Annotated in this window: 79 protein-coding genes, 1 other RNA gene and 1 pseudogene (1 of these 81 only partly in view); 52 read left to right on the top strand and 29 right to left on the bottom strand. The window is 60.9% G+C overall.

Features of this window, described 5'->3' with window-relative positions:
* The 11 genes from MUN80_RS08945 to MUN80_RS08895 form a co-directional block, all read left to right on the top strand.
* Nucleotides 1-1,092: the 3' portion of a RagB/SusD family nutrient uptake outer membrane protein gene (locus MUN80_RS08945; protein WP_244722514.1), read on the top strand. 339 nt of this gene lie to the left of the window's left edge; only the last 1,092 of its 1,431 coding nucleotides appear in the window; its start codon lies beyond the left edge, outside the window; the stop codon is at nt 1,090-1,092.
* Nucleotides 1,093-1,095: 3 nt separating this feature from the next.
* Nucleotides 1,096-2,298, top strand: coding sequence for an alginate lyase family protein (locus MUN80_RS08940; protein ID WP_244722501.1), 1,203 nt, complete (start codon nt 1,096-1,098; stop codon nt 2,296-2,298).
* Nucleotides 2,299-2,340: 42 nt separating this feature from the next.
* Nucleotides 2,341-3,156 (top strand): SDR family oxidoreductase, encoded by an 816-nt coding sequence (locus tag MUN80_RS08935; RefSeq protein WP_244722498.1) that lies wholly within the window; start codon nt 2,341-2,343, stop codon nt 3,154-3,156.
* Nucleotides 3,157-3,168: 12 nt separating this feature from the next.
* Nucleotides 3,169-4,359 (top strand): mannonate dehydratase, encoded by a 1,191-nt coding sequence (gene uxuA, locus MUN80_RS08930; protein WP_244722495.1) that lies wholly within the window; start codon nt 3,169-3,171, stop codon nt 4,357-4,359.
* A 95-nt stretch (nt 4,360-4,454) separates the two neighbouring features.
* Nucleotides 4,455-6,914, top strand: coding sequence for a glycoside hydrolase family 2 TIM barrel-domain containing protein (locus MUN80_RS08925; protein ID WP_244722493.1), 2,460 nt, complete (start codon nt 4,455-4,457; stop codon nt 6,912-6,914).
* A 47-nt stretch (nt 6,915-6,961) separates the two neighbouring features.
* The gene (locus tag MUN80_RS08920; protein WP_244722490.1) at nt 6,962-9,658 is read left to right on the top strand and encodes a glycoside hydrolase family 2 TIM barrel-domain containing protein; all 2,697 of its coding nucleotides are present in this window, start codon (nt 6,962-6,964) and stop codon (nt 9,656-9,658) included.
* Nucleotides 9,659-9,824: 166 nt separating this feature from the next.
* On the top strand, nt 9,825-12,071 hold the full coding sequence (locus MUN80_RS08915; protein WP_244722487.1) for a glycoside hydrolase family 3 N-terminal domain-containing protein: 2,247 nt from the start codon (nt 9,825-9,827) through the stop codon (nt 12,069-12,071).
* Nucleotides 12,072-12,201: 130 nt separating this feature from the next.
* Nucleotides 12,202-13,398 (top strand): alginate lyase family protein, encoded by a 1,197-nt coding sequence (locus MUN80_RS08910; RefSeq protein ID WP_244722484.1) that lies wholly within the window; start codon nt 12,202-12,204, stop codon nt 13,396-13,398.
* 240 nt (nt 13,399-13,638) lie between these two features.
* The gene (locus tag MUN80_RS08905; protein WP_244722481.1) at nt 13,639-14,859 is read left to right on the top strand and encodes a glycoside hydrolase family 88 protein; all 1,221 of its coding nucleotides are present in this window, start codon (nt 13,639-13,641) and stop codon (nt 14,857-14,859) included.
* 175 nt (nt 14,860-15,034) lie between these two features.
* A complete protein-coding gene (locus MUN80_RS08900; protein ID WP_244722478.1) occupies nt 15,035-16,189 on the top strand; it encodes an alginate lyase family protein in 1,155 nt (384 codons plus the stop codon).
* Nucleotides 16,190-16,328: 139 nt separating this feature from the next.
* Nucleotides 16,329-17,948 carry an energy transducer TonB gene (locus tag MUN80_RS08895; protein WP_244722475.1) on the top strand — a complete coding sequence of 540 codons (1,620 nt, stop codon included), beginning with the start codon at nt 16,329-16,331 and terminating at the stop codon, nt 17,946-17,948.
* A gap of 159 nt (nt 17,949-18,107) precedes the next feature.
* Here the strand turns inward: MUN80_RS08895 and MUN80_RS08890 are convergent, their stop codons facing one another.
* From MUN80_RS08890 to MUN80_RS08875, 4 genes are all read right to left on the bottom strand, one after another.
* Nucleotides 18,108-20,540 carry an ABC transporter permease gene (locus MUN80_RS08890; protein ID WP_244722472.1) on the bottom strand — a complete coding sequence of 811 codons (2,433 nt, stop codon included), beginning with the start codon at nt 20,538-20,540 and terminating at the stop codon, nt 18,108-18,110.
* Between the two features lie 52 nt (nt 20,541-20,592).
* Nucleotides 20,593-22,950 (bottom strand): ABC transporter permease, encoded by a 2,358-nt coding sequence (locus tag MUN80_RS08885; RefSeq protein WP_244722469.1) that lies wholly within the window; start codon nt 22,948-22,950, stop codon nt 20,593-20,595.
* A gap of 57 nt (nt 22,951-23,007) precedes the next feature.
* Nucleotides 23,008-23,685 (bottom strand): ABC transporter ATP-binding protein, encoded by a 678-nt coding sequence (locus MUN80_RS08880; protein WP_244722466.1) that lies wholly within the window; start codon nt 23,683-23,685, stop codon nt 23,008-23,010.
* A 232-nt stretch (nt 23,686-23,917) separates the two neighbouring features.
* Nucleotides 23,918-25,177 carry an efflux RND transporter periplasmic adaptor subunit gene (locus MUN80_RS08875; RefSeq protein WP_244722463.1) on the bottom strand — a complete coding sequence of 420 codons (1,260 nt, stop codon included), beginning with the start codon at nt 25,175-25,177 and terminating at the stop codon, nt 23,918-23,920.
* Nucleotides 25,178-25,486: 309 nt separating this feature from the next.
* On the opposite strand from MUN80_RS08875, the gene MUN80_RS08870 reads away from it, so the two are divergent.
* The 3 genes from MUN80_RS08870 (at nt 25,487) to MUN80_RS08860 (ending at nt 28,618) form a co-directional block, all read left to right on the top strand.
* Nucleotides 25,487-26,863, top strand: a complete 1,377-nt coding sequence (locus MUN80_RS08870) for a sigma-54-dependent transcriptional regulator (RefSeq protein WP_244722460.1) — start codon at nt 25,487-25,489, stop codon at nt 26,861-26,863.
* Nucleotides 26,853-28,217, top strand: a complete 1,365-nt coding sequence (locus MUN80_RS08865; protein ID WP_244722457.1) for a sensor histidine kinase — start codon at nt 26,853-26,855, stop codon at nt 28,215-28,217. Before MUN80_RS08870 ends, MUN80_RS08865 begins: the two co-directional genes overlap by 11 nt.
* 236 nt (nt 28,218-28,453) lie before the next feature.
* Nucleotides 28,454-28,618: a hypothetical protein gene (locus MUN80_RS08860; protein WP_244722454.1), complete on the top strand. Its 165-nt coding sequence runs from the start codon at nt 28,454-28,456 to the stop codon at nt 28,616-28,618.
* A 181-nt stretch (nt 28,619-28,799) separates the two neighbouring features.
* On the opposite strand, the gene ssrA is transcribed toward MUN80_RS08860, so the two are convergent.
* Nucleotides 28,800-29,170: a transfer-messenger RNA gene (gene ssrA, locus MUN80_RS08855) on the bottom strand.
* A gap of 328 nt (nt 29,171-29,498) precedes the next feature.
* Between ssrA and MUN80_RS08850 the strand changes: the two genes are divergently transcribed.
* Nucleotides 29,499-30,374, top strand: coding sequence for a hypothetical protein (locus tag MUN80_RS08850; RefSeq protein ID WP_244722453.1), 876 nt, complete (start codon nt 29,499-29,501; stop codon nt 30,372-30,374).
* A 34-nt stretch (nt 30,375-30,408) separates the two neighbouring features.
* On the opposite strand, the gene MUN80_RS08845 is transcribed toward MUN80_RS08850, so the two are convergent.
* From MUN80_RS08845 to MUN80_RS08795, 11 genes are all read right to left on the bottom strand, one after another.
* Nucleotides 30,409-31,494: an OmpA family protein gene (locus tag MUN80_RS08845; protein ID WP_244722451.1), complete on the bottom strand. Its 1,086-nt coding sequence runs from the start codon at nt 31,492-31,494 to the stop codon at nt 30,409-30,411.
* 46 nt (nt 31,495-31,540) lie between these two features.
* The gene (locus tag MUN80_RS08840) at nt 31,541-33,727 is read right to left on the bottom strand and encodes a prolyl oligopeptidase family serine peptidase (RefSeq protein WP_244722449.1); all 2,187 of its coding nucleotides are present in this window, start codon (nt 33,725-33,727) and stop codon (nt 31,541-31,543) included.
* Nucleotides 33,728-33,778: 51 nt separating this feature from the next.
* On the bottom strand, nt 33,779-34,315 hold the full coding sequence (locus tag MUN80_RS08835) for a hypothetical protein (protein WP_244722447.1): 537 nt from the start codon (nt 34,313-34,315) through the stop codon (nt 33,779-33,781).
* Nucleotides 34,316-34,372: 57 nt separating this feature from the next.
* Nucleotides 34,373-34,906, bottom strand: coding sequence for a DUF6252 domain-containing protein (locus MUN80_RS08830; RefSeq protein WP_244722445.1), 534 nt, complete (start codon nt 34,904-34,906; stop codon nt 34,373-34,375).
* A gap of 519 nt (nt 34,907-35,425) precedes the next feature.
* Nucleotides 35,426-37,489 carry a fibronectin type III domain-containing protein gene (locus tag MUN80_RS08825; protein ID WP_244722443.1) on the bottom strand — a complete coding sequence of 688 codons (2,064 nt, stop codon included), beginning with the start codon at nt 37,487-37,489 and terminating at the stop codon, nt 35,426-35,428.
* 29 nt (nt 37,490-37,518) lie between these two features.
* Nucleotides 37,519-40,542: a carboxypeptidase-like regulatory domain-containing protein gene (locus tag MUN80_RS08820; RefSeq protein WP_244722441.1), complete on the bottom strand. Its 3,024-nt coding sequence runs from the start codon at nt 40,540-40,542 to the stop codon at nt 37,519-37,521.
* Nucleotides 40,543-40,574: 32 nt separating this feature from the next.
* Nucleotides 40,575-43,478, bottom strand: a complete 2,904-nt coding sequence (locus MUN80_RS08815) for a hypothetical protein (protein WP_244722438.1) — start codon at nt 43,476-43,478, stop codon at nt 40,575-40,577.
* Nucleotides 43,479-43,526: 48 nt separating this feature from the next.
* Nucleotides 43,527-45,209: a hypothetical protein gene (locus MUN80_RS08810; protein ID WP_244722435.1), complete on the bottom strand. Its 1,683-nt coding sequence runs from the start codon at nt 45,207-45,209 to the stop codon at nt 43,527-43,529.
* Nucleotides 45,210-45,294: 85 nt separating this feature from the next.
* The gene (locus tag MUN80_RS08805; protein ID WP_244722433.1) at nt 45,295-45,870 is read right to left on the bottom strand and encodes a Riean_0653 family protein; all 576 of its coding nucleotides are present in this window, start codon (nt 45,868-45,870) and stop codon (nt 45,295-45,297) included.
* Nucleotides 45,871-46,038: 168 nt separating this feature from the next.
* On the bottom strand, nt 46,039-46,674 hold the full coding sequence (locus MUN80_RS08800; protein WP_244722430.1) for a GNAT family N-acetyltransferase: 636 nt from the start codon (nt 46,672-46,674) through the stop codon (nt 46,039-46,041).
* A 321-nt stretch (nt 46,675-46,995) separates the two neighbouring features.
* Entirely contained in the window at nt 46,996-50,982 is a 3,987-nt protein-coding gene (locus tag MUN80_RS08795) for a two-component regulator propeller domain-containing protein (protein WP_244722427.1), read from the bottom strand.
* A gap of 281 nt (nt 50,983-51,263) precedes the next feature.
* On the opposite strand from MUN80_RS08795, the gene MUN80_RS08790 reads away from it, so the two are divergent.
* The 6 genes from MUN80_RS08790 (at nt 51,264) to MUN80_RS08765 (ending at nt 60,121) form a co-directional block, all read left to right on the top strand.
* On the top strand, nt 51,264-52,031 hold the full coding sequence (locus tag MUN80_RS08790) for a helix-turn-helix transcriptional regulator (RefSeq protein ID WP_244722424.1): 768 nt from the start codon (nt 51,264-51,266) through the stop codon (nt 52,029-52,031).
* A 59-nt stretch (nt 52,032-52,090) separates the two neighbouring features.
* Complete coding sequence (gene dnaX, locus MUN80_RS08785) at nt 52,091-54,229, top strand: DNA polymerase III subunit gamma/tau (protein WP_244722421.1); 2,139 nt, start codon at nt 52,091-52,093, stop codon at nt 54,227-54,229.
* A gap of 361 nt (nt 54,230-54,590) precedes the next feature.
* Nucleotides 54,591-57,626, top strand: coding sequence for a M16 family metallopeptidase (locus MUN80_RS08780; RefSeq protein ID WP_244722419.1), 3,036 nt, complete (start codon nt 54,591-54,593; stop codon nt 57,624-57,626).
* Between the two features lie 208 nt (nt 57,627-57,834).
* Entirely contained in the window at nt 57,835-59,100 is a 1,266-nt protein-coding gene (icd, locus tag MUN80_RS08775) for an NADP-dependent isocitrate dehydrogenase (protein ID WP_244722416.1), read from the top strand.
* 73 nt (nt 59,101-59,173) lie between these two features.
* Complete coding sequence (locus MUN80_RS08770) at nt 59,174-59,671, top strand: hypothetical protein (protein WP_244722413.1); 498 nt, start codon at nt 59,174-59,176, stop codon at nt 59,669-59,671.
* 48 nt (nt 59,672-59,719) lie between these two features.
* Nucleotides 59,720-60,121: a hypothetical protein gene (locus tag MUN80_RS08765; RefSeq protein WP_244722410.1), complete on the top strand. Its 402-nt coding sequence runs from the start codon at nt 59,720-59,722 to the stop codon at nt 60,119-60,121.
* A gap of 84 nt (nt 60,122-60,205) precedes the next feature.
* On the opposite strand, the gene MUN80_RS08760 is transcribed toward MUN80_RS08765, so the two are convergent.
* A complete protein-coding gene (locus MUN80_RS08760) occupies nt 60,206-60,916 on the bottom strand; it encodes a hypothetical protein (protein WP_244722408.1) in 711 nt (236 codons plus the stop codon).
* 664 nt (nt 60,917-61,580) lie between these two features.
* Between MUN80_RS08760 and MUN80_RS08755 the strand changes: the two genes are divergently transcribed.
* Together MUN80_RS08755 and MUN80_RS08750 are read left to right on the top strand one after the other, a co-directional pair.
* The gene (locus tag MUN80_RS08755) at nt 61,581-61,751 is read left to right on the top strand and encodes a hypothetical protein (protein WP_244722407.1); all 171 of its coding nucleotides are present in this window, start codon (nt 61,581-61,583) and stop codon (nt 61,749-61,751) included.
* A gap of 198 nt (nt 61,752-61,949) precedes the next feature.
* Complete coding sequence (locus MUN80_RS08750) at nt 61,950-62,783, top strand: M12 family metallopeptidase (protein ID WP_244722406.1); 834 nt, start codon at nt 61,950-61,952, stop codon at nt 62,781-62,783.
* A 93-nt stretch (nt 62,784-62,876) separates the two neighbouring features.
* Here the strand turns inward: MUN80_RS08750 and MUN80_RS08745 are convergent, their stop codons facing one another.
* Entirely contained in the window at nt 62,877-63,569 is a 693-nt protein-coding gene (locus MUN80_RS08745; protein WP_244722405.1) for a ferritin-like domain-containing protein, read from the bottom strand.
* A gap of 163 nt (nt 63,570-63,732) precedes the next feature.
* Between MUN80_RS08745 and MUN80_RS08740 the strand changes: the two genes are divergently transcribed.
* From MUN80_RS08740 to MUN80_RS08680, 13 genes are all read left to right on the top strand, one after another.
* A complete protein-coding gene (locus tag MUN80_RS08740; RefSeq protein WP_244722404.1) occupies nt 63,733-64,032 on the top strand; it encodes a DUF3817 domain-containing protein in 300 nt (99 codons plus the stop codon).
* A gap of 92 nt (nt 64,033-64,124) precedes the next feature.
* Nucleotides 64,125-64,856: an MOSC domain-containing protein gene (locus MUN80_RS08735; RefSeq protein WP_244722403.1), complete on the top strand. Its 732-nt coding sequence runs from the start codon at nt 64,125-64,127 to the stop codon at nt 64,854-64,856.
* 113 nt (nt 64,857-64,969) lie between these two features.
* Nucleotides 64,970-67,777: a substrate-binding domain-containing protein gene (locus tag MUN80_RS08730; RefSeq protein ID WP_244722402.1), complete on the top strand. Its 2,808-nt coding sequence runs from the start codon at nt 64,970-64,972 to the stop codon at nt 67,775-67,777.
* Nucleotides 67,778-68,139: 362 nt separating this feature from the next.
* Nucleotides 68,140-71,397, top strand: a complete 3,258-nt coding sequence (locus tag MUN80_RS08725; RefSeq protein ID WP_244722400.1) for a SusC/RagA family TonB-linked outer membrane protein — start codon at nt 68,140-68,142, stop codon at nt 71,395-71,397.
* Between the two features lie 25 nt (nt 71,398-71,422).
* Nucleotides 71,423-72,865, top strand: a complete 1,443-nt coding sequence (locus tag MUN80_RS08720; protein WP_244722397.1) for a RagB/SusD family nutrient uptake outer membrane protein — start codon at nt 71,423-71,425, stop codon at nt 72,863-72,865.
* A gap of 186 nt (nt 72,866-73,051) precedes the next feature.
* Complete coding sequence (locus MUN80_RS08715; protein WP_244722394.1) at nt 73,052-74,479, top strand: glycoside hydrolase family 30 protein; 1,428 nt, start codon at nt 73,052-73,054, stop codon at nt 74,477-74,479.
* A 49-nt stretch (nt 74,480-74,528) separates the two neighbouring features.
* Entirely contained in the window at nt 74,529-75,641 is a 1,113-nt protein-coding gene (locus tag MUN80_RS08710; protein WP_244722391.1) for a T9SS type A sorting domain-containing protein, read from the top strand.
* A 62-nt stretch (nt 75,642-75,703) separates the two neighbouring features.
* Nucleotides 75,704-77,206, top strand: a complete 1,503-nt coding sequence (locus MUN80_RS08705; RefSeq protein ID WP_244722388.1) for a glycoside hydrolase family 30 protein — start codon at nt 75,704-75,706, stop codon at nt 77,204-77,206.
* A 133-nt stretch (nt 77,207-77,339) separates the two neighbouring features.
* Nucleotides 77,340-79,472: an RICIN domain-containing protein gene (locus MUN80_RS08700; protein ID WP_244722385.1), complete on the top strand. Its 2,133-nt coding sequence runs from the start codon at nt 77,340-77,342 to the stop codon at nt 79,470-79,472.
* An 84-nt stretch (nt 79,473-79,556) separates the two neighbouring features.
* Entirely contained in the window at nt 79,557-81,032 is a 1,476-nt protein-coding gene (locus tag MUN80_RS08695) for a glycoside hydrolase family 30 protein (RefSeq protein ID WP_244722382.1), read from the top strand.
* A gap of 205 nt (nt 81,033-81,237) precedes the next feature.
* Nucleotides 81,238-81,954 (top strand): GDSL-type esterase/lipase family protein, encoded by a 717-nt coding sequence (locus MUN80_RS08690; RefSeq protein ID WP_244722379.1) that lies wholly within the window; start codon nt 81,238-81,240, stop codon nt 81,952-81,954.
* 53 nt (nt 81,955-82,007) lie between these two features.
* Nucleotides 82,008-83,276, top strand: a complete 1,269-nt coding sequence (locus MUN80_RS08685; RefSeq protein ID WP_244722376.1) for a sugar MFS transporter — start codon at nt 82,008-82,010, stop codon at nt 83,274-83,276.
* Between the two features lie 42 nt (nt 83,277-83,318).
* Nucleotides 83,319-83,771, top strand: coding sequence for a helix-turn-helix domain-containing protein (locus MUN80_RS08680; RefSeq protein ID WP_244722373.1), 453 nt, complete (start codon nt 83,319-83,321; stop codon nt 83,769-83,771).
* Nucleotides 83,772-84,092: 321 nt separating this feature from the next.
* On the opposite strand, the gene MUN80_RS08675 is transcribed toward MUN80_RS08680, so the two are convergent.
* Nucleotides 84,093-84,626, bottom strand: a complete 534-nt coding sequence (locus MUN80_RS08675; protein ID WP_244722370.1) for a DinB family protein — start codon at nt 84,624-84,626, stop codon at nt 84,093-84,095.
* 122 nt (nt 84,627-84,748) lie between these two features.
* On the opposite strand from MUN80_RS08675, the gene MUN80_RS08670 reads away from it, so the two are divergent.
* From MUN80_RS08670 to MUN80_RS08645, 6 genes are all read left to right on the top strand, one after another.
* Complete coding sequence (locus tag MUN80_RS08670; RefSeq protein ID WP_244722368.1) at nt 84,749-85,978, top strand: pyridoxal phosphate-dependent aminotransferase; 1,230 nt, start codon at nt 84,749-84,751, stop codon at nt 85,976-85,978.
* A gap of 121 nt (nt 85,979-86,099) precedes the next feature.
* Nucleotides 86,100-87,653: a serine hydrolase gene (locus MUN80_RS08665; protein ID WP_244722365.1), complete on the top strand. Its 1,554-nt coding sequence runs from the start codon at nt 86,100-86,102 to the stop codon at nt 87,651-87,653.
* A 63-nt stretch (nt 87,654-87,716) separates the two neighbouring features.
* Nucleotides 87,717-88,238 (top strand): hypothetical protein, encoded by a 522-nt coding sequence (locus MUN80_RS08660; RefSeq protein WP_244722362.1) that lies wholly within the window; start codon nt 87,717-87,719, stop codon nt 88,236-88,238.
* 531 nt (nt 88,239-88,769) lie between these two features.
* A complete protein-coding gene (locus MUN80_RS08655; RefSeq protein WP_244722359.1) occupies nt 88,770-90,257 on the top strand; it encodes a CotH kinase family protein in 1,488 nt (495 codons plus the stop codon).
* Between the two features lie 354 nt (nt 90,258-90,611).
* A complete protein-coding gene (locus MUN80_RS08650) occupies nt 90,612-91,775 on the top strand; it encodes a PIG-L family deacetylase (RefSeq protein WP_244722357.1) in 1,164 nt (387 codons plus the stop codon).
* A 94-nt stretch (nt 91,776-91,869) separates the two neighbouring features.
* The gene (locus MUN80_RS08645; protein ID WP_244722354.1) at nt 91,870-93,435 is read left to right on the top strand and encodes a glycosyltransferase family 39 protein; all 1,566 of its coding nucleotides are present in this window, start codon (nt 91,870-91,872) and stop codon (nt 93,433-93,435) included.
* Here MUN80_RS08645 and MUN80_RS08640 read toward each other — a convergent pair.
* Together MUN80_RS08640 and MUN80_RS08635 are read right to left on the bottom strand one after the other, a co-directional pair.
* Nucleotides 93,374-94,090, bottom strand: a complete 717-nt coding sequence (locus MUN80_RS08640; RefSeq protein ID WP_244722351.1) for a DUF1990 domain-containing protein — start codon at nt 94,088-94,090, stop codon at nt 93,374-93,376. The genes MUN80_RS08645 and MUN80_RS08640 overlap by 62 nt on opposite strands.
* Entirely contained in the window at nt 94,080-94,646 is a 567-nt protein-coding gene (locus MUN80_RS08635) for a DUF1990 family protein (protein WP_244722348.1), read from the bottom strand. The genes MUN80_RS08640 and MUN80_RS08635 overlap by 11 nt, the downstream gene beginning before the upstream one ends.
* Before the next feature lie 148 nt (nt 94,647-94,794).
* Between MUN80_RS08635 and MUN80_RS08630 the strand changes: the two genes are divergently transcribed.
* A complete protein-coding gene (locus tag MUN80_RS08630) occupies nt 94,795-95,985 on the top strand; it encodes a glycosyltransferase family 87 protein (RefSeq protein WP_244722346.1) in 1,191 nt (396 codons plus the stop codon).
* Nucleotides 95,986-96,144: 159 nt separating this feature from the next.
* Entirely contained in the window at nt 96,145-96,825 is a 681-nt protein-coding gene (gene nfi, locus MUN80_RS08625; RefSeq protein ID WP_244722338.1) for a deoxyribonuclease V, read from the top strand.
* Nucleotides 96,826-97,073: 248 nt separating this feature from the next.
* On the opposite strand, the gene MUN80_RS08620 is transcribed toward nfi, so the two are convergent.
* The 6 genes and pseudogenes from MUN80_RS08620 to MUN80_RS08595 form a co-directional block, all read right to left on the bottom strand.
* Nucleotides 97,074-98,120 (bottom strand): hemin-degrading factor, encoded by a 1,047-nt coding sequence (locus tag MUN80_RS08620; RefSeq protein ID WP_244722337.1) that lies wholly within the window; start codon nt 98,118-98,120, stop codon nt 97,074-97,076.
* Nucleotides 98,121-98,140: 20 nt separating this feature from the next.
* The gene (locus MUN80_RS08615; RefSeq protein WP_445991640.1) at nt 98,141-99,043 is read right to left on the bottom strand and encodes a heme ABC transporter ATP-binding protein; all 903 of its coding nucleotides are present in this window, start codon (nt 99,041-99,043) and stop codon (nt 98,141-98,143) included.
* Between the two features lie 21 nt (nt 99,044-99,064).
* Nucleotides 99,065-100,029: pseudogene (locus MUN80_RS08610) on the bottom strand (FecCD family ABC transporter permease).
* A 183-nt stretch (nt 100,030-100,212) separates the two neighbouring features.
* Nucleotides 100,213-101,055 (bottom strand): heme/hemin ABC transporter substrate-binding protein, encoded by an 843-nt coding sequence (locus MUN80_RS08605; RefSeq protein WP_244722334.1) that lies wholly within the window; start codon nt 101,053-101,055, stop codon nt 100,213-100,215.
* A gap of 94 nt (nt 101,056-101,149) precedes the next feature.
* A complete protein-coding gene (locus tag MUN80_RS08600) occupies nt 101,150-101,791 on the bottom strand; it encodes an HmuY family protein (protein WP_244722332.1) in 642 nt (213 codons plus the stop codon).
* Between the two features lie 36 nt (nt 101,792-101,827).
* Nucleotides 101,828-103,963: a TonB-dependent receptor plug domain-containing protein gene (locus MUN80_RS08595; RefSeq protein WP_244722330.1), complete on the bottom strand. Its 2,136-nt coding sequence runs from the start codon at nt 103,961-103,963 to the stop codon at nt 101,828-101,830.
* A gap of 272 nt (nt 103,964-104,235) precedes the next feature.
* Here MUN80_RS08595 and MUN80_RS08590 point away from each other — a divergent pair, with 272 nt between their 5' ends.
* Entirely contained in the window at nt 104,236-104,769 is a 534-nt protein-coding gene (locus MUN80_RS08590) for a hypothetical protein (protein WP_244722328.1), read from the top strand.
* A gap of 29 nt (nt 104,770-104,798) precedes the next feature.
* Here the strand turns inward: MUN80_RS08590 and MUN80_RS08585 are convergent, their stop codons facing one another.
* Nucleotides 104,799-105,707, bottom strand: coding sequence for a glutamate--tRNA ligase family protein (locus tag MUN80_RS08585; protein ID WP_244722326.1), 909 nt, complete (start codon nt 105,705-105,707; stop codon nt 104,799-104,801).
* Between the two features lie 144 nt (nt 105,708-105,851).
* Between MUN80_RS08585 and MUN80_RS08580 the strand changes: the two genes are divergently transcribed.
* A complete protein-coding gene (locus MUN80_RS08580) occupies nt 105,852-107,177 on the top strand; it encodes a serine hydrolase (protein ID WP_244722310.1) in 1,326 nt (441 codons plus the stop codon).
* A 6-nt stretch (nt 107,178-107,183) separates the two neighbouring features.
* Here the strand turns inward: MUN80_RS08580 and MUN80_RS08575 are convergent, their stop codons facing one another.
* A complete protein-coding gene (locus MUN80_RS08575; RefSeq protein ID WP_244722308.1) occupies nt 107,184-107,570 on the bottom strand; it encodes a winged helix-turn-helix transcriptional regulator in 387 nt (128 codons plus the stop codon).
* 167 nt (nt 107,571-107,737) lie between these two features.
* Here MUN80_RS08575 and MUN80_RS08570 point away from each other — a divergent pair, with 167 nt between their 5' ends.
* The 6 genes from MUN80_RS08570 (at nt 107,738) to MUN80_RS08535 (ending at nt 115,306) form a co-directional block, all read left to right on the top strand.
* The gene (locus MUN80_RS08570; protein ID WP_244722307.1) at nt 107,738-108,451 is read left to right on the top strand and encodes a pirin family protein; all 714 of its coding nucleotides are present in this window, start codon (nt 107,738-107,740) and stop codon (nt 108,449-108,451) included.
* Between the two features lie 169 nt (nt 108,452-108,620).
* Nucleotides 108,621-109,199, top strand: a complete 579-nt coding sequence (locus tag MUN80_RS08565) for a nitroreductase family protein (protein ID WP_244722304.1) — start codon at nt 108,621-108,623, stop codon at nt 109,197-109,199.
* Nucleotides 109,200-109,292: 93 nt separating this feature from the next.
* Nucleotides 109,293-110,003, top strand: a complete 711-nt coding sequence (locus tag MUN80_RS08560; protein ID WP_244722303.1) for a pirin family protein — start codon at nt 109,293-109,295, stop codon at nt 110,001-110,003.
* Between the two features lie 2 nt (nt 110,004-110,005).
* Nucleotides 110,006-110,401 carry an OsmC family protein gene (locus tag MUN80_RS08555; RefSeq protein WP_244722301.1) on the top strand — a complete coding sequence of 132 codons (396 nt, stop codon included), beginning with the start codon at nt 110,006-110,008 and terminating at the stop codon, nt 110,399-110,401.
* A gap of 560 nt (nt 110,402-110,961) precedes the next feature.
* Complete coding sequence (locus tag MUN80_RS26090; protein WP_311136278.1) at nt 110,962-112,557, top strand: OmpA family protein; 1,596 nt, start codon at nt 110,962-110,964, stop codon at nt 112,555-112,557.
* A gap of 280 nt (nt 112,558-112,837) precedes the next feature.
* A complete protein-coding gene (locus MUN80_RS08535; RefSeq protein WP_244722299.1) occupies nt 112,838-115,306 on the top strand; it encodes an alpha/beta hydrolase family protein in 2,469 nt (822 codons plus the stop codon).
* The last annotated feature ends 37 nt before the right edge of the window (nt 115,307-115,343 follow it).

Here is a 115,343-nt window from a genome sequence, read left to right as displayed (position 1 = left end):
GCCAACGACGTCATTGAGAAGGTGCCCGGCATCAGCATGGACGTGGCCCGCCGCAACAACATCGTGGGCAATGCCCGCTTCCTGCGCGCCATGGGCTACTTCGACCTGGTGCGCTGCTTCGGCGACGTGCCCCTGGTACTGGCTACGGTGAAGGGCCCCAACGACGATTTGCGCCCCACCCGCACGCCCCTGGCTCAGGTGTACGAGCAGATCATTGAAGACCTAAAGTTTGCCGAGGCCAACTGCTACACCGAAGACAAAATCGCGGCCACCGAGAAAGGCCGGGTGTCGAGCGGGGCCGCCACGGCTCTGCTGGCCAAGGTCTACATCACCCGCGCCACGACCAAGGCCGCCCAGGGCGACGACAACAAAAACGGCCTTGACGCCTGCAACCGGGTTATCGGCTCTAAGCTCTACAGCCTGCTGCCGGTGTACGGCGACGTATTCAACCCCGACAAGGAAAACGGCCCTGAGCACATCTTCTCCATTCAGTTCGACTTGCCCCCGAACACGGGCAGCATCATTGTACGGCAGTTTTTGCCCTCCCAGCTTTCGGGCTTAGGCACCTTCACGGTGGAAGACAGCCTGGTGCGCTCCTACGCCGCCAACGACGTGCGCCGGGCCTGGAACATCAGCAACCAGGCGGGCACTACCACGCTGCCGCGCTACTATTTCAACAAGTTTCGCGACGAGAAGCGCATCGGCAACGATGCCCGCACCAACTACCTCATTACTCGCTACGCCGATATCCTGCTGTTGCAGTCGGAAGCTCTGAACGCGCTGAACGCCGGCGACGCCACCAAGTACCAGGGCATCAACGCCGTACGGGTTCGGGCCGGCCTGGCCCCGATTCCCGCCGCCAAGGTTACGACCAAAGACGCCTTTGTCGATTTGCTGGTGCGCGAGCGGGCCTGGGAATTGGTGCAGGAAGGCCACCGCTGGTTTGATTTGGTGCGCCTCAACCGCCTCAAGCAGCGCGAAAAAGCCGTGTTCAACCGCGACATCGACGACCGGTACTTTCTCTTCCCGATTCCGCAGCCCGAGATGATCCTGAATCCGAACCTGACGCAGAACAACGGTTATTCACTCTAACGAATGCGCACAACTCACAAGCCATGGCTTGGGGTGCTGGTGGGGGCGATACTCGTAGCACTAGCCGGAGCCGCGCAGGCGGCTCCGGTGACTCCATTTCTGCTCCTCGACCCCAGTGCCCTGGCCACGTATAAAACCGCTTATCAAAAAGGCAGCGCTACCGAAGCCCAGCAGATGAAAAGCCTGCTTAGCAAAGCTGACCAAGCCCTGCAGCGCGGCCCCTACACCGTGACCAGCAAGCAGCGCGTGCCGCCCAGCGGCGACAAGCACGACTACATCTCGCAAGCGCCCTACTGGTGGCCCGACCCCAGCAAGCCCGACGGCAAGCCCTACCTGCAGAAAGACGGCCTGGTAAACCCGGAAACCAAGGCCCTGAAGGACGACGAAAACCTGGCCGCCCTGTGCCACGACGTGCAGGACTTGGCCTTAGGGTATTACTTCTCGCAGGATGAGAGGTACGCCACTCAGGCGGCCAAGCTGCTGCGCGTCTGGTTTCTGGACCCGGCTACCCGCATGAATCCCAACCTGAACTTTGGGCAGGGCATTCCGGGCACCAACGACGGGCGCAGCTTCGGCATCATCGAGAGCCGCCACCTGGTCTACATCCCCGACGCCCTGGCCTTGCTCAGCGGCAGTAAAAGCGTGACGCCGGCCTTGGTGAAGGATCTGAAAACCTGGTATACGCAATACACCCAGTGGCTCACCACGAGCAAAATCGGGCAGGAAGAGGGCCAGAACAAAAACAACCACGGCACCTTCCACGACGTGCAGGTAGTGGACTTTGCCCTCTTCATTGGCAACAAGGAGTTGGCCCGCCGTACGCTCGAAACCCACACCCTACCCCGCCTGCCAGTGCAGTTTGCCGCCGACGGCTCCCAGCCCCTGGAGCTGGCCCGCACCCGGCCCTGGAACTACGTGAGCATGAACCTGCAAGGCTGGCTGCAGCTGGCCGTGCTGGCTCCCAAAGCTGGCGTGGACTTGTGGCACTACACCAGCCCCGAGGGCCGCAGCTTAAGCCAGGCCGTGGCCTGGTTTCGGCCCTACCTGCTCAAGGAAAAACAAATGGAGCGCAAAGACGCCGTACCATCCGGCAACAACGCTATTCTGACGATTTACAACCGCGCCAGCCCTGAGTTTCCCCAGCTACAGGCCGACCAGATTTTTGCCCAATACCCGGACTTCGTTCGTACACCCTGGGCTATTTGAATCTAACCTCTTTGCGGCGCGGCAGCGTCTTTTCTAAACATCATGAGTGAGAGTTTTTCCCTGCAGGATAAAGTAATTGTCGTGACTGGTGGCACCGGGATTCTGGGCCAGTCGTTTCTGGACGGCATCGTAGAGGCCGGCGGCACCGTGGGCATTCTGGGCCGCAACGCCGAGGTAGCCCACGAGCGGGCCATGGCCATCAACGCCAACGGCGGCCGGGCCCTGGCCCTGGTAGCCGACGTGCTGGACGAAGACCAGCTACGCGCCGCCTGCCAGCTGATGATGCAAACCTTCGGCCGCATCGACGGGCTGGTCAATGCGGCCGGCGGCAACGGAGCCGACGGCGTGCTGGCGCCCGAGGAAGACGTGTTCAAGATGAACCTGGCCGGCATGAAGCGGGTGATGGAGCTCAACGTATGGGGTGCCATTCTGCCCACCCAGGTGTTCGGCGAGGCCATTGCCGAATCCGAGCGGGGCAGTATCGTCAATATCTCGTCGATGAACTCGAAGCGGGCCATTACCAAGGTGCTGGGCTACAACATGGGCAAGGCCGCTCTGGACTGCTACAACCAGTGGTTTGCGGTGGAAATGGCCAACCGCTACGGCGACAAGCTGCGCATGAATGCCCTGGCTCCCGGCTTTTTTCTGACCGAGCAAAACCGCAGTCTGCTCACAACTCCCGACGGCGGCTTCACGGCCCGCGGCGAACTGGTTATCAAGCAGACACCCTTCAAGCGCTTCGGTCACCCCGACGAGCTTAAGGGTGCCCTGGTATGGCTGCTCAGCGACGCTTCGCGCTTCGTAACAGGCTCCATGATTTGCGTGGACGGCGGTTTTTCCATCTTTGGCGGCGTGTAACTCAACAAAGCAATGGAACAGAACAAGCAGTATTCCCTGGAGCAAACCATGCGCTGGTTTGGCCCCCAGGACCCGGTCAGTCTGGCCGATATCCGCCAGGCCGGCTGTACCGGCGTCGTCACGGCCCTGCACCACATTCCCAACGGCCAGGTATGGCCCATCGAAGAAATTCAGCAACGCAAGGAGCTCATTGAGCAAGCCGGCCTGCGCTGGAGCGTGGTAGAAAGCGTGCCGGTGCACGAGGCCATCAAAACCCAGAGTACGGGCTTCGAAACCTACATCCGAAACTACCAGGAGAGCCTGCGCAACCTGGGGAGCTGCGGCATTGGCACGGTGACCTACAACTTTATGCCCGTGCTCGACTGGACCCGTACCGACCTGAGCTATGAAGTGGAAGATGGCTCCCGGGCCCTGCGCTTCGAGCGGGCCGCCTTCGTGGCTTTCGACGTGCTGCAGCTGCAGCGCCGCGGCGCCGAGCAGGAATATTCGGATGACGAGCTGGCCAAGGCCCGCCGCCGCTTCGAGGGCATGAGCGAAGCTGAAAAGCAGCTTTTGCAGCGCAACATCATTGCCGGCCTGCCGGGCTCGGAGGAAAGCTTTACGCTACAGCAGTTTCAGCAGGCCCTGGACGCTTACCAGAACGTGGACGCCGCCCGGCTGCGGGCTAATCTGATTCACTTTCTGCAGGAAGTCGTGCCCGTGGCCGAAGCCAGCGGCGTCAACCTGGTTATTCACCCCGACGACCCGCCCTACCCCATTTTGGGTTTGCCCCGGGTGGTAAGCACCGCCGCCGACGTGCAGGCTTTGTTTGACGCGGTGCCCTCGCCCAGCAACGGCCTCTGCTTCTGCACCGGCTCCTTCGGCGTGCGCCCCGACAACGACCTGCCCGCCATGGTGCGCCAGTTTGCCGACCGGATCAACTTTATCCATTTGCGCAGCACCCGCCGCAATGCCGAGGGCGACTTTTTCGAGGACAACCACTTGGAAGGTGACGTGGATATGTACAGCGTGGTGCGCGAGTTGGTACGCATCATGCAGCAGCGCCAAACGGGCCTGCCCATGCGCCCCGACCACGGCCACCAGATGCTTGACGACTTGCATAAGAAAACGAACCCCGGCTACTCCGCCATCGGCCGCCTACGTGGCTTAGCCGAGCTCCGGGGCCTGGAGCTGGGCATCAGCAGAAGTATAAGTGTGGGCTAAGATTCGAGCTATAAGCTAGGCTAGTTCCCCACCTCAGCGGAGGTGGGGTACTAGCTTTCTACCGCACACCACCAAGCTTGAGACTAAACCAACGAGTGAGAAGTAAACCGTTAATCGTCGTTTTCCTGCTGCTGTTTAGCCTGCACCCTGCTTTTGGGCAGCGCAGCCAGCGGCTGATTGCGAATTGGGAATTCGTCCGCCAGGATCTGGGGGGCGTGTGGGAAGCAGTGCGGCCCGTGGGTGCCGGAAACCCCGAAAGCGTCCCGTTGTGGGAGAGGGTGACGCTGCCGCACTGCTTTAACGCCCAGGATGCGGTGGCTCCCGACGTGAATTACTACCAGGGCCCCGGCTGGTACCGCACTCAGCTCACGGTGCAAAACCCCTACGCAGGCGGCCGTACCCTGCTACACTTCGAAGGCGCGGGCCAGAAAACTGAGGTTTATATCCATACCACCAAAGTAGGCAGCCACGTGGGCGGCTACGACGAGTGGACCGTGGACCTGACCCAAGCCATTGTTGATTTTCAGAAGACCGAAGCCTACCAAAAGCAGTTCAAGGGTCAGGTGCCGCTCAGCATCCGCTGCGACAATTCCCGGGACCTGGAAATGATACCCTCCGACTTGTCGGACTTCAACCTTTATGGTGGCCTCTACCGCTACGTAAACCTGCTCTACCAGCCCGCCGTGGCCCTAAGCCGAATCAGTGCCAAAGCCGAGGTGGATAAGGCCGGCAAGGCGGGCACACTCACGGTAAAAGCCGATTTCCCCGAAACCGTAACCAGCGGCTCGGCCCCCTACTCCGTGCGCCTGCTCGACCCGCGTGGCAAGCAGGTGGCCCAGTTCCAAGGGAACTTGACGCTCAAGCCCGGCGAGTTGGACCTGCACCGGTTTGCGGTGAAAAGCCCCCGGCTCTGGTCACCCGACGCCCCCCAGCTCTACACCGTGCAGGTTACGGTGGGCAGCGGCCCAGAGGCGTACCAGCAGAGCGAGAAAGTCGGTTTCCGCCACATTGAATTCGTGGAGAAAGGGCCGTTTATGCTCAACGGCAAGCGCCTGCTGTTGCGCGGCACCCACCGCCACGAAGACCACGCCGGCGTAGCCGCGGCCATGACCGAGCCGATGATTCGGCAGGAAATGGTGATGATGAAGCGCATGGGCGTGAATTTTATCCGTCTGGGTCACTACCAACAGTCGCGCATCGTGCTGAATCTGTGCGACTCGCTGGGCATCACTGTGTGGGAGGAAATTCCCTGGTGCCGGGGCGGCCTCGGCGGGCCCGTGTACCAGGCGCAGGCCAAGGGCATGCTACGCAACATGATAACCCAGCACTTCAACCACCCCAGCATCATCATCTGGGGGTTGGGCAACGAAAACGACTGGCCCGGCGACTTTCCCGAGTTCGACAAGCAGAAAATCCGGGCCTTCATGACCGAGCTCAACGCCCTTTCCCACCAGCTCGACGCCTCCCGCTACACCGCCATCCGCCGCTGCGACTTCTGCAAGGACATCGTCGACGTATACTCGCCCTCCATCTGGGCCGGCTGGTACCGCGGCATTTACACCGAATACAAGGAAACCAGCCGCAAGGAGTTTGAGGGCGTGAAGCGCTTCCTGCACGTGGAATGGGGCGGCGACTCGCACGCGGGCCGCCACTCCGAAAACCCCGATAACGCCCTGGCCAAAATAACCAGCGGCAAAGGCGCCGACGAGCGGGCCGGCGACGCCTCGCTGTTCGGCGGCAGCGCCCGGGTATCCAAGGACGGCGACTGGAGCGAAACCTACCTCTGCAACCTCGTCGACTGGCACCTGAAAGAGCAGGAAACCATGCCCTGGCTGAGCGGCGCGGCCTACTGGCCCTTCAAGGATTTCAGCACCCCGGTGCGCCCCGACAACCCCGTGCCCTACATGAACCAAAAAGGTGTGGTGGAGCGGGACTTTACTCCGAAAGAAGCTTTCTATGTGTTTCAGTCGTACTGGACAACCCAGCCCATGGCCCACATCTACGGCCACAGTTGGCCCGTGCGCTGGGGCGACGAAGGCGAGCTGAAAATGGTGAAAGTATACTCCAACTGCGAGCAGGCCGAACTATTCGTGAATGGCAAAAGCTACGGGGTAAAAAAGCGCAACAGCCAGGATTTCCCCGCTGCCGGCCTGCACTGGAATGTGCCCTTCGTAGCTGGTCAGAACCAGGTAAAGGTCGTGGCTAAACAGGGCAAGCAGACGGTGCAGGACGAAATCAGCTTCCGCTACCAAACCCAGAAATGGGGCAAACCCGCCAAGCTCACTTTGGAAAAAGTAGCCGACGCCCAGGGCCTGACTACCGTCGAAGCCAAGCTTTACGATGCTCAGGGCGTGCAGTGCCTCGACGCGGCCAGCTGGCTGGAATTCTCCCTGGCCGGCGCCGGCAAGCTCCTCGACAACCTGGGCACTAGCAGCGGCTCACGCAAGGTGCAAGCCTACAACGGCCGGGCCATTATCCGCTTGCAAGCCACCCCCGGCCAAACCAGCGTCGCCGTTCAGTCGCCGGGCCTGCCGGCGGTGGTGCTGGCCTTATAATACCACGATGTAGAGACGCAACTACGCGTCTCCCTACTCCGATACCAATGCCTAAACAACTGCTTAGCTGTCTGCTCCTGACTTTGCTGCTGGCCTCGCCGGCCGCCGCGCAGCGCATCACGCAGTCCATTAATTCCAACTGGCTGTTTCGCAAAGACGAGTCGCAAAGCACCGTGGCGTCGGTTGCGGCCGCTACCGGCTGGGAGAAAGTGAATTTGCCCCATACCTGGAACGCCGCCGACGTGCTCGACGATGAGTCGGGCTACTACCGGGGCACGGGCTGGTACCGCAAGACCTTAGCGGTGCCGGCAGCCTGGCAGCCGAAGCCGGTGTATCTGTACTTTGAAGGGGCCAATCAGGAAGCCGAAGTGTACGTGAACGGGCAGCTGGCCGGCCGGCACGCCGGCGGCTACACGGCCTTCAGCTTTCCGATAAGTCAGTTTTTGAAATTCAACGGCACCAATCCGGCTTCAGCCGAGGTACTGGTCAAGCTCTCCAACCGCCACAACCCCGACATTCCGCCCCTGTCGGCCGACTTTACCTTTTTCGGCGGCATCTACCGCGACGTTTACTTGGTGGCCGCCAGCCCGGTACACTTCGACCTTGACAACTATGCCTCCAACGGCACCTTCGTCACTACTCCGCAGGTATCGAACGACGCGGCGGAAGTAGTGCTAAGCGGAGCGCTGCGCAATGAGTCGGCAGCTTCGCGCAAGCTCACTTTGCTGACGCAAGTGCTGGATGCGGCGGGCAAAACCGTGGCCCGGCAGCAAACTTCGGTTACGCTCAAAGCCGGAGAAAACCGCCGCTTCCGCCAGCAGCTGCCCCGCCTGAAGCAACCCCACTTATGGTCGCCGAATGACCCGTACCTGTACCGCGTGGTGTCGACTATTTCCGAGGGCAAAACCCAACTGGATGAAGTCACCAATCCGCTGGGGCTGCGCTGGTTTCGGTTTGACGCCGCCCAGGGCTTTTTCCTGAACGGACAGCCGCTTAAGCTCATCGGCACCAACCGCCACCAGGACGTTTCGGGTTTGGGCAACGCCCTGCCCGACGCTTGGCACGAAAAAGACGTGCGGCTGCTCAAGCAGCTCGGCGGCAACTTTCTGCGCATTTCCCACTACCCCCAGGACCCCACCGTGCTCCAGGCCTGCGACCGGCTGGGCATCCTGACCTCGGTAGAAATCCCGGTGGTGAATGCCATTACCGACTCGGAAGGCTTTTTCCAGAACTGCCGCACCATGCAAACCGAGATGATCCGCCAGGGTTTCAACCACCCGTCGGTCATCATCTGGGCTTATATGAACGAGGTGCTGCTGCGGTTGCCCGAGGGTATCAAGCGCGACAACGAGCCGGGCCGGGCCTATTTGAAAAAGGTCAACCAACTGGCTCAGCAGCTCGACGATTTGACCCGGCGCGAAGACCCCAGCCGCTACACGATGTGCGTCAACCACGGCGCCTTTGAGTTATACCAGGAAGCGGGGCTGACTAAGATTCCGCAGCTCGTGGGCTGGAACCTCTACCAGGGCTGGTACTCAGGCGAGTTACAGGGCTTTGCCGACTACCTCGACCGGCACCACCGCGAATTGCCCGACAAGCCCCTGCTCGTCACCGAGTACGGAGCCGACTCCGATGAGCGCCTCCACTCCTTCCAGCCCCGACGCTTCGACAAAACGACCGAGTACGCCAACTCCTACCACCAGTTTTACCTGAAAGCCATTCTCGACCGGCCCTTCGTGGCGGGCAGCACCGTGTGGAACCTGGCCGAGTTCAGCTCCGAAACGCGGCAGGAAGCCAATCCGCACCTGAATACCAAGAGCCTGCTCACGGCTGACCGCCAGCCCAAGGATGCTTATTATTTCTACCAGGCCCACCTGCTCAAAACGTCCTTCCTGCGCATCGGCAGCCGTGGCTGGAACCTACGCAGCGGCCCCACTACTGGCCCCGACTCGCTGTTTTGCCGCCAGCCCGTGGAAATCTACACCAACCAGCCTGCCGTTCGCCTGCTGCTCAACGGCCAGGATTTGGGTACCAAACCTGCCGAGTTTGGCGTGGTCCGCTTCAACGTACCCTTTGGCAACGGCATGAACCGGCTCCAGGCCCAGGCTACCGGCCAGGCGGTGGAGGACCAGGCCGACATCGAGTTTCAGCTACTGCCTACGCAACTAACTTCGCCCAAGCTCCCCTTCACCGAGCTCAACATCAGCCTCGGCGACGCCCGCACTTTCACCGACAATAAGCTACACCAGGTCTGGGTGCCTGAGCAGGAATACGCCCCCGGCGGCTGGGGCTACGTGGGCGGCACGGTCTACAAGCTGCCCGGCGACCGGCTGCCCTACGGCTCCGACCGCGACATTCTGGGCACGAGCTACGATGCTCTCTACGAAACCCAGCGCGTGGGCCTCACGCAGTTCCGCCTCGACGTGCCCGACGGCGAGTACGAAGTAACCCTGCACTTTGCCGAGCTCGAAGCCGCTCCCGCCGCCGAACAGCTGGTGTATAACTTGGCCGGTAGCAACGCCGCCGCCGGCCCCGCCCCGAAAGCCAGCCGCTCCTTCTCGGTGCTGGTCAATGGCGTGGCGGCCCTGCCGAACCTGAGCACCGGCACCACGCTTCCCGCCCTACAAGCCGTTAGCTATAAAATCCCCGTTTCGGCCCGCGGCGGCAAAGGCATCCTCCTCGACTTCCAACCCCAAACCGGCGAAACCATCCTCAACGGCCTACAGGTGAAGCGCCTCTATTAGCCGCCTGTCCTCCCATGAAGAACGTCATGTCGACCAGCGGGAAACATCTCGCCTGCAATGCAAATCAACTGCCGTTGCACTAGTACTCCCTATTAGTCATGCTTCGCAAAGCCCAGGATGACAGCTGATACTCTACCGCACTACCGCTCCTTTCCAACTTCTTGCAATGCCTTTTCCTTTCTCCAAAACGCTTCTACTTCTCACTGCTTTGCTAGCTGCCGGCTCTCCTACGCGGGCTCAGAAAAAAGCGTTGACGACGGCCGCCATTGAGCAGCGCATTACCGAGCTGCTGGCCCAGATGACGTTGGAGGAAAAAGCCGGGCAGCTCACGCAGTACTCGGGCCGGGAGCTGACTGGCCCCGCCAGCACCCGCAAAACCGACTTGCTCAACAGCATCCGCCAGGGCCACGTGGGCTCCATGCTGAACGTGAAAGGCGTACAGGACACCCGCGCCATTCAGGCGGAGGCCCTCAAGTCGCGCCTGCACATTCCGCTGCTCTTTGGCCTCGATGTGATTCACGGCTACCAGACCGTATTTCCCGTGCCCTTGGCCGAGGCTGCTTCCTGGGATATGGCCGCCATTCGGGAGTCGGCGCACGTGGCAGCCCGGGAAGCCGCCGCTTCCGGCATTCACTGGACGTTTGCGCCCATGGTCGACGTCGGCCGGGACCCGCGCTGGGGCCGGGTGATGGAAGGTGCCGGCGAAGACCAGTACCTAGGCTCCCAGATTGCCCGGGCCCGGGTCCTGGGCTTTCAGGGCGAAAAGCTCGGCGGCACCGATGCCGTCATGGCCTGCGCCAAGCACTTCGCCGCCTATGGAGCCGCTATTGCCGGGCGCGACTACAACGCCGTGGACCTCAGCCCTCAGCAGCTCTGGGAAGTGTATTTGCCCCCGTTCAAGGCCGCCGTGGATGCCGGGGCCGCCACGTTTATGAACTCCTTTAACACGCTCAACGGCGTGCCGGCCACCGCCAGCCGCTATTTGCAGCGTGACATTCTCAAAGGCCAGTGGAACTACCCCGGCTTTGTGGTGTCGGATTGGGGCTCCATCCGGGAGATGGTGAGCTGGGGCTACGCCCAAAACATCGGCGAGGCAGCGCAGAAGGCTATGGCGGCCGGCAACGACATGGACATGGAAAACGACGCCTACTTCGACACGTTGCCCAAGCTGGTGCAAGAGGGCAAAGTCGATGTGGCCCTGGTCGATGATGCCGTGCGCCGCATTCTGCGCAAGAAGTTCGAGCTGGGCCTCTTCGACGACCCCTACAAGTTCTCCGACGCCAAGCGCGAAAAGAAAGTGTTTAGCGACCCGCAGCACCGCGTGGCAGCCCGCGACGTGGCTCGCAAGTCGATGGTGCTGCTCAAAAATGAGCGCAGCGTATTGCCCCTGGCTGCTCAACGCAAAATTGCCCTGATTGGCCCCCTGGCCAAGTCCAAGCGCGACCTGGCCGGGGGCTGGACCGTCATTGCCGACACTACCCAGATTGTCTCGGCCTTCGAGGGCATCAGTCAGCGGGCCGGTAAACAGACTCAGCTTCTCTACGCTAAAGGCTGCGCGGCTACCGGCGACTCCCGCGCGGGCTTCGCCCAGGCCGTGGAAACGGCCCGGCAGGCCGACGTCATTGTGTTGTGCGTGGGCGAAACCTGGGACATGAGCGGGGAAGCCAAGTCCCGGGCCGACATCAGTTTGCCCGGTGTGCAGGAAGAGCTGTTTCAGGCCCTCAAAGCCACCGGCAAGCCCATCGTGGCCGTGCTTTTTGCTGGCCGGCCCCTGATTTTCAACACCCTGGCCGACCAGGCCGACGCCATTCTCTACGCCTGGTTTCCGGGCTCAGAAGGCGGCCGGGCCCTGGCCGACGTGCTCTTCGGCGACTACAACCCCGCCGGCAAGCTGCCTAGCACGTTTCCGCGCCTGATGGGCCAGGTTCCGATTTCCTACCAGCAGTACAGCACCGGCCGCCCCGTCGTTGACCCCCAGAACATCCGCTACCGCTCGGCCTACATCGACGCGCCCAACACCCCGCGCTACGCCTTCGGCCACGGCCTGAGCTACACTACTTTCAAGTATAGCAACCTGCAAATCAGCCAGCCGCGGATGACGGCCGCCGAAACCGTGCAGGTGAGCTGCACCCTGACTAATACCGGCAGCCGGGCCGGTGAGGAAGTGGTGCAGCTCTACCTGCGCGACAAAGTAGCCTCCGTCGTGCGTCCCCTCAAAGAGCTCAAGGACTTCCGCAAAATCAGCCTCAAGCCCGGCGAAAGCCAAACAGTAAGCTTCACTATCAGCCGCGACAAACTCGCCTTCTATAACAACGACCTGCAGTGGACCACCGAGCCCGGCGACTTCCGCCTCCTGCTCGGCTCCGCCTCCGACGATATCCGTCTGGAAACTGATTTAACGCTAATCAATTAACTAATTGCTCAAACCCTCCCGAACGTCAGGTCGAGCGAGACACTTCGCTCGGCTGACGTTGTCAGAGTAACTGTCATGCTGGGCGGAGCCGAAGCATGACGTTCTTTTCTAGCAAACCCGCCCGATATCAATGAACCGCAAGACACTTTTCCTTTTCCTGCTGGTCCTCCTGCTCAGCGCCATGGTGGAGCAGTCGTCGGGAGCCGCGGCGGGCAAGCCCGATAAGAAGCTGCGCCGCCAAGCCACCGAAGCGCTGCGCCAGCAGGTGCTTACCCAGGCAGCCTGGGCCTTGCAGCAACAGCCCGTTACGGTCACGGCCAGCACCTCGCCCCGCAGCGCCGGCACCGCCCACGACTTCTTCTCCGAAGGCGACTACTGGTGGCCCGACCCGCAGAACCCCGCCGGCCCCTACATTCAGCGCGACGGGCTGACGAATCCCGACAACTTCGTGGCCCACCGCCAGGCCATGATTCGCTTCAGCCGCATCATCGGGGCCCTGGCCTCGGCCTACGAGCTGACCCACGACGAGCAGTACGCCCGCCACGCCCTGCTGCACCTGCGGGCCTGGTTTCTGGACCCGGCCACGCTGATGAACCCGTCATTGAACTACGCACAGGCCATCAAAGGCCGCTTCACCGGCCGCGGCATCGGCGTCATCGACACGATTCAGCTCATGGAAGTGGCCCAGGGTGTGCTGATTTTTCAAGACTCCAAAACCTTCGGCAAAGAAGATGTGGCCGGCATCAAAAGCTGGTTTGCTCAGTACCTGACCTGGCTGACCACCCACCGATATGGCCAGGACGAAATGAAAGCGCAGAACAACCACGGCACCTGCTGGGTGATGCAAGTGGCCGCTTTTGCCCGCCTCACCGGCAACCAGGAGCTGCTCTCATTCTGCCGCACCCGCTACAAAACCGTGCTGCTGCCCACCCAGATGGCTCCCGACGGCAGCTTCCCTTTGGAAACCAAGCGCACCAAGCCCTACGGCTACTCCCTCTTCAACCTGGACGCCATGACCATGATCTGCCAGATCCTGAGCACTCCGGCCGACAACCTCTACACGTTTCAAACGCCCGACGGCCGCGGCATCCGGCGCGGCATCGAGTACCTCTACCCCTTCGTGGCCGACAAATCCAGGTGGCCTTTCCCCAAAGACGTCATGTACTGGGACAACTGGCCCGTAGCCCAGCCCTTCCTAGTGTTCGGCGCCGTGCAGTTCAAGCAAACTGATTGGCTGAAAACCTGGCAGCGCCTGGAGCACCAGCCCGAAGTTGAGGAAGTTATCCGCAACCTGCCCGTGCGCAACCCCATCATCTGGCTGCAATAAGGCTCGGCATATTCTCAAAGGAACGTCATGCTGAGCGAAGTCGAAGCATCTCTACTGCTTCGTTGCTGAGAATAGAACGGCCTGTCGAGCCTTCTGCGCATGAAACAGACTGCGAGATACCTCGCGTGTCATGGTAATTCTGATTAGCACTGCGGTAGAGATGCTTCGACAAGCTCAGCATGACGGCCTTATTTGAACACTGAGGCTACCTCCACAATCCTTCCCAACCCTTCCCACCCCATGCTCTTCCGTACGCTCACCCTCGGCCTGACCTTTCTCTCCACCGCCGCCTTCGCCCAGGACGCTCTAACTAAAAAGACCGTGCAGCTGGCCGAAACCCAGGCCACGACCATGCTCCAGGAGTTGCCCAAGGCCATAGCCCAGACACCAGTGGCCGCGGGCAAGCCCCCGCTGGTGTCGCCGCGCAGCCTCACCCCCACCGGGGAGCTCATCGTGGTGCCCTCCCGCGACTGGACCAGCGGCTTTTTTCCCGGCTATTTGTGGTTTTTGTACGAGCTCAGCGGGCAGCCCAAGTGGATGGCCGAGGCCAAAACCTACACGGCTAACATCGAGCCCGAGAAAACCAACGGCGGCACCCACGACATGGGCTTCAAGGTGTACTGCAGCTTCGGTACCGGCTACCGCCTGACCAAGGACGCAGCCTACAAAGACGTAATTCTGCAGTCCGCGCGTACGCTCAGCACCCGGTTTTACCCCAAGGTCGGCACGCTCTTGTCCTGGGACCACAGCCGCGAAAAGTGGGCCTTCCCGGTCATTATCGACAACATGATGAACCTGGAGCTGCTCTTCGCCGCCACCCGCCTCAGCGGCGACTCTTCGTTCTACAAAATTGCCGTGAGCCACGCCAACACGACCATGCGCAACCACTTCCGCCCCGACTTTAGCTCCTACCACGTGGTGGACTACGACTCGGCCACGGGCAAGGTGGTGAAGCGCACCACCCACCAGGGTGCGGCCAACGAGTCGGCCTGGGCGCGGGGGCAGGGCTGGGCCCTGTACGGCTACACCATGTGCTACCGCGAAACTAAGAATAAAGCCTACCTGACGCAGGCTGAAAACGTGGCCCGCTTCATCCTCAACCACCCCAACCTGCCCAAGGACCTGATTCCCTACTGGGATTTCAACGCCCCCGGTCTGCCCAACGAGCCCCGCGACGCCTCGGCTGGCGCCCTGATTGCCTCGGCCCTGTATGAGCTAAGCACCTTCAGCGCCAACGGCAAGCTCTACCGCGCCAAGGCCGATAAGATGGTAAAGAGCCTAGCCAAGTCGTACGTGGCCCAGCCCGGCGGCAGCCGCGGTTTCCTGCTGCTGCACAGCACCGGAGCCAAGCCCTCGAACAGTGAAGTGGACGTGCCCTTGAGCTACGCCGATTACTACTTTATGGAGGCCCTGGTACGCCGCCAGAGCTTGCTCAACGGTAAGGGCATTCCGGGCTTGTAAAACGGGCCCGGGCGCAGTGCCTTTCGGGTTTTGGGAAGTTTTCTACGTAATCGTTTACGCAAATAAACCTCTCACACTAAGGATGTTTACCCGCTAAAACCTCTCATTTTCCGGCTCCTAAGTAGCTACTAGGTTTTTGCTTTTCTGTTCCCCATCCTTAATCCCACCAAAACCCATGAAGTACCTCTCGTTCCGCGCGGGCCTGGCCCAGCTCGGCCTGGCCCTGGCATTCGCCGCCCTAGCCGGCTGCCAGGAAAAAGAAGCCGCTGCTCCCGACACCGCCGACGCTTCCGCCGACTCCACCATAACCACTTTCCGCCACCCCGGCGTGGTCAACAGCAAGGCCAGCCTCGATTTGGTAGCCGCCCAGGCCAATGCCGGCGACGCTACCCGCACAGCCGGCTACAACAAGGTGGTTGACTACATGAACCAGTACGCCGTGCCCACCTCCTTCCCCAGCGTGGTATACGTGGTAGGCAGCGGCGGCAGCCCTACCGAAGACCAGATCCGGCGCGACGCAATTCTGGCCTACGCCTGCGCCCTGCGCTGGGTGAAAACCGGCAACGCGACCTACGCCAACCAGGCCAAGCAAATCCTGAACGGCTACGCCTACAACTTCCAGCGTTACAGCACCTCGCCCAAGCCCGACGGCAGCCCCACCGAGTTCCGCCAAACTTACCTTGAAGCCGCCTGGGTGGCCCCTACCTTCGTAGCCGCCGGCGAAATCATCCGCTACTATCAAGTGAATGGTACGGGTGCGGGCTGGTCGGCCACGGACGTGAGCAAGTTCTCGGACTTCCTGAATAACCTCAAGAACAACTACGTCAACAACGTACCGGGCGCCATCAACGACATCAACAACTGGCAGGCCTCCTACGCCTACGCTAAAATGGCCCTGGGCGTGTGGTTCAACAGCACGGCCGTGTACGACTCGGGCTACGACTACCTGTTCCAGATTCTGCCCCAGCTGTTTTACTCCGACGGGGCCGTGAAAGAGCAGCGCGACCGGGACTGTATCCATCCCCAGTACACGCTCACGGCCCTGACCTACGCCGCCGAAACGGCCCGCATCCAGGGCAACACGGCCATTTATGAGGCCAACAGCCAGCAGATCAAGAACGGCTGGAATAAGTACGAGGACGCCGCCGCGGGCAATTACACCCGCAACTGCAGCGGCACCCAGATTTTCCCTGGCATCGAAACGGCCTACAACTACTACGGCACCAGCAAGCTGGCCTCCCTGCGCGACCGGCAGGACCCCTACGGCGTGCCCGGCGACAAGACCTTCCTGGGCTTCACCTCCTTCACCCACCGCAGCATCGGGAAATAAATGTTGGTTTGGTACCGAAAAGGCTGCTCCCTTGGGGCAGCCTTTTCTAGTTTTAACCCCGACCGTACTTTTCATCTGCTTCGCGCGTTGATTGTTCCTATCTTATTCCGTTACAATCAGTCGTTTGGTAGCTTACAGCATGGTGAACTCCTACTTTCCGGCCATACTCCTGCTGGCGCTCGGCACCACGGCCTGCTCCCAACAGGAAACCGCTCGGCGCGAGCCCACTACTCCCCCGGCCGCTGCCACTGAAGCTGCTACTGTGCCAGCTACTACCTCGGCGCCCGTTGCGGCCGCTGTGCTGCCCACTGCTTCGGCGGCTGTTGTGCCGGAAGCCAGCCGCGCCCAGCCCCTGCGCTTATCGTTTCCTGACGCAAGCCGCCCGATCCGCCGCGCTTCTCAGTCCGTCATATCACCCAATAACGACACTGCTATCGGGCCCACCCAAGCGGCCGAACCAGCTGTTTCCAGGGAACTGGAAGGGCAGGTCCCAACGCAGGTTTTCACCGTGCGCGCCGACCAGGACACTGTACTGCGCGGCACCGGAGGCACCACCATCTGGGTGCCAGCCCAGGCCTTTCGCCGCCCGGATGGCAGCCCGCTCGTGGCCGGCCCCGTGGAGATTTCGCTGCGGGAATTCTACTCTCTGGCCGATATCGTGCTCAACCGATTATCGACCCGCTCGGGGGAGCAACTACTGGAAACAGCTGGCATGCTGCACCTGGCGGCCCGCGCCCAGGGCCAGGCTTGCGCCTTGCGCGACAGTACCCGTCTGTTGCTAAGTTTTCCTACCCGCCAGGAAAAGCCCGGTATGCAGCTTTTTCGCGGCGTCGGCTCGCCCGAGCAGGGCCTGGACTGGCAAATGCCCATGCCGCCGACGCGCTTTATTCAGGAGCTGGTCAAGCCGCCCCGCTTCAAGCGCGGCCAAAGCATTGCCCGCCGGGAAATAGCCAGCCGGATTAAAATCAGCCAGGAACTGCAGCAGCGCCTGCACCGGATGCGGATAACCCGCGCTGAGCGGCAGGAGTTGCGCCGCATTTCCGGCAATACTGGCCTACGGGTACGGGCCGTGGCGCACGCGCAATTCACTATCTCCCCGGGCGGGCAGGTGCTGGGGCCAAGCGTCACGGGCATCTCGGTGGCGGAGGTGGCGCCGTTGGTAGAGGCAGCCCTCACGGCTATGCCCCGCTGGGAGCCGGCGCGTTATCAGGGCGTAGTCGTACCCTGTATCTACCGGCTGACGGTTTTAGTTACCGCTACCGGCCAGGCGGTCATCCGGTACGAGGATATTGACCAGGAAAAGACTCTGCAACAGCTCTCGGCCAAAAGCTTCGTCCAGGCCTTTGAACAGCAGGCCACCGACACCTCCGTAGCCCAACTCTCGGCCGCCACCGTCGGGACCTACCTCTTCTCCGCCGCCGCCCTGGGCTGGATCAACTGTGACCGTTTTTTGAACTCGGGCCAGCCGCTGGTGACTTTCGCCGTGCATAGCGGCGGCGACAAGGCAGAGGTGAGCTTGGTGTTTACCAACCGTCGGAGCGTACTGCGGGGTCAGATCAAGGGGCAGCAAACTATTTTCTACAACGTCCCGGCACAGGAGCCCGTCACCGTGGTGGCGGTAAAGCGGGTCGGGGGCACCACGCTGCTGGCCACGCAAGCCACTACGCTCAGCCCGCGCACAGAGGAAAATCTGGTTTTTCGACCCGTTTCCCTAACCGGGCTTAAGGAAGAAATAGGCCGATTGGAACAAACGAAGTAGACAAGAACTGGTACTACCGGAAAGTATCCTGAAGAAAGTGGCCCCCATTGTAACCAGCTCGCCTCCCCGGCTACTGGGGTTAGGGTAGGGCCCGGCACAATCCAGGCTGCCCCTTGCGGAGCAGCCTGTTGCCTTTTTACACCCACCAGCCACTTACCGCTAGCTGACGCGTATGTTGTTTATCGGGTTGGTTGTCGCCGCTTTGATGGCCTGGTAGCTCACTGTCAGGAAGGCAACGGCGGCGGCCAGCAGTCCGGCCACCGTAAAGGCCCACAGCGGAATATCGATGCGGTAGGCAAAGTCCTGCAGCCAGCGGCTCATGGCCAGCCAGGCTACCGGGAAGGCAATGAGGGAAGCAACCAGCACGAGCACCATAAACTCCTTCGAGAGCAGTTTTACGATGCTGGCCACGTCGGCGCCCAGCACCTTACGGATACCAATTTCCTTTTTGCGCCGCTCGGCCGCGTAGGTCGCCAGGCCAAACAGCCCCAGGCAACCCACGAAAATAGCCACGCCGGTAAATGCCCACAGCAACGATTTGAGCTTGTCTTCGGCCTGATACATCTGGTCGAAGTTGTCGTCCAAGAACTTATACTCGATGGGGTTATCGGGGCTGAATTTGGCCCACACCTGCTTCACACCTTCCACCGTGCTGCCCAGGTCGTCGGTCTTGAGCTTTACGGCCACTTTCCAGTAGGCGCCGGGAAAGATTTGCAGCACGGCGGGCTCCAGCCGGTCGTAGAGGCTCTTGTAGTGGAAGTCTTTCACGACGCCGATAATCTTGCCCACCTTCAGCGAATCGGGGTTTTTATCGTTCCATACGGTCCACTTTACCGTTTTGCCCAGGGCCTGCTGCGGCGTGCCCAGGCCGAATTCTTTCACGGCCGTTTCGTTCAGAATAAAAGCGTGGTCCTTGTCGGTGGTCAGCTCTTTGGAGAAGTCGCGCCCGGCCACCAGCTGCAGGCCCAGAGTTTTGATGTAGTCGTAATCAACCATCAGCTGGGTAGACGGGTATTGTTTCATTTCGCCGTTGGTGGGCACAATCAGGCCGTCACCAGCCACCTGGTCGCCGGGGAAGCCGTAGCCGATACTGGCCGACACCACGCCGGGCACTTGCTGCAACTCGTTTTTAAACGCCTCATACTGCCGGTTCATGGTGTTGCCGCGCATGGGGAAAAACATGATTTGGCTGCGGTTGAAGCCCAGGTCCTTGTTGTGCAGGTACGACACCTGCTGGAATACCACAAAGGCACAGACAATCAGGAAGACCGACAAGGCAAACTGCACCACAATCAGTCCGTGCCGCAGCCATTGCACCCGCCCGAAGATGCCATCCGTCACCACCGCGCTTTTCAGCACCTTCACCGGTTGAAAGCTACTCAGCACCAACGCCGGGTAGAAGCCTGCCACCAAGCCTACCACCACCGTCAGTGCCGCCAGCAAAGCCAGCAGCGCAGGCTTGCGGACCAGGTCAAACTCCATGCTCTTGTCGGTAAAGGCATTTAGCGACGGTAGCAGCAAGGAGGTCAGCACCGCGGCCAGCACCACGCTCACCAGCGTGAGCAGCACCGTTTCGCTCAGAAACTGCAGCATCAGCTGCTGCCGGCTGGCCCCAATGGTTTTGCGAATACCGACTTCCTTGGCCCGCTGCATCGACTTGGCCGTAGCCAGATTCACGAAATTGAAGCAGGCAATGAGCAGAATAAAGCCGGCAATAAAGCTCAGGGCCTTCACGTAGGTGATGTTGCCTTTGACGGCCGAGTCGTACTTGAAGCTGGCGGAATACAGGTGCGCATCGTGCAACGGCTGCAGGTAGGGCACGGCAGTAAGCTTATCGTTGTCGCCGAGCGTCGGCTGCACCTTCTGCACCAGGTAGTTTTGCAGCTTGGCCTGGGTTTGGCTGGCCGCAGCGCCGGGCCGCAACTTGACGTAGGTGTAAAACTGCTGCCAGCCCCATTTTTCCATGCGCTGCCGCGGGAGCTGGTACGCTGCCAGCGGGATGATGTAGTTGACTTTGAGGTGAAACTTAGACAGGCCCTTTTGCAGCACGCCCGTCACTAGAAAGGTCGATTTGTCGATTTTCAGCTCTTTGCCAACCGGGTTGGCGTCCCCAAAAAAGTTTTTGGCTACGTCTTCGGCTACTACCACCGAGTTGGGCGCGTTTAGCGCGCCAGCCGCCGAACCATATTTAAAGGTCAACTGGAAAACCTCGAAAAAGGTGGAGTCCGCAACGAGGCCGTTTTCCACGTAGATTTTTTTCTCCCCAACTTCCAGCAGATTGAGACTCGTGCCGGTCATCATGATGCGCATGGTTTGCTCGACCTCCGGAAACTCCCGTTTCAGGGTAGTGGCAAACATGGGCGCCACCGAAGCATAACTTTCGGGCGCTTCGGTTTTCGTTTGCTGGGTGTAAACGCGGTAAATCCGGTTGCCGGCGGGCACAAACTGGTCAAATTGCAGCTCGTCGTGCACAAACAGGCCGATGAGCAGGCAGGCCGTCAGGCCCAAGGCCAGACCGGCAATATTGAGAAAGGAAAAAGCCTTGTGCCGCACCAGGTTGCGGTAGGCCACGAGCAGGTAGTTCTTCAGCATGGTCGTGCCAGTTGGGTAATGGTGGACGGATAGTTGGGAAAAGCAGCCGCGGCTATTCGTCGCGCAGGCTCTGCGTGGGATTGAGCCGGGCCGCTTGCAGGGCTTGGGAACTGATGGTAAGCCAAGCCACCGCAACGGCCAGCAGGCCAGCGCCCAGGAAGTACCAGGCTTGCAGGGTGATGCGGTACGCAAAGTCGTCGAGCCACTGCGTCACGACCAGATAGCTGAGCGGCAAAGCCAGCAGAATGCCGACACCCACCAGTTTGGTTAAGTCGCGGGAGAGCAAGTAGACGATGCTGAATTCGCTAGCTCCCAGAACCTTGCGGATGCCAATTTCCTTGCGCCGCCGTTCGGCCGTGAAGGCGGTGAGACCGAATAGACCAAGGCACGAAATCAGAATAGCTAAGCCGGCGAAGTACTGGGCCAGTACCCCAACGCGCCGCTCGGACGCGTACTGGGCCTGGAAGTCCTCATCAAGAAAGTGGTAGGTCAGGGTCTGCCCTGGGTTAAACGCGGCGTAGAGCTGCCGGAGCTGGGCTATGGTTTCCTGCTCCCGGCCCGGGGCCAGCCGAACAAGGATGGTAGTGGTAGCCTTGGGCTCCAACCGAAAAATGAGGGGCTTCACTTTCTCGTGCAACGACTGGAAGTGAAAGTCCTTGGCGACGCCCACAATCCGCCACTTATCCAGCATCTGCCCCACGGGATTTTCCAGATTCAGGCTGGCTACCAGGGCCTCGTTCACGATAATCTGAACGCTGTCGGTGCGGAATTGCGGCGAAAAGCTGCGGCCGTCTTCCAACTCAATGCCCAGCGTCTCGAGCAAGTCAAAGCTTACGCCCATGTGGTGGACGGGAATCTTCCGGCCTTGCCACTCCATTGGGATTCCCGCGCCGTCGTACGTACCTATAAACGAGCCCAACTTGCCGGCGGCGTTCACCACGCCCGGCAGCCGCTTTAGCTCGGCTAGAAAAGCCTCAGGCTGCTGCGTCGCCTTGCCCGCCGCCTCGAAATACACAATGCCGTTGCGGTTGTACCCCAGGTCTTTGCTTTCGACGAAGGCAAGCTGCCGCTGAATGACCCACACGCAGACGATGAACAGCACCGAGAGCATGAACTGGAAAACCACTAGACCTTTGCGCATCCACAGGTCGGCAACCGAGCCAGTGAGCTGCCCCTTGAGCACCTCCACCGGCCGCAACCCCGACAGGTACATAGCCGGATAGCTACCCGCTAATAGCCCCGTAAGGAGCGTAATCCCCAGCGCCGAAAAAACCAAGTGCGGCTTGAAGTCCAGCGCGAGTTGCTTGCCGGTGATATCGTTGAACTGAGGTAGCAGCAAGTCTACCAGCGCCAGCGCCAGGAGCAGCGCGATGAAGCTCATGAGCACCGATTCGGCCAGAAAGTGTGCGGCCAGCGAAAATCGGCCGGCACCCAGGGTTTTCTTCACCCCAATTTCCTTTAGCCGGCGCGAAGCCTTGGCCGTGGCCAGGTTCATGAAATTGATGCAGGCAATGACCAGGATGAACACGGCAATGGCCGAAAACAGCTTCACGTATTCAATCCGCCCGCCCGACGGTACGCCGTTGATGTACTCGCCGTGGAGGTACTTGTCGGCGTAGGGCTGCACGAGCAAGGCCCGTTCCTTGTTCGTGGCCAGCTTGCGTTGAAGCAAGCCCGAAATCTTGGTTTGAAACTGTGCTTCGTTGGCGCCCTCGCGTAGCACCACGAAGGTGTTGAAAGGCCCATCCTGGGCCCAGTTCATGGACTCCCCCATTTTCATAATGTCCTTGAAGGCATCGAAGCTGAGCACGCAGTCAAACTGGTCGGTAGAATTGGCCGGAATGGGCCCGAATACGCCCGTTACGATGACGGTTTGCTTTAAGTCAGCCAGTTGCCATTCTACCGTTTTGCCCACGGCATTGGCCGCCGTGCCGAATAGCGCCGCGGCCATTTCCTGCGAGAGCACAGCAGCGCTTTTGTTGGCCAGCACCTGGCTGGCGTCACCCTGTTGCAGGTTGTAGGAGAAGATGTGGAAGAAGTCTTTGCCGGCAAATTTTGCGTCGGCCCGCACGGTTTTTCCCTTTGCCACCAGCGTGAACCCCGGGAAAAAATCGGGCGGGGTGGCCGCGGCCGCATACTGGATTTCGGGCATTTCCTTGGCCAGCGCCTCGGCCAGCAGCGGCGCTGTACCATAGGTGTTGATGCCCTCGGCCGTGCGCTGGTTTTCCAGCACCTGAAACAGCCGTCCGGTGGTGGCGTGGTAGCGGTCAAAGCTCCATTCGTCGTATGCCCACAGGTAGATGGTAAGGGCTCCGGCTAAGCCCACGGACAAGCCGATCAGGTTGATGAAAAAGGTGGTTTTAAACCGCTGAAAATTCCGGTAAATCAGAAGCAGGGAATACTGGAACATGGGGCCGGTGGTACTATGGTCAAGTGCTAAAAAAAAGGATAAGTGCCGCCCGGACCGCTACGCCCGCGCGTGTTCGAGCACAACCTGCCCGTCGAGCAGGCGCACCACGCGGTGGGCGTAGCGGGCGTCGTGCTCCGAGTGGGTTACCATCACGATGGTAGTGCCGGCCTCGTTGAGCTCGGTGAGCAGCTCCATGACCTCGTTGCCGTTGCTGGAATCCAGGTTGCCGGTGGGTTCGTCGGCCAAGATCAGGCGGGGCGAGTTGACCACGGCCCGGGCCACGGCCACGCGCTGCTGTTGCCCGCCCGAGAGTTGCTGCGGAAAGTGGTTGCGACGGTGCATAATCTGCATTTTCTCCAGTACCCGCTCTACTTTCTGCTTCCGCTCAGCGGCCCCCACGCCCAGATATATCAGCGGCAGCTCCACGTTTTCGGCCACGGTCAGCTCCTCAATCAGGTTGAAGCTTTGAAACACGAACCCGATGTGGGTTTTGCGCAGCTCGGCCCGGCGCCGCTCGGTTACATGGGTCACGTCGGTGCCGGCAAAGGCGAAGGTGCCGCCGTCGGGCTCGTCGAGCAGGCCGATGATGTTGAGCAGTGTCGATTTGCCGCAGCCCGAGGGGCCCATGATGGCCACAAACTCGCCTTCCTGCACGGTCAGCGACACGTCGTTCAGGGCCTTGGTCTGCACTTCTTCGGTGCGGTAAATCTTTTCGAGGTGGTTGATCTGGAGCATGGCAGAGCGTTCTGAGAAAGACAAGATATTGAGCTGGGACAGTAGCGGGAATTCAAAAAAGGCGGTCGTGCCGGGTACTACCAGAGGGCTGGGTTGCAGTCAGCCCCCTCGGCCGACGCGAGTCACTCACCAACTGTGCGGCGGATGGCAGCAGAAGCGGCGCAGTGCCACTCCTCCCCATTGGGCCCGGCGCAACCGTCTTTTTCGCGGTGTAGGGTTGCGGGTCCAAGAATTAGTCGGTGTTGGCCTTGAGCAGCAGCTCGCCCATGGTTTCGTAGCCTTCATAGCTGGAAGTTACCACCCGGTCGCCGGGCTTGAGGCCGGCCAGCACCTCGTAGTATTCCGGGTTCTGGCGGCCCAGGCGGATATCGGTGCGGTAGGCTTTGGTGCCATCCTCACTGACCTTGAAAATCCAGTTGCCGCCGGTTTTCTGGTTGAAGCCGCCCCGGGGTACGCGCACGGCCTGGGTCGGGTCGCTCAGGGCCAGGCGCACCGGCAACGACTGGCCGCGGCGAATGTCGGGCGGAGTAACCCCGCTAAACTCCAGGTCGACCTGCAGGCCGCGGGTAACTTGCGGGAAGATCTTGGTGACGCGCAGCTCGTAGCGCTTGTCGTTCAGGGTAACTTCGGCCTTCTGACCCGCGAAAATGCGGGAAATGTAGTACTGGTCCAGCGTGGCGCGCACCTTCAGGCCGGTCAGCATGTCGAGCTCCCCAATGCGCTGCCCGCGGCTTTTGAGCTCCCCGATTTCGGCGTTGAGCGACGTAATGCGCCCGGCCGCCGGGGCTTTGATGGTCAGGTCGTCGAGCTTGCGGCGCATCAGGGCCAGGTTGCTTTGCATGCGCCCCACCGACTGCTGCATCTGCCCGATCTGCTGGCCCATGCTCAGCGAATCCTGGCGCAGCGACTGGCGCGTGAGCTGCTGGCGGCGCTGCTGGTAGCGGTAGTTATTCTGAGTCTGGGCAAACTCCTGCTGCGAAATCACCTTTTGGTCATAGAGCGTGCGGTTCAGCTCGTAGAGGCGCTTGGCTTCGCGCAGCTGGTAGTCGATGTCGGCCAGCTGGTTGAGCTGCTGAATCCGGTTTTGCTGGAGCAGGTTGCGGGTGTTGTGCAGGTTGTTCATCAGGTCGAACACGGCCGTTTCCCGGTTCACCATTTCCAGCTGCAAGTCGGTGTTAGTCAGCTGAATTATGGGCTGCCCAGCCGTGAGCGTGGCCCCATCTTCCACCAGGATGCGCTGCACGGTGCCGCCCTCGGGCGCGTCGAGGTAGATGGTTTTGATGGGCATCACGGCTCCATCCACGGGCACAAATTCCTGAAACTCGCCCCGACTAACCGCGCTTATCGTGAGCCGCTCGGGGTCGACGTTGAGCTTGGCCGTGCCCGCCGACGCCATCCGGCTGACGATGACCACTACCACGACCACCACCGCCGTGGCCAGCAGCAGGATGCGGGTGCGGGTCCAGGTTTTCTTTTGAATAGCAACGTCCATGGTCTTGCCGCCGCCCGGTTTGTTCTTACCCCAGCGGCTGGCCAGATAGCAGTAACAACGGTGCCATTTCTATAAACAATTGAAAAACAGATTCTTAAGACCAGGAATATTTTCTATCAGCTCTGTAGTGTTCGGTTTTGATACAGTTCACTGTCCGCTGGTGATACAGTAGTGCGCGGCACGACCAGAAAAACCGGCCTGTTTTCTCTCCAAATGGGTTTTTGGTACCTTAGTATGGTTTATGTTGGGTACTTCGGTGCTTGGCCTTCACCCGCCAACGCTATTCTCCCGATTATTCCCTGTTTCCTGATGGTTCTGAAGAAAGCGCGTGTTTTAGTAATTGACGACGACACCGACGTGTTGTTTGCCATGCGGATGCTGCTCAAAACCGAGGTTCAGGAAGTCGTGACCGAGAAAAATCCGGAGCTGCTGCTGTCCTTGCTCAGCAAGCAGCGCTTCGACGTGATTTTCCTGGACATGAACTACAAAAGCACCCTGGGCAGCGGCAACGAGGGGCTGTACTGGCTGGGACGCATCCGCGAAAAAGACCCCGCGGCCACCGTCATCATGATTACGGCCCACGGCGAGGTTAGCACGGCCGTCCGCTCCCTCAAAGCCGGCGCCACCGACTTCATCGTTAAGCCCTGGCACAACCAGCAGCTGCTCGAAACCCTGGCAGCCGCCCTGGAACAGCTACCGGCCAGCGGCAAGCCAGCCACCCCGGCCCCGCGCCGCCCGGCTTCTTTCGCCGAGTTTGACTTGCTGGGCCAGTCGGAAGCTATGCAGGAGGTATTCCATAAGATTGAAAAGGTGGCGCCCACCGAGGCCAACGTCCTGCTACTGGGCGAAAACGGCACCGGCAAGGAGCTCGTGGCCAAGGCCCTGCACCAACGCTCCTTCCGCGCCGCCAAGCCCTTCGTTACCGCCGACCTGGCCGCCATGAGTGAGGGCATTTTCGAAAGTGAGCTGTTCGGCCACAAGAAAGGCTCCTTCACCGATGCCCGCGAAGACCGGGCCGGGCGCTTTGAAGCCGCGTCGGGCGGTACGCTGTTTCTGGACGAAATCGGCAATATCTCCCTGGCCCAGCAAGCCAAGCTGCTCACGGCCCTGCAAAACCGCCAGGTGATTCCGCTGGGCTCCAACCAGCCCGTGCCCGTCGACATCCGCCTGATTTCGGCCACCAATGCCCCGCTCTACGAGCTGGCCGCCCGGAGCGCGTTTCGCAAAGACCTGATTTACCGGCTCAACACCGTCGAAATCACCTTACCCCCACTGCGGGCCCGCGCTGACGATGTGCTCTTACTGGCCCGGCACTTTGCGGGGCTTTACGCGACCCGCAACCGCAAGTCTCCGCCTATTTTTGAGGAAGCGACCCTGCAGAAGCTGCAGCAGCACCGCTGGCCCGGCAACGTGCGCGAACTGCAGCACGCCGTGGAGCGGGCCGTTATTCTGGCCGAGGGCGAAGTGCTCCGGCCCCAGGATTTTCACTTCTCGGCCATGGAAACGCCCCTAGCCGACCAAACCCAGCTGCAACTGCCCGATGGCCCCTTGCAACTCCAAGAAGTCGAGAAAACCACGATTCTGCGGGTAATTGAGCGCCACCACGGCAACATCACCAAGGCCGCCAAGGAGCTGGGCATCACGCGCACGGCCCTGTACCGCCGCCTCGAAAAACATGACCTCTAAGCGGCTCGAACTCGGCATTGCCCTGCGCCTGCTGATCTTGCTGGCCTTACTGGGCGTGGGCCTGTATGCCCAGCAGCACCAGGCTTACGGGTTGCTGATTGGCGCCGGGGCACTGCTGGTATTCGCCGTGTGGAAGCTGGCCCGCTACGTAACGCGCAACAACCGCGCCCTGCATGATTACCTGCTGGCCGTGCAGTACCGCGACTTTGCCCAGTACTACAACGAGGAACACGCCGACCTCTCACTCCGCCCATTATATAAGGCTTTTAATCAGCTCAATGCCACCTTTCGCCAGCTCAGCGCCGAGCGGGCCGCCCAGTTTACTTACCTGCAAACCGTGCTGCAGCTCATCGACACGGGCATTATTTCCTACGACGCGACGGGCCAGGTGGAATGGGTAAACGAGGCGTTCAAGCAAACCCTGGAACTGCCCTATCTGAAAAATATTCAGGCTCTGCACAAACGCCTGCCGGTGCTCTACGACGCTATTCGCCAGCTGCCGCCCGGCGCGCCTCCGGTGGTAGTGAAGCTGGCTGTGGGCACCAAAACCATGCAGCTGCTGCTCTCAGCCACACAGTTTCGCCTGCCAGGCCGCGAGTTTACCCTGGTGGCTTTCAAAAACGTGAGTGATACGCTCGACGAAACCGAAACCGCGGCCTGGCAAAAGCTGCTGCGCGTGATGACCCACGAGCTCATGAATTCGGTGGCCCCCATTGCCTCCCTGGCCGACTCCCTGCGCCGCCACCTGCAGCACGAGCTGGATCAGCAGCAGCTTCGGCCCGCAGCTCCCCCGGATTCGGGCCTGCTTACTGACGTAGCCGAGGGCATCAGCATTATTCAGCACCGCAGTGAGGGCCTGCTGCGCTTTGCCCAAGTATACCGCGACCTAAGCACCGTCAGCGCCCCGGTCTTGACCACAGTATCGGTCCGGGAGCTATTTACCAACCTGCGCGGCCTGATGACTCCCCAGGTGCGGCAGGCCGGCATCGACTTGCAAACCTCGGTACAGCCCGCCGACTTGCAGCTGCAGGCCGATAGCCAGTTGTTGGAACAAGTGCTGATTAACCTACTCCTCAATGCCATGTATGCCGTGCAGGAATGCCCCCAGCCTGGTATCCACCTGCGGGCCTACCTTGCCGAGTCCTCCGGCCGGGTGTGCATTGAAGTAGTTGATAATGGCCGGGGCATTGCGCCGGAGGTGCTCGATAGTATCTTCATTCCTTTCTTCACCACCCGCAGAGACGGCTCGGGCATCGGCCTGACGCTAGCCAAGCAGATCATGCACCTGCACCACGGCAGCATCAAGGTGCAGTCGGCGGAAGGCCAGGGCGCGGTCTTTCGGCTGGAGTTCTAAGAAAGCAGAGGCTGGTATTGGATCAGGTTCATCAGCCACTGTGCCTTGCAATTGAGCCTATCCATCCCCCAAACAGCAAAACCGTCTGCTCGGCATTGTATCGGCTACCCAGGTAATTTGCAGGCCCATTATCATCTGTCCGGATACAGGTGCCGGGAAAACTATTTTGGAGCTCTGCGCATGTATGTTGGCTTTGGGTAGGAACCCCTAAGTTTATCCACGTTATACATCGTGCTATGCCAACATTTATACCCCGTCGTTTCTCCCGGTTGTTTATTTTCAGGCACTTACTTCTCGGGCTGCTGGCCTTACTTACGTTGCCAGTGCTGGCCCAAACTCCGGCTTACACCCTGGCTGTGGCGGTAGGCACTTCCACGCTGGGCAGCTCCGCCGATGGCTAGCACACGCAAACGGTTATTTAAGCAACTATCGTCCAGCCGCTGGTTATCGTAAATTATCTAAAGTAGCCTGGGTGGCAATCCATCCCCTTGGTGCCACTTATCTAGTAGCCGGTTCAATTGTATTGACAAAACTGTTGGAATTAAACAAAAAAAGCCCTTCCCATTGCCGGGAAGGGCTTTTCAGTGGAGCTGCAGGGAGTCGAACCCTGGTCCAGACAAGGAAACCGTCGAGCTTTCTACGTGCGTATCTACGCTTGGATTTTCGTGAAACTCCGGGCGCGCATCAGGCCCGTAGAGTCTCCTTAGATGCGATTGTTTTTCGCTAGAAAGTCACACCTCCTTTCTAACTATCTTCTACTTACGACGCCCCGAACTCACCCGTGTAAAAGAAAACGGGTGCGGGACGATGACATTACCTAGTACCTAGACTAAGCAGCCATGGCGTAGCTATACTCGCCAGTTATTGTTCGAATGATTTGGTCGCAGAAGATCCATTCAACTCCTGGCACGCTTACTCGCGACTTGCGCAAGCTGTCAATTCCGGTCAGCCCCAAATGGTAAAGAACGATGCCCGCCACGCTGGGCGGGGTGCGAATGTACGCACATCAGGCAGAAAACGTTGAGAACAGCCAAAAATGTTCCCCCTCCTCGTACAGTTTACCGCTATTTCCCTACAGCGTAAAGCAACATCGATACACCAATAAATCCTTGCATTTCAAGCTATTACCAAAGCATAGCCAGCATAGTTTACAAGAGCGGGTATTTCTGGAGTGGAAGCCCGCTCTTGCGGTAGGCATGACGGAAGCCGCGCAGCCGGGAACAAGAATCCTCTATCTTCCCGGCCCGTTCTGACTCTCCTTTTCTTTCTTACGTGATACAAATGTTCCTGCCCCGCCTACTGGTAGTTTGCCTGGCTGGGTTGCTGGCCTGCTCCTCTCCTGCTGCTGAGGAGCCACGCAGCGCCGAGGTTTCTGTACCAGCCCAGTCTTCGCGGCTCGATGGCTTTGTGGGAACCATCCGGCTTCTGGAGCGCCATTCGCTCCATGGCCTGCGCTCCACCGATTACGTGACCATGTATTTCCGGGGGCCGCAGCTACGGCGGGAAATACGGCCCAACGGCTTCGCCGATTCAACCTACCGCTACGGCATTCTGATTGACCTACGCACCGACAGCATAACCTACTACCTGCAACACGACACGCTCAACACCCACTGCCGGATTCCAAGCGCCGACTATCTGCGCCGGGTAGCCGAAAAGCAACCCATCCTGTCGAACCTGGACTGGCGGCCTTACTGCACCGTGTTCAGCCCCTTTCCTGCCGAGGGCGGGGTCCTGCATCAGGCCGTAAAAACCAATACGGCGGTGGGGCCCCTGAAAAACTGCCGGGGCGTAGTGTTTCTGCTCCCCGACCAGGTGCGCTGCGAAACGATGTACTCAGAACAGATAAAAGTAGCGCCGAAGCTGCTGGATTACATTGAATACCGTGCTCCGGCGGCCTTGCCTACGCTGGCGTTGCTGGTGCACTACACGCTGCCGGGGGCGCCGGGAGCCGGTAAAAGCGGTTTGCTGGACCGGGTAAAACAGCGCTTCAACGAACCAAGCGAGCAGCTGGATTTCGACGGTATCGACCTGGCCACTCCTTCCGACCAGGTTTTCCGGGTGCCTACCGGCAGCCGCTACGCCGGCACCGACAGCGACTTGGACGAGGTCATGCGCCGGGAATCGTCCTCTTCCCATCATTCTCCTTTCGACTAGTGCTGCGTCAAGCGGCCGCCTCCGGCGCGTCGAGCTATAGCCGTACCAGTTCGACGCGGCGGTTCTTGGCTTTGCCTTCCTCGGTGGCATTGTCGGCCAGGGGCTTGGTTTGGCCAAAACCAGCGGGCTTGAGGCGGTCGGCGGCTATTTGCTGGGCGGTCAGGGCGGCTACCACAGCCTGGGCGCGCTGCTCAGAAAGCTGCTGATTGTGAGCGGGCGTGCCGGCGTCATCGGTGTGGCCTTCCACGGTGAGGCGCAGGGTGGGGTTGGTTTGCAGCAGCTTCACCACCTCGCCTACCACCGGCCCCGACTCGGGCTTGATGCTGGCCTTGTCGGTGTCGAAGTTGATGTAGAGGGCCACGTGACCGTTAGCGTCCAGTTCCTTTTTGAGTTGCTCGGCCGGTAATACGCTGGCCTGCATGGGTAAGGCTTTTTTCTCCACCACTGTCAACCAGTAGTTTTCCGGGTCGGAGGCATAGGCTTTGTAGGCTTCCACCCAGATTTCCTGGTTGGGAGTGCGCACCATGTAGACGCCCATTTTTTCGTAGGGCAGCATGTTGTACCGGGCGCGGTGGCGGCTGTCCTCGTAGTTGAGCTTGAGTTCCTTCATCTTCTCCCCGCTGCCCTCAAACACCGTCACGCCGCCCATGTCGTGGATAAGCTGCTCGTAAGTTTTCTGCACCTGGAAAAAGGAGGCCGTTTTGCCCATGGCAATGACCGTGCGCAGGCGGCCAGCCACGGGAATGAGCTTGGTACCGTCGAAAAACTCGTACTGGTCGAAGTTGACGTCCTTGTTCATTTCCCGGGCCGAGTTGCCGGGGGCGGTTTTCTCGTCCATTTTCACGTAGCCATCCAGCAGACTGAAGTAGGGAAAGGCGCCGAGCTTAGGGTTGGCTACCGGCACCTGGCTGGGGTCGAAGCCGGCGGGAGCAGCTGGCGCAGCCGTTTCGGTGGGGGCTGTTGCGGCGGGAGCCGATGCAGTGGCGACAGGAGCAACTGCCGTTTTGGTAATACTGGCCGAGGCTTCGTCGGCTTTGGGCTCGGGGGAGCAGGCGGTTAATGCCATAACCGGCAGGCTGAATACCAACGCGTGGCGCAGGCAGTGGATATAGGAAGGCATAAGGCTAGGCTATTGACTTAGGAAAGCATACTACACGGGGCAAAAGCTACTTGCGGGCGGTAGCCGGCGCAGTTTGGCTCAAAACCAGGGCCATAATGTCGGTCAGCTGCTGGTAGCGTTGGTCTTTGGTGGAGCCCATGCCGTGGCCGGCGTCGAAGTCGAGGCGGAGCAGCACGGGGCGCCCACTGCTGGTGGCGGCCTGGAGCCGGGCAGCTGTTTTTAGGGACTGCCACACGTCCACGCGCCGGTCGTTCACGCCGTGGATGAGCAGCACGGCGGGGTATTTGGTCCCGGACTGAATGTGGGCGTAAGTACTCATTTCGGTTAGCGCCCGGAAGCCCGGCTCGGTCTGCACGCTACCAAACTCGGGGATGTTGGCCTGGCCGTTGGCAGTGGTTTCGAAGCGCACCGCGTCAAGGCAGCCCACGTTGAACACAGCCGCGCCAAACAAATCGGGGCGCTCCGTAACGGCACGGCCAATAAGGATACCGCCGGCGCTGGTGCCCTGGCCCGTGAGCCGGGCAGAGCTGGTGTACCCTTCCTTAACCAGGTATTCGGCGCAGGCAATAAAGTCTTTCCAGGTGTTGGGCTTGGTAGCCTGAAAACCAGCTTTGTACCACTCCTGCCCATATTCGCCACCCCCGCGCACGTGGGCTACTGCCACAACGGCACCTTGCTCCAGCAAGGCCAGGTAAGAGGCATCATAAATCGGCGTCATGCTGGTACCGTAGGCCCCGTAGCCTTGCAGCAGCGCGGGAGACGTGCCGTCCCGCTTGAGGCCTTTTTTGTGAATAATGGAGAGTGGCACCATCGTCCCGTCGTGGCTTGTCACCTTCACCTCGGCTACTTCCAGATTGCCGGGGTTGTCGTAGGCGCTCTGGGGTTCGAGTTTAGTGGCCGTGAAGCGGCGGGCAGTGGGGTCGTAGGCAAAATAGTCGCCCCAGCGCGTCCACGACGTAAGGCCGGCCCAGATACCGGCCTGTCGTGGGTCGTGGATTACCTCGAACACCCCAGCCCCGGCAAAAGGAAGCGGCAAGGTCTCCACGGCCGGCGTACCGCTCTTGCCGTGGGGCAGGCGGGCAAACTGGTTGGGGCCGCCGTCGAGCAGTTGCAGATACAGGGCATCCTTGGCCGCGAAAATCTCCTGAACCACGCTGCTCATCTGGGGCACTACCACGGTGGCCGTAGCCAGGTTGGGCTTGCTCAGGCTTGTGCGCAGTACCTGAAAGCGGGGCGCGTTTTTGTGGGAAAGCAGATACAGATTGTCGCCCTGCACGGCGTAGCCGGTTACCTCATCGGCGGCGCTGCACACCTTTTGCCAGGCTGTGGTGCGAGGCGTGTGCAGGGCTGCCAGGGGCGCCACGTACAGCTCCAGCTCCCGGCGGGTACCTCGCTCAATCAGGCCCACGGCCGTTGGCACGGCGGCTCCGGCAGGCACTTCCACGAAAGCCTCCTCATGAATGGTTTTCAGTGGCACACTCGGCGGGGCGTAGTCGTAGCCGAGCACGGGTACGTCGGCGGCGGGGGCGGTGCCTACCTGGTGCCGGTAGCTGGTGACTTTGGTAAACTCCTCGCCGGGCGCTACTTCGGGCGTCATTTCGCGGGTGCGGCTGTAGAAAAAGGCGCGGCTGTCGGGCTGCCACTCCGGACTGGAGAAACGGGCCCGGGGCAAATCGGTGTCGAGCTGGCGGCCGGTAGCCGTGTCAATAAGTTTGACTACGGCGTTTTCGGAGCCGCCTTCCGCCACGCCAATGGCAACCGTTCGGCCATCGGGCGAAGCTGTGAAGTAGGCAATAGCCCAGTGCTTACCGGGCGTGGCAGAGAGCTTCTCGGGGTCGAAGACCTGCTTTTCCGCCCCCTGCATCCCGAGGCGGGTGTAGAGTTTGTACAGATTCTCCGTGGCCCCGCGCTTGAGGTAAAACAGCTGCTGGCCGCGGCGCTGGTAGCGGCCGGTACGGGCCGCGGCGGCATCCCCTAGCTCCTTCACGCGGGCGTAAAGCGCGGCGCGGCTAGGCAGCTGATCGAGCTGCTGGCGGGCATAGTCGGCCTGGCCGTGCATCCAGGCCTGGGTTTCGGCCGATTTCACGTCCTCCAGCCAGCGATACGGGTCAACAACTGTCTGCCCGAAGTACGTATCCGTTACGGGGCGCACCGGGGCCACGGGAGCCGCCGACTGCGCCAGCGCGGCCAAGGGCAGGCTTAGGCAAGGCAGCAGAAAAAGAAAGTTTTTCATGGCAAAGGCAGTAGAAAGTGAAAAGCAACACTGGTTCCGAAGGCCGCTGTCTTAGCGCGGCACCGCGTTGTTCTTCCAGTCGACGGCCGTGAGCTGGGCCGGGGTAATGGTTGGCGTGCCGCTGGAGAAAGTGAAGTTGCCGGCCGTGAGCAGCAGCAGCTTCAGAAACTGGCCTTCTGCGCCTCCGTTGCTACCCAGGCCCTGCTGAATCTGGGCCTGGTTGTAGCTGACGCCAAAGGAAAATTTGGTAGCGCTGACCTCGAACAAGGCAAACGTGTTGGTAGTACCACCCGACGTAATGGCCAGCTGCGACTCATTATTGACAAACGCCCAGGTGCCGGAAGTGCTGGTCTTATCAGCTGCGGTGATAGTCACTTTGCCGTCACGCGTAAACTGGTAGGTATTCATGTCAGCCGCGGGGGTTGAGCGGGTACCTTCGCTGGTATTGAGCCGCAGGCTCTGGGTCTGGTCTTGCCAGGTTTTGGCCGTGAGCAGGTCGGTTTTGGAGGGCTCGGCCTCCTTGTCTTTTTTACAGGCAAAGGCCGTGAGCAGCAGACTCAGGAGTAGAATATGACGAAGCGTTTTCATCGGCGAGGAATCTGGAATGATAGAATAAGAATGAGTGGCTCCGCAGCCCTGAAAGGCTTAGCGGAAGCGGGTGAAGCTGAACGAACCGTCGGTCACGCTCTGGGTGCCGGTGCTGCCCGAGTTGGGCACGGCCCCGCCCGTGAAGCTGAAGGTGCCGGTTATCTTCTGCCCGGCGCGGTCGTACTGGGTCACCACCACGGAGCCGTTGCTGGCGCCGGGACCGTAGAGGGTGAGGTACTGCGTGGCGCTGTTGAGGGTGAGGCCGGCCGCGGGGTAGTTATTCAGCACCGAGCCTTTCTTGAGGTCATAAGTGGTAGCGCCCAGCTTATAGATTTTCTTGAGCCGCAGCGACACCGCGTTTTTCATATCAGCCGAACTGCCCGTAATCAGCAGGGACGTGTCGCTGTCGACGATGGCGCTGGAATAGGCCTTGCTGGTATAGGTCGTACCGTTGTGGGTCCAGGTTATAGTCCCATCGCCTTCGGCCGTAGGGTCGGCCGCGGCATCTTCTTTGGAGCAGGCACAAGCGGCCGTAGCAAGCACTGCCAGCAGCAGGGCTGATTTATATAAGCGCTTTGGGAAAGGAAGCATAGTCATTGGGAAGGAGTAGTGAGGTGAGAAATCAGGGAAATGCCGCTGCCTGGCAGCCGGTCGTTTTTTAGGCAGCAGCGACGCCAGCAAAGGAAGGCGCAAGGCCAGCCGGCGGCTTTCACGCAGGTCGCAAAATCATGCGCGGGCGTCGCGCCGGGTGCGTTCAGGTCGTATTCTGGCGTTAAAAAGAGGTTTTGCCTCCATTTCGGGGCAGCACATGGCCCAGCAGGGGCCTGGCAACCAGGCAGTGCCTGGGGCAGAGCGGCAAGCTTTTCAGGGCCAGCTAACGGCAGAGCAAGTTGTATACAAGTAGTCTTTGCATGGAATTTCGTATACCAAAGACACGTACTTCTTGTATGCTAATCATCTATTTATCTAGCCATGTATACCGAACTAGCCTAGATCTTGTATACAAAGCACAATAACTTCCGATAGCGCATACCTAACGTAAAAGCTTGCTACTGTAACTCTCAACCACGGACATGAAAGTCCTCTTGGAGAGCGGCAGCTTCAGCTCATTTAAGGAACGCGCACGCCGATGGGCTCACTGCGCTCCGCCTCCCGGCGCTGAGCATCGAGGCTGGCCACGTAGTAGAAGTAAGTGCGCCGGGACTGCACGGTAGCGTCGCGGTAGGTAGCGGGGCGGGCGGCCACGGTAGCCACTGCCTGGGGTTTGGCGCCCGGCTCGTACCGGTACACCCGGTACTGCGGGGCGGCGGAGCCCGATGCAGCCCAGCGCAGCTCCACGGTTTTGCCCACTGCCGCGGCCGTAAGCGTGGCTGGTGCGAGCGTGGCTTCCGCCGCTGGCAAACTCAGGCGGGCCGGAGCACTGCGGCGACCTTGCTCATCCAAGGCCACGATTTCGTAGTCGTAGCTCTGGCCGGGGCGGGCGGTGGAGTCGCGGAAAGCAGGTTGGGCCAACGGACGCCGCTCGGTGCGGGAGCCGGGCAGGCGCGGCCCCAGCGGCAGGCGCTGAAACTGCGTTTGGTTCTGAGTGCGGCGGCTTACCTCGTAGAAAGCCGCTTCTGGTGAGGCTTGCCAGCGCACCATGGGGAGGCCGTTTTCCCACTGGCCTTCAGCCCCTGCTACGGGCGCCAGCGCGTGCGGGGCCGTAGCTACGGGGTGCTTTACCCCCGCCGTAGCTTCTACCGTGTCGGACAAGATGCTGGGGCGGTGGCTGGAATTCTCGGCTTGCACGGCGTAGCGGTAGCGTACGGCGGGCTGCAAGGTGCGGCTGCTGTCAACGAAAACCTGCTCGGCGGCTTTTGCCTGGTGGAGGCGCAGGGCCCCGACGAGAGTAAGCTTGGCCTCGGGGCCGGCGGCGCGGTACACGTAGTAGCCCTTGGTGAATTTGTCGCCGGGCAGCCAGCGCAGGTGGATTCCGCCGGGCACCGTAGCGGCGCGCACCTCGTGGGGCGGTAGTGGGGGGCGCTGGTCCTCAAACAAAGCAAAGGACTTGCTGCTGGGTACGCCTGGCTCCTGCAAAAGCCCGGTGGGCTGCACGTAGTAGTAATACTTCTGCATGGGCTCAGCCGTGGCGTCGAGGTAGCCGGCTTCGGTGGGCGTGACTTCGGCCAGTAGCTTAAAGTCTTTATCGAGCAGCGTGCTACGGAAGATGCGCACCGAACGGAGCTTGTTGGCGTCAGGCAGGCGCCAGCTTAGGCGGATGCCGGGCTCGGTGGCGGGACCGGCCTGCTGGGCCTGAGCCCGGAAGTCGCGCAGTACGGCCGCGTCGAGGAATTTGTAGGCGGCGGCCAGGATGGTATCGGCGGCAGGGCCGGGATTCTCGTGCTGGTCGAGGGTGCGCAGGGTGTAGCGGTAGGCGTGCACCGGCTGCACCGCCTGGTCGTAGGCCACCAGGGCCAGGGCCTTCTGAAATGATTCCAGCGTAAGTGGGGCGGCGGCACTTTTCCACTCCCCGCGGGCGTCGTCCTGGCGGCGCAACTGCACGTACACGGCCCGCTGCTGCCCTTCCAGCTGCCGCCACCGCGGAATAATGCGGCTTTCTTCGGCCACCGTTGGCAGCTTTTTCAAATTACCCCCAGTCGGCTTGCCCGGCCAGCTGACGGCCGCACTCTGAGCCGCGGCCCCTACCGGAGCACCGGCACGCTGGGCCGTGATGCGGTACACGTACGGGGTGCCGCGCTGGGCCGTGCTGTCGAGCAACACCAACCCGGCAGCCTGCTGCACGGGCATCAGCTGGCTGTAAGCGCGCAGACTGTCGAGGCGGTGGGTTCGTTCCCAAATGCGGGCCAGCTTTTGCACTAGCGCACCTTCGAGGCCGGTCAGCGGAATAGTCAGGCGGCGGTTGAAAGCCAGCACCCGGGCTTCAAACTCGGCCGCCGTGGCCGGGGCCGAGAGCTGGGCCACCGGCGTAAACGCCGTGCCGCTGGCAGCCCGCCGCTCGACCAGGATGCTGGTGGCTGCCGCGCCGCTCCAGGTGCCAGCGGCCTGGGGCCTGGGCGAGTACACGAAGATTCCCCGCCCCCCGCCCACGGCCGGCGCGGGCTGGGTTTGAGCCTGGGCCTGAACAATTGAGGCTACCATCAGCACGGTCGAAGCCAGCCGGGCGGTAGTTTTCACTTGATTGTTGAGCAACTGCATGGTGGCCGTTATTTGAGGTAGACAGAATAATTGGTCCCGGCATTGCTGACCCCGATTTTGGCACCGACGGTCAGGTCCACGCTTTTCTCGTGCTTGTCGCAGGTAAACCAGGAGCAGTCGGAGTCGCAGACGCCGTAGCCGCCGTAGGCCGTGCCGGTGAGCTTGACGGAGGCGTCGCCGGCAATGCTCCAGTCGCCGGTACTCACGTTCACTTTGCCGTCGGCACTCATGTCGGCGTGCACCCCGGCCTCTACCCCACCGCACACCAGCACCACGGTGCCGCCGACGCCGGCCTTCACGTCGAGGAACACGCTCTGGCCGATACCAAACTCAGTGCCGTTGCTGAAGTTCATGCCCATGCGCATGTCGCCGCCCATGATAGATTCGAGCTTGCCCGATATGACAATCAGGTCCACGTCGAAGCTGGGAATGATGGGCACGGGCATCCCGATTTCCCCCTCGAAGTAGAAGCCATCGACTGTTTTGGGGAAGGAAGGTGGCATTACCCCTTTGGTCTTATAGAAGTAGGAAAACTTCTGGAACTGCTCCTGAATTTCGGGCTCCAGGGCGTGGCTGCCCACCACCAGCATAGCCGCGCCCTTCATCGAGGGGTTGGTTTTCTCCATGGCGCCGGCCGAGAGCATCAGCCAGCCGGTGGGGTCAGCCAGCAGGTTGGCTGTGCCCGTGACCTTGGTGCCCCCGCCCATGTCTTTTTCAAACGGCAGCTCTCCCACCAGGCGCTTTTTCGGAATGTCGAAGGTGAGTTTCATGTCGCCGAAGGGCGTGGGCACGTTTTTCACCGTTACTTGCTGGTTGTCGGACATAATATCTCCGTGCACCGACAAGGACAGCACCCCGCTCAGGCCGTTGGCATTTTTCACGTCGCCGCCGAAGGTCAGCAGGGGCCACTGGCCGCCGCTGGGCCGCATCCAGCCGCGCACGTTGTCGAGGTAGCCGCCGCCCTGGGCCAGCTCAAACTTCTGCTGGGGCCGCAGGCCGATGGCCGTGGAATCGGGGGTGTGGAAGAGCTTCACGTTGAACTTGACCACGCCGGGCTCCTCGGCTGTGCCCTCGAAGCTGACGCCGCCGGTGGCCAGGCGCTGGTAGTTTAGGCCAGGCAATTTCACGATGAGCGGGCCGGTCTGGAACTGCATATCGGGCATGGTCACCACGAGCTTGGGCTGCTGGTTTTCGCGCACGATGCTCAGCTTGCCGTCCTGCTCGCCCAGCTGCGGGATGTTGAGGTTGATGGTACCGCCGAGCTGCAGGTTGTCGGCCCCGACCACCATCGTCACGGGCCGGAAGCTCACGACCTGGTTCAGGGTCAGGGCCGGGCTGTTGTCGATGAGCTGGGCGGCCTGGGTTTGGTTGGCGAAGAAGGTCAGCAGGCGCAAATCCACGGCTCCTACCGCGTCGGGCAGGCCGCTGAGCGAGGCCACGGCCGCGCCGGTTTGGTCGGGCCGCAGCACGTCGAGGCTCCAGTGCTTCTGGCCCGCGTCGAAGGCCAGCAGGGCCTTGGCTTCCTTGGCCACCGTAAGCGTACCAATGCCGCCGAGCTTGAGGCTACTCAGATTGAACTGGGCCTGGCTGAGGCTGCTGGGCAGAATGGTCAGGTCTTCGAAGGCGACGTCACGGCTGGCATCGGTTACGGCCCCGAGGTGGAGCGTACCGCTTTGCAGGTAAAGACCCTGGTTTTTGCTAAGCGTAAACTTGCTCGATTCCAGAGTCCAGCTTTCCAGGGGTAAACTCAGCTTGGCCGTACCCGAGACGGGCAGCACTTTGCCCGGCAGGGCACTGACCACGCCCACATTCACGCTGAGCGCAGTAGCCAGGCCGGCCGGCTGCGGATGCAGCGTGGTAGCCAGCCGGAGCGTGTCGTGGCCCAGGGCCGAGGCGGCCGGAGTTGCTTCGGCGGGGAAGTTATAGAGCTTGTAGGTCAGAGCCTTGTTGTCACTGGTCACGGGCTGCCAGCGCGGGGCGGGCGTAGCTTCCACGCCGGCGGGCACCAGGGCTGCGTAAGCCAAACGCTCATTGGCCGGGGCCGTGGGGTGAGCAAGGTACACCTTGTCGGTAGCGCCGAAATGGATACTCTGGTCCTTGAACTGCGTCACGGGCAGATACACCGCCCCGCGCACCGCACCGGGCTGCCCGCCAGTACCGCCCACTACGCGCAGGCCGTCGGACTTAGCCAGGAAGCCCGGGAGCTTGCCGTTGACGACGACTTCGGCCTTGGTCACGCTGCTGGTTATGCTGTTGCCGGAGGCCGGCACCATGTAAGGAATGCCGTTGGCGTTTTTGCTGGGGCCACCTTTCACCGCTACCGAGCCGAAGGGCAGGCGCAGGGCAGTATCGGCCAGAGCCAGGCCGGCGGTGCCGCGCAGCCGCATGAAGGCCCCGGTGATGCTGACTACGCCGCCCTTGTCTTCCAGGGTTTCCACTTCCACCGGCACGCCTAGCAGCTGGCTCAAATCGAGCTTGTTGTACTGAGTAATGAGCAAATCGACGCCGTCGGTGGGGGCGGTGAAGGTGCGCTTGAGCTCGGCACCCACGTAGCTGCTGCCGCTGCGGGTAGCCCGCAGGGTGAGGGGCTGCTTGGCCGGTATACCGCCTAGCACATAGTTGCCGTTGGCGTCGGAGAAAGTTTCTACTTTCAATCCCGACCAGTCGACGAACACCCGGGCGCCGGCTATGGGCTGCTTGCCTAGGCGCACCTGTCCGCGCACGACCAGGGCCGGCTCTAGGGCCAGGTGGTAGACGCTGTCCTGGCGGGAAACGTTGTTCACCAGTGTCACTTCCCGGGCCTGGTAGGTGCCGTCCAGGGGCGTGAGGCGGACGGTGAACTTGGTGCCGCTGGAAGCAAAGCGCAGCGTAGCACTACCGCCCTGGTTGGTGGTGGCCTCGGCCGGCTCACTCAGGGCCAGCACTTCCACTTTCACGTTCTTGATAGCCGTACCCCAGCCGGGCAGAATACTGGCCGCTAGTTGATTGACGGTAGCTGAGTTGACGCCCGTGCCGTTCAGGGCGTTGCTCATGTTGCCTGCATTGCCCTGGAAATTACCGCCACTCACGCCCCGGCAGTGCCGACGGTCGTGGTAGTTGTGGCGACCGGGCCGCTGCCCTTGGTGCCCGAACCATTCGAGGAGGCGTAGGAAGTAGCACTGGCACCCTGCCCGATGGGTTGAATACCGCCTACCGAGGCGGCACTGGGCCCTTTCTTGTCGGACTCATACACGATGATGCGTAGGCGGTGGAGCTTGTGCACGAGGCGGACCCGGCCCACGTCGAACTTGTCGTCGGTGACGTTGATAAGCGTGTCGGTGGTGAAATAGTTGGGGTCGTAAGGCTCCACGTGCAGCATCTGCTTGCCGGTGGGTGCCACCACATCGAAGTTGCGCGGGCCAGGGCTTTCGGTTTTGGGCTTGTTGAGCACCTGCTCCAGCCCCTCGCCTACCCACACCCGGGCCGGCGGCGTCAGCACGGAGCCTTTCGCATTGGTTACCTGGATGGTCTGGCCCTTTTTCTTGCCTTTGCCCGGCGTTTCGACCCCGCTGATGTTCACGAATTCGGGCACCACGTCGCCTACAATTTCGCCCTTCACCCGGCCGGCGGGCTTTAAGAGCATTTTGCCTAAATCGAGCTGCTGCCCGTAGGCCAGGGGCTGGCCGTTGTTGAGCGTGGGCGTTACCAGGGGGGCATAGCCGTCCTTTTTCAGCGTCACCCACCGTGTATTGGGGCCCGTAATTTTGCCGGCGGCGTTTACGTCGGGATACACTTTGGGCAAATAGAAGAACCCGTCTTTCTCCCGGGAAATGGCAAACCGTTCGACTCCGCTGCTCCAGTCTGGGTTGAGGCGCATGAGCATGACAGACGCTTTAGGCAGCACTTTGCTGGCGTTTTCGCCCCGGTAGGTATTGCCTACAATACGGGGCGCGGCGGGCTCCAGACCGAGATTGGCCACGTCCACGGCGCTTTTCAGATTCCACTGCGCGTTGCCCACTATCCAGGGGTTTTGCAGGCTGTACAGGTCGCGCTGGGCACCTTCCACTTTCTTGCCGTAGTACGAGCCGGGGGTGACATCGGGGCTGGGTTCGTTGCCGATGCTCCAGGGCAAGGCCTTGCAGGTGTAGGCCACCGTGCGGTTGTCGCCCAGGGCCTCGCTTCGCACGTCGGCGTAGAGGTAGTAGGGCGTGCTGGGGTTGAGGCCCGGCAGCAGCATGTTGAACGTGGCCGTAGCATACTTCACCCCGTCGATGGTCGTCAGCTTATCGGTCACTGCCTTGGATACTACCACGTAGCCCTGCAGCGGCGAGGCCATATCGGGGGCGTTGCCCTCGGGCGGAAAGGCGGTGGGCTTCCACTTGCGTAGCACGTACACGGCCACGTTCAGCAGCGGGTCCTGCTTGGCCTGGCCGTTTTCCTGGACTTCAAACTGGTCGAACTGCCGGGGCTGCAGGCGCACGTTCAAGCTTACGGACCGCACCCCGGCCCGCTGCTGTTCGAGCGTAAAGGCCACGTTGGCGCCCGTGGGGGGCCGGAAAATCTGGTCGGGGCTGGTGTAGTACTTATCGTTGACCAAAATGCGCACCCCGCGCCGCAGCCGGCCGTGAAACATGGTCGGCACTTCGGCGCTATTGACGGCAAACGTGGTGTCGGCCGTGGTCCGGTAGCTGACCTGGGTTATGTAAGCCAATTGCAGGTTGCCGCTGGGGTCGGTGGTGCCGGTAGCCAGCACCTTGTGGTAGTCGGGCATACGGCGGGCGGCGGCCTCGTTGCTGTACTTCGAGCCGTCGGCATAAATAGCCTCGTAATCGATGACGAGCTTGACCGGCTTATTGGCAAACAGGTGCGTTTTCTGCTGGGGGTCGTCGGGGAAAAAACCGACAATCCGGGTGTTTATAATGGTCGTGTAAAACACCGGCTGATACGCTGCCGGATTTACGGCCGGTCCGGTGTTTTTGACGGACGGCGCGGCTACTTTGGTTGGGCCTTTGTCGAGGCCGGGCACTTTCACCGGCGGCGTTACGACCACGCCCGAGTTGCTGTCGGAATACTTCGTGGCGGCTCCGTACACGAAGGTGCTGACCTCGGAGCGGCCGTTGTTGCGGAACACGGCGCGGCCTTGCGGGTCGCGGGCCGTGACGGCAAAGGCGTAGCGTCGGCCCGGAATCAGGGCCGGGTCGGCGGGGCCGTAGAGCAAGGTCGTGGCCGGGCTTACCGTGCGCTCAAACAACGCTGGGGTAGTGCCGGTCAGAAAGGCGTCGTTGGGGTTGCGCTTGGGGTCCGACATTTCCACGAGGCGCAGTTCGTACTCGGTGCTCACGGGGGCCCCGGCCGGCCGGGTCCAGGTAAAAAGGATGTTCTGCGGACTCTGGGTTTTAACAACTTCATCCGGCGTGGGCCGCACGATAATGGGTGGTTCTAGGCTGCGCAGCAGGAAAGAGCGGCTGCAGCCCAAGGGGTTTTCGGCCGAGCGGGGCTGCCGGGTGGCGTAGTCGAGGGCCCGGACGCAGAGCGTGTAGCTGCCCTCGGGCAGGCCGTTACCGCGCACCATCTGCTGGGCTGTCACGCCGCTGTAGGTCAGCTGATTTTCGTCGAATAATTGCCCCAGCTCGTCCCGGTCCAGCGTGCGGGTTTGCAGCCCCAGCAGCTGAACCGGGCGCGGCGAGCGGGCCTGGGCGCTGGTTTGCACCCGCACCCCATTGTCGCCGGTGAGCGAACCGGCCAACTGCAGACTCACCGGGCTGCGGGTCAGGTTCGAGAGCGTGACGACGAGCCGATTAGGCTGGTCGACGTAGTCGGATAAGTGAGTGGAATAGGGCGGCAACACCAGCACGGTGATGCGCACGTCGTTGGCCGACTGGGCCCGGGCCGCACCGCGCATACCGAGCAGACCGAGGCTCAGCGCCAGGGCGAATACGAGTACCGTCAGTCGGCGCCAAAGCAGAAAAAAGGGTAGCAGAACGTTCATAGCAGGGATTCCGGGAAAGAAGGGTCAGCAGATCAGGATAAGGGCAAATCAGAGCGAGAAGGTGTAGCCCACCTCGCCCCGCGACTCGGAGTAGCGGCGGAGCTGGGGCGTTTCGGAGTCGGGGTAGTTGCCGGTGAAAGCCACATCGGTGCGGAAAGTGTGGTGCTTGCCGGCGCGGTACGAGATGCGCAGTCCGCCGCCGAGCAACTTGCTTTCCTGCCCCACCCGCAGCCCCCGCAGCCAGGAGCCGCGCAGCCCCACCCGGAAGTCACCCTTCGGGCCGAAGCTTTGGTCGGCGGTGAGTTGCAGGCCGCGGTTGCCGTCGTTGCCCTGGGCCAGCTCCAGGCGGGTGAAGTTGTAGGTAGCGCCCACCGTAAAGCGGCGCGGCACCCAGGTGAGCTGGTAAGTCAGAAAGGCGTTGAGGGAGGTGAAGTCGCCGAGGCGGCCCAGTCCGCCGGGGCCCTGGTCGCGCAGGGTGGCGCGGTCCAGGCTCAGCAGCACGGTGTGGCCCCAGGTTTCGCCGGCGTAGGTGTAGCGCGGGGCCACCGAAACGCTCTGCTGGGTTTGGGCCAGCCGAAACGTGTCGGACACCTGCACGGCGCCGGGCTGCTGGTCGGTGCTGAAGTTGGAGTAACCCAAGTCCACGCCCAGGCGCTCGGTGAAGTCGACGGTGGCCGTGGCCGAGGCAATAAAGCGCCGGCTCGTCAGCTGCTTTTGCCGCCGCAGGTTGTCCTGCTGCACGCCCAGGCTACCATTGAAGCGCAGGTGCTGCTTAAGCAGAACGAAGCTGGGCACCAGGGTCAGGTTTTCCACGTCGTCCTGGAAGTAGTAGGCGCCCATACTCTGGTAGCCTGGGGCCACGCGGCGGTAACGCACTTTCAGCCCGTTGCCGTTTTTCTGGTAGCCTGCCGCCGCCTGCCAGGCCGAGTAGGTTTCCGTCGAGCCGTTCAGGGTGATGAGCCTGCCCAGGGAGTTGGAAACCGCCGTCGGCAGCGCGTCTTCGACTTTCAGCCTGCTGCCCTGGTTGCGAGTATATACGCTCAGCCCCCCGTCAGCTTCCACCAGCCAGTTTTTGGCAAAGCTCAGCTTGCCGCTCAGCCCCAGCACCACGTTTTCGGCGGGCAACACGGCAGTATTCACGGCGCTGGTTTTGCTGGCCTCCTGGCGGGTGGCTCGGCTTACGCTGCTGCTGTCGTCGCGGGCCCGCACAAAGCTCAGGTCAAGGAAGCTTTTCTCGGAGCCCACCCCGATGTGGCCCGCCACGCCGCGGCGCGAAAACGAAAACGGCGTCAGCGCCCCGCTCACCGGGTCCACGGTGGTGGCCCGGCTCAGGCGGCCGGTGATGAAGCCGAAGCGGAACTTGCCCGGGGTCAGCTCCAGGCCCGCGCCCAGCACGGTGTGGCCGGCCAGGGTGAAGGGCGAATAAGTCAGATTACGGTAGCCGCCGTGCAGCGTCACCCACTTGTAGGTCGGACTCAGGCCAAACTGGTTGAAGGGCTGACGAAACTGCCGGTCCTGCTCACTCAGCGTAAAGCTCAGGGGCACGGCCAGCCCGTAAATGTTCAATGTGGGCGAGCCGCTGAGCACGTAGGAAAAGGGCTGGCGGCGGGCCGAAATGCCCCGGGCCTGGTAGAAAATTGTGCGCACGTCCACGGAGCCGGTTACCGTGAAGGGCTTCTGCTGGGGCAGCGCGGCAAGGTCCTGCCCCAGGGCCACAGGACTGGCCAGCAAGCATAGCCCCCCCATGCCCCAACCCATGGGGCGGCAAAAACAACCGAAAGTTTTCATCGAAAAAGGCGACTAGCCGGGCGGCCAGCTAGTATTTAATGACCTTTTTGATGTCGAATGAGCCATTGGTCACGTCCTGCTCAGCGCCATACACGCCGCTGGAAATCCGCACCCGGGCATTAAAGCTGAAAGTGCCTTTCAGGGTCAGCTTGGCAGCGTCAAACTCCGTCACGATAAACTGCCCGGCCGGCGCCTTGGCCGACCACTGTGAGCTGTAAGTATCCTTCGAGCCGGTTAGCTGGGTGAAGCCGCCAATCATGCCATTGGTGGCCGTCAGATTGTAAGTACCGACCCCGGTGAAGTTGGTTATGAGCACCGTTACCTGGCAATTCTTGTTGTCGTTGGCCAGGATAAGCATGTCTTTGGCCGTGGCAGGAAGGTTGTCGGCCGTGGTGGGCCGGTAGTGGGCCTGCACCTGGGCAATGTCGCGGCCAACGTACTCGGTGCCGTTGATTTTCCAGTGCACCTCGTTGACGTTGGCGTTAGTAGCGGTGGGGTCCGGCGCTGGATCTTCCTTGGCGTTGCTGTCGCAGGCAGCTAATCCGACCAGGGAGCTCAGTAGCAGAACGCGGAATGAGGCAACGGGAGCGAATATTGTTTTCATGGTTTGCAGAAAGGGTTGGCGTGGTATAATTAGAAGAAGCTTTGGCACTGGAAAGAGCCTCAAAGGACGGTCAGACTAGGCCGGTGGGCATTCACGCAGGTCGCAAAGGCATGCGTGCAAGTCGCAGAAAAGGCCGTTAGCTCCGTTTCAGAAGGGTTTGCGACGAAATCAAATGGCTGCGGCCGGGCGCACCATAGCCCAGCTCGGTACGGGCAGCCGGTCCAGAGAATTCAGGGCCGGCTGTTCGGCAAAGGCCACCACCTCAAAGCCCAGGCGTTGGCCGAAATACACGGCCGATAAGGTGCTGGCCTGCCCGAAGCAAGGCAGATACCGCCCGCCCACCGCAGCCACCGAGGCCCGCAACAGATTGCGCCCTTCTCCCCTGCCCCGCTCGGCCGGCCGTACCCCCAGGGCCAGCAGGTAATGGTGAGCTACGGGCAGGGCTTGGTAGCGCCAGGCATCCTGGGTGTGCTGCCAGCGCAGGAGTTGCTGCAGGGTGAGGCCGCCCAGCTTCAAGAGCAGCGACAATTGCCCGCCCCGCAGCAGTTGCCCCCAGGAAAGCGGCACGGCTTTGTCGGGTAGCCATAAGGCCACGGCGTGCTCCCCAGGGCTGGTATAGAGGCAGCCTTCACGCAGCCCGTAGCGTACCAGCAGCTGCATCCACATCAGCAGCGGCTCAAAAACGTCGGGGCCCCAGAGGGTTTGGTAGGCGGGGTCGGCCGCGTAAGCCTCCGTGAGCAGCACGGCGGCCCATTCTTCATCAGGCGGCCCCAGGCGACGGGCGGGCAGAGCCAGGGTTTGCATAGCACCAGCAGTTAAGGTCAATAGGTGCTGCAAAGGAGGCCGGATGCCCCGTCAAACCCTTTCACGCAGGTCGCAAACTCATTAAGGCACTAATTCTTCATGTATGCATGTGCTGACGTGCTAAGGCTGAACGTGTGTCCTTGCGAGGAACGAAGCCATCCGGCCTCTGAAATGCGCTAAGCCCTTCAACAAGCCCTTTAATATGAAAAGCCCCTTCCTACGGCGTGTAGGCCAGGGCTTTTTGGTAGAAGAGCGGGACTAGCTTCGCAAAGGACAGCTTCGGCTGCGCCTCGCAAGGACACGAGTTTTCACCTCAGCACTTCAGCACATTACCGGCACTTCGCTGGGGGCGTACCCGAACTGCTTGCTGAAGCTGGTGCTGAAGTGGGCGGGCGAGTTGAAGCCCACTTGGTAGGCAATTTCGGACACCGAGCCGGCGCGGGCGGCCAGCAGCACGTGAGCCCGCCGCAGGCGCAGGCTGCGAATAAAGTCGCTGGGGGCTTGGCCAGTGAGGGCCTTAAGCTTGCGGTGGAGCTGGGCCCGACTCAGCGCCACTTCCTCACTGAGCATTTCCACACTAAACTCTCCATTGTCGAGATGTTGCTCCACGGCTTCTTCCACTTTGGTCAGGAAGGTCTGGTCCAGGGACGGCAGGGCCGCTACGGCCGCCGCATAAGCCCGGAACGACTCGGGCGCGCTGGGTTCCGGGGCAGCTAATTCCGGACCTACGCGGCGGCGCAAAGCCAGCAGGTTGCGCACCTGGGCGCGCAGTTCCCGCGGGGCAAATGGCTTGGTCAGATACGCATCGGCCCCGGTTTCGAGGCCTTCGATTCGGTCGGTGGCCGTAGCACGGGCCGTAAGCAGCACCACGGGAATATGGCTGGTCGTCACAGCCGTTTTGAGTTGGCGACAAAGCTCAAACCCGTCGAAGCCGGGCGGCATCATGACATCCGATACGACCAGACTAGGCACGAGGCTGGCAGCCAGCTGCGCGGCCTCGGGGCCCGAGGCTGCCATAACAATCCGGTAGCCTTCCGAGGCCAGCGCCGCTTGCACAAACTCCCGCACCTCGGCACTATCATCCACGACCAGCACGACCTCGGCCTCTGTTTCGCTGGGCGCTTCGGTGGCCGCAGGCGCGGTTTCTGCCTGTAGCGTCACTGCTGCAGCCAGTTGCACCTCATCCTCGTGTTTGACTTCGGGCGCACTTGGCAAGCCGGCTTTTTCGGACATGAACTGCCGCGGCAGACGCACCACGAAGGTCGTGCCGGCCCCGGGCGTACTCAGGACCTGCACCGTGCCGCCGTGGCGCTCGGTCAGCTCTTTCACCAGCGCCAGACCCACGCCCGAACCCGTAGCAGCTGCCGCCGTGCCCGGGACCTGGTAAAACCGGTCGAAAAGATGGGGCAGGTGTTCGGGCTGAATCCCCACGCCGGTATCCTGCACGCTGAGTACTACCGCACCGCCGGGCACGGCGGCCGAGGCGGGCTCGTCGCGCACGGCCAGGGTCACATGGCCCCCGGCGGGCGTGAAGCGCAGGGCATTGGCCAGCAGGTTGGTCACCACTTCCTCCAGCCGGGCTGCGTCGAACACCAAGGGTACGGGTGTGGCGGGCACGGCCAGGTGCAACCCTACTTGCCGGGCGGCGGCTAGCTCCTCAAAGGCGGCCAGCCAGGTGGAGGCTGCCGCAGCCACGTCGCCCGGCTGGGGGTGCAGGGCCAGGCCCCCGGCTTCCAACCGGCTTAAATCCAGAAGCTGATTGATGAGGTGAAGCAATTTGCGGGCATTGCCCAAAATTCGCTGCCCCTGCTGGCGCACGGGCTCGGCCGGGTCCTGGGTCAGTTCTTCAGCCGGCCCCAGAATGAGGGTCAGCGGGGTGCGCAACTCGTGGCTGATATTGGTAAAAAAGTCGGTTTTGACCCGGTCCATTTCCTGCAGGTGGGTCAGGGCCAGGTACTCCAGCTGCTGCCGGGCCCGCTCCCGCTCCCGGCGCTGGGTCTGGCGGCGCACGGCGTAGAACGAAGCGCTCAGAATCAGCAGATACAGCCCATACGCGCCCCAGGACCGCCACCACGGCGCCCCGATAGTAAAGCTCAGGCGGGCCGGTTCCGGGTTCCATACCCCGTCGTTGTTGGCTGCCTTTACCTCGAAGGTGTACTGCCCAGGCGGCAGGTTGGTATAGGTGGCAAACGTGGTAGAGCCGGGCCGGCTCCAGTGCGCATCAAAGCCCGCCAGCCGGTACTGGTAGCGCACCTTGGCCGGGTTGGTAAGGCTTACGCCCACGAAATCGAACGTCAGGTGATTCAGGGCGTAGGGCAGCTCAAAGCTGCCGGCCAGCACCGTATCCTGCATAAATACCCGGGTGCCACTGATGCGGGTGCGGGGTGGCACCTGGTTGGGCCGGGCGCCGGCGGGGTTGTAGCGCATCAGCCCGTTGATGGTGCCGGCCCACACCTGCCCATCGGGCTCAATCAGTACGGCGCCCTGGTTGGTTTCTTGTCCCAGAAAGCCTTCGGCCAATCCATAGTGCGTGGTGCGCCGGGTGGTAGGGTCGAATACTTCCAACCCTTGCTCGGTACCCAGCCAGATGCGGCCCTGAGCGTCAGCTTCAGCGAAATACGGGTTGTTGGAATGCAGCCCAACCTCGGGACCGTAGCTGCGCAGGCGCTGTCCGTCGTAGCGCAGCAGTCCGCTGCCGATGCTGCCCAGCCAGAGCTGCCCGCGGGGGTCTTCGGTAATATGCCCAATGCTGAGGCGGGCGGGCTGCCCGGGAGCCCGTTGAAACTCGTCGGCCCCGTTAGCCTGGGGCTCCACCCGAATCAGCCCCCGGTCGTCGGAGCCCAGCCAGAGCGTGCCCTGCCGGTCCTGGAAGGCGGCCCAGAACTCATTGGAGCCCAGGCCAGAAGTGGCACCGTACGTGCGCGACTCGCCCGTAGTCGGGTTCAGAATAACGGTGGCCCCGCCCCCGCCCGTTACGGCCCATACCCGCCCGAGACGGTCCTGGGCGAAGTGCCGCACGTTCTGCCGTACCAGACCGGGAACCTTATTCAATTCCTGCCACTGCCCGGTAGCCGGGTCGTAAAAGGCGGCGCCAGCCCCGCGGCTGCCAAGCCACACCCGACCTTGCTTATCCCGGAACAAGGCCCGAATAAAGTTGGCCTCGGCCCCACCCGGCCGCCGGTACCCGGGCCGCAGGCGCTGCCCGGCCGGGGCACCGGGCCGCAGTTCCCACAGGCCGTTGCGGGTAGCTACCCAGTATAGGCCCGGGCTTATCGGCACAAGGGCTTGCACATCGGTGCCGCCGCTCATGCCTTCCTCAGCTCCATACAAGGTAAACCGTTCGTCGGCAATATGTTGCAGAATCCCGTCGTCCAAAGCGGCCCAGAGGTTGCCTTCCCGGTCTTCGAGCAGGCTGTTGCCGGTTTGGTCACTGAGCAAATGGGTTTGGGGAAACGACACGGCCCGCCCGGTACGAGGCTCGTAGCGCGAGATGCCCGCCGCCGCCAGCGTCCAGACCCGGCCCCGGTGGTCGGCCAGCACCCGCAGCACCGGCCCCGGGCACAACCCCTGCGTCACGCCGATAATGCGCAACTGCCAGCCGGCCGCAGTCTGCGTCAATTCGCCCAACCCATTCGCTAGGCCTACCCAATACGCCTTAGCCGACACCCGATAGATAGAATAAAGCCGCTGCCGGGCCAGTACGGCCGGAGCCGGTACGATTTGGCCTGCCACGGTATCGAGTATGCCCAGTCCGTCGGGGGTAGCCAGCCAGAGCTGCCCGCCGGGGCCCGCCGCCACCTGGTTAAGGGTGTCGCACGGCAGGCCCTGGGCGCGGGTGAAGTGCTGTCCCGTCCCGCCCTTGGTACCCGGCAGCCGGTAGAGCCCGTCGCCGGACGTTACCGCCCATACGCCACCCTTCGCAGCGGGCAGCAACTGGTGAATCGGCGCTTTGGCCCGCCAGCCCTGGGGCCCAATTAGCCGCACCTTGCCGACCGAGTCAACTTCTGATAACGCCCCATAGTAGTGCCCTAGCCGCATGCGGTGGCCGGAGCTGGGCAGCAAGGCCGTGACGTGATTATCGGGCAGGCCCTGGTGGGTGTCGAGGCTTTGGAAACGGTGGCCGTCGAACCAGCCCACTCCGCCCTGGGTACCGGCCCAGAGCTGGCCCCGGTCGTCCTGGGCCAGAGCATACACCGTGCTCTGCGGCAGCCCGTCGGCCAGGGTATACACCCGCGTGGCCAGGGTTTGTGCCCCGGCCGCCCAGGCACCACCCAGCAGCACGAGCAGGGTCAGCAGACGGAGTAGCACAAGTGGGTAGCAGTGGCGCATAGAGCAGAAAAGCCAAGCGGCAGTCGGTGAAAAAACCAGGCTGTATTCGTCCCTTCAAGTGTAGCCTGAAAGCGTATCTACTTCAATCACATAATGATGTACACTACCAATCTACTTTCGGGGGCTGCCGCAAGCTACGCGCTGACAAGTCGGGATAAATGAGTAATATTACCTAGTTACTATATGCTCGGGTTGGTAGTTTAGCTCGTACACAATCAACCTGCCGCTTTGCATTAACGTCTCGTATTGCCGCTATTCTGATGGCTCTTTCTCCCACCTATCTGCGCCCCGCGGAACTGCAGTGCCTGCAGCAGGCTATTCTGCTGGTGTATGCCACTGAGGCCGGGCCGGTGTTTACACGACTAGCCCAGGCCACAGCCGCAGCCCTCAGTGCCGAAATTGTTAGTATCGACGGCTTCGACCAGACCAGCAGCATGGTAAACCTGGGGTATTACCCGGCCCAGCGGTTTTCCCTGCCTGACTTCGAAACCCTGCGCCAGTTGTTGCCCGAGCATCCGCTCTTCCAGAGCCTTATTATAGAGCGGCGTCCGGAAGCCTTGCGCACCAGTGACTTTCGGCCAACCCAGAAGTTTCGCAATTCAACGCTGTATCAGGAGTTTTACCAACCAACCGGCCTGCCCCTGCGGGAACTGATTGTGGGGCTGCCCGTGGTGGAATACGGCTGGATTACCTGCACCCTCAACCGGGCTGGCCGGGAGTTTAGCGAGGCCGACCGTTACCTACTCACGCTGCTGGTGCCCCACTTCCAGCAGGCCGTGCGACAGGCTCAAACTGTAGCCTCTCCTCCTGCACTACCTCCCAACAGCCCGCTTCTACTGAACCATTTAACGCCCCGCGAAGCCGAACTCCTGGGCTACCTGCGCCAGGGCCTGAGCGACAAGGAAATCAGTCGGTGCCTGAGCATCAGCCCCCGCACGGTGCAGAATCATTTGCAGAACATCTATGTTAAACTGGAGGTAGATAACCGAACGGCAGCCTTGTGTAAGGTGCTGGGCGTGGCCGGCTGAAATGCTCTTTGCAAACTTTCCAAAGCCCGTCTTTTCGGGGTATCTTTGCAGGAAGGAGTATGGAAAATTTCGTCGTTTCGGCCCGTAAATATCGTCCTGCCACGTTCAGAAGCGTGGTGGGCCAGCAGCACGTGACTACCACGCTGCAGAATGCCATTACCAGCAAGCATCTGGCCCAGGCCTTCTTGTTTTGCGGCCCCCGGGGCGTGGGCAAAACCACCTGCGCCCGGATTCTGGCCAAGACTATTAACTGCGAGTTTGTGGAGCAGCACGTGCGTCAGGGCCGGCCCGTGTCGGAGCTGCTGCGCACCCAGCCCGAGCTGGTGCCCGCCGCATTGCAGAAAGCTGCGGACCCGGACAATACCCCGTTTGAGCTCGAAGCCTGCGGGCAGTGCCCTTCCTGCCGGGCCTTCCAGGAAAACGCCTCGTTTAACGTGCACGAGCTGGATGCCGCTTCCAACAACTCGGTGGAAGACATCCGCAGCCTGGTGGAGCAAGTGCGCTATGCTCCCCAGCAGGGCCGCTTCAAGGTCTACATTATCGACGAGGTGCACATGCTGTCTAACGCGGCCTTCAACGCCTTTCTGAAGACCCTGGAAGAGCCGCCGTCCTACGCCATTTTCATTCTGGCCACCACCGAGCGCCACAAGATTATCCCCACGATTCTGTCGCGCTGCCAGATTTTCGACTTCAACCGGATTCGGGTCGAGGACATTCGCGGGCACCTGCGCCACGTAGCTACCCAGGAGAAAATTCAGGCCGAAGACGACGCTCTGCACCTGCTGGCCCAGAAAGCCGACGGCGGCCTGCGCGACGCGCTAAGCATGTTCGACCAGATGGTGACCTTCTCGGGCCACAATCTGACCTACAAGGATGTGGTGCAGAACCTGCACATCCTCGACTACGAGTACTACTTCCGCCTCATCGACGCTTTGCTGCGCGAAGACCTGTCCCAGACCCTGCTCTTGCTGGATGAGGTAGTCCAGAACGGCTTCGACCTGCACAACTTCGTGGTGGGTGCTGCCGAGCATCTGCGCGGCCTGCTCGTGTGCAAAGACCAAGTGACGGTGCAGCTGCTGGAAGTGTCGGAAGGCATCCGGGCCCGCTACGTGCAGCAGGCCCAGGCCGCGCCCCTGGCCTTTCTGCTCTCGGCTCTGAACCTGGTAAGCCAGTGCGACCGGGAATTTAAGCAGGCCAAAAACCAGCGCCTCCACGTGGAGCTCATGCTCATGAAGCTGGCCTACCTCAACGGGGCGGTGCAGTTTGCCCGCGAAATGGCTCCTTCGTCCAACGGCGAGGCTAAAAAAAAAACTAGTGTAGCGCCCGTTGCGCCGAGCCCGAATAGCTCAGCCGCGCCGGCTCCCGCCACAAACGGAGCTGCGTCGGCGGTAAACGGTACGCCTGCGCCAGCCGTGAACGGTGCGCCCCAGGCCGTAGCGGCTACTATTACCCAAACTACGCCCCCTGCCCCGGTTTCGGTTACCGTAGCCCCGCCCGTCGTGACGGCCCCCGCCGACCCGGAGCCAATTGTACCCATCGAAAGCGGCATTGAGGAGCTGCACGACACGCCCAGTATCGAGGAGCCGGAGGTGGTGGAGCCCGTGCGGCAGTTCCGTGACACCAGCCCGCACGTGGAAATCGGGGCGCCGAGCTTTGAAGGTCACGAGCCGGAGGGCCCGCGCCGCATCGCGCCCATGCTCAAGCCCCTGAGCCCCGCGGCCAAGCTTATTCCCAGCCTCAAGGACCTCAAGGCCCAGGTAGCCCAGCAGGTTTCGGCCAGTCAGGCCGGCCCGGCCGTGGTGGAGGAAGAAGTTACGGGCCCAGTCACAGGCTTACCGCCCATCGACGAGGAAAAGCTGCTCCAGGTCTGGAACGAAATCAAGGAGTCGAGAAGGGCGGAGCGCATGACGGAGTACGTGCTGCTCAACCGGCCTATTCTGGTCGACGAGCACCACGTGGTGCACCTCACCGTCGACAACCCCGTACAGCTCGACCAATTCAACGATTTCCGCGCGGAGCTGCTCACCGAACTGCGCCGCCGCACCGGCTACCGCCACCTCAACGTGCAGGTGGTGTTAGCCGAAAAAGCACCCACCGGCCGCATGCTCTACACCTCGGCCGATAAATTCGAGTACCTCTCCGAGAAATTCCCGGTGCTGCTCACCATGAAGCAACGCCTGGGCCTGGATACCGACTAATAGGTTGCTGCCAGTAATAAGTAGCGCAAACGTTGTAGTTCGCGTGCCCCGCGCCGTTTCTACGGATGTCGTTTCGGCACGCGAACTGCAACGTTCGCGCTACTAGCATTTTAGCCTGTTTCGCCCTGACTTACCGCCCTAGCCGCCGCCGCGGCCGCCGAGCCCCGCGCACGGCCAGTCATTGGCTTGCTGCTTACTACCCAAAACTAGGCGTCCTTACATACTAATTATTCCGGACTTTGCGCCCAACTTAAAAACCGCTCATAATCAATCCAATAGCGCATTGTATTTTTAATTGCAATACCGGCCGCCTATCTTTGAAACCTTGTCCTTACGCCTCGCTTTCTGCCCTGGGAATTTCGTGAAAAAACCCTTTCTGCTTCTTTTTCCAGCCATTGCGGCGCTTGGGCTCACCACCCAGTGCCAGACGAGCAAGCCGGCCGCCACCGCAGCGGCTACCACTGCTCCGACCCCAATGGCCCCGGCTCAGCAGAAAGAATATAAGTACGAAACTGTCGAAGGTGACCCGCTTAAGGCCCGCATCTACACCCTCGACAACGGCCTGACGGTCTACCTCTCGGACTACGATGATGCCCCGCGCATTCAGACCTACCTGGCCGTGCGCGCTGGCTCCAAAAATGACCCGCACACTGCCACCGGCCTGGCCCACTACCTCGAACACATGGTGTTCAAGGGCACTTCCCGCCTGGGCACCCAGAACTGGGCCGCCGAAAAGCCCGAGCTGGATAAGATTGAGGCCCTCTACGAGGTCTACCGCTCGAAAACTGACCCGGCGGAGCGCAAGAAACTCTACCACCAGATTGACTCGATTTCGAGCGTGGCGGCCAAGTACGCCGTGGCCAACGAGTACGACAAGGTGATGGGCGCCATCGGCTCGAAGGGCTCCAACGCCTATACTTCGGTGGAGCAGACGGTGTATCAGGAAGATATTCCCTCGAACCAGATTGAGAAGTGGGCCGCCATTCAAAGTGAGCGGCTGGGCGAACTGGTACCCCGCCTGTTTCACACCGAGCTGGAAGCCGTGTACGAGGAGAAAAACCGCGGGCTAGACAACGACTTCAGCAAGGAATACGAGGCGCTGAACGCCAGCCTGTACCGTAAGCACGAGTACGGCACTCAGACCACCATCGGGACCATTCAGCACCTGCAAAACCCTTCGATTACCGAAATCAAGAAGTATTTCGGCCAGTACTACGTGCCCAACAACGTGGCCCTGTGCCTGAGCGGGGATTTGGACTACGACCAGACCATCCGCATCATCGACCAGTACTTCGGCAAGCTGCAGAGCAAGCCGGTACCGGCCTTCTCGCCCGCCCAAGAGGACGCCATTACGGCTCCCGTAGTAAAAGAAGTGGTGGGCCCCGATGCCGAAAACGTGATGCTCGGCTTCCGCTTCCCCGGCGCGGCCACCCATGATGCCCTGGTGCTGCGCATGATCGACAAGATCCTGACCAACGGACAGGCCGGCCTGATTGATTTGAACCTGAACCAGCAGCAGCGCGTGTTGCAAGCCGCCTCGTTCACCGACATCAACAACGACTACTCGTCGCACGTGCTTTACGCCACCCCGCGCCAGGGCCAGACCCTGCCCCAGGTGCGCGACCTGCTGCTGAGTCAGCTGGAGCTGGTGAAGAAGGGCAACTTCCCCGACTGGCTGATTCCGGCCATCATCAACAACGAGAAGCTGCAGCGCACCCGCAGCTACGAAAGCAACGAGGCCCGCGCCGGCGCCTTCGTGGCCGCGTTTGTCTCGCGCCAGAGCTGGAAGGACGTGTTGCAGCAGTACGAGGACTTCGGCAAAATCACCAAAGCCGAGGTGCTGCGCGTAGCCAACCAGTACTACGGCCCCGGCTACGCGCTGATTTACAAGAAAACCGGCAAGGACACGAGCACGCCCAAAGTGGTGAAGCCCGCCATTACCCCGGTGCCTGTCAACCGCGAAGTAGCCTCCAGCTTCTATAAGGAAGTGGTGAGCAAGCCCAGCCCCGAGCTGCAGCCGGTATTTGTCGACTATAAAAAGGACATTCAGGAAACTAAGCTTGCCTCGGGCATTCCGGTGTACTACACCAAGAACACCGAAAACGAGCTGTTCAACCTGTACTACATCCTAGACCTGGGCACCAATAACGACCCCAAGCTGGGCCTGGCCGCCGACTACCTCCAGTACCTGGGCACCGATAAGTTCTCGGCGGCCCAACTGCAGCAGGAGTTCTACAAGCTGGGCTGCTCCTTCGGCGTGAGCAGCGGGCAGGACCGGGTCTACGTCAGCCTCGGTGGCCTCGACAGCAACTTCGAGCCGGCCCTGCAGCTCTTTGAAAGCCTGCTGGCTAACCCCAAGCCCGACGCCAAAGCCCTAAAGGATATGGTGGATGGCGTACTCAAGGCCCGCAAGGATGCCAAGCTGAATAAGCAGGTTATCCTGTCCCAGGCCATGCTGAATTACGCCAAGTACGGCCCTAAAAACCCCTTTACTAGCCAGCTGAGCGAGAAAGAGCTTAAGGCCCTGAAGCCCAATGACCTCACGGCTCTGACCAAAAAGCTGACCAGCTACCAGCACCGGGTGCTGTATTATGGCCCGCGTCGTACGGAAGGACAACAAACCGTTACTGTCAAGAGTGATGGAAGTAACGCTGGTCAGACCGAAAACTCGGCTGGTGTGGTGACTGTTCTTAACGCTTACCACCGCACCCCCACCAAGCTTACGCCTGTTCCCGCCAATAAGGACTTTGCCGAGCAGCCGCTCAAAGACCGTAAGGTGTACTGGGTCGACTACAACATGGTGCAGGCCGAAATCCTGTTCCTGACCCGCGGCGACGTCTACGATAAGGCCCTGGTGCCCACCGTGAGCCTCTACAACGAGTACTTCGGCGGGGGCATGGGCAGCATCGTGTTTCAGGAGCTGCGCGAATCCAAGGCCCTAGCTTACTCCGCCTCCTCCCGCTACGCCAGCGCCGACAAGCTGGGCCGCTCCAACTACAACCTGAGCTACATCGGCACCCAGAGCGACAAACTCGGCGAGGCCATGGCCGGCATGGAAACCCTGCTCAACGACCTGCCCGTGGCCGAAGCCAACCTGCAGATTGCCAAGCAAAGCATCCGCAACAGCATCGCCACCGAGCGCATCACCAAGTCCGACATCCTCTTCAGCTACGAGCGCGCCAAGCGCCTGGGCCTGGACTACGACCTGCGCCGCGACGTGTACGAGCAAACCCAGAACATGAGCTTCGACGATTTGAAGAAGTTTCAGCAAGCCAAAGTCAAAGGCCAAAGCCAGACCATCCTGGTAATCGGCTCCAAGGACCGTCTCAACTTCAAGGAGCTGGCCAAGTACGGCCAGGTCCAGCAACTCACGCTGAAAGAGATTTTCGGCTATTAAAAAGCATTCGTTATGCCTTTTCGTCTGTCATGCTGAGCTTGCCGAAGCATCCCTACCGCTGTGGTAAAATCTAGTCACTACTGTGGTAGAGATGCTTCGGCAAGCTCAGCATGACGGGCTAAGAAGCTAAGTCAAACGGGTTTATTACCTCTAACAACAACTTAAACACCCCAAATAACTGTCAATTCGCAACTGACAACTTTTAACAATGGCAGAGAACAAAATCACCATCAAAGGCGGCAAGCTGAATGTGCCCGACCAACCCGTAATTCCTTTCATTGAGGGCGATGGTACCGGTCCGGACATTTGGGCCGCTTCCGTGCGCGTATTCGACGCGGCGGTAGAAAAGGCGTACGGTGGCTCGCGCAAGCTGATGTGGAAAGAGGTGCTGGCGGGCGAGAAGTCGTTCAAGCAAACCGGCAACTGGCTGCCCAACGAAACCCTCGACGCTTTCCGCGAATACCTGGTGGGCATCAAAGGCCCCCTGACCACGCCCGTCGGCGGTGGTATCCGCTCCCTGAACGTGGCCCTGCGCCAGGAGCTCGACCTCTACGCTTGCCTGCGCCCCGTGCGTTGGTTTGAAGGCGTGCCTTCGCCCGTGAAGCAGCCCAACCTGACCGACATGGTGATCTTCCGCGAGAACACCGAAGACATCTACGCCGGCATCGAGTACATGAACGGCACGCCCCAGGCCCAGAAAATGCTGGAATTCCTGCAGGACGAGATGGGCGTGAAGAAAATCCGCTTCCCCGAGTCGTCCTCGTTCGGCATCAAGCCTGTTTCGAAGGAAGGCACCGAGCGCCTCGTGCGCGCCGCCATCGAGTACGCCCTGATCCACAAGAAGCCTTCGGTGACCATCGTGCACAAAGGCAACATCATGAAGTTCACCGAGGGTGCCTTCAAAACCTGGGGCTACGAGCTGGCCGAGCGCGAGTTCGGCGACCGGGTATTCACCTGGGCCCAGTACGACAAAATCGTAGCCAAGCAGGGTCAGGAAGTAGCCGATGCCCAGCAGAAGGCGGCCCTGGAAAGCGGCAAGCTGCTGATTAAGGACAGCATCGCCGATGCCTTCCTGCAGCAGATCCTGCTCCGCCCCGCCGAGTACTCGGTTATTGCGACCCTGAACCTGAACGGCGACTATATCTCCGACGCCCTGGCTGCCATCGTAGGCGGTATCGGCATTGCGCCCGGTGCCAACATCAACTACATGACCGGCCACGCCATCTTCGAAGCTACCCACGGCACGGCTCCCAAGTATGCCGGCCTCGATAAGGTAAACCCCGGCTCGGTGATTCTCTCCGGCGCCATGATGCTCGAGCACCTGGGCTGGCAGGAAGCCGCCGACCTGATCTACAAAGGTCTCGAAGCTTCCATCGCCGCCAAGCGCGTAACCTACGACTTCGAACGCCTGATGGAAGGCGCTACCCTGCTGAAATGCTCGGAGTTCGGCGACGAGATTATCGCCCGGATGTAGTAGCTTGGCAGTAGCCAAATAAGTAATAACCCCGCGTTGGCTTCGGCCGGCGCGGGGTTTTATTTTAAATATTATGTGGATGACTTACAGACTATCCTTGTTCATATTACTATTCGCATTTACTACTAGCTGCAGTACAGAACAGCATGCGCCTTCAGATTTTTCTGTTCAACTGTCAGAAGAACATAACATCATATTGATAACTCGTGAAGCACAGACTTATACTAAATCTATTCAGTTTAACGGTGATACTACTGTAAAAATTAATATTACACCTCTGCAGATAGACAGCATTTATCAAGTATTGTCTTCTATAAATTATTACGCTTACCCACTATCAATAACTGCTAAGTGTACTGAAAAAGCAATACCCTCAGGAGAAGATTATACATTAACTGTTAAGGAAAATAATACTAGTAGAACTATTCGCTATTATAGTGAATGCCACCGTTATGATTACAATGACAAAAAAGGCAGAGACTTCCGTAAAGTATTGGCAACTATTATTCATATGGCTGAAAGACAGAAATCTGTTCAAGGCTTACCTGATTCTGGCTTTATTGACTTATAAATAGTATTTCTATAGCAATTGCTCACAATACTAGATAGCAAATAGGCTATGACCAAACAAGAAGCCAAAGAGCTATTGCTCCACCATTCATTTAACCACGAAGACTTTGAGCATCCTAAGTCTGCGCGGGGCTTCCTCGGGATGCTGCGTCCATTCAATGGAACCCTAATTGAAGCCAATTACCACGAGGTAATGGCTGCCCTGCGCGTCTTAGCCGACGACTTCACTCATCCAACTGTAGACCGCGAAATCATTGCCGCCCTCTGGGGTATCTGTCATTTTGCAAGAGCCTGGGGCCTTGAACCAGAAGGAATGCTACGCAGCAATAATCTAATACGAGATGAGCAAATTCAGCAGTTGGCGGATTGGGTAGACAGTATATCCTATGCCACTTGCTGTTTGCTAGATGGAGCCGCCACAGAAGCCTTTGCCACCTATTCTGCTCCATAGCCGAGCGGCTGCGCCAGCACAACACTACCCCAAACAAAAAGGGCACCCTCACGGGTGCCCTTTTCCTTTCCACTAGCCTACTCCTTACGCCTCACTCTCCCCATCCCGCTCCGTCCTCACCCGCTTTAGCAGCTGCCGCAGCGTATAATTCGTCCGCGCCTTCACCTTATCCGAGCGGCCATAGAGGCTTTTGCCGTCGGCCATTACCTCCTGCATCAGCGCGTAGAGGTGGTTCAGGGTCGTAATATTCTCGGCCGTGAGGCCCTGGCTGCCAGTCTGGTATAAGTCCTGCAAGGTCGTGTCCTGGGTCAGGTCGGTGTAGAGGGTGCGCAGAGCCGTGGTATCCGCTTCCGGGTGGCCCTTGGCTGCCAGGGCCTCGCGGTTGGCATCCAGGTTTTGGAGCAAGGCTTTAAGCCGGGCCTCCAGGCGCTCCATGTCGCCGGAGGTGCGGGCCTGCCGCACTTCCTTGATGCCAAACGACGCGGCCGGTACCGTCAGGCCCTGGGCCCGGCGCACCCGCGCTTCGAGGTGGTCGAGCAGTTGGGGCAGCTTGGCCGACGTGCTCTTGATGCGCTGCGTAATCAGCTGGGCCTGGCCCCGACTGATGCTGGTGCTCGTCAGGGCTTCGGCCGCGGCCAGGCGGGCGGCGTAGTCGGGCAAGAACCGGGGGCCGTACTCCTCCGGCAGCAGCTGTTTGAACTCGGCCAGGTCCCGCGTGACGTGCCCTTGTAGCAGGCGGGCCAGGGGCAGCAACTCTTCCTGCCGGAAACTGAAATCAACGGTAAGCTTACGCATATAACACGAAATAAATTAGGGGTTTAACATAGCCGTAAACTACTAGGATTTCTTTCTCGGCCCCTCCCTACGGTCCCGTTTATTTTAGCCCGTCCGAAGTCACTTCCTCACCGTCCGAAACGGTATCATAGGCGTCCGAAACCGTGTCGTGAGTGTCCAAAACCCTATCATGGCCGTCCGAAATGGCTTCGTGAGTGTCCGAAACCGTACCATGGGCGTCCGAAACGGTATCATGGGCAACCGAAATGGCTTCATGAGTGTCCGAAACGGTTTCGCAGGCGTCCGAATCGACTTCGGGAGTCACCGCGGGCGGGTCAAGAGGCAATTTGCGCCTCTATTATGGCCCAGCACTGGCCCCAGCAACCTCCTGACTGGCTTTCATGCCGGGGCCCCGCCGTTTTGCCAGTTCTGTTCCGCCACCCTGTCGTGTCACATTTACACCGATAGTGACCTTTCCCCGGCCCGGCCTGGGGGCTAGGTTTGCGTATTCCTCAACCTATCCATCCTACTTCCTTCCTATGAAAAAAGCCCTGTTTTATCTTCCATTAGTTGCCCTCGCGCTCAGCGCCGGTACTGCCCAGGCTACTACTACCGCAACCCGCCCAGCCACCCTAGCCGTGCGCCCCCCGCCGATTACGCCGAAGGCTACGACCTGGGCCAATCCGTGCGGGTATCGCTGCTGAGCTACTATAACAATAACCCCCACAACCTGGATTTCCAGGCCGAGCTCCGGCTCGAAGTAGACTACGCCCGGTATGAGCAGAGCCTTACCACCTTCGGTAGCGCCGAGTACGATTATTGGGCCGGTTACATTGCCGGCCTGAACAAGCGCTAGTCCCCTCCCCACGACCTACACCCGAAAGGGCACCCGCTGAGGGTGCCCTTTTTATTGGCAATAAGCAGCGTCTTCGCCGGCAGTTTTATTCGATATTACCTATATCATTTTCAATAAATAATCTTCCTAACTGATTGCTATTGCAAACTAAAAGCGCATTATTTGTAAAATTCGCAATTCATTCAACTCTCCCTTGCCATGAAAACCACTCGTCTTTCCCTCCTCATGCTCGGCCTCAGCGTTGGCGCTACGGCCTTCTCCAGCTGCTCCAAAGAACAGGAAGCAACTGCCCCCGCTGCCTCGGCCGCCGTACAGGATGCCAAAGTAGAAGAAGCCTACCCCAGCAAAACCGGCCCGACTCAGGTTGGCAAGATGGGCGTGTACCAGCAAATCAACGGGGAGAATATCCTGGAAGGCGACATCATTCTGACGGCCAGCCAGGTAAACCCCACCGGCCCGCAGACCGAAAGCGCCGGCCGCAACACCGGCAAGTGGCCCAGCGCCGTGGTGTACTACACCATCGATGCCGCCCTGCCCAGCCAGACCCGCGTCACCGACGCCATTGCCCACTGGCAGACCTACACGCCCGTTCGCTTCGTGAAGCGCACCACCCAGGCCAACTACGTGACCTTCCGCGTGGGCTCGGGCTGCTCCTCCAACATCGGCATGATTGGCGGCCGCCAGTACATCAACCTGGCCTCGGGCTGCTCTACGGGTAACACCATCCACGAAATTGGCCACGCCCTGGGTCTGTTCCACGAGCAAACCCGCAACGACCGGGACACCTACGTGAACATCCTGACCCAGAACATTCAGGCCGGCTACGAGAACAACTTCACCAAGTACGGCGTCTCGGGCTACGCCGGCACCGACTTCGGCGCCCTCGACTTTGGCTCCATCATGATGTACGGCTCGTTCTCGTTCTCTTCGAACGGCCAGCCCACCATCACCAAGAAAGACGGCTCCACCTTCAACATCCAGCGCACCGGCCTCTCCGCCGGCGACCGGGCCGGCATCGACACGATGTACTAGGCTTTGGTCGCGTGGCTCGCAGCTGCAACTGCACCACAAAAAAAGGGCACCCGCTGTGGGTGCCCTTTTTTGTTGGATTATATATCAGGCAGCTTACTCCTGCTTGCCTTCCATGCCTTTCAGGCGGTTGTAGGTCTGCTTCGAGTGCTGATACTGGCGCTCTACGGCCTGGCGTACCGGGCCACGCAGCGTGTTGTCGCTCAGGGCGTCCTCGTAGGCTTTGATGGCCCACTCCTCGCCGTAGATGTTGGAGCCAAGAATGGCTTTTTCATCGGCGCCGGTAATGGCGGCTTTCGTATCCATCCAGGCGCGGTAGAATTTACCTTTTACCGTGGTGCTGTCTTGGCGGCTGCCGCCCTGCTGGCGCAGGAAGCCGTTGAGCTCATTGGCAAATTGCTGGCTCTGGCTCACCAGCTGCTTATAGTAACCCGTGTTCTGGGGGTCCTGGCTTTCCTCGACGGCGCGCTGATAGCCTTCAATCCGGTCATTGACGAAGTAGAGCAGCTCATTGAGCGTGTCGACCTGGGCATCGGAGCCGGCACCGGAGGCTTTACTGGCCTTGCTCTTGTTGCCGCGCAGCAGGGCGCTTACACCCACGGCCAGCAGAGCGCCGCCCACTACTTTCTGGGTGGTCGTCATGCGGCCGAGCATGTCGCCCACGCTGCCTTTGTTGAGCCACTTGCTAGCCTGGCCCAGCAAAGAGCCATCGGCGTTGGAGGAGCCCAAAGAAGCTGAATTATAGGAAGAGGCGCTGCCGCTGCGAGTAGGTTGATGTGAAGTGCTCATGGTTGGAGAGAATAGTGTTGGTGAATTCTTTGCGGGCTTACGGTTCCCGTTCTCAATGAGTTAGGTCGAGCTTGCTAATTTACCTGAAAAGGGCCGTGGGCTACCTCCGCTTTCGGCCTCGCCGGCCGCGTCGTACCTTGCCGCTTCATCAGCTGCTGATTGTATGCTTTCTTCTTGGTGGCGGACGCCCTTGGGCCGCTTGCGCGTGGTTGGATTTCTGGAAGGCGTGTCGTTCCTGGTCTTGTTGGGCATTGCCATGCCGTTAAAATATCTGGCTGGCCAGCCCGAGGCCGTAAAAGCCGTAGGAATGGCCCACGGGGTGCTGTTTGTGCTTTATGTGCTGCTGGTGCTGCAAGTGAGCATCCTGCACAGCTGGTCGTGGGGCAAGGCGCTGCTGGCGTTGGTCGTGTCGTTTCTGCCCTTTGGCACTTTCTGGGCCGAAAAGAAGCTGTTTCAAGAATAAGACGGAGCAGGATTAAGGCAATTTTGCGGACCTTGCCCGGCGGTAGGATGCGTGCCTGCCGCGTCGTTCCCCTCTCTTGCTTCTCCGGCCTGATGTCGACCAACCTTGTTGCCTTGTCCCTGCCTTTGGCCTCCGTGCGCGTCGGCCAGCCCCAATCCTTCGGCCCCACCGACTCGGAGCCAGCCGCCCGGCCCTGGACCTCGGCCATTCACAAAGCCGAAATCACCGGGCCCGTGTGGCTGGATGGCCTGAACCTGAGCGGCGACCTGCAAGCCGACCAGAAAAACCACGGCGGCCCCGACCAGGCCCTGTGCGTGTATCCCGGCGCTCACTACCCCTACTGGAGTCAGCAGCTCGGCCACCCTATGCTGCCCGGTAGCTTCGGCGAAAATCTGACCCTGGCTGGCCCCACCACCGAGCACGACGTGTGCCTGGGCGACATTTTCCGGTTGGGCGAGGCCGTCGTCCAGATTTCCCAGCCCCGTTCTCCCTGTTACAAGCTGGGCCTGCGCTGGCACACGCCCCTGCTGCCCAAGTGGCTGCAGGACTCAGGCCGCACCGGCTGGTACATGCGCGTACTGGAGCCCGGCCACGTAGCCCCCACCGACGTGCTGGAGCTGCTGGAGCGCCCCTACCCCGCCTGGCCCCTGACGCTGGTAAACAGCGTGAAGTACGAGCAGCGCGAAAACCTGACTCTGGCCGCCGAGCTGCTGGCCTGCCCGGCCCTGGGTGAGCAGTGGCGCCGCAAAATGCAGGGCCGCGTGGCCGGTACCGCCCCGCTCTACGACGACGCCAGCCGCCTGCAAGGGCCCAGCAACGGCTGAGCCTGGAACCTGGAACCTAGCTTCGCTGTATCCTTTTAGCAGCAACTACGCGGCGACTAATGTATATTTGGTAGCCGTACCGGGCCGAATGGCCCGCGGGCGCCTCTCCTGCCTTGAATCGACTTGTTTTTTCCTTTCTGCTTTGCCTGTGGCCGGCCCTGGCGCTACTGACCAGTTGTGCCCCTTCTGGTGGCAAGCAGCCAACCTACCGCATCGGGTTTTCGCAATGCAGCATGGCCGGTCCCTGGCGGGAAGCCATGCTGGCCGGCATGGAGCGGGAGCTTAGCTTCCACCCCGATGTGGAGCTGCGCATGCTCGACGCCCACGACAACAGCCAAGTGCAGCAGCAGCAAATCCGGGAACTGCTGCGCGGCGGCATCGATTTGCTTATTGTGTCGCCCTACGAGGCGGGCCCGGTAACGCCGGCCGTGGAAGAAGCCTACCGGCGCGGCGTTCCGGTAATCCTGCTCGACCGACGCACGGCCTCCGGGCAATACACAGCCTACGTGGGCGGCGACAACCTGGAAGTAGGCCAAACGGCAGCCCGCTACGCAGCCCGCTTGCTCAATCACCACGGCCGCATCATCGAAGTGCTGGGCACCCCCGGCTCCTCGGCCACTTCCGAGCGGCACCAGGGCTTTGCCCAAACCCTGACCGCCTACCCCGATATGCGGGTAGTAAGCCAGGTTACCGGCGACTGGACCGAGAAAAAGCTTCCGGAACTGGCTACGGCCCTCAAAGCCCACCCCGAGGTGTCGCTCATCTTTGCCCACAACGACGGCATGGGCCGCGGGGCCGCCGAAATCTGCCGGCAGCTGGGCCTGGACAAAAAGGTGAAAATCATCGGGGTAGATGGCCTGGCTGGCAAAAATGAGGGCCTGGACCTGGTGCAGCGGGGCGTTGAAACGGCATCGGTGCTGTACTCGCCCGGCGGGGAAGACGCCATCCGCACGGCCCTGAGCATTCTGCACAAGCAGCCTTACAAGCGCGAAAATATGCTCGGTACCATCGTCATCGACTCGACCAACGTGCGGACGATGCAGCAGCAGACCGACAAGATGATAACCCAGCAGGAGGACATTGAGCGGCAGCAAAGCCTGCTGCAACGCCTGCGCGCCACCTACGCCAGTCAGCAAACCGTTCTGTACGGCCTGCTGGTTACCCTGCTCGGTGCAACGGTGCTGGGTATGATAGCCTGGAACTCGGCCCGTAAAAACCGGCTGATAAACCACCAGCTGGCCCTACAAAACGCCGAAAACGACAAGATTAACCGCCAGTTGGTCAGCCAGAACGAGGAAATTAGCAACCAGCGCAACCAGCTCGAAGCCTTGGCCGAGCAGGCCCGGGCCGACACCGAGGCCAAGCTGCGCTTCTTCACCAACTTCAGCCACGAGTTGCGCACCCCGCTCACCCTGATTTTGGGCCCGGTGGAAGAACTGCTCACCAGCAGCCCCGACCTGAACCCGGCCCAGCGCCAGGATTTGGCCCTGGTGCGGCGCAACACCCAGCGCCTGCTGCAACTAGTAAATCAGTTACTGGATTTCCGCAAAATCGAGGTGGGCAAAATGGCGGTGCGGGCCTCGGAAAGCAACTTGGTGGCCTTTGTGCGCGAAATCGTGGATGCCTTCGAAAAGCCGGCCCGCCTGCGGGGCGTGACGCTGCGCTTCCTGGCCGCCGAGCCGGTGCTCCCGGCCTGGTTCGACGGCAACATCCTGGACAAAGTATTCTTCAATCTGCTCAGCAATGCCCTCAAATTCACCCCCGACCAGGGCCAGATTACGATTAGTTTGCAGCGGGGCGAGGGTGAAACGTTGCGCGTGAGCATCGCCGATACCGGCCGCGGCATCTCTGACCAGGACCGGGCCCACATTTTCGAGTGGTTTTACCAGGGCGACCAGGGCGCCGTGGCCAAGGGCTCGGGCATGGGCCTGGCACTAGCGCAGGGCCTGGTTCGTCTGCACCAGGGCCAGCTCACCTTTAGCAGTCAGCCGGGGCAGGGCAGCACCTTCGTCGTGACCTTGCCGCGGGAGCTGCCCGAGGAGCTGCGGTCCATTGAGCCGGCCGCGCCCACCTTGCTTACCCTCGACGAGCCCGAGGCCCTGGCTACCGACTTTGGGCCCGAAACCGAGGCCACTACCACCGACGCGCACAGCGAAACCCTAGTACTGGTCATCGAGGACAACCCCGAGGTCAACGACTTTCTGGCCCGCAAGCTGCGCCACGATTTCCGGGTCCAGACGGCTACCGACGGGCACAGCGGCTTCCGCCTGGCCACCGACCTGATTCCAGACCTGATTGTGTGCGACGTGATGATGCCCGGCCTGAGCGGTCTGGAAGTCGTGACCCAGCTGCGCAACGACTGGCGCACCTCCCACATTCCCGTGGTGATGCTGACGGCCCGCAACGCCCCCGAGCAGCAGGTGGAAGGCGTGCAGGCCGGCGCCGACCTTTACCTGACCAAGCCCTTCAACCCGACTTTCCTGCTGGAAAGCGTGAAAACCCTGCTGGCCAACCGCGCCCGGCAGCGGGAGCATTACCGCCGCGAGCTGAGCGTGGACTCGGCCACGGTAACGACCGTCAACCCCGACCAGAAATTCCTGCAGGACCTAACGGCCCTGGTAGAAGCCAACCTGACCAAGACTGACCTGAGCGTGGAAGATATTGCCCGCAGCCTGGGCATTTCGCGCATGCAGCTCTACCGCAAAGTCAAGGCTGTGCTGGGCACCGGCGTCACCGACTTCATTCAGAGCCTGCGCCTGACCAAAGCCCGGGAGCTGTTGCTCAACGAAGCGCTAACGATTTCGGAAGTTGCCTACGAGCTGGGCTTTTCCTCGCCCTCCTATTTCTCTACTTCTTTTAAAGCCCGCTACCAGATTTCCCCTTCCGAGTTCCGGAGTCTGCACATTGCCCCGCAGCACTGAAACATTCTCGAAAGTGGTGTTATAAAACTGCAACCGGCCCGTAACAGGGCCGGTTTTTTTATTTTATATCTATCAGCATAACAAGCAATTACCCCTGATTTAGCCGGTGAACGAATTTTGAAATAAATCAGCAAGCCATTGCTGGTGCAGTCATGGAATTTTGTGCAAACCGGATACTCTACCGCGCCCCGGAACTGCAAACGTTTGCACCCTTGCCTAGGCCCCGGCCGAGCCCCGGAAGCTTCCTTAACCCAACCCCATTCTTCTCAACCTGCCGGACGCCTGCGTCACCCCGCTTTCCCTGTGGGCCCGCTGCTAGCCGGCTTTTCTGCTCCCTCTCCCTTCACTTAACCCACATTACTATGCCGTTTTTACTCCAATTCCCCCACGGCTCCCGCCCGCTTCGGCTCCTGCTGACGCCGGCCCTGAGCAGCATTCTGCTCACGAGCCTGGCGGCGGCCCACCCCCTGACCAGCCCTGCTACTCCCCACGTATGGGCGGCCATTCCGGAGCGCACGGAGGCAGTGAAAGATTTGTACTCGGCCTTCCTGGTAAGTGCCCCTGTGTCGGGCCGCGTCGTTGACGCCAACGGCGAAGGCATGCCGGGCGTGACGGTGGTAGTGGCCGGCACCACGCTGGGTGGCGCCACCAACACCAACGGTGACTACCTCATCCCGGACGTACCAGCCGGCCCCCAGACGTTGGTTATTTCATCGGTGGGCTACATTACCATGCGCGTGCCAATTACGGTAGTGGATGGGCAGCCCACTGCGGCTGGCAACACCACGCTCAGCGAAGATGTGCAGGCCCTGAAGGAAGTAGTGGTAGTAGGCTACGGCACCCAGAGCCGCCAGGAACTGACCACGGCGGTATCGTCAGTCACCTCCAAAGCCATTGAGCGTCAGCCCGTAGCTGGTTTCGATCAGGCTCTGCAGGGCCAAACCCCGGGCGTACAGGTAACCTCGCCGAGCGGGGCCCCGGGTGCGGGTATCAACGTGCGGATTCGCGGCAACAACTCCATCACCATGAGCAACTCGCCGCTCTACGTGGTTGACGGGGTGCCTATTCTGCCGACCTACGACCGGGAGCTGAGCATCGGCAACCAGAAGCCTAACCCGCTGAACAGCATCAACCCCAACGACATCGAGAGCATCGACGTGCTGAAGGACGGCGCCGCAGCGGCTATTTACGGCCTGCGCGCTTCCAACGGGGTAGTCGTAATTACTACCAAGCGCGGCAAAATAGGCAAGCCCCAGCTGGGCTTCAACATGTTCTTCGGCCAGCAGCAGCTGCGCAAGAAAATTGACCTGCTCAACGCGCGCCAGTTTGCCGAGTACTACAACGAAGCCCGCGCCAACGCCAGCACCCCACTCGGGCCGGCCTACACCGATCTGAACAACCTGCCGGCCAACACCGACTGGCAGGATGAAATGTACCGCAAAGCAGCCATTCAGAGCTACCAGCTCAACGTCAGCGGCGGCACCGACAAAACCCGCTACTACGTGTCGGGCGGCTACTTCAAGCAGGACGGCATCATCCTCAACTCCGGCTTCGACCGTTTCAACTTCAAGCTGAATCTGGATCAGCAATTAGGCAACCGGTTCCGCTTCGGGACCAACCTCAACCTGAGCCGCACCAACAACAACGGGAGCGTACGCAGTGAGCAGGGCCTGGGCAACTCCGGCACCGTGCTGGGCGCCCTGGCCCAGATTCCGACCGTGCCGGTGTACAACGCCGACGGCTCTTACGCGCTGAACCCCTTCTCGCTGTCGGATAACCCCATCGGCAACCTGCTGGAAACCCGCAACAACGCCCTGATCTACCAGGGGCTGGGCAACGTGTACGGAGAGGCCGACATCCTCGACAACCTGAAGCTTCGCACTTCGTTCGGCATTGACTTCCGGACCCAGCTCGAAAACCAGTTCATTACCCGCGAATATCCCGGCACCTCGCGCTCCACGCCCGAGCAAAACCTGAAAGGCAGCGCCGCCACTGGCACCAATATTCAGAACATCTGGCTGTGGGAAAACACGCTGACCTACGACCCCAAGCTCGGTGACCGCCACCGCCTGACGCTGCTCGCCGGTCAGTCGGCGCAGGAGTCGAACCGCTTTACGTCCGGGGCCTCCTCGCAGGGCTTTGCCTCCAATGCCAGCCCTTACGTCTCGGCCGGCGCTACCCGCACCGGAACCAACAGCTACGAGGATGAGTGGGGCCTGATGAGCTACTTTGGCCGCGCCATCTACAACTTCGATGAGCGCTACCTGGCCACCGTCAGCTTGCGGGCTGACGCCTCTTCCCGTTTCGAGGGCAAAAACAAGTGGGGCTACTTTCCCGCCGTATCGGCGGCCTGGCGCGTGGCAAAAGAATCGTTCTTCCCGCAGAACGACGTGGTATCCGACCTTAAAGTCCGCGGTAGCTACGGCGAAGTTGGTAACCAGGAAATCTACACCTACTCGCGCTTCAGCACCTACGACACCGGTTCCAACTACGCCGGCGCCAGCGGCTCCAGCATCGTGGGCGGCATTCGCCCCGGCCGCATCGGCAACCTTGACCTGAAGTGGGAAACCACAAAGCAGTTCAACGTGGGCCTGGATCTGGGCTTCCTGCAGGACCGCGCCACGCTGACCTTCGACGCGTACCGCAAGCGCACTACCGACCTGCTCTACAACGTACCGATTGCCCCCAGCACCGGTGCTCAACCCGCTGGCGGGGCCCCCACTCCGGAAGTAACCCAAAACCTGGGCGAGGTTGAAAACAAAGGCATTGAAATAGGCCTGAACACAACCAACGTGCAGGGTAACGACGGCGGCTTTAGCTGGACTACGAACGTGAACTTCACGCTCAACCGCAACAAGCTCATCCAACTGGGCCAGCAGACCAACGAGCAGAACGTGTTGGTGGACCGGGAGGTAATCGGTAACAACAACATCCTGCGCAATGGCCAGCCCCTGGGCGTCTTCTACGGCTACGTAGCCAGCGGCATTTTCCAGTCGGCCGACGAGATTAAGAACTCGCCCAAGCAGGACAACGCCAAGCCCGGCGACGTGCGCTTTGCCGACATCAACGGCGACAACGTGATTAACGACAAGGACCGCACCATCATCGGCAATCCGAATCCAAAGTCCATTGCTGGTGTAACCAACACGTTCACCTTCAAGGGCCTGGAACTGTCGGTATTCTTCCAGGGCAGCTTCGGCAACGACATTCAGAACCTGAACCGTCAGGCTATTGAAAGCGCCGTGGGCCCGATAAACCAGAGCACGGCCGTGCTCAACCGCTGGACGCCAACCAACACGAACACCAACATTCCGCGCGCTTCGACCGAGGATTTGAACCAGAACAACCGGTTCTCAACCCGCTTCGTGGAAGACGGCTCCTACGTGCGTTTGAAGAACCTGACGCTGGCCTACAACATTCCCACTACGCTGCTACAGAAAGCCCACTTCAGCGGCCTGCGCCTCTACGTGACCGGCCAGAACCTGCTGACCTGGACCGACTACTCGGGCTACGACCCAGAAGTAAGCTCTGATCCTTTCTCCAGCACCCAGTTTGGCCGCGACTTCGGTACCTATCCCCAGGCGCGCACTTACACCATCGGCCTGAACGCCAGCTTCTAACCGACCCTCTCTCCCGACGACTCCCATGAAAAAGATATTCATTCCCGTTTTTGCCTTAATGCTGCTGGGTAGCTGCAACGTGCTCGATAAAGAGCCGCTGCCCACCGTGTCTCCCGTTACCTTCTTCAAAACCGGCGACGACGCCGAGGCTGCCATTACGGCCGTCTACGACGCCCTGCAGGGTACGGGCCTCTGGAGCCAGGACCTGATTGTGGCCGGCGAAATGCCTTCCGACAACTGCACCAGCGCCAACGGCGACGTGGGGCCCATGGAGCGCCTTGCCTGGACACCCACGACCAGCCAGGTTACCAACATCTTCCGCGACTGCTATATCGGCATCAACCGCGCCAACGCCGTTATTAAGTACGTTGGCGGCATCTCGATGCCCGGCCAGCGCCGCGACGAGATTCTGGGCGAGGCCTACTTCGTTCGGGGCCTGCTCTACTTCAACCTGGTGAAGCTCTACGGCGGCGTACCGCTGCGCCTGGAGCCCACCGAAAGCGGCACGCCGGAAGCCGTTTCGCTGCCCCGGGCTTCGGCTGAGGCCGTGTACGCCCAGGTGGTCTCCGACCTGACCCAGGCCGCTGAAAAAGCGCCGGCCGCCAAAAACAACCGCGCCAGCCGGGCTGCTGCCAGCGCCATTCTGGCCCGCGTGCAGCTAACCCAGCGCCAGTGGGGTCAGGCCCTGGCCGCCGCCAACGCGGTGCTCGCTAACAAAACCTACTCGCTGAACAGCAGCTTCAAGTCGCTGTTCCCCGCCGACAACAAGGGCGAGTCCATCTTCGAAATTCAGAACTCGGGCGCTACGGATGGCAACAACATCCTGCCCGACCTGCTGCTACCCAACCCGCCCGCTACCTACTCCTTCCCCAAGTTCAACATCCCGACTCAGGAGGTGGTACAGCTGGGCTTGTCGGACAAGGACGATAAGCGCTGGGCGGCCATCGGGCCCGTGCCCGGCGGCATCGACCACGCCAGCTACGTAGACGGCGGCGCCGGCAGCGGCAACGACAACGGCCCCTTCGTGTACAAGTGGCCCGGCAACCCCAACGCCTTCAACAGCCCCGACAACACGTATGTCATCCGGCTGGCAGAAGTGTACCTGACCTACGCCGAAGCCGCCAACGAGCTGGGCAACCCCGCCACCGACGTGCTGGAGAAGCTCAACGCCGTGCGTCGCCGCGCGGGCCTGGCCGACTTCCCCGCCGCGGGTGCCACCAAGGAAAGCCTGCGGGCCGAAATCGACAAGCAGCGCCGCCTGGAGCTGGCCTTCGAGGGCGAGCGGTGGTACGATTTGTTGCGCTACGCCCGTCACACCCAGGCCGACCCCTCGGTTAAGCACGCCAAAACGGCTCTGGATATAATTGAGCAGATCCGCGGCTCCCGCGACGCGAACTACCTGCTGTTCCCGATTCCGCAGAACGAAATCAACAACAACGCCCAGATGTCGCAAAACCCTGGGTTCTAAGCGTCGGGGGCGCTGCAACGCCCCCGACAGTGTTTTGCGCGACTGTGGGGAGGCCTGGTCGCGCGAAGCCGGGGCCGGTTTCGGTGTGGGAGAGAAACGAAACCGGCCCGCAGGCTTCTCTTAAATACGCTCAGTTTACTACAGGCTCCGCGCCTGCCTTTCCCTCTTCCGCCTTTTCTACTTCGCATGTTCCGCACCTCCGCCCTTTCTACTTCCGCTTTTTCCCTGTTGCTGCTGCTGGGCCTAACCACCGGCTGCCAGCGTGCCCCCCAAGCCAGTTCGGCTAGCGGACGCGGTGCCGCTTTCTGGCTGACGACAACGGACAAGACCTCTCTGTTTCAGAGCCAGGCGCCCCAAGCGTGGAGCACGGCCCAGCCCACCGGCGCCGTTATTGAAATTGACGAAAAACAGACCTTCCAGCCCATCGACGGCTTTGGCTACTGCCTCACTGGGGGCTCAGCCGAGCTGCTGCACCGCATGGGCGCCGCCGAGCGCAAAGCCTTGCTGCAAGAGCTCTTCGGTACCGACGGCAACCATATCGGCGTGAGCTACCTCCGCCTGAGCATCGGGGCTTCCGACCTCGATGCCCAGGTTTTCAGCTACGACGACCTGCCCGCCGGCCAGACCGACCCCCAGCTTGCCAAGTTTAGCCTGGCCCCCGACGAGCCCCACCTGATTCCGGTGCTCAAGGAAATTCTGGCCATCAACCCCAAGATCAAAATTCTGGGCTCGCCCTGGTCGCCGCCGACGTGGATGAAAACCAACGGCGAATCCAAGGGCGGCTCTTTGAAGCCCGAGTTCTACGACGCCTACGCCCGCTACTTCGTGAAGTACGTGCAAGGCATGAAAACCCACGGCGTGCGCATCGACGCCATTACGGTACAGAATGAGCCCCTGCACCCGGGCAACAACCCCAGCCTGCTTATGCTGGCCGAACAGCAGGCCGAGTTCGTGAAAAAGAACCTCGGTCCGGCCTTTCAGCAGGCCAAGCTCGACACGAAAATCATCGTCTACGACCACAACTGCGACAAGCCCGAATACCCACTCACCATTCTCAACGACCCCGAAGCCAAAAAATACGTGGACGGCTCGGCCTTCCACATGTACGCCGGGCAGATTGACGCCCTAAGCAAAGTGCACGATGCCCATCCCGACAAGAACGTGTACTTCACCGAGCAGTGGGTGGGCTCGAAAAGCAAGTTTGCCGAAAACCTGCCCTGGCACGTGCGCACCCTCATCATCGGGGCTACCCGCAACTGGAGCCGCACCGTGCTGGAGTGGAACCTGGCCGCCGACCCCCAGCAAAACCCGCACACGCCCGGTGGCTGCACGGAGTGCCGCGGCGCCCTGACCCTGGATGGCAACAACGTGACCCGCGAAGATGCCTACTACATCATTGCCCACGCCAGCAAGTTTGCCCGCCCCGGCTCGGTTCGCATCGGCTCCTCGCTGCCCGACAAGCTGCCCAACGTGGCCTTCAAGGCTCCCAACGGCGACAAGGTGCTGGTGGTGCAGAACGACAGTCCCACGGCCCAAACCTTCAGCGTGCGCCACCAGGGCAAAGCCTTTGCCACCACGCTGCCGGCTGGCGGCGTCGGAACCTACGTGTGGTAACAACCTGAATTCTTTCAACCCAGCTTCTCACACCTACTTCAAAATTCCCATGAAAAAACTTTTTACTCTTTCTGCTCTGGCGGCTCTGACGGCCGCTTCCCTGTCGGCTCAGGCCCAGATTACCGTCGACGGCACGCTGGCTCCCGCCGAACTCGGGACGGGCACGGGCAAATACCAGCTCGTGGGCACCTACACCGGTGCGCACTCGGCCGCCGACCGGGGCCTGAAAGCTCTGTACATGGGCACGACAGCGACGACGCTGAACATTATGGTAGTGGCCTCGCCCGAGAAAGGCGACTTCAACGCCCTGCTGCTGTACCTGGACGCTCCCCAGAAAACCGGCGTGGGTCCTAACACCCGCCTGCCCCTCGGGTCCGATAATACGTCCCAGTTTAACAGCCAGCCTACGCTGGATATGCCCGTCGACTACGGCTTCCGCCTGACCGTGTCGCCCTTCGCCACCAACGGCAGCGGCGACGTGTACCACAGTAAAATCGACTACACAGCCAACCTCAACAGCGCTGGCAAAGCTCCCGACGTGTACCTGGGCTCGACCAACAAGACCGGCGCAGCCTTCACCATTACGGATGCCAACAGCGGCGTAGTGGGCGGCAAAGTGTCCTACAAAACCAGCGCCACGGGCAGTGTGGCGGCCAACACCACCACGGGCTGGGAAATCGAGTACCCGCTGGCGGCTCTGGGTGGGGCTTCGGCCAACGACATTTTCCGGGTGATGGTGGCCTACGTGGCCGATAAGGGTGAGTTCTACTCCGACGTGCTGCCCCAGATTCCGGGCCAGACTGCGGCGCTGGGCCTTGACCCGAACTTCTCCAACATTGCTGGCAACCAGAGCTATGCCTACCAGGTGGGTGTGGGCGTACTGGCCAGCCGCTCGGCCTCCGAGGCTCTGCAGGCCGCGGCCTACCCCAACCCTGTGGCTGCCGACAGCCGCCTGAGCTACACCGTACCCGCCGCCTCGGCCGTAGCCGTGGACGTGTACAACAGCCTGGGCCAGAAAGTACTGAACCTGCTGAACACCACCCAGCCAACCGGCACGCACACGCTGACCCTGGCTTCGCTGCGCCAACTTCCGGCCGGCTCTTACTTGGTCACCCTACGCGTGGGCGCTGAGCTGAGCACCCGCCGCGTGGTGGTGGAATAACCTCTCATTTTCAGCCGGCCGCTCTACCAGGGCGGCCGGCACTATTTTCTTCTGCTACTGCTATGCGTTTTTCCTCTTCTGCTTCCCGCCGTTTTGTTCTGGCTCTGAGCTACCTGCTGCTGCCGGCGGCTCTGCTTACGCAGTGTACTTCGAAGGAAGATGACACGCCGGCTCCCGGCGGCACCACGGGTGGTACTACCGGTGGCACGGGCGGCGGAGGCGGTACCCCCACGGGTCCGTCGCAGGTGGCCCTGTGGCTGACCACGCCCGACCAGGCCTCGCTGTTCCAGAAAAGTACTGCGGTCCTGAACTTCCAGGCGCCCAGCAGCTCCAACCCGACCATCGTAGTGGATACTACCCGGACTTACCAGTCCATCGACGGGTTTGGCTACACGCTTACCGGGGGCAGCGCCATGCTGATCAACCAGCTGAGCGCGGCCACCAAAACGGCCCTGCTGCAGGAATTGTTTGCTACCGACAACAGCAATATTGGCACCAGCTACCTACGCATCAGTATCGGGGCTTCTGACCTGGATGCCAAGCCCTTTACCTACGACGATCTGCCCGCCGGTCAGACCGACCCTCAGCTGGAAAAATTCAGCATCGCGCCCGACAAAACCGACCTGATTCCGGTACTTAAGAGCATTCTGGCCATTAATCCCAAGATCCAGATTCTGGGCTCACCGTGGTCGGCACCGGCCTGGATGAAAACCAATAACAGTCTGAAAGGCGGCTCTTTGAAGCCCGAGTACTACGGTGTTTACGCCCAGTATTTCGTGAAATACCTCAAGGCCATGCAGGCCGAGGGCATCACGCTCGACGCGGTGACGCTGCAAAACGAGCCCTTGAACGAGTACAACAATCCCAGCCTGGTCATGACGGCCACCGAGCAGGGCGACTTCATCAAAAACCACGTGGGTCCGGCGCTGCGGGCCGCGGGGCTCAATACCAAGATTATTCTCTACGACCACAACACTGACCGCACCGATTACCCGCTGACGATTCTGGCCGACCCGGCCGCCAGCCAGTACGTGGACGGCTCGGCATTTCACCTCTACTCGGGCAGCATTTCAGCCCTCAATGGCGTGCATAACGCCTACCCCAACAAGAACGTGTACTTCACCGAACAGTGGGTGGGCGGCCCCGGCAACTTCGCCGGCGACTTTGGCTGGCACATCAACAACCTGATTATTGGGGCCACGCGCAACTGGAGCAAGAACGTGCTGGAGTGGAACTTGGCCGCCGACCAGAACTACGGCCCCCACACCGACGGTGGCTGCTCGACCTGCCTGGGCGCGCTGACCATCAATGGCAACAGCGTGGCGCGCAACGTGGCTTACTACATCATTGCCCACGCCAGCAAGTTCGTGCGCCCCGGCTCGGTGCGCATCGATACCAACGTGCCTAGCAGCCTGTCGAACGTGGCCTTCAAGAACCCCGACGGCAAGAAGGTACTCATCGTGCAAAATGGCAGCAGCCAGTCCCAGAGCTTCGATATTCAGTACCGGGGCAAGGTGGCAACCAGCACCTTGAGCGCCGGCGCCGTGGGCACCTACGTCTGGTAGCTCCGGCCTATTTCTAACGCCTTTTTTCCGCTTTTCAACTTACCCGCTCCCTCCGCCCCCTCCGCTCGCCCTGCACACACCTGTTCTTCGCTCTGTCTCTCTTTTTTTTCCACAACCAAAATTCCCACAGAACATGAACAAAACTACCTTTTTAGCGGGTGCGGCTCGGCAGCTGCGCACGGCCCTGGTCTTGGCCGCCGGTCTGGCCCTGGGCCAGCAGGCTACGGCCCAAAGCTTTCTGCGCGCCGATGGGCAGCGCATCGTCAATGCCAGCAACCAGGAAGTAATCCTGAACGGCATGAACCTGGGCAACTGGGCCGTGCAGGAAGGCTACATGATGAAGTATAACTGGGGCGGCATCCGCATCGGCGACAAAGACTTCAAAACCCAGGGCATGGTCAAGCGGACGCTCTACAACCAGGGCATGAGCGAGGCGGCCATCGAGACCTTTTACCAGAACTACCGCAACAACTTCATTACCAAGCCCGACATCGACTACATTGCCTCGAAGGGCTTTAACTGCGTGCGCCTGCCGCTGCACTACGAGCTGTTCCTGACGCCAGCTCAGCGGGCCGTGCGCACCAAGGTAATGCTGGGCACGGTGAGCTACGATTCCTACGTGAGCCAGCTTACGAGCTGGTACAACAACAATCAGCTCTTCACCGACCCCAACAGCATGGAGGCGCTGCGCATGATTGACAACACCCTGGCTTGGGCCCAGGCCAACAACATGTACGTGGTGCTCGACATGCACGCCGTGCCCGGCTCCCAGGGCACCGACGCCAACATCGCCGACCAGATTGTGCCTAACGACCTCTGGAACCGCCAGATCAACCAGGATGTGCTCGACCGGCTGTGGCGCTTTGTGTCGAACCGCTACAAGAACGACTCGCGGGTGGCCATGTACGACCTCATCAACGAGCCCAACAACTACCCCAGCAACCAGAAGATTCACGACGTGTACCAGCGTCTGATTACGTCCATCCGGGGCCAGGGCGACAACCACCTGATTCTGCTCGAAGGCAACGGCTGGGGCAACGACTACAACTATATGGAGCCGTTTACCTTCCCCAACCGCTCCAACCTGGTGTATAACTCGCACCGCTACAGCGGCGACACCTACCTGATGGACAACGGTGTGAACTCGACCGGGGGCAATGCCAACAACATCCGCTTCATCGGCGACCTGCGCAACTTCCGCTCGACCCACAACGTGCCGATCTGGATTGGCGAAACCGGCGAAAACACCGACACCTGGATGCGCGACGCGGCCAAGAACCTTAACTCGGTGGGCATCGGCTGGTGCCACTGGACCTACAAGCGCTTCGAGGACCGCAGCAATCCGGCCTTCATGCACATCAACCCGCCCTACGTGGTAGACGGCCCTGCCGGCCTGAATCAGGTGCTGACCAACATTCAGTGGGCCAACTGCGTGCCCAACACCACCGTGGCGGCCGTATCGCCGAACCAGAACGGCATCGTGAACTACCCTGGTGGCGGCAACTACAACGGCACCGGCGGCAACACCAGCGGGGGCCCGGTTGTCGGGCGCATCTACGAAATCAGCTCCAAAAACGGCGGCAAAGCCCTGGAAGTATCGGCTAACTCGACGGCCAACGGCGGCCGGGTGCAGCAGTGGACCTGGGCTAACACGGCCAGCCAGAAGTGGAAGCTCGTGGACGCCGGCGGCGGCTACGTGCGCATCGTGAACATCAACAGCAACAAGAGCCTCGACATTGCCGGCCCCAGCACCGCCGACGGCGCCCTGACCCACCAGTGGGACTGGCTGAGCCAGGATAGCCAGTACTGGCAGATTATTGCCAACGGCGACGGCACGTACCGCATCATCAGCAAGTACAGCGGCAAGGCCCTCGACGTCTCGAACAACTCGACTGCCGACGGCGCAGCCGTGCACATGTGGACCTACGGCGGCGGCGACAACCAGCGCTGGTGGTTTTCGGACCAGGGCGCGGCCCGCACTACGCTGGCCGCGGCCGGCTCTGTAGCCGATGCCCGTTTGCAGCTCTACCCCACTACCGTAACCACCGAAATAGCCTTCGACTACACCGCCGACCAGGCCCAGCCCCTGCAGATGTCACTGGTAGACATGCTCGGCAAAACTGTTCTTCAGCGCCCTGCTGCCTTGGCTAAAACCGGCCTTAACTCGTTCACGCTGAACGTAGCCACCCTTCCCAGCGGTGTATACGTACTGCGCGTAGGCACTGCTGACGGTCAGCTGCAGCGGCGCCTGGTTATTAGCCGCTAGCTTGATTTTTTTACCTGCGGCCCGTCGGCATCCCGGAGCCGGCGGGCCGCATATGCGGTCCTCCCCGCGCATACTTTCCTTATCATGTTCAACAAGCTTCTACCTTCCTTGCTGCTGACCGCCCTGAGCGTAAGCAGTGCCCTGGCGCAAAACGCCACCAACCCCGCCCGCAACTTCAAGGCGTACTCCGTGGCCGGCAAAAAGGCCCAGGTGTACGCCACCGTAGCCGGCACCGACCAGCGCCTGGCCGCAGGATCCAGCCTGAGTTTCCAGCCCTCTCCCCAGCCGCTGGAAACCCAGATTTGCGTGTTTGTGGACCCCACCAAGACTTTCCAGACGGTGCTCGGCATCGGCGGAGCCCTGACCGACGCGGCGGCCGAAACCTACGCCAAGCTCAGCAAGGACCAGCAGCAGGAATTCATGCAGGCCTACTACAGCCCCACCAAGGGCATCGGCTACACCCTGGGCCGCACCACCATTGCCAGCTCCGACTTCTCGACGGCACCCTACGACTACATCGCCGATAAGGACGAGAGCCTCAAAACCTTCAGCGTCAAGCACGACGAGCAGTACCGCATTCCTTTCATCAAGCAGGCCATTGCCGCTGCCGGCGGTAAGCTCACGATGTACGTGGCCCCCTGGAGCCCGCCGGCCTGGATGAAGGACAACAGCAACCGCCTCAAGGGTGGCAAGCTGCTGCCCCAGTACCGCCAGACCTGGGCCGACCACTACGTCAAGTTCATCAAGGAGTATGAGCGCCAGGGCATCCCAATCTGGGGCCTGAGCACTCAGAACGAGCCCATGGCCGTGCAAACCTGGGAATCCTGCGTGTTTTCGGCCACCGAGGAGCGCGACTTTATCAAGGAATACCTGGGCCCCACGCTGAAGAAAAGCGGCCTGGGCGACCGGAAGCTCATTGCCTGGGACCACAACCGGGACCAGGTGTACCAGCGCGCCAGCACCATCCTCGACGACCCCAAGGCGGCCCAGTACGTGTGGGGCGTAGGCTACCACTGGTACGAAACCTGGACCGGCAGCAAAATGATGTTCGACAACGTGCAGCGCGTGCGCGAAACCTACCCCGACAAGAACCTGCTGCTCACCGAGGCCTGCATCGAGAAGTTTGACTTCAATAAAGTCAATGACTGGGCCCTGGGCGAGAAGTACGGCATGTCGATGATTAACGACTTCAACAACGGCAACGTGGGCTGGACCGACTGGAACATCCTGCTCGATGAAAAAGGCGGCCCCAACCACGTCAAGAACTACTGCTACGCCCCGCTTATCGGCGACACGCGTACCGGCAAGCTGATTTACACCAACATTTACTACTACATCGGCCACTTCTCCAAGTTCATCCGCCCCGGCGCCAAGCGCATCGTGAGTTCCTCGAACCGCGACCATCTGAGCTCCACGGCCTTTATCAATACCGATGGCAAAGTAGCCGTAGTGGTGATGAACGACGGCGACAAGGCCCAGGACTTCCAGCTCTGGATGCAGGGCCAAGCGGCCATGGCCAGCAGCCAGCCCCACTCTATTATGACCTTCGTTATCAACTAGCCATAAAGCTCGGGCAAGCCCAAGCAAGGCCCGGGTATGCAGCAATGCCTCAGCAAGCCCTGGAAGTAGCTCTCACTGCTGCTTTCAGGGCTTTGAGCAAACCAAACGACAGGTTGTCAAACGACGCTCGTTGGTACGGCACCACTGATGAGACATAAGTAGACGTTTCTACCTCGTTCTTGGTCCACCCGTTCCGCGTACTATTATGAAAACACGCTCTTTTACATTGGCTGGCCTGCTGCTAACCACGGCCCTGCTGGCCCCCGTGGCAGCCCAGGCCCAGCAGCCCGTGGCCGACTACGCCAAGCTGCAACGCTACGCCGCGGCCAATGAGCGGCTGCCGGCCCCGCCGGCCAGTCCGGCCCGGGTGGTACTTATCGGCAACTCCATTACTGAGGGCTGGGTCAAAGAGGACTCGGCCTTCTTCCAGGGCAAACCCTACGGCTACATCGGGCGCGGCATCAGCGGGCAGCACACGGGCCAGACCCTGCTGCGCTTCCGCCAGGACGTTATTAATCTGCGCCCCGCCGTGGTGGTCATTATCGTGGGCACCAACGACGTAGCTGAGAATGGCGGCCCCTACGTGCCCCAAAACACGATGAGCAACATCATGAGCATGGTGGAGCTGGCCCAGGCCCACCGCATCCGGGTGGTGCTGGCCTCGGTGCTGCCCGCCACCGACTTCTGGTGGCGCAAGGGCCTGAACCCGGCGCCCAAAATCGTGGCCCTGAACAAGCAGCTCAAAGCCTACGCCGACCAACAGCGCCTCGTCTACCTCGATTTCCACTCGGCTATGGCCGATGAGCAGCAGGGCCTGCGCAAGGCGTACGGCGAAGACGGTGTGCATCCCAACCTGGCCGGCTACCGCGTGATGGAGCCCCTGCTCAACCAGGCCGTAGCCCAGGCCCTCAAACGCAAATAACCGCCCGGCTGTGGCGGCCTCCTTTCTTTTCTCTCCCTTTCCCTTCTTTGCTCATGGCCTTAGTTGCCCCTACCACTACCAGCCCTCCCGCCGCCGACAACGACCAGAACACGCCGAGCTACACCTCGGCCTTGTCGTCGCTGACGGTGCTATTTTTCATGATGGGCTTTATCACCTGCCTCAACGACATTCTGATTCCCTACCTCAAGTCGATTTTCCAGCTCAACTATACTCAGGCCAACCTGATTAACTTCTGCTTTTTCGGGGCCTACTTCGTGATGGGGGTGCCGGCTGGGGCGCTGGTCAAGAGCCTGGGCTATAAGGGCGGCATGCTCACGGGTTTCGTAGTGGCGGCCCTGGGCTGCTTTCTGTTTTACCCTGCAGCCGACAGCCGCAGCTACGGCCTGTTTCTGGCGGCGCTGTTTGTGCTGGCTACCGGCGTGGTGCTGCTGCAAGTGGCCGGCAACCCCTACGTAGCTATTCTGGGTCCGGCCCGCTCGGCCCCGGCCCGGCTCACGCTCACCCAGGCCTTCAACTCGCTAGGCACTACCGTGGCTCCGCTGCTGGGCACCTGGCTGATTTTGTCCCACCTGCCCGCCCTGGATACGCCCCAGGCCGCCGCGGCCATCGATGTGAAAGCCGTGCAGGTGCCCTACCTCGGTATCGGGGCCGTGCTGCTGGTGATTAGCGGCCTGCTGGCCTTGCTCAAGCTCCCGACTATCACCCACGCTCCGGCCGCGGCCGGCACCACGGAAAGTATCTTTCAATTCCGGCATTTGCTGTTGGGCATGGTGGGAATCTTTGCTTACGTGGGCGGGGAAGTTGCCATTGGCTCTCACATCGTGAGCTACCTGCACCTGCCCGAGGTGATGGACATGGCACCGGCTGCGGCCGGTAAGCAGGTGTCGTACTATTGGGGCGGGGCCATGGTAGGCCGCTTTATCGGGGCCTACCTGCTCAACAAGTTTAACCCCGGCCGCCTGCTGGCCTTCAACGCCATTGGGGCCGTGCTGCTGCTCATCGTTTCGGCCCTCACCCGGGGCGAACTAGCCATGTGGAGCCTGCTGGCCGTGGGCCTGATGAACTCCATTATGTTTGCCACCATCTTCACGCTGGCCGTGGCCGGCCTGGGCCGCCACACCGAGCAGGCCTCGGGCTTGCTCAACGTGGCCATCGTGGGCGGGGCCATTGTACCGCTGCTCTTCGCCCTGGTAGCCGATGCCAGCTCCCTGCGCTGGGCTTTCGTGCTGCCGGTGCTGTGCTATGTCTACATCTTCTGGTACGGCCTCAAAGGGCACATCATCCGGCAGCCCGCCGCCTAAGCCCGGGCTAGTCGCTTTATTAACCATATCCACTATTCTAGCATGGGGCGCCAGCGGCAGACTCTTGACTTAACCACCCGGCAGCGGCAGCAACTCGACGACTACCTGCGGCAGGACGGCCTGCTCCCGCTGCAGCAGAATCGGGCTCAGGTGCTGCTGTACTGGGCCGCGGGCCACTCGGCAGCGGTCTGCGCCCAGCACCTGGGCACCACCGAAGACCGGGTGTACGCCATGCGCCGGGCCTACCGCCGCCTGGGCCTCACGGCCTATTTGGCTGCCTCGGTGCAGGGTGGCGCGCCCACCAAGCTCACACCCGCCGCCGAAGCCGTACTCACCCACCTGGTGGCCGACGAGCCGCACGCGTCCTGGAGCCTGCGCCAGCTGGCGGAGTTTCTGGTGGGTGCCGGCTACGCGCCTTCTATCAGCTACGTGACGGTAAGCAAGGCCCTCAAGCGGATTCGGCAGGCAGCCCCGGCTGCCGGGGCTCGTCCCTAGGGGGCCGACACCCAACGAAGCATTTCACAAAAAAAGGCACCCGATTGGGTGCCTTTTTTTAGTTCTCTTCCAAACCAATTGTATCCCTTCTCCACCATATGTACCGGGGCGGAAACCTGTACCAAGCAGCATGGCCCGGCCCCGACAAGTACTCTGGAGTTCAATTGATGATGGAAAGGTAGCGGGCCTTGTGGGCCTTGTGAAGTTTATTACACCAACCGCCGCTTGCCCGGTACCAACCGGCCACAGAGCGGACAAGCTCGACTTGAGCAGCCCCCTAAAGTACCCCGCGGCCCGTTCCGACGGCTCCTACACTCGTTTTTATTCGGAAACGGCGGCCGCCTGTGCCAGCAGGACTCGGGCCGTGACGAGCAGCTGCCCCAGATGGCGCATGGTGTGCTCGGCGGCGTGCACCAGCAACCCCAGTACCGTAGAAGGCAATTGGGCCCGCCCCACAGTCCGGACTTCGGTCAGCGTAGCCTCCGGCGTGGCTATCAGCTGGGCCATGGCCTTGTCTACCTGCTCGTTGAAGGCCGCTACCAGACTGGCCGCTGTATCAGCGGCGGAGGCGGGCTGGCCTTCCTGCCGCAGGGCCTCCAACTGCTCCGGGCTCAGGGCCGCACCGCGGGCGTAGGTTAGCAGCCGGTCGAGGACGCCGCGCAGGTGCTGCAGGTGAAAGCCCACCGAAGCCACCCCGCCGGGCTGCTGCCACAGCAAGTCGGCGGGGAAATTAAGGAGCAGCGCAGTAAGCTCTTCGCGGGCCTGCAACAGAGCATGAGCAACGGGCTGGAGCAGCGGGGGTACCTCGGGCAGGGGGCCGCGGAGCCAGACTTCTAAGGGGTTGTTGGGGTGCATAGCGTGCTAACCGACAACTGATATTCTTGTTAGAACGCGTATTTGTTTGCTCTTTGCTGATTCGGAACGCTTTTCTTTACCGTCCAGCCCCCGCTTCTCAGGTTGGCGCTACCCTTTTGCTCATGTTGGAAGTCTCGCAGCGTGGCCACGCTATGCCGTTGTCGCCGTACCGCCGGCTCACTCCCTTCGCCGATGCCGCCAAACAGCGCGGCATACGCGTGCATCATCTCAACATCGGCCAGCCCGACATCGAAACGCCGCCCACGATGCTGGCGGCCGTACAGCAGGCCAATATCCGGGTGCTGGAATACAGCCCCACGGCCGGCTACCTCAGCTACCGCCGCAAGCTGGTTGAGTACTACCAGCGCGTGGGCATCCAGGTTGACACCGAGGATATTATAGTAACATCGGGCGGCAGCGAGGCCATTTTCTTTGCCCTGATGAGCTGCCTCAACCCCGGCGACGAGCTTATCGTGCCCGAGCCATTTTACGGCGCCTACACCGCCTTTGCCGTAGCCACCGACGTACGCATTGTACCCGTTACTTCCCACATGGCCGACGGCTTCGCCCTGCCGCCTATCGAGGAGTTTGAGCGCCGCATCACGCCCCGGACCAAGGCCCTGCTACTATGCACGCCCAACAATCCGACCGGCTACGTGTACAGCCGCCAGGAATTGGAGCAACTCAAGGATCTGTGCGTGCGCCACGACCTGTACCTGCTGTCGGACGAGGCCTACCGCGAGTTTTGCTACGACCAGGAGTACGTCAGCGCCCTGCACCTGACGGGTGCCGACGACCACATCGTGCTGCTCGACACCATTTCCAAGCGCTACAGTGCCTGCGGGGCCCGCATCGGGGCTTTTGTCACCAAAAATAAGGCGTTGCAGCAAGCGGCTTTCAAGTTTGCCCAGATGCGGATAAGTCCGCCCGGCCTGGCGCAGGTGATGGCCGAAGCCGCCTCTGAGCTGCCCGACACATATTTCGACCACACCAAGGCCGAATACCTGGCCCGGCGCGACGTACTCGTTAGCCGCCTGCGGGCCATGCCCGGCGTGGAATGCCCCGTGCCCGGCGGGGCCTTCTACGTCATGGCCCACCTGCCCGTCGACGACTGCGACACGTTCTGCCAGTGGCTGCTCGAATCGTTTTCCTATGAAAATGAAACGGTGATGTTGTCGCCGGCCAGCGGCTTTTATGCCACTCCAAACCTGGGCCGGCAGCAGGTACGCATGGCCTACGTGCTCAACTGCGACGACCTGAACCGGGCCATGACCTGCCTGGAGCAAGCCCTGCTGGTGTATCCGGGCCGGGAAATAGCCGTACCCGAAGCCGCCCTGGACCTCGGCCGCTAAGCCCCACAACTAAAATAAAACCGCTTCTATCCCCGAATAGAAGCGGTTTTATCGTTTTATAATGACAATTTCAGGGCTGGTACTGGCCTGGCCGCTTTTCCCGTTTCTGATTCTCCTTTGTATGCCGACGCTTCTCTCCTGCCTGACCACCCTTTCCGCCCTGACCCTGAGCCTGCTCACCGGCGCCGCCCCGGCGGCCCAGGCCCAATCCAAAGCTCCCAGCCGCTTCATGACCGACAGCCTGGACCGCTACATCGAGCGGGGCATGCGGCAGTGGCAGATTCCGGGCTTGGCGGTAGTAGTCGTCAAGAATGGCCAGGTGGTCGTCAGCAAGGGCTACGGCGTGCGGGCCGTGGGCCGGCCCGAGCCCGTGGACGCCAACACGCTGTTCATGATTGCCTCTAATACCAAGCTCTTCACCGGCACGGCCCTGGCCAAGCTCGAAGACGACAAGAAACTTTCCCTCAACGACCGGGCCGACAAGTATTTGCCTTACTTCCGGCTTTACGACTCGCTCACGACCCCGCTGGTAACGGTGCGCGACCTGATGGGCCACCACTTCGGCACCAAGACCTTTCAGGGTGACTTTACTTTCTGGGACTCCGACCTGAGCCGGGAGGAAGTCGTGAAACGCATGCGCCTGCTCAAGCCTAACGGGCAGTTTCGCAAAGACTACGGCTACTGCAACGCCGGCTTCGTGGCGGCGGGCCTGGTGATTCCGGCCGCTACCGGCGGCACCAGCTGGGACGACTACGTGCGGCAGAATTTCCTGCAGCCGCTGGGCATGACCAATACCTACACCGGCACGACTGGCTACGGGCAGCGGCCCAACATTGCCCTGCCCTATTCTAACACCTTCGGTCCACTGGCCCTGATGCCCTTCGACAACATCGACAACATCGGGCCCTGCGGCAGCATGGTTTCCAACGTCACGGACCTGGCCAAGTGGTTGCGGTTTCAACTCGACAGTGGCCGCTACGAGGGCAAGCAGCTGCTGAGCTGGGCCGCCCTGCGCAAAACCCGGGACCCCAACACCCTGCTTTCCACCCGCAAGTCGACGCTGCTGCCCACCCACTACATGACCTATGGGCTAGGCGTTTTCTCCGCCGATTACGCCGGCAGCCAGGTGTTCTGGCACACCGGCGGGGCCACCGGCCATGTGAGCAACGTGTGCTTTGTGCCCGAGGAGCAGCTGGGCATTGCCATTCTGACCAACAACGATAACCAAAGCTTTTTCGAGGCCCTGCGCTACCAGATTCTGGACAGTTATCTGGGCGTGCCCTACACCAACCGCAGCGCGGCGTTCCTGAAAGACGCCAAGGCCGGCGACAAGGAAACTTACGCCACAGTGGCCAAGCTGCAGGCCCGCGTCGAGAAGAAAAAGAAGCTGCCGCTGGCGCTGGAGGCCTACACCGGGCAGTTTACCCACCCGCTGTTCGGTCCCATCAGTATTGCGAAGAAGGGCAAGCAGTTGGTCGTGAGCTTCTCGAACCACCCCAACCTGACGGCTACCCTGGACTACATGGACGGGCAGGAATTCCGGGCCACCTATTCCAACCCGAGCTACGGCATCTTCCCCGCCGTGTTCAAGATTGAAGGGCAGCGGGCCGCCAGCGTCGAAATGCGTATCAATCCCTTCATCGAGTACGATTCTTACCTGTTCAGCCGTTTGTAGGGCGACGCGCGGCCGTTTAAGCTGCCCGCGGTGCTTTCGGTCTTCAACTTTAGTGCGCGTGCTATGATGCGGTGGCGTTTGTTTTTCCTGACTTTCGGCCTGAGCAGCGGCCTTGCCCTGGCGCAAGTGCCGACCACAGCCCCACTCCCATCAGCAAACCGCACGAGCCTGACGCTCAAGTTTAACGGTCAGCCCGTGGCCGTGGATACGGCCTTCTCCCGCCTGGAAGTCAGCACCGGCGTCAATAAAGTACTGAGCCTGAACCTGGTGCGCACCGACAGTCCCGACGACCAGGGCCTGACCATCCTCATCGACCGGTTTCCGCTGACTACGGGTGAATACCGGTTCAAGGAAATTCTGAGCGGCCAAGTGCGCGACGCCTCCTACCGGCAGGGCACGACGACGGCCTATTCCAACGCCTGTGGCCTCAACGACGGCGTGGTGCAGGTACTAGCCCTCGACACCCAGCGCCACCTGATTCGGGGCACGTACCGGGCCGTGCTGTGCGAGGCCGAAGCCCGCGCCGGCAAGCGTCGCCGCTTCACAGTGGAAGGCACCTTTCAGGGCCGCTATTTTATCCAGTAAGCCATGCAACCTGGGCCCGGATTTTCGGGTCATGCCGGTGGTTTAGCGAGCATAGCCGGGCTTTGTGCCCTCATTATGCGCCTAGCTTGGCTGATGCCCGTCGGCAAATTCGCCGACTGTATTCGTATTTCTTTTTAGGATAACTCGCACAGCTGTTTTGCATTATCAGCAAGTAGCAAGTAGCGCAGGATATTCATTTCTCATTAGCAGCGGTGAGATAATATGCGTGGCATGATTTTTATACACGCCGTTTCCTTTTTTAATTAACCAGTACATTTTTCGCTTACTTTTTTCTAGTACATGAGTACAGTCTTTACTTCTAAAACTTGCCTTCTTTTATTTTTTTCTTCGCTTTTTTTCGCACAACAAGCAGCCGCTGGTGATACGCTTGCCATAGCAAAGCCTTATTACCATATTGATTATTCTAAAAACCTTATTCTGGTCAATCAGAAGACGGCCGATAGTAATCCACTGGACTCGGATGCCAAAAGCTTTTTACAGCTCGACCGCACCTACACATTTCTCAATCCGTTGGGGACTCCCCAAACGAACTCGGCGTACCAGGTAACAGCGCAAGGACAACGCTTCACGCTGTATTTCACCCAGCTTCCGGTCGTGCATCTGGACGCCCGCAACCCCATCGTCGATAGCCCGAGCACTTACGCCAAATTCACGCTGGCCGAGCCCAATGGCACAGTTACCGAGCTGTCGGCGGGGGTCGAAATCCGCGGGGCGTACTCCCAGACCTATCCTAAGAAATCCTACGAGCTCAGCCTGTGGAATGACACGACCGGCGCCACCAGCCGCGACGCGCGCCTGCTGCAGATGCGGACCGATAACAAGTGGAACCTGCAGGCTTTGTACAATGAGCCCCTGCGCCTGCGCAGCAAAGTAGCCAATGAGGTATGGCTGGACATGCACCAGATTTATTATAAAGCCAGTGAACCAGATGCCAAAAATGGTATTGCTACGGCTTACGTGGAAGTATTTGTTAATAACGAATACAAGGGCATTTATTCGCTGACGGAGCGCGTTGACCGTAAACAACTGAAATTAAAAAAATACGACAAAGGAATTAAGGGAGAGCTTTACAAAGGCAGCAGCTGGGATGGAGCCGTAACGTTTACGGCGCTGCCGCCCTACGATAATACCAGTGAAACCTGGGGCGGGTTTGAGTATAAACATCCCGAGGAAGAAATTAACTGGTCCAATCTGTATGCCTTCGTAGGCTTTGTTAAAAGTAGCTCAGACCAGGAATTTTACAGCCGTTATCAGGAGCAATTGAAGCTTGATAACGCCGTAGATTATTATATTTTTTTAAACCTGTTACGAGCCACGGATAACACGGGTAAAAACCTGTATATCGCCAAGTACAAGACCGGAGAGCCCTACTTTTTCGTGCCCTGGGACCTGGACGGCGTGTTTGGCACCGACTGGCAGGGCCTCAACTCTCCCACGACGGATGATTTGCTTAGCAACGGCCTGTTCGACCGTCTCAGCCAGGATTGCGCCGCCAACGGGTTCCGGTCGGCGCTGAGCCGGCGCTGGACCCAGCTACGCACCACCGTCCTGACCGAAGACCGGCTTCGGGCGAAGTTTGCCGCCGCTCACAACTACCTGCAAGCCAACAATGTGTATGCGCGGGAGCGGCACGCCTGGCGCGACTTCACGTACAGCCCCGACCAGCTTACGTATATGAATACCTGGCTCCATGACCGCCTCGCCTACCTCGACGTGGCCTTTACCCAGCCCTGCAGCAGCCCGACGCTGGCTACCGCTACAAGCCAGAAAACGGATGCGCTTACGCTGTACCCAAACCCGGCCAATGACTACATAATAGTAACGGCCACCGAACCGTATGAGCTTTGTGTTCGGGACTTGCGGGGCCAGATGCTGCTCCGGGTCCAAGGCCGAGGCCGCCAGGAAAAGATAACCCTAGGAACGCTGGCCAAGGGCCTGTACGTAGCTACCATCACGGGGGCCGGTTCGGTCAGGACACAAAAGCTGGTTATCAACTAGTCCTCCACGCGTAGAGCCGCTGCTGTTTTTGATTCCCGCCTTTTGTCCGCCTGACGTGCTGGCAAAAGGCGGGAATTGTTTTATAGCCTGGGGTTAATTCGACGGAATTAGCCATGAAAATGGGGGCAGGTTGCCAGGCAGTTTTCTGTGTAGCAAAAAGCAGAGCTGTGGCTAAGCTGGCAACATGAATATTTTAGCATTATTCTCTTTATTTCTTGCATAATATTACTTATACTGCATGATCCCCACGGCGCTTTACCGTTCAGCTGCCCCAGTCCTGAAAACTGGACGCTGACTTCTTGCTGCCAGTGCTGCTCTGTGCCTCTCCCCGCCACGCATTTTTACTCTACGCTTATGAACCAGACGCTACGGAAACTGATGCTGGGGCTGCTGTTGCTGGCCTGCAAGCCGGTTGCGGCTGCCAGCCTTGCTATTTATGTCAGCGGCCACCCCGACGACTGGCAGCTTTTTATGAGTCCTGATGCCTACCAGGACCTGACCGGTCCCGATACCCGGGTAGTGTTCATCTACCTGACTTCCGGCGACCAAGACCTGCGGGGTGGCGGGCAGGGCGCTATTCCGCTGTACTTGGCCCGGGAAAACGGGGCGTTGCGCTCCAGCAGCTTTGCTTCCAGTCTGGCCCAGGCTCCCAAACTGAACTCCCTGCATCCGAGCGAGTCGGTGCTTCTCAACCGGCACCGCGTGACGCGGTATAGTTACCCGAACGCAGTGCACTACTTCCTGCGCATGCCCGACGTAGCCGATTGGCAAAGTATCACGCATATTGACCTGTTTCACCAGCGCCCCCTGCCCCTGCGCACCATCGACGGGGCTACTACGTACGCCAACTGGGCCGACCTGGCGGCAACGCTGCGGGCTATTATATTGACTGAAAGCCGGGGAGCAGCGGCCTTTCGCCTCAACGCCCTCGACCCGGACGTGCGCTACAATCCCGAAGACCACCCCGACCATCGCAACGCTGGTGCGCTGGCCTTGGAAGCCTGTCACGGCCTGAAAGCCCGCATCAAGCTATTTCAGGGCTATGCCACGGGTTTGTACCCCGAAAACCTGACGGATGAGGAAAAGCTCAACGAGTCGGCCTTGTTTGCCCTGGCGGCCAGCGCCACCACCGAGGCCGGCTACGACAACACCTGGGAATACTGGCACAAAGGCTTCATCGGCAAAAACTACTACCGCCTGTACTACGACCCGGGTAGCCTGCAGACCGGCGTACTACCTTCCTTTGACGGGGTGCCGGTAGCCCTGAACACGGCCAGCACTTTTTCGCTCGAATATATTTCGCCGCCGGGCCACTCCGATGCCGACCAGAATATGGTAATGCAGGCGTTTGACCGGGCCAGCGAGCTTATATCCTACCACAAGCGCCATTTCAACAACATGCACTTACTCGTGTATGCGGCCCTACTGATGGGAGGGTTTTGCCTCGGCCTGCTGGTGATGAAACGGCGGCCCGTGGCCGAGCCCACACCGCAGGTGCTGCACCACGCCACGGCATAGCCCGTCCTTATATTCAGGGCGGCTACTATAGCGGCACCCTGTATCTTGGTGGGCATCCGGCACCATAGTCCGGACCTTGCCTACTCTCTTGCCTATGGTAACCACCCAACAACCAGCCACCAAGCAGTATCTGGGCTGGCTCCTGGTTTTTGTACTCGTCAAGATGGGACTGCAGTACCTGGTGGTACACCCCATCTACGAGTTGCACCGGGACGAATTTCTGCACCTTGACCAGGGCAACCACCTGGCGGCCGGCTACGTGTCGGTGCCACCGCTTTCGGCCTGGGTTGCGGCCCTGATTCAGCTGCTGGGCAACTCCGAGTTCTGGGTGCACTTTTTCCCGGCCTTGTTTGGTGCCCTGACCATGGCCGTGGTGTGGGCCGCGGTACATGAGCTGGGCGGCGGGCTTTACGCCAAAATCCTGGCGGCCACAGCTGTGCTGCTGTCGGCCATTCTGCGCCTGAATCAGCTGTTCCAGCCCAACTCCTTCGACGTGCTGGCCTGGACGACGGCCTACTACTGCCTCATCCGGATGGTGCGCGACGACGACGCGGGGCAGTGGCGCTGGCCGGTGGCCCTGGGCGCAGCGGTAGGCCTGGGCATGCTTAATAAGTACAACCTGGTGTTCTGGGCCGCCGGCGTGGTGCCAGCCTTGCTGCTCACGCCCCAGCGCCGCCTGCTGCTTCAGCCCCAAACGTACTGGGCCGTGCTGGTGGCCCTGCTGGTGTTCTTGCCCAACCTGCTCTGGCAGTACCAGCACGCCTGGCCGGTGCTCTGGCACATGCAGGAGCTACGGCGCAGCCAGCTGGTACACGTTGAGCGGGCCGACTTTATCAAGGAGCAGCTGCTCTTTTTCTTCAATAGTCTGGCGGTGCTGGTGGCGGCCGTCGTAGGACTGGTGCGTTACCGGCCGCTGCGGCCCTACCGGTTTGTGGGCCTGGCGGTGCTTTTCACACTCCTGTTGTTTATAGCCACGCGGGCCAAAGGGTACTATGCTATTGGCCTCTACCCGATCCTGCTGGCCATAGGCAGCGTGTACCTGGAACAACTACTGCAGCACGACTGGCGGCGCTACCTACGCCCCGCCTTGCTGGTAGTGCTGGTGCTGCTGTTTGTGCCGCTGCTGCGGGTGGCGTTTCCGCTGCAGACGCCCGAAGAAATTCACCGTAACCCTGGCACGTACGAGAAGCTCGGGATGCTGCGCTGGGAAGATGGTCAAAACCACGCGCTGCCCCAGGACTTTGCCGACATGATTAGCTGGCGCGAAATGGCCGGCCTGGCCCTGCAAGGCTATCAGCAGCTCACGCCCGCGCAGCAGCAGCACCTGATTATCATCACCGACAACTACGGCGAGGCTGGGGCCCTGAACTTCTACAACCACGGCCGGATGCCCGCTGCCGTGTCGTACAACGCCGACTACGCGTACTGGTTTCCGCCGCTGGAAGGGCTGCAAACGGTGATACTGGTAACCGAAGACCCACTGGAGGCCGACGACGCCATTCACTTCAAAAGCTCTACGCTGGTCGGGCGGGTGCAAAACCCACTGGCCCGCGAAAAAGGCACCGCCGTGTACATGCTGCACGGACCCGATTCGGCCATTATTGCGGAAGTGCGGCAGCAGGTACGGGACGAGCAGCGTCGGATGCGCGGTTGGCCGTAGCACCGGTCTCGAGCATTTCCACCACCTGCTCCCGTAGCCGCCTGAGCGACTCGTGGGAAAAGCGGCGCTGCAACATCCGGCCAAATAGCTTGAAACCCAGCCAATAGAACGGGTTGCGGATGCGGCCCACCTGTGAAAAGGCGTGAATGTGGAACACGACCCGCCCGGTCGCTAGGTTTTTGTGGATGGTAAACTCGATCTGGCCCCGCTCGAAGTGGCCTTCCAAGGTGTAGTAATTATAGCCCCACACCTGCTCCTGGGTGCCGTCGGGCAGGGTGCGGGTTTCGTCGGTTACGCCGCCGATGCGCACCCCAAACCAGAAGGTAAAAAATAAAAACCGGCCCCGTAGTACCATCGTGCGCTCTTCCAGGGGCGTGTCGGGCACGAAGATGCCTGTTATCAAATCGGACGGCGGGAAGGTATAGTTGCGCAGAATCGTTTGACCGGCCTGCCACGAGCCGTGCTGCTCGGGTGGGCCGGGCTGCTCGGCGGGCAGCTCGGTTTCGTAGTCGTCGATACGCCAGCCGTTGTCGGCGGTGTATTCGGCGGTGCGCTCTAGGTCGAAGTTAACTTTGGCGTTGCGGTAGGCTTCGAGCCGGGCCCGCTGCACTTCCCAGAGCGGCGGCGCGGTGGTGGCAGTAGGCTTAGAAGACATGGGCTTGGGCTTCGGCCGAATCGGCTGCGTGTTCAATGGTTTCGACCCGGACTGGGCCGCGGGCGTGCCCGCCGCTGGCCTGGGCTACTTTCTCACAAAACAACTCCCAGGTTTGCTGCTGCACCTTTTTGCCCATGCCCAGCGTGTCGTAGGTAAAGGCCACGAGCCCGTCGCGGGAGCGGGCCCAGGAATGAATTTCGAAGCGCAACGCGTCTTTACCCAGCGGCTCGACCGAAAACTTGATGCGGCCCGCCTCGGGGTGGTCTTCCAGGGTCAGAAACTCGAAGCAGTTCTCGGTGACTTCCGTGACGCGAACCGAGCCGTTCCAGGGACCCAGGATTTTGATGGAAAACTCGTCGCCCTTACGCAGGCCCTGGTCATGACCTTTGACCTTCTCAAACTGCGCCAGCAAGTCGGGCGAGTAGTGGGCCACGTTGTTTTGGATGGCCTCCATGAGCTGCCCGGGTGTGAGGGCGGGCTTGTCGATATCGATATAGTAGCGGCGCTCAAACAGGGGGCCGGAGCCGGTGCTGGCGGGTTGCTCGGGTTTTTTCATACCTAAAACGGGCCGGCCGAATAAGTAAAGCTGGCCCTCTAGCCCCTAACGCGGGCGGTCCGGTGCGGGTTGGCTTTTCGAAGCTTCCCACCGTTGCCCCGGCATTTCCCCCTACTTTTGCAGTCCCTCACCAGCTTCGCTCTGCCGCATGCGCACTTCCCGGCTTACTCAGTTTTTGCTCACGACCCGCTTTGTGGTGGCCCTCTACGCGGTCCTGACGGTGCTCATCAGCTTTCAGCACTACTTCAAGGGCACGATTAACAACTACCTGATCTTCGTCAAGCCGTTTTTCAATCTGGTGGCGGGCAAAAACCTCTACCTCGAATACCCCGAGTACTACTACGACACCTACAAGTACAGCCCGGTGTTTGCCCTGTTTATGGGCCTCTTTGCCTGGATGCCCAACTGGCTGGGGCTGCTGCTCTGGAACGTGCTCAACAACACAATGCTTTACACCGCCGGCCGCCGCCTGTTTCCCGAGGTGCGCCGGCAACTTCTGTTTCTGCTCCTGGTATTCATCGACGTGATGACGGCCCTGCACAACAGCCAGGCCAACTGCCTGCTGGTGGGCCTGATGCTGTGGACCTACCTCAACCTGGAAAACAAGAAGCCCGTGTGGGCCGGGCTGTGCCTGGCTCTGGCCTTCCTGATTAAAGTGTACGGCATCGGTATTGGGCTGCTGTTCTTGTTTTACCCGGGCTTTTTCCGCAACAGCTTCTGGGCTGGGCTCTGGCTGGTGGTGCTGGGCTTTACGCCGCTGCTGGTGGTGAACTGGACCGAGTTTCAGATGATTTACCAGGGCTGGTACGACATTGTGCGGGCCTCGGCCACGGGCGTACAGTTGTCGTTGATGGGCGTGCTCGACACCTGGTTTGGCCTGCACGTGTCGAAGGGCGCCGTGCAGCTCACGGGCCTGGTGGCGCTGCTGCTGCCCCTGGGCTACTGGCACCGCTGGAGCGAAACGCACTACCGCCGCCTCTACGTGTCGTCCATCCTGATTTTCGTGGTTATCTTCAACCAAATGGCCGAGTCGCCCACCTTTATTATTCCGGTGGTGGGCTTCGTGCTGTGGTTTATGCACTACCGCCGCAGCACGCCCCTGGCCTGGCCGCTATTCATCCTGGTAGCGCTGTTTACCAGCCTGTCGGCCACCGATATTTACCCCCACTTCATCCGCGACGGATTCTTCGACGCCTACAAAATCAAGGCCGTCCCGATGATTCTGGCCTGGGTCGTTATTCAGGGCAAGCTGCTGTTTTACCCGCGCTGGCGTGAACGGCTGGCCGCCGCAGCCGAAACGGCCGAGCAGGAAAATCTTGTATTGCAACCAAACGCCTAGCCACCGCCCCTGAGTTGGGCTTCTAAGCTAGCCATCAGCTCCGTATTGCCAAAAGCCCCGCCCCTGCCGTATAGCAGCTGGCGGGGCTTCTTCGTGCAAAAGCCCCGCGCCCCCGGATCCAGACGACAACTTACCACCTCACCATTTCACCTTCTCGCCTTGTACCGCCCCTACCACCCGCCCGCCGACCCGCAGCTTGTGCGCGAGCTGACCCAGACCCAGCAGGAACTGCGCACCCACGTGCGCCTGTTGCCCCTCACCCACGAGCCCCGGTTCATAGCCGGCTGCGACTCGTCGTTTCCCACTCCCGAAACCATCCTATCGGTGTTCGTGGTACTGCGGTTCCCGTCGCTGGAGCTGGTAGAGAAGGTGTACCACACCGGGCCGGTGGAAGTGCCCTACGTACCGGGCTTCCTCTCGTTTCGGGAGGCGCCCAACGTGCTGCGGGCCTACGACAAGCTCCAGCAGAAGCCCGACATCATCATGGTCGATGGGCACGGTATTGCCCACCCGCGCCGTATGGGAATTGCGGCCCATATCGGCGTTATGCTAGATATGCCCAGCTTTGGGGTGGCCAAGCAAAAGCTGACCGGCAATTTCACGGAGCCCGCCGCTACCAAGGGCAGCATCAGCCCGCTCACCGACAAAAGCGGCGAGCTGCTGGGCGAGGTTATCCGCTCCAAAGACAAGGTACTGCCGCTGTTCGTGAGTCCCGGCCACCGCTGCGACCAGGCCACGGCTACGCGCCTGACGCTGGCCTGCCTGCGCGGCTACAAACTGCCCGAGCCCACCCGCCTGGCCGACCACTGGGCCGAAGAGTTTAAAAAGGAGCTGCGCTAAATCTGGGCGGCCACCAACGAAGCCCCGGGCCACCTACGTTATTGCCGGCGGTGATAAGCAGCCGGTGCCGGCTCATCTGGCACGGGTAAAAGCCAGGCCCCGGCGGAGCGGCGAAATCAGGGGGATGGGCAATTAGCAAAAGGCCCGGTTGGCAGCTTGCCAACCGGGCCTTATTCGCCTCATTAGTCACGTATTTACCTTATCTATTTACACCGAAACAGGTCACCTAAGGATAGAATTAGCAGGACTTATAAGCCGGTTACCAGCTCCCGCCACGCGTCCTGTTCAGGAATGCCTGGCTTGCGCTTGCCAAAAAACAGCAGCAGGTTGCGGCCCTGGGCGTCGTAGAGCTCCAGGGAATGCACTAGGCCTTCGGTGGTGGGCTTCTTGACTAGCCAGGTTTCGGCCACGTCGCCTAGCTTGAGGTGGAGGTTGAACTCGGGGTCCAGCACATTGAACCAGGGCCCGGCCGTCACCAGGCGCTGCACCGGGCCGGTGTGAATCTGGATGCAGCCGCGGCTGGCTACAAACAGCATAATGTTCAGCCCACTAGCCGCCGCCGCTTCGAGGCCCCGCACGATGGCCGTGTTGTCGAGGCGCTGCACCAGTTCCGGCGGGCCCAGGCGCAGGGCCTGGGTACGACTCACGCTGAACTGGCGCAGCATTCCGAAAAAGTCGTGGGTGTCGGTCAGGGCGCGCCAGGCGTCGCGGAAGCCGGCCACGTCGATGTCGGCGTCGGGGGTTTCGGCGGCCGGCTCCGGAGCGGGCAGGGTCGTTAGCTCGGGGGCTTGCTCCGGGGCCCGGAAGTGGCTGACCAGCTCGTTGTAGGCCGCCGCGTTGCTGTCCTCGGTCAGGTAGATTTTGTGGACGGCCTCCCCATCCTGGGTGAAAAACTGCAGGCTGCGGCGGTCGTTTTCAGTCACGGCAAAGCCGAACTGCCAGTGGCTCATAAACAGGCGCAGGTCGATATCCTCGCCTAGCACCAGGCCCATCGGCCCCTTCACCGACACCTTTTCGTAAGCGCCCTTGCGCTCGTGCACTACGCTGTCGTTGCGGGTAAGGGCCATCACCCGACCCAGCGCGGGCACCTGGCCCAGCAGGTTGGCAAAGTCGGTGGTCAGGCGCACTACTGCCGCGTCGGGCTGGCCCGAGCACTGGGTGGCTAGCAACTCGGCTTCACTGGTTCCCAGCTGCTGGGCCGCGTCGCGGATGCGGCTTTTGGGATTATCGAGCTTGAACTGGGCCCACCGCTCGGCGAGGGAAGCCACATGGGTAGGCAGATCGGTAACGGACATACGCAAAGGGAAAAGTGGTTTTACAAAGAAAAAGCCGCCCCAACGCCGGCCCGGGGCCGGGGCACGATGAGCGGACAATCCAGACTTGGATGCGGGAGCAGCTCCACGGCAATGTCGAAGGCATGCTCAATATGAGCAGCGGTAAGCACGGCGGCCGGCACGCCGCTGGCAACTACAGCCCCTTGGCGCAGCACCAGCACCTGGTCGGCGTACTGGGCGGCCAGGTTCAGATCGTGCAGCACAGCCACCACGCCGAACCCGCGCTGAACCAGCGCCCGGGCCACGTCGAGGGTGTGGTGCTGGTGGTTGAGGTCGAGGCCGGTTAGGGGTTCATCGAGCAGCAAAAAACCCAGCTCCGCCTCCCACACCTGGGCCAGCACCCGCGCCAACTGGGCCCGCTGCTGTTCCCCGCCCGAGAGCGTGGGGTAGCTGCGCTCGGCCAGCGCACTCAAGCCCACAGTAGCCAAGGCATCGGCCACGACGGCATAGTCGTGGGCACTGGGTTGGCCGCGGAAATACGGATAGCGGCCCATCAGTACCAGCTCTTGCACCCGGAAGGCCAACGACAACGTGTGCTGCTGGGTCAGCACGGCCCGGCGCCGGGCCAGCATGGCAGCCGGAATTGAAGCCAGCGGCTGCCCGTCAAACTGCACCAGCCCGTCGCTGGGCGCTACGTCGCCGCTGAGCAGGCGCAGCAGCGTGGATTTACCGGCTCCATTGGCGCCCACAATAGCCAGCAACTCGCCCGGCCGGGCCTGCAATGACACGTCGCGCAGCAGCGGCTTGCGGCCAGCCTGGTAGCTCAGATGTTGAACGTCGAACATGTGGTGAGTTGGTTGTTCGTTGCTAGTTGTTCGTTGTTGGTTGTTCGTTGTCAGGGAAGGTGTTCGTTGTTTGTTGTCAGGAACCGTTGAGCCTAACAACTGCCAACGAACAACTGACAACTAACCAACTCGCTGGCGCTTTTCGCGGAGTAGAATCCAGAGGAAGACCGGGGTGCCAAGCAAAGCGGTGAGGATACCGATGGGTAGCTCGGCCGGGGCAACTACCGTGCGGGCCAGCGTGTCGGCCAGGGTGAGAACCAAGGCTCCACCCAGGGCTGCACCGGGCAGCACTACACGGTGGTCGGGCCCGGCGGCGAGGCGGATGAGGTGGGGCACCACCAGACCCAGAAAGCCGATGGTGCCCGCCACGGCTACCGACGTGCCCACGGCCAGCGTGGCTAGCACGATGAGCTGCCGCTTCAGGCGCGTAACGGGCAGGCCGAGGTGAGCCGCCTGCTCTTCGCCCAGGGCCAGCAGGTTGAGCGACTTGCCCAGGCGGGGCAGCAGCAGAATGGGCAAAGCCAGCAGCGGCAGCACGCCCAGCACCGTAGGCCAGGAAGCACCGCCCAGGCTGCCCAACCCCAGAAGGTGATGCTGCGCAGCTGCTCATCGGTAGCGGCGTAGGTGAGCAGGCCGGTCAGGGCGCCGGCCAGGGCGTTGATGGCAATACCGGCCAGCAGCATCGTGGCCACTACCGCCCGGCCGCCTTCTTTGGAAAGGTTGTAGACCAGCACCGTCGTGCCGCAGGCCCCCACGAAAGCCGCCACAGCCAGGGCGTAAAAACCCAGCCACTGCCGGACGGCGGCCAACAGGGTTATTTCCAACACAATGGTCGTCACGGCGGCCAACGAGGCGCCGGCCGAAATGCCAATCAGACCCGGGTCGGCCAGCGGGTTGCGAAACAGGCCCTGCATGGCTGCGCCGGCCACCCCCAGCGCCGCCCCGATAAGCACGCTCAAGCATACCCGCGGCAACCGAATAATCCAGAGCACAGCCTCCTGCTGGGGCTCGAAAGTCAGGGCGCTAACTGCCCAGCCGGCTTTGTGCAGCAGAATACCCAGCACTGCCGGCACCGGCACGCGCATGGCCCCCGCCCCAGCACTGACCAGCACCGCGCCTACGAGCAGCAGCGTCAGCACTGGCAGCAGCAGGCGTTGGCGCAGCGCGGCGCGGTTGGGGGCTGGCGTAGTGGTAGTAGGCGCAGGAAGTTCGGCTACGGCAGGCATAGGCAGCTACGTTTGTAGGGTTAGGATGGATGAGCCAAGCCGTTACTTGCTCAGCTTGCTGGCTAGTTCGGCGGTGGCCTGGCCCAGGCGCGGGCCGAAACCCGAGAGCAGCTGCCCGTCCATTTCGACCACGCGGCCGGTGCGGCCGGCGTTGGTTTGGGCCACGCCTGGCACTTGTAGCAGGCCTGCCTTACCGCCCAGGCTTTCCAGGCCGCTGTCGAAGAGCAGGAGCACGTCGGGGTTGGCAGCTACCAGGGCTTCGGCGGTCAGGGGTTTGAAGTCGGTGAAGCCGGTAGCCGCGTTTTGCCCGCCGGCCAGCCCGATAACCTTTTCCAGGGGCGTGTTCTGGCCCGCTACCATCATCGTACCGCTGCCCCGGGCGTAAATGAACAGCACCTTAGGCGCCTTGGCGGGCTTGCGGATTTTGACCAAATCGGCGTCCAGCTTTTGCAGCAGGGCCGGGGCTTTGGCCGAGGCATTAAACGTGGCGGCCACTTGCTGAATCAGTTTTTTGGTGCCCGCTACCGAGTATTCCTGGGTAAACAGCTGCACCGTAATGCCGGCCGACTTCAGCTGGCTCACCACTTCGGGCTTCAACGATTCGGTGGTACCCACCACGATGGTCGGGCTCAGGGCCAGCACGCCCTCGGCCGAGATGTTGCGGTTGTGGCCTACCTTGGGCAGCTTGGTCAGGGCCGCCGGAAACGTACTGGTTACGTCTACACCCACCAGCTGGCTTTGCAGGCCCAGGTCACAGATAATTTCGCTTACCGTGCCGCTGAGCGACACGATGCGCACCGGCGCAGCGGCCCGACTGGCTACGCTCAGCAGTAACAGGCCCAGCAGCAGGCCGGCTTTGAGGAAAGTGGAAAAACGAAGAAGCATACGTTTGACTGAAGAAATAGTGCCGGCAACGGACCGCCCGATGAAACCGCCTCACCGATAGCCACCCAACAGCCCGCGCCGGACTTAATGGGAATTATTGCAGGTTGCGGCTGCCGTCGGGCTGGTACACGTAGCGGAACGAGTAGTAGCCGCTGGGTTCGGTACCGGCAGGCGTAGCTGGGGCGTCCTTGTAGTAGTTGGTCACTTCCAGCTTGGCGTATTTGCCGGCAGCCGTCCGGATGACCAGCACCTTGCCGGCAATGGGCGACACCACGTGGGTGGTAGAATTGTAGTTGTACCAGCCCTTGCCCGAGCCCGTGGGAATAGCTTTGGCCGCGGCGGCATCCACGGCATAGCCGGTTTCTGGGGCCGTGGTCAGCTCCGCAAACAGTCCGTCTTTCACCTGGGCCCCACCCTGCCCAGGGCCGCTGCTGCCGCTGTTGGTCAGGATGGTCGTGCCCCGGAAAGCCAGGTCCCACTTGGTGCTGGTCGAGTCGGTGTAGGGCACTTCCTTGCCGTCGGCGAGACTGTAGAACGTGAAGTGCCGGGGTGTGCCGGGCTGGCCGGTGCTGGTTGGGACAGCCGACTGCGGAGCCAGGCTAGTCACGGTTTTGGCCTGCAGAGCGGGCTTCACGGCCGTTTCAGTCTGGTCGTCGTCTTGGTCGCAGGAAGTCAGGCTGAGCGTGGAAGCAGCGGCTACGGCCAGCAGGGCAGTGCGGAAAAACAGGTAATGCATAGAAGTAGAGAAAGGGTTGCGGAAAGTGAAGCAGAATCAGGGGCGCTTACCCAGCTCCAGTGCCAGGCTGGCGTAATACAGGCGGCCAGGCAAAGTGCTGATGTAGGTCGGGTTGGTGTAGTTCAACACGTTGTCGATGCCGGCCTGCAGGCTCAGGCGCTGCCGGAAGGTTTTGGCCGCCGCCACGTTTAGCAGCCAGTAGCCGGGCACGTACTCGGCGGCGGCGTCCAGGATGGTGTTGCCGTTCAGGTCGCCGAAGCCGTAGCGGCCCCGGTAGATGCCCCGCGCACTAGCCGACCAGCCCGCCCGGGTGTTTTCGTAAAAGGCCTTGACGTTGAGGGAGTGGCGGGAGCGGTTGTACAGGCCGCCGTAGTCCTCGGGCGTCACGCGCTGGGTTTCCTGGGTTTGTGGGTCTTTGCGGTACACCGTGCCGGCCGCCAGCTTATCGACCACGCTCTTATCTTTAGCAAACAGCAGTTGGTAGCCTCCGCTGAGCGTGAGCTGGGGCGTAAGGCGGTAGCGCCCGTCGGCTTCCAGGCCCTGGGTGTAGGCCCGCGTCACGTTGCGGTAGGAGTACACGGCCTGCCCATTGGTTTTCAAAGCCACCGTGGCGGTTTCAATCAAGTTGCGCAGGTCGTTGCGGAAAGCATTGAGGGTCAGCCGGGTTTTCTCGTTGGAGTCGAGCTGCAAGCCCAGGTTGTAGGCCACCGAGCTTTCGGCCGTCAGGCCGCTGGCCTGGGCCAGTACCGCCTCGTACACTACCGGCCGGCCGGTTTCGCCGTCAATAGCCAATTGGCCCTGCTCAGCCAGCTGGGCTACTTTAGCCCGCACCTGATTGGTGCCAAACACGCTGTAGCCTACCACGGGGTTGGAGAAATTCAGGTAGAGCTGGCGAAAATCGGGGGCCCGGTAGCCCCGGCCGGCCGAGCCCCGCACCGCCAGCCAGGGCCGCACCTGGTAGCGCCCCGACACCTTGGGGCTAAACTGCCCGGCGTACTGACTGTGTCCGTCGTAGCGCGCCCCGAGCACCAGGTTCAGGCGCTCCGTCAGCAGCCAGTCGTGCTGGGCGTACAGAAAGTGAGCCCGCAGCTGCTGGCGCTGCTCGTAGCGGGTGGCTTCCACCGTTTCGAGCAGGTAGCCCACTCCCGTAGTCAGGGTTTGGTTGGGCCGCAGCTGCCAATCAGCTTGCAGCTCGGGCCGGGTAAACGTCTGGTGGAAATACGATTCGTCGTAGAGCTGGCCGTCGGTGTGGTAGGTGTATTTTTCCCGGGTGCGGTAGCCGCTGTGGTAAAGCCGGACCGTCGTGAGGAGCTGATCAGTAAAGCGGTGCGTGAGTACCGGCGTCAGGTTGTAATCGTACTGCCGGGAAGTGGCCCGTACGGCCGCCGGGCCACCGGTTTCGCCACTCACGGTCAGGTCACTGGTCTGGCTTTCGGTGAAGTAGCGGCCGCCCAGGCTCACATTGGTGCGGGCACCGAGCTGGTACGTCAGGCGGCTCTGGGCGGTGTAGCTGGCAAAGGGTGGCACGGTGGGCCCATTGCTGGTGGCACCCAGCGTGTAGCCCTGCGAACTATAACGGTTCCCGAATACACTCAGGCCCAGCCGCTCGCCCTTGGTGCTGAAAGTGCCGCCCGCGTCCAGGGTGCCGTTGGTGCCGTAGCGCAGGCGCAGGTCGCCGCGAGTGCCGGGTTGGGGCTTGTCGGTAATAATGTTGACTACGCCGGCCAATGCCTCCGAGCCCCACAGGGCCGAAGCCGGGCCTTTCACCACTTCCACCCGCTGAATGTTGCCCACGGCCACCCGCGAGAGTTCAAGGGTGCCCGCCGTGCGCCCAATCAGCGGCTCGCCATCCACCAGTATCAGGGTGTATTCGGGGTTGAGGCCCTGCATCTGAATACCCTGACCGTGGTCATTGACGGTCGTCAGGCCGGTTTGCTCCCGCAGCACGTCGCCGAGCCGGAGCGCGCCCATGGCCCTGATTTGCTGCTGACTCACCACCGTCACCGGAATCGGCACGTCGGTCAGGGCGCGCTCGGTGCGCGTGGCCGTCACTACTACTTCCCGCAGACTCAGGTGGCGCATAGTACTGTCGGCCGCGCCGGGTACCAGCTGCTGAGCCCACACCCGGGCCGGGCAAGCCAGCAGAAAGCAGAAAGTAGCAGCGTAACGCATAAATGATGGAGCACACCAGGGGCAAGCAGCGGCCGGATTTTATGGGTTCTGGCCAGCGGCTTGGAGCATCTGAGAAGTTTTTTGTTTAGACATATTCTAAACAGCGCTCAAATGTATGGCGTTACGAATAGCCCGCAAGGCTTATTTAGAATAATTTTAAATAAAGTTGCTTTTGCTGGATTCCCTCCCCTACCTTCGCCTTACTGACCGCCCGCCACCGCCGGTTCGCAGTTTGCGAATCGCGAATTCTGACCTTCTAGCCCGTTTTTACGATGCGCAAGCACAACGGTATGCGGCCCCAGGATGTGGTAGTGCTCCTGCGGATTCTGACCTTCTCGACTACCACGTGGCAGGGTAAAGACCTGGCAACAGCCCTGCTCATCAGCCCGGCCGAAATTTCGGACGCGCTGCGTCGGTGCCAGTATGCCCGCCTGCTTCAGGCCGATGGTCGTACCGTGCAGCAGCAGGCCTTGCTATGGTTTTTGCTCCACGGCCTGCCCTACGCCTTTCCGGCCCACCCCCACGATTTCGTGCAGGGCCTGCCTACGGCCTGGAGCGCCCTACCCGAACTGAGCCGGCTGCGCAGCCCCGCCGAGCCGGCCTATGTGTGGCCCGACCCCGAAGGCACGGCCTGGGGCTTGTCGGTGAGCCCGCTCTACCCTACTACCCCGGCCGCTGCCCGCCTCGACGCCGCCTGGCACGAGCTGCTGGCCCTGGTCGATGTGCTGCGCCTGGGCACAGTTCCGCAGCGCGAAGCGGCCTACGAGCTGCTCAGCCAACGGCTATTAAGCCACTCCGTACAGTAAAGCAAGAGGCGGGCTACGGCTTGGCCAGCTCAGCTAATGGTCGCATTTTCAAACGCCGCGCGCAGGGCAGCCAGGGAGCGGCCGGCTTCCGGGGGAAGATTCAGCAGCCTGGCTACGGCTTCGAAAACCGGCCGGGGCGACGCGGATTCCTGCATAATGCCCCGGTCCAGGGGCTGTTGCTGCGACTTGGACAGCTTACTGCCATCAGGAGCGGGCAGCAGACTGTGATGCACCATTCGGGTTTGCAGGAAGCGGCTGGTTTCGGGGGTTTGGGCAGCCAGCCAGCGTTGGGCCGCTGTGCTGGGCAGCAAATCCAGGCCCCGCACGACGAGCGTCACGCCCAGCCGCACGTCGTCCACGATGGAGCCTACCTGGTACGCCGGCAGGCCGTCCTTTTTGCGCACCACGAAGTCGCCCAATTCCCGGGCCAGGTCCATAGCCACTGGCCCCAGCCACAAATCGGTAAAGGAAACAATGGCGGAAGCGCCCACATGGGCCCGCCACGCCGATTCCGGGGCCTCAAAATCTAAGTTTTGGGAGTGACAGGCACCGGAATAGATACCATCAGCCGACTGGCCCAGGATCTGGGTGCGGGAGCAGCGGCAGGCGTACAGCAGGTCCGGCTGCTGCCGCAGGGCCTGCAAGAAGTCCTCGTATTCGCCCAGGTGATGCAGCTGGGAGAAGTTACGCTCAAAATCCTCGGGGCTGCTGGGGCCGTGGTCGTAGTCGATGCCCAGCCACTCGATGGTGCGGAAGATATTTTCCACGTAGGCCGGCCGCAGCCGGGCGCGGTCCAAATCGTCGATGCGCAGGTGCAGCACGCCGTAGCCCCGGCGTACAATCAGCCAGGTTAAGAGAAAGTTGACGGCATTTCCCAGGTGCAGATACCCACTGGGGGTGGGCGCCAAACGTGACACCACAGGAGCTGAATACGGCATGAGCAAAAAGACAACGACCTAGTGGAAAGTGGCAGAAGCCAAGAATAGAACTTATTATATATTATTTACCATTCTTTATACCTGGCCTCTGCTGAATTAAACGCAGCAGTACCACGGGTGTTTAACGGCCTTACACTGCTGCCCATGAAATACCTGCTACTCCTGCTTCTGTTCGTAATGCTGCTTGCCCCACCACCGGCTACGGCTCAGCAGCTTTACTTTCCCCCTGCGACGGGCACTACCTGGGCCACGGTAGCGCCGTCAACGCTGGGCTGGTGCCCGGCGGCCCAGGATTCGCTGCTGGGTTTTCTGGGGCGTAAGAATACAAAGTCGTTTCTGATTCTCAAGGACGGTCGCCTGGCCCTGGAACAGTATTTCGGTACCTACACCCAGGATTCGGTGTGGTACTGGGCCTCGGCTGGCAAGTCGCTGACGGCGGTGCTGGTGGGCCTGGCCCAGCAGGAAGGCCTGCTGAGCATCGACGACACGACGTCGCGCTTTCTGGGCCGGGGTTGGACCTCGGCTCCCGCTGCCAAGGAACGGCTGATACAGCTGCGCCACCAGCTCACTATGACCGCCGGCCTCGACGACACCCCGCCCGCACCCTGCGACACTGAAAGCTCCGCGGCCGCCTGCCTGCGCTACCGCGCCGACGCGGGCACCCGCTGGGCCTACCATACCGGCGCTTACCGTTTGCTGCAGGACGAAATTGCGAGGGCCAGCAACCTAACCATCAACCAATACACCACCCAACGCCTGGGCAGCCGCATCGGTATGGCAGGCTTGTGGCGCAACTACGTGTTCTACAGCCGGGCCCGCGACATGGCTCGTTTTGGCCTGCTCATCCTGGCCCGCGGCTCCTGGAACGGCACGGCCGTGCTGCGCGACACGGCCTACTTCCGCCGCATGACGTGCCCTTCCCAGCCGTTCAACCGCTCCTACGGCTATTTGTGGTGGCTCAACGGGCAACCCTCCTACATGCTGCCCCAGAGCCAGCTGACCTTCAGCGGCCCGCTCGTGCCCACGGCCCCGCCCGACATGATTGCAGCCCTGGGCAAAAACGACCAGAAAATCTACGTGGTGCCTAGCCTGGGACTGGTAGTCGTGCGCCAGGGCCACTCGGCGGAGGCGCCCAAACTGGCCGTGTCCTCGTTTGATACCGAGCTTTGGCGCTACATTATGCAGCTGTATTGCCGGCCGCTGGCAACGACACCACCCCAACCAGCCGCCCGTTTGCAGCTGTACCCCAACCCGACCAGCCAATACCTGGAGCTACGGCCCAGCGCGGCCGTAGCTGCGGGCCAGCAGGTGCGGTACCTGGATGGGCAGGGGCGCGAAATCGGGCGGCAACCGCTACGGCCGGAGGGTCTTACGGTGGCGGTAGCGGCGTGGCCGGCCGGGCTGTATCTGGTGCAGGTCCTGGACGCCCAAGGAGTAGTGCTGAGCTCCCAGCGCGTAGTCAGGCAGTAGGCAGCATCAGGCCTTACGTGCGGCGGCCGGCGTTTTGCGGGCAGTGCTGATTTTGCTTTGAGTGATGACTGCCTGGTTTTGAATTCCCCAGGCCTGAATAGCCTGAATAATCGGCTCCAGCGACTGTCCACACTCGGTGAGGCTGTATTCCACGGTTGGCGGCACGGTAGCGTAGGCCCGCCGATGCACGATGCCATGGGCTTCGAGCAGCTTGAGCTCCTTGATAAGCATGCGGGCCGTAATGCCTTCCACGTCCCGCTCCAGGGCTTTAAAACGCATGGTACCGTGGAGCAGCAAGCTGTGAATGATGGCAAACTTCCACTTGCCTTCCAGCACGTCGAGGGTTTGCCGGAACGGACAATTCAAAATTATTTTCTCCTGACTAAGTGCCATAACTGGTTGTTTTTCTGCATTAGTTACAGATTGTATATTGATATACAACCGTGTAACTACTAGCAAAAGTATAGTGAAAGAGTGAACTTTCGGCCCTGATATATGTATGTACATAAGTCAGCCACTGGCTAATATTCTAAACTCCGACTTCACTTCCCCTTTTGATCATGCAAACTGTTCTGCACACCGCCGAATCCCGCGGCCACGCTAGCCACGGCTGGCTCAACTCCTACCATACCTTCAGCTTCGCCGGCTACTCCAACCCTAGCCGGGTACATTTCGGGGTGTTACGCGTGCTCAACGACGACACCGTAGCCGGCGGCATGGGTTTCGGCACCCACCCCCACGACAACATGGAAATCATCAGCATTCCGCTGTCGGGCGACCTGGAGCACAAGGACAACATGGGCAACCACGGCATCATCCGGCGCGGCGACGTGCAGGTGATGAGCGCCGGTACGGGCGTGGCCCACAGCGAGAAAAACCACAATAAGGACCAGGAAGTAAAGTTTCTGCAAATCTGGGTGTTCCCCAACAAGCGCGGCGTGCAGCCCCGCTACGCCCAGCAGAGCTTCCGGGCCGAAGACCGCCACAACCAGTTTCAGCAGGTGATTTCGCCCTCGGCCGACGACGCCGGCGTCTGGATTCACCAGGATGCCTGGTTTAGCCTCGGCGACTTTGACCCTGGTTTCAGCACTGAATATCAAGTTAAGAAAGCCGGCAACGGGGTTTACGCCTTCGTCCTGGAAGGCGACGTGACTATCAACGGGCAGAAGCTGCACCGCCGCGACGGGTTCGGTATCTGGGACACCGACACGCTCAGCATTGAGGCCGACAGCCAGGCCCAGCTCCTGCTCATGGATGTGCCCATGTCGCTATAACTAGTTAGTAGTTGTTGGCTGTTCGTTGTTAGTTTGTTGCCCGGCCGTTTTCACCGGCGGGCGGCTTTACCAGAAACCCGGTCCGCTTCAGCTCACATGAGCTGATGTCAACACCAAACAACGAACAGCCACAACCTGACAACTGATAACAAGCAACGAATAACTAGAAATGAAAACTGCCCCCACCACCTATCCCGTGCACGAGCTAATTAAGAACCGCTGGAGCCCCCGCTCCTTCTCGGCCCAGCCCGTAGCGCCCGAAACTGTCGGCCAGCTGTTTGAAGCTGCTTCCTGGGCCGCCAGCGCCATGAACGAACAGCCCTGGCGCTACATCTACGCCCACCGCGCCGACACGGAGGCCTTCCAGAAAATGGTCGACCTGCTGATGCCCGGCAACCAGCCCTGGGCCAAAAACGCCGCCGTGCTCATCCTTTCCCTGGCCAAAACCCACTACGACAACGGCACGCCCAACGGCGCCGCTCTTCACGACCTGGGCCTGGCCAACGGCAACCTGATTCTGGAAGCTACAGCCCTGGGGTTGCACGGCCACTTCATGGGCGGCTTCGAGCGGGAGAAGGCTAAAGAAGTGTTTCAGCTACCCGAAAACCTGCAGCCCGCCGTCATGATTGCGCTGGGCTACCAGGGCGAGGCTGAGCTATTGGAAGAGCCTTTCCTGAGCCGGGAAAAAGCCCCGCGCCAGCGTAAGAGCGTCGCCGAAATTTCCTTTGAAGCCCACCTGCCCCAATAGTTTTTAGTTGTTAGTTGTTCGTTGTCCGTTGGCAGAGTTCAACTGGCAATCAGGATAAGACTAACAACTGACAACTGATAACGAACAACTAACATGAATCACCGCATCATCCGGGCCGCCGAGCGGGGCCTCAAGGACATTGGCTGGCTGCAAAGCAACTTCTCGCTAAGCTTCAGCTCTTACTACAACCCTGAGCGAACGGGCTTCGGCCTGCTGCGGGTGTTCAACGACGACTTCGTCAAGCCCGGCAACGGCTTTGGGCTGCACGCCCACGCCAATATGGAAATCATTTCGGTGATGCTGGCCGGGCGCATGAACCACATCGACTCGATGGGCTACCGCGAGGAAGTCGCCACCGACTCGGTCCAGATCATGAGTGCCGGCAGCGGCCTGCGCCACGAGGAGCACAACATCGGCGACGACGAGGTGAACTTCCTGCAAATCTGGATTGAGCCTAAGCTGCAAAACGTGACGCCGCGCTACCAGAAACGCAGCTTTCCGGCCGAAAAGCGCAAAAACCAACTCACCACCATCGTCAGCAACGAGGAAGGCACGGCCCACGTCTGGATCAACCAGAACGCCAAGCTCTCGTTGGGCTACTTCGACGCCGGCCAGATGGTAGACTACGCCCTGAAGCCCCTAAACAAGTGCGTATTCGTGTTCCTGATGGAAGGCGAAATCACGGTAAACGGCCAGCTGCTGAACAAGCGCGACAGTATTGGACTCTGGGACACGGATATCGTTAGCATTGCCTGCGCTCAGGAAAGCAAGTTTATCGTCATCGAAACACCCATCAACCACTAGCTATGCCCACGCTAACCGGCCGTAGCGGCCCTGAGCCCTACCTTACGCGTATCACCTCCGACAGCGGCCACGAGCTCCTAGCCGACGAGCCGCTCGACAAGGGCGGGCAAAACCAGGGGCTAACGCCCGGCGAGTTGCTGGCCGCTTCGCTTAGCGCCTGCGTCTGCATCACGGTGCGCATGTACGCCGAGCGCAAGCAGTGGCCCTTGGCGAACGTGGAGGCCCAGGTGACGTTTGAGCGCAACGAGCAGCACGTCGTAACCCAACTTAGCTGCTCGCTCCAGCTCGCCGGTGAGCTTACCGATGAGCAGCGCCAACGCCTGCTGAAAGTGGCCGGCCTGTGCCCGATTCATAAGACGCTAATGGGCGCAGTTCCTATTACTACCCAGTTGGCCTAACTGCTATACCAAGCTAAACAGTCAGCTTCCGAACCCGCTCTCATCACCTGATGGGAGCGGGTTTTTTAGTTGTTGAAGGAAGTATGCTCTCCCACGAAAGGTGGGCTTGGGATGGTAAAAAAAGCAGGCTCCTGATCTTTTTTTTGAATGCCACCAGAGGATTGCAAGCAAGCTCAACCGTAGTTACCTACCCCGTACCGGTAAGGGACTCTAACAGTACTGCTTACCATTCCATTGCATAAATCTAATATTCGCCTCATCAGCCCAGTGAATACATTTTAAATGCAAGATGTTTATAATCAAAATATTAGCCCCATTAAACCTAGCTTGCCGGCCTTCCTACACAAGACATAAGCCCTTCACTAATAAGACAAAAGCTTAGGCTAGGCTTCAAACCTCAACACTAGGCTAGACAAACCGAATTCATACGGCGTAATTTCTGATAGGATACAACTTAGAACGGATAGCAACAGCAGCAACAACCTTATCTGGCGGCGTCAGGTATATAGCGACACCACCATAAAGGGTAACCACACTTTCTTCCACATCTGTTCTATTATATGAGACTACATCTTACCACCCCGAAAGCCTTGGTGCTGGGGTTAACGCTGCTGGCCTTGGCGCCGCGCGATGGACACAGCCAAAACTCCGAGAAGAAAATCGGCCTAAGCCTTTACGGCTCCACCTTGCAGTACCACGGCGACCATGGCTCCGAGTGGTTCAAGAATGACAAGATTGAGTTCGGTGCCGGTCTGAAGCTGAGCCGCTACCTCACGCCCGGCCTCGACCTGGGCCTGGACCTGAGCTACGGCGACATGGCCTTCTCGGCTGATCCGCCTAAGAATACCATTCAGCCCTTCAGCGGCTTCCGCGCCAACGTCGTGAACATCGGCATTCCCGTGACGCTGAAGCTCAACAACGGCTGGGCTTTTAAGGAAGATGCCTTCTTCGCACCTTACCTGAGCCTGGCTCCCGGTATTTTCTTCGCCAGCACCGACCGGTTTAAGGTAACCGGTGGTACGCCCGACAACCGCGACCTGTACGCCTTCGATATTCACGGGGCCGCTGGTATCCGCCTGAATTTCTCTTCCAGCGTGTCGGCTTTCGTACAAACCGGCCAGCACTATATCCTGACCGACCAGGTTGACGGTATCACGCTGAAAGGCAACATCAACGACCGTTATCTGCAGCACACTGCCGGCCTGACCTTCAACTTCGGCAAAACCATCGACACCGACGGTGATGGTGTAAGCGACAAAAAGGACAAGTGCCCCGGCACGCCCACCGGCGTGGCCGTGGACGCCAACGGCTGCCCACTTGACGGCGACGGCGACGGTGTTCCGGATTACCAGGATAAGTGCCCCACCGAGAAAGGTCTGGCCGCTCTGGAAGGCTGCCCCGACCGTGACGGTGATGGTGTGCGCGACAGCGACGACGCCTGCCCCGATACCCCCGGCAAAGCCGAACTCCGCGGCTGCCCTGACGCTGACAATGACGGCGTAATCGACTCGGCCGATAAGTGCCCCAACACGCCGGCTGGTGTGAAAGTAGATGCTGCCGGTTGCCCAATTGATACCGACGGTGACGGTGTTCCGGATTATCAGGACCGCTGCCCACAACGTCCCGGCCCGGCCTCGAACAAAGGCTGCCCAGAAATGAAGGTTGAGGAGAAGAAAAAGCTCCAGGAAGCCACCAAGTACATCCAGTTCGAATTCGACAAGGCTACCCTGAAGCCGATTTCGTTCCCGACCCTGAATGGCCTGGTTGACATCCTGAATGCTTACCCCGACTACTCACTGGGTATTTCGGCCCACGCCGATAACAAAGGCGACGATGCCTACAACCTGCGTCTGTCGGATGCCCGCGCCGCCTCGGCCCGCACCTACATGCTCAGCAAGGGTATCCCTGCCGACCGGATTGTGTCGCACGGCTACGGCGAGACCAAGCCGATTGCCGACAACGCCACCGAAGCTGGCCGCGCCATTAACCGCCGCGTAGAGTTCGACGTGTACCTGCCAGGTGACCCGAACCCTGCCGAGACGAAGTATGGTCCTGCCCCCGAGATTCCCGCCGCGCCAGTGAAAGCTGCGCCCGTGAAGAAAGCTCCGGTGAAAAAGGCTCCGGTACGGAAAGCCGCCCCGGCTCGTCGTAAGTAACCTCCGGTATCTGCCTCGCGCAGACTGAATATCCCAAAGTGGCCAGCTCCCGTAGCTGGCCACTTTTTTTATGCCCGCTTACCGGCTGCCGCCACCACCAAGGAATTGCACTTTTAGCCGCCCCCCTCTCTTAGCAACTAATTCATCGATTGGTAAAATCCACTTCTAAATAATATGTAATTTTGTAGCATCGGTAAAAATTGACCTGGTTAGCTGTCTGTCTTATCGTATCTTACATAGCTTTTTTCATTTCTCCTCTGGAAACTCCTTCTAGTTCTCTATGAAAATATTGTACTTTTTTAGTGCCGTCATGTTTTGTAGTCTGACTAGCTCGGCCCAGGACGTGATGTACCAGACTCCGCCTAAGTCTATTGTGGCCCTGGCGGAGGCCCCAAGCACGCCCCGGGTAAGCGTGTCATCGAATGGGCAATGGATGCTGTTGCTGGATAATCAGGACATGCCCACCATTGCCGAGTTGTCGCAGCCGGAGTTGCGTATTGGCGGGCTGCGGATCAATCCCAAAACCAACGGGCCGAGCCGGGTAATCTACACGACCAAGCTCCGGCTCAAGCACCTGCCCGACGGCAAGGAACTGCTGGTGCAGGGCTTGCCGGCCAAGGCGCGCATCAGTGAGGTGACCTGGTCGCCGGACAATACCAAGGTAGCTTTCACCCATACCTCCGACCGGCACGTGGAGCTCTGGCTGCTAGACGTGGCCTCGGCTTCGGCCCGCCTGATGCCCAACCTGTTTTTGAACAGCGTATTTGGCAAGTCCTACGAGTGGGTATCGGACAGCCAGACGCTGTTGGCCCGCGCCATTGTGGGTGGTCGGGGCGACACGCCCATTCTCAACCCGGTGCCTATGGGCCCTACGGTGCAGGAAAACATTGGCCGCAAAGCCCCCGCCCGCACCTACCAGGACTTGCTGAAAAACCCCACCGACGAGAAGCTGTTCGAGTTCTATGCCACGGCTCAGGTAGTGAAAGTAACTGTGACGGGGCGTATGCAGCCGCTGGGCCAGCCCGGCATTGTGCAGCAGGCCTCGCCCTCGCCCAACGGCCGCTACGCCCTGGTCAAGTACCGGCACCGGCCATATTCCTACACTCTGCCCTACACCGATTTTCCGTTGCAGGTTGATATTCTGAGCATGGAAGGCCTGGTGGTGAAAACCATGGCCGACCTGCCCCTGGCCGACAACGTGCCCAGCAGCTTCGACGCGGTGCCCACTGGGCAGCGTGGCCACAACTGGCGCGCCGACGTGCCCTCGACCGTGTACTGGGTAGAAGCCCAGGACGGCGGCGACCCAAAAGCCACGGCCTCGGTGCGCGACAAAATCTTTACCCTGGCAGCGCCGTTCGAAACCGAGCCTCAGGAGCTGGCGGCTCTCCCCCTGCGTTTTCGCGACGTAATCTGGGGCAACGCCAACGTGGCGTTGGTGGAAGGCTACCGCTGGGCCGACCGTAAAGAAATGACCTGGGCCCTAAACCCCACTACCAAGGCAGCGCCGGTAGTGCTGTTTGATCGGTCGTCGCAGGATACGTACACGGCCCCGGGCACACCCTACACGGTGCATAATCTGACCGGTAACGAGGTGCTAGCCACCGATACGAAAGGCGAAACCCTGTATTTCGTGGGCACCGGTGCCTCGCCGGAAGGCGACCGGCCTTTCGTGGATGAGCTGGACGTAGCCACCAAAAAAGCAACCCGGTGGTGGCGCTCCGAAGCACCATTCTACGAGGTGCCAGTTGCCATTCTGGATTTGAATAAGCGCCTGCTGATTACGCGCCGCGAGTCGCAGCAGGACGCCCCCAACTACTACCTGCGGGAAGCAAAAAGCGCTAAGCTGACGCCACTGACCAAGTTTGACAATCCTTACGCGGCCGTGGGCAACCTGACCAAGCAGGTGCTCAAGTACAAGCGCGCCGACGGCGTAGATCTGACGGCCAACCTGTATTTGCCCTACGGCTACAAAAAAGAGAGCGGCCCCCTGCCCACCCTGATGGAGGCCTACCCCGTCGAATTTAAGAACAAGGCCAACGCTGGGCAGGTGAAAGGCTCTCCCTACGCCTTTACCCGCCTGAGCTGGGGTTCGCCTATTTACTGGGTAACGCAGGGCTACGCCGTATTGCAGGGCACTAGTATTCCAATTGTGGGCGAAGGCTCGAAGGAACCCAACGATACCTATGTAGAGCAGCTGACGGCCAGTGCCAAAGCGGCCATCGACGAAGGAGCCCGCCTGGGTGTTGTGGACCGGAACCGGGTGGCAGTGATGGGCCACTCCTACGGAGCATTTATGACGGCCAACCTACTGGCGCACACCGACCTGTTTAAGGCCGGCATTGCCCGTAGCGGCGCCTACAACCGGACGCTGACGCCCTTTGGCTTCCAGGCCGAGGAACGCACCTACTGGGAAGCCCCGGAGGTGTACAACAGCATGTCGCCCTTCACCCACGCCGACAAGATCAAGACGCCCCTGCTGCTGATTCACGGCGAGGCGGATAACAACTCGGGCACGTTTCCGCTGCAGAGTGAGCGGTTTTATAATGCTCTGAAAGGCCATGGGGCCACGGTGCGCTACGTAGTGCTACCCTTCGAAGCCCACGGCTACGCGGCCCGGGAATCTATTATGCACACGCTTTGGGAGATGAACAGCTGGCTGGATAAGTACGTGAAGCAGCCGGCCGCCCCAGCAGCGGCACCGGCTACCCCCGACCAAAGCGCGGTTGGCGCCAAAACTGAAGGCAACTAACCAGCCGATTCTCTTACGCACAAAGCCCCGATCTGCA

It is taken from the genome of Hymenobacter cellulosivorans (assembly GCF_022919135.1).
Lineage (GTDB): Bacteria > Bacteroidota > Bacteroidia > Cytophagales > Hymenobacteraceae > Hymenobacter > Hymenobacter cellulosivorans.
This window is presented reverse-complemented; position numbering and strand designations above follow the sequence as displayed.

Bases quoted from the DNA above. Each gene is read 5' to 3' on its own strand.
- MUN80_RS08740 (WP_244722404.1), top strand. From the start codon at position 63,733: ATGCTTTCTTCTTGGTGGCGGACGCCCTTGGGCCGCTTGCGCGTGGTT.
- MUN80_RS08885 (WP_244722469.1), bottom strand. From the start codon at position 22,950: ATGTTCCAGTATTCCCTGCTTCTGATTTACCGGAATTTTCAGCGGTTT.
- MUN80_RS08790 (WP_244722424.1), top strand. From the start codon at position 51,264: ATGGCTCTTTCTCCCACCTATCTGCGCCCCGCGGAACTGCAGTGCCTG.
- MUN80_RS08605 (WP_244722334.1), bottom strand. From the start codon at position 101,055: ATGCTTCTTCGTTTTTCCACTTTCCTCAAAGCCGGCCTGCTGCTGGGC.
- MUN80_RS08690 (WP_244722379.1), top strand. From the start codon at position 81,238: ATGAAAACACGCTCTTTTACATTGGCTGGCCTGCTGCTAACCACGGCC.
- MUN80_RS08725 (WP_244722400.1), top strand. From the start codon at position 68,140: ATGCCGTTTTTACTCCAATTCCCCCACGGCTCCCGCCCGCTTCGGCTC.
- MUN80_RS08835 (WP_244722447.1), bottom strand. From the start codon at position 34,315: ATGAAAACGCTTCGTCATATTCTACTCCTGAGTCTGCTGCTCACGGCC.
- MUN80_RS08865 (WP_244722457.1), top strand. From the start codon at position 26,853: ATGACCTCTAAGCGGCTCGAACTCGGCATTGCCCTGCGCCTGCTGATC.
- MUN80_RS08595 (WP_244722330.1), bottom strand. From the start codon at position 103,963: ATGCGTTACGCTGCTACTTTCTGCTTTCTGCTGGCTTGCCCGGCCCGG.
- MUN80_RS08910 (WP_244722484.1), top strand. From the start codon at position 12,202: ATGAACCGCAAGACACTTTTCCTTTTCCTGCTGGTCCTCCTGCTCAGC.
- MUN80_RS08705 (WP_244722388.1), top strand. From the start codon at position 75,704: ATGCGTTTTTCCTCTTCTGCTTCCCGCCGTTTTGTTCTGGCTCTGAGC.
- MUN80_RS08900 (WP_244722478.1), top strand. From the start codon at position 15,035: ATGAAGTACCTCTCGTTCCGCGCGGGCCTGGCCCAGCTCGGCCTGGCC.
- MUN80_RS08620 (WP_244722337.1), bottom strand. From the start codon at position 98,120: ATGTCCGTTACCGATCTGCCTACCCATGTGGCTTCCCTCGCCGAGCGG.
- MUN80_RS08555 (WP_244722301.1), top strand. From the start codon at position 110,006: ATGCCCACGCTAACCGGCCGTAGCGGCCCTGAGCCCTACCTTACGCGT.
- MUN80_RS08920 (WP_244722490.1), top strand. From the start codon at position 6,962: ATGCCTAAACAACTGCTTAGCTGTCTGCTCCTGACTTTGCTGCTGGCC.
- MUN80_RS08940 (WP_244722501.1), top strand. From the start codon at position 1,096: ATGCGCACAACTCACAAGCCATGGCTTGGGGTGCTGGTGGGGGCGATA.
- MUN80_RS08600 (WP_244722332.1), bottom strand. From the start codon at position 101,791: ATGCATTACCTGTTTTTCCGCACTGCCCTGCTGGCCGTAGCCGCTGCT.
- MUN80_RS08750 (WP_244722406.1), top strand. From the start codon at position 61,950: ATGAAAACCACTCGTCTTTCCCTCCTCATGCTCGGCCTCAGCGTTGGC.
- MUN80_RS08570 (WP_244722307.1), top strand. From the start codon at position 107,738: ATGCAAACTGTTCTGCACACCGCCGAATCCCGCGGCCACGCTAGCCAC.
- MUN80_RS08645 (WP_244722354.1), top strand. From the start codon at position 91,870: ATGGTAACCACCCAACAACCAGCCACCAAGCAGTATCTGGGCTGGCTC.
- MUN80_RS08760 (WP_244722408.1), bottom strand. From the start codon at position 60,916: ATGCGTAAGCTTACCGTTGATTTCAGTTTCCGGCAGGAAGAGTTGCTG.
- MUN80_RS08860 (WP_244722454.1), top strand. From the start codon at position 28,454: ATGCCAACATTTATACCCCGTCGTTTCTCCCGGTTGTTTATTTTCAGG.
- MUN80_RS08590 (WP_244722328.1), top strand. From the start codon at position 104,236: ATGCGCAAGCACAACGGTATGCGGCCCCAGGATGTGGTAGTGCTCCTG.
- MUN80_RS08870 (WP_244722460.1), top strand. From the start codon at position 25,487: ATGGTTCTGAAGAAAGCGCGTGTTTTAGTAATTGACGACGACACCGAC.
- MUN80_RS08820 (WP_244722441.1), bottom strand. From the start codon at position 40,542: ATGAGCAACGCCCTGAACGGCACGGGCGTCAACTCAGCTACCGTCAAT.
- MUN80_RS08670 (WP_244722368.1), top strand. From the start codon at position 84,749: ATGTTGGAAGTCTCGCAGCGTGGCCACGCTATGCCGTTGTCGCCGTAC.
- MUN80_RS08915 (WP_244722487.1), top strand. From the start codon at position 9,825: ATGCCTTTTCCTTTCTCCAAAACGCTTCTACTTCTCACTGCTTTGCTA.
- MUN80_RS08845 (WP_244722451.1), bottom strand. From the start codon at position 31,494: ATGCCTTCCTATATCCACTGCCTGCGCCACGCGTTGGTATTCAGCCTG.
- MUN80_RS08745 (WP_244722405.1), bottom strand. From the start codon at position 63,569: ATGAGCACTTCACATCAACCTACTCGCAGCGGCAGCGCCTCTTCCTAT.
- MUN80_RS08840 (WP_244722449.1), bottom strand. From the start codon at position 33,727: ATGAAAAACTTTCTTTTTCTGCTGCCTTGCCTAAGCCTGCCCTTGGCC.
- MUN80_RS08695 (WP_244722382.1), top strand. From the start codon at position 79,557: ATGTTCAACAAGCTTCTACCTTCCTTGCTGCTGACCGCCCTGAGCGTA.
- MUN80_RS08770 (WP_244722413.1), top strand. From the start codon at position 59,174: ATGTGGATGACTTACAGACTATCCTTGTTCATATTACTATTCGCATTT.
- uxuA (WP_244722495.1), top strand. From the start codon at position 3,169: ATGGAACAGAACAAGCAGTATTCCCTGGAGCAAACCATGCGCTGGTTT.
- MUN80_RS08565 (WP_244722304.1), top strand. From the start codon at position 108,621: ATGAAAACTGCCCCCACCACCTATCCCGTGCACGAGCTAATTAAGAAC.
- dnaX (WP_244722421.1), top strand. From the start codon at position 52,091: ATGGAAAATTTCGTCGTTTCGGCCCGTAAATATCGTCCTGCCACGTTC.
- MUN80_RS08575 (WP_244722308.1), bottom strand. From the start codon at position 107,570: ATGGCACTTAGTCAGGAGAAAATAATTTTGAATTGTCCGTTCCGGCAA.
- MUN80_RS08660 (WP_244722362.1), top strand. From the start codon at position 87,717: ATGATGCGGTGGCGTTTGTTTTTCCTGACTTTCGGCCTGAGCAGCGGC.
- MUN80_RS08630 (WP_244722346.1), top strand. From the start codon at position 94,795: ATGCGCACTTCCCGGCTTACTCAGTTTTTGCTCACGACCCGCTTTGTG.
- MUN80_RS08700 (WP_244722385.1), top strand. From the start codon at position 77,340: ATGAACAAAACTACCTTTTTAGCGGGTGCGGCTCGGCAGCTGCGCACG.
- MUN80_RS08890 (WP_244722472.1), bottom strand. From the start codon at position 20,540: ATGCTGAAGAACTACCTGCTCGTGGCCTACCGCAACCTGGTGCGGCAC.
- MUN80_RS08830 (WP_244722445.1), bottom strand. From the start codon at position 34,906: ATGCTTCCTTTCCCAAAGCGCTTATATAAATCAGCCCTGCTGCTGGCA.
- MUN80_RS08880 (WP_244722466.1), bottom strand. From the start codon at position 23,685: ATGCTCCAGATCAACCACCTCGAAAAGATTTACCGCACCGAAGAAGTG.
- MUN80_RS08735 (WP_244722403.1), top strand. From the start codon at position 64,125: ATGTCGACCAACCTTGTTGCCTTGTCCCTGCCTTTGGCCTCCGTGCGC.
- MUN80_RS08815 (WP_244722438.1), bottom strand. From the start codon at position 43,478: ATGAACGTTCTGCTACCCTTTTTTCTGCTTTGGCGCCGACTGACGGTA.
- MUN80_RS08800 (WP_244722430.1), bottom strand. From the start codon at position 46,674: ATGCAAACCCTGGCTCTGCCCGCCCGTCGCCTGGGGCCGCCTGATGAA.
- MUN80_RS08535 (WP_244722299.1), top strand. From the start codon at position 112,838: ATGAAAATATTGTACTTTTTTAGTGCCGTCATGTTTTGTAGTCTGACT.
- MUN80_RS08665 (WP_244722365.1), top strand. From the start codon at position 86,100: ATGCCGACGCTTCTCTCCTGCCTGACCACCCTTTCCGCCCTGACCCTG.
- MUN80_RS08685 (WP_244722376.1), top strand. From the start codon at position 82,008: ATGGCCTTAGTTGCCCCTACCACTACCAGCCCTCCCGCCGCCGACAAC.
- MUN80_RS08905 (WP_244722481.1), top strand. From the start codon at position 13,639: ATGCTCTTCCGTACGCTCACCCTCGGCCTGACCTTTCTCTCCACCGCC.
- MUN80_RS08850 (WP_244722453.1), top strand. From the start codon at position 29,499: ATGTTCCTGCCCCGCCTACTGGTAGTTTGCCTGGCTGGGTTGCTGGCC.
- MUN80_RS08710 (WP_244722391.1), top strand. From the start codon at position 74,529: ATGAAAAAACTTTTTACTCTTTCTGCTCTGGCGGCTCTGACGGCCGCT.
- MUN80_RS08635 (WP_244722348.1), bottom strand. From the start codon at position 94,646: ATGAAAAAACCCGAGCAACCCGCCAGCACCGGCTCCGGCCCCCTGTTT.
- MUN80_RS08805 (WP_244722433.1), bottom strand. From the start codon at position 45,870: ATGAAAACAATATTCGCTCCCGTTGCCTCATTCCGCGTTCTGCTACTG.
- MUN80_RS08650 (WP_244722357.1), top strand. From the start codon at position 90,612: ATGAACCAGACGCTACGGAAACTGATGCTGGGGCTGCTGTTGCTGGCC.
- MUN80_RS26090 (WP_311136278.1), top strand. From the start codon at position 110,962: ATGAGACTACATCTTACCACCCCGAAAGCCTTGGTGCTGGGGTTAACG.
- MUN80_RS08715 (WP_244722394.1), top strand. From the start codon at position 73,052: ATGTTCCGCACCTCCGCCCTTTCTACTTCCGCTTTTTCCCTGTTGCTG.
- MUN80_RS08675 (WP_244722370.1), bottom strand. From the start codon at position 84,626: ATGCACCCCAACAACCCCTTAGAAGTCTGGCTCCGCGGCCCCCTGCCC.
- MUN80_RS08895 (WP_244722475.1), top strand. From the start codon at position 16,329: ATGGTGAACTCCTACTTTCCGGCCATACTCCTGCTGGCGCTCGGCACC.
- MUN80_RS08680 (WP_244722373.1), top strand. From the start codon at position 83,319: ATGGGGCGCCAGCGGCAGACTCTTGACTTAACCACCCGGCAGCGGCAG.
- MUN80_RS08580 (WP_244722310.1), top strand. From the start codon at position 105,852: ATGAAATACCTGCTACTCCTGCTTCTGTTCGTAATGCTGCTTGCCCCA.
- icd (WP_244722416.1), top strand. From the start codon at position 57,835: ATGGCAGAGAACAAAATCACCATCAAAGGCGGCAAGCTGAATGTGCCC.
- MUN80_RS08560 (WP_244722303.1), top strand. From the start codon at position 109,293: ATGAATCACCGCATCATCCGGGCCGCCGAGCGGGGCCTCAAGGACATT.
- MUN80_RS08875 (WP_244722463.1), bottom strand. From the start codon at position 25,177: ATGGACGTTGCTATTCAAAAGAAAACCTGGACCCGCACCCGCATCCTG.
- MUN80_RS08765 (WP_244722410.1), top strand. From the start codon at position 59,720: ATGACCAAACAAGAAGCCAAAGAGCTATTGCTCCACCATTCATTTAAC.
- MUN80_RS08585 (WP_244722326.1), bottom strand. From the start codon at position 105,707: ATGCCGTATTCAGCTCCTGTGGTGTCACGTTTGGCGCCCACCCCCAGT.
- MUN80_RS08935 (WP_244722498.1), top strand. From the start codon at position 2,341: ATGAGTGAGAGTTTTTCCCTGCAGGATAAAGTAATTGTCGTGACTGGT.
- MUN80_RS08640 (WP_244722351.1), bottom strand. From the start codon at position 94,090: ATGTCTTCTAAGCCTACTGCCACCACCGCGCCGCCGCTCTGGGAAGTG.
- MUN80_RS08720 (WP_244722397.1), top strand. From the start codon at position 71,423: ATGAAAAAGATATTCATTCCCGTTTTTGCCTTAATGCTGCTGGGTAGC.